The following is a 115,343-nucleotide window of genomic DNA, read 5'->3' as shown; positions in this document are numbered from 1 at the left end:
TCCGCCGAAAAGAGCCGCCGGTACGTGAGCAGCACCGCGCCCACCGTCCCCAAGGCCGACGACGCGGCGATCAGGAACATGATCACGATCTGATAGCGGACGGCCTGTAATGGTGATTGCCCGGCCAGCACCTGACCGGTCATCATGCCGGGCAGGCTCACCACACCGACCACGGCCATCTGATTGAGTGTCGGCATCATGCCCGCGCGCACGGCTTGGCGCGCCGGCGCCTGCGCTGCTTCCCAACGCGTCGCGCCGAGCGCGAGCGCCATGTCGACGCGGTCGCGCCGCGCGGTCAATTCCTCGGTCATCCGTTCGATGCCGAGCGACACGCCGGTCAGCGTATTGCCGAGGATCATGCCGAGAATCGGAATCGCATACTGTGGCTCGTACCACGGGTGAATGCGGATCACGACGAACAGCCCGACCGCCGCCACCAGCCACGAACTGACCCAGATCGACAGCACACTGTCCGCGCGTTGTCCGCGATACGTGCGGTTGGCGCGTTGCGCGCCCGCGAAGCCGGCGATCAGCGTCATCACGATCATCAGCGGCAGCACCACGTACCAGCGGTCGTAACGGAACACCCAGCCGAGCACGTAGCCGATCGCCAGCAACTGCACGATGGTGCGCACGGCGGCCCATGCGAGTTTGCGTTCGAGATCGAGTTTGAGCGCCACCGACACGACGCCGTTCACGACGATCAGCAGCGCGGCAAGCGCGACATCCCACAGACTCAGGTTTTGCAGTGTCATTGGCCGAACTCCTGATGATCCTGATGCGCGGGCGGCGTCGCGCGCCGCGCGGTTTCGTCGAGCACGCCGGCGCGCATGGTCAGATGCCGCGCGCTCATGCGCGTGGCTTGCGCCGGATCGTGGGACACCCAGATCGATGCATGACGTCCGGGATCGGCGTCGAACCATGCGTGCACCAGACCTTCGATCGCATGCGACGACTCCGGGTCGAGCGAGGCAGTGGGTTCGTCGAGCAACAGAACCTCGGGCGCGAGTTGCAGCACGCGAATCAGCGCGGCGATCTGCGCCTCGCCGCCGGACAGTTCGCTCGCGCGCTTGTCGAGAAAGTCGTCGCCACGGCCGGCCTGAGCGGCGAGGCTCGCCGCGCGCGCACGATCGAAACGCCAGTCGCGGTACGTCCGCAACTCGAACGGGTAGCGCAGATTATCTTCGACGCTGCCGTCGAGCAGCGCGGGCCGCTGCCGGATATACGCGACGTTGCGCCGGTAGCGCGGAATAGCGGCGCGTTCTACCGGCGCGCCATGCCACATGATGCGTCCCGCATCGAGCGGATCGAGCAGCGCAAGGGCGCGCAGGAACACGCTCTTGCCCGAGCCGGACGGCCCGGTGATCGCGACGCGGTCGCCCGCGTGCAAGGTGAAGGTGGTCGGCTGCAGCAGCGTCTGGCCGCGCACGGCATCGCGCCGGGCGATGCCTTCGGCGAGGACGAAGGGAACATCGGTCATGAGTGATTTTGTAATGGGGGATGCGTAAGGTCGAAGCTCGCTGCAACGTGCGTGCGCAAATGCGTGCGACATGATAAACCGGCAACGGCACGGCGCTTGCCTGCCAGAGATCGGGCACGCAACGTGCTGAACGGTGCTCAACGTAGAAAAATAGCGGAGCGTCTCAATGGCAGTGTCGCGCACGATCGGAAGGCGGATCGGAAAAATCATCGCATGGCTGCTGGCGATCATCGTCATTCTGATTGTCGCGCTGGCCATTTTCATCATGACCTTTGACTGGAACCGGGCAAGACCCTATATCAACGACAAGGTCACGCAAGCCATCGGCAGGCCGTTCGCCATCAACGGCGATCTGAAGGTCGGCTGGCGGCATCCGGTCGGCGAGACTGGCTGGCGAGGCTGGGTGCCCTGGCCACGTTTCTCGGCGGCCAATATCACGGTGGGCAATCCGGACTGGACCAGGCAGCCGCAGTTCGCCACGCTCGACGAGATCGACTTCCAGGTCAAGGTGCTGCCGCTGCTCGCGCACGATATCGTGATTCCCACGATCAACCTCGTCAATCCTTCGGTCGACCTCGAGCGCGTGCTCGACGGGCGCAACAACTGGACCTTCAAACTGGCAGCGTCGAGTGGGCCTTCCGAATGGAAGCTCGATCTGCACGATATCGCCTTTGCCAAGGGCAACATTGCGCTGTCCGATCAACAGAAGAAGGTCGATCTGCAGATGGCGATCGACACGCTCGGCCAGCCGATTCCGATCGGCGAAGCGATGAAGCAGCAGGAAGCGGCGTCGCGCAGCTCGTCGGCGCAGACAATCGGCAAGTCGGGTGCGAACAAGCTGGCGCAGCAGGCGAATGCGCAGGCGGCGTCGGAGGCAGCGGCGGCGTCCGCGGCGGCTGCGTCGGGCGCGTCGTCGACGGATATCACCGCGTCGGGGACGACGGCGGCCACGGGCGCTTCGGGCGGGCTGGTCGCGGGCGGCTCGAAGGGCGCCAGCGAGGCCGTCGCCGCGGGCGCGAGCGGTGCGGTCGTGGCATCGGCGCCGGCTTCGGGCGCGAGCGGGGCGGAAGCGCAGGCCGGCGCGCAGCAGGACATTCCGCCGTACGCGATCGGCTGGACCGTCAAAGGGACTTACAACAAGACGCCGGTGTCGGGCAGCGGCAAGGTCGGCGGCGTGCTCGCGTTGCAGGACGCGAACCGGCCGTTCCCGGTGCAAGCCGATGTGAAAGCCGGCGATCTGCATGTCGGCGTCGTCGGCACGATCACCGATCCGGCGCATCTCGCGGCGGTCGATCTGCGCCTCTGGCTGCAAGGCAACAGCATGGCGCGTCTCTATTCGCTGACGGGCGTGACCTTGCCCGATACGCCACCGTACGCGACCGAAGGGCGGCTCGTCGGCCAGTTCAAGTCCACCGGCAACGTCTTCAAGTATGAAAATTTTACAGGCCGGGTCGGCGGCAGCGATATCAATGGCTCGCTGACGTACACGGCGCGTGAACGGCGTCCGCTGTTGCAGGGCGAACTGGTTTCGCATCTGCTGCAGTTCTCCGATCTTGCGCCCGTGATCGGCGCGGATTCGAACGCGAGCAAGGCCAAGCGCGGCGACGCGACGGCGCAGCCGTCCAGCAAGGCGCTGCCGGTCGAGGAATTCCGCACCGACCGGTGGAAGGCCATCGACGCCGACGTGAAGTTCACCGGCCGGCGCATCGTCAAGGACGTGAATCTGCCGATCACGGATCTGTACACGCACGTCGTGATGACCGACGGCGTGCTTTCTCTTGAGCCGTTGAAGTTCGGCGTGGCCGGCGGCACGCTCGCTTCGGACATTCATCTGGACGGCAGCGCGACGCCGCTCAAGGGCCGCTTCGCGACGTCGGCGCGGCATCTGAAGCTCAAGCAGTTGTTCCCGAACTTCAAGACGATGCAGAACGCGCTCGGTGAAATCAACGGCGACGCCGCGCTGACCGCGACCGGCAATTCGCCGGCGGCGCTTGCGGCCACATCGAACGGCGAGGTGAAGGCGCTGGTGACGGACGGCACGGTGAGCCGCCTGCTGATGGAAGCGGCCGGGCTGAACGTGGCGAATGTCGTGTATGAAAAGCTGTTTGGCAATCGTGACGTGAAGATCAACTGCGCAGCTGCCGATTTTGTCGCGACCAACGGCGTGCTCGATTCGCGCGTCTTCGCGCTCGATACAGACGACGCCGTCATCAATATCGATGGCAACGTGAATCTGCGCGACGAGTCGATGGACCTCGGCGTGCATCCGCATACCAAGGGTTTCCGGGTGTTCTCGCTGCGCTCGCCGCTCTATGTGAAAGGCACCTTCAAGGATCCGCACGTGGGCGTGAACGCGGCCGCGCTGGCGTTGCGCGGCGGCGCGGCGGTCGGCCTCGGTTTGATCAATCCGTTCGCGGCGCTGATTCCGTTACTGGCGCCGAGCAACAACAAGCCGTTGCCGTGCACGCAGATGCTGGAGCAGATTCGCCAGGCGCCGACAGCGCCGCCGCCGGGCGTGAAGCAGCAGCCCAAGTCGGCGATTTCGCTGGACGGCGCGCCGGTCAACAAGTCTTCCGACGGCGCGTCGTCGCCGGCGACGACGGATAAGAAGAAGCCGGCGGTGATGTCGCCCGCCAGCGCGGCAACATACAAGGGGAGCTGATGCCTTTCATCCTGCCTGCGGACTGGCTGAGCTGGAGCTTCGGCGGCGGCCTTTCCCTGATTCTGTTGTGGCTGATCAGCGTGCCGCCTGGGCGCGGCCACATCGATGAAATCGCGACGAAATGAGACAAGCAATCTGTTCGCGCACGCACACGCGGGCAGATCACCTGAGGTGACAAGTCGAATCAAGGAAAGTTAATGGCGCAACGCCGCCTGACGAACTTTGCGAACAGACGGTGTTGCGAGTGTGAAGGTCTACCGTAAAGCCAAGGGTCTACCTGAGCGAACGCGGCGCGGCGTCTCCGGCAGCATCCTGCCGACGCACCCCGCGACGGGCACCGCCGACGCGAGTCGCGCCGAATTCCGTCAGGATCTTGCCGCGAGCGCGGCTGGCAAACACCAGGAAGCCGAAACCGTCCGCCTCATACCAGTAGCCGCCATTCTCGAGACCGTCGAGCGGTTGCTCCAGCGCATTGGTAATCGATTCGATGCAACGGCGCCGTAACTCCGCGGGAGCCGGATAGGGCGGTTGTGCTCCACGCACACTGCAGAGGAGCACATCGAGCCCCGGCAGCACATGGGCATAAAGGACCGGCTCGTCTTGCGCGCGAGCGCGCGCAATCTTGGTGTCGAGCTGACCGAACGGCTTGAAATGCCGTAGTACCGCGAGGAACGACTCATCGCCGTCCACCTTCGCGCGTCTACGCTTTTTCGGGAAGGACATAAAAATTCGCCTGAAAAAGAATTGCAAGAAACGCAGCGTCCTCATGCGACCACTCCCGGCTTCGCGCGCCGCACGTCGATCTTTTATAGCATACGACAAGGCCGGATTCACGGTGATTCGACGACTACGCCGCCCCACCGCCTCCCGCACGAATCATGCCGAACCGCCTCGCCGCGCGCTTTCGCTTCCCAGCACATCTGTCTCCATCATAGACGCACGAGGCGCTGAAAAATCATCTCATACCAATAAAAAAGTCATTTTTGTGTGGACGGGCGCATCGTGCCGCTACGTTGAAATATCTCGAATTCACGTCGATAATGGCCCGTCCGGCTGCACTGCGCCGAGCTCGCCGATCCGGCACCGCAAAGTCCCGCCAGCGCGGCGCGGCGTGGCCGGTCGTGCGAACCGCCGCGGCTTGAGTGACCCTTTGCGACCCTTCGGGCGAACATGAAACTTTTCACCAAGGGTCTGCTGCTGATTGCAGTGCCGAGCGTGGTCGAGCTGGCGCTTCTCGGCGTCGTCTTCGATACCCAGGAGCAGACAGCGCAGGCCGCGCAGTGGGTCACCAACAGCAAGCAGATCCTCTATCAGTCGTCGGCCATCGTCGATCCGTTGCTGCGCCAGGCGGCGCGGGTTCGCACGGCCATGGTCATCGGCGATGCGTCGCTGATCGACCGCCATACGGTGTGGGTCGATCTGGGCGACCGACTCTCGAATCTCGAGGTGCTGGTCGCCGGCACGCCGCAACAGGTCGAGCGTGTGCACAAGATGCAGCGGGCGATCGACGCGTATCGCGCGCAGACTGTCGTGATCTCACAGGCGCTGCATGCGGGGCACCGCCCGAATTCGTTTGCTGCGCTGGAGACCGGCGCGTTGCCGCAGCAGATCGCAGTGTTTCGCGACGAGCTCGCTGCGTTCGGCGACGAGGCGTCGCGGCTCGACGCCGAACGCTCGGCCGCGCTAGCGCGGCGGCGTGACCGTCAACAGTACGCGTTGATCGGCGCCGTGCTGGGCTCGATGCTGATCTGGGCGGCCACCGCGATGGTCTTTGCGCGCAGCATCGGCCGAAGGCTGGAGGTGCTGACCGACAACGCCGAGCGTTTGGGCAGCGGCCGCACGCTCGCGCCGCCGCTGTCGGGTAAGGACGAAATTGCGGCGCTCGACATCGTGCTGCACCAGACGGGCGCGCGCCTGCGTGAGGCGGAAGCCGAGCAGGCCATGCTGAAAACGCGGCTCGAAGCGCGTGCGCAGGAATTGGCGGGCGTCAACGAGGAACTGCGTCAGGAGACGCAAGATAATGAAATGTTCATCTACAGCGTGTCGCACGATCTGCGCTCGCCGCTGGTGAATCTGCAAGGTTTCTCGAAGGAATTGCAGGTCTCGTGCGACGAGCTGGACAGCGTCGTCGAGGCAGCGAAATTGCCGGAGGCCGAGCGTCGGCGCATGGCGCATATTCTCGACGGCGAGGTGCGCGAGTCCTTGCAATACTTGCGCACCGCGGTGACGCGGGCCGCCGCGATCATCGACGCGCTGCTGCGCATCTCGCGCGCCGGCCGGCTCGAGTACCAGTGGCAGCGCGTGAGCGTCGGGCGCGTGGTGGGACGGGTGGTCGATGCGCTGCAGGGCGCGATCGGGCAGCATGCGGCCGTGGTGACCGTGCGCGACTTGCCGCCGGCATGGGGCGACCCGGGCGCGATCGAGCAGATTTTCAGCAATCTGATCGGCAATGCATTGAATTATCTCGACCCGGCGCGCGACGGGCGTATCGAAGTCGGCGCGCTGGAACCCGAAGTAGTCGAGCCGGGCGAGGCGGGCGAGCCGCGCGCGGTGCGCATGCGCACGTATTATGTGCGCGACAATGGCCTCGGCATTCCGGCCGCGTATATGTCGAAAGTGTTCCGGGCGTTTCAGCGCCTGCACGGCGACGTCGCGAACGGCGACGGCATCGGCCTCGCGGTAGTGCGTCGCACGGTGGAGCGGCATGGGGGCCGCGTGTGGGTGGAGTCGGCAGAAGGCGCGGGGTCGACGTTTTTCGTGGTGTTGCCGGAACAGCCGGCGCGGCTTTGAATAAGAGCGGGCAGACGCGGCAGCGGCGCGGATCGTCACAAGCGGCAGGCATCAACCAATCGTTCAGCACGGAGAGCATATGAGTCACGGGGAAACGGTCAGCATCGTACTGATCGAAGATGACGACGGCCACGCCACGCTCGTCGAGCGCAATCTGCGCCGTGCCGGCATTTCGAACGGTTTCGTGCGCTTTCGCGACGGCCAGCAGGCACTCGATTATTTCTTCGGCCCAACGCCGTCACCGGCGGACGCCGCCGCGAGTTCCGCGGCCGATCCCGCTGACAGCGCTGTACCCGCGCGCGAAGACCTGATGAATTTCGTCGTGCTGCTGGATCTGAAAATGCCGCGGGTGGACGGCTTCGAAGTCTTGCGGCGTCTGAAAGAGTCGCCGCAGACGGCCGCCGTGCCGGTGATCGTCCTGACCACGACCGACGACCCGCGCGAAATCGCGCGCTGCTACGAACTCGGCTGCAACGTCTACATCACCAAGCCGGTCGAGTACGATGCGTTCATCGAAGCCGTGCGCCGCCTCGGGTTTTTTCTGCAGGTGGTCAAGCTGCCCTCGGGGCATCGTCTCGCGGCGCCGTGATGGAAGGTCCCATGAGCCGGCCGAAAGCCGCTCGTGACAAGATAGACCACTTGAAGACCCTAGCCAGAGAAGACTCCGCATGACCGAAGAAGTGTCCACGCAGCCTGCCGCATACGTGCTGGTCGTCGATGACGACGAAGGCATCCTGCGGCTCGCGCGCAAGTCGCTCGAGCGCGCCGGCTGCCGGGTCGCGATCTGCGCCGGCGTCGAAGCGGCCCGTGAGCGGCTCGCGGGCGGCGGTCCCGACTTGCTGGTGCTCGACTATCAACTGAGCGGGCCCGAGACCGGTCTGGACTTCTTTCGCCGTTTGCGCACGGAAGGCGTGCGGATTCCCGCCATCCTCGTGACCGGCTTTACCGACGAATCGCGTGTCATTGAAGCGCTGCGCGCGGGCGTGTCCGACGTGGTGCCGAAGTCCGGTGATTACCTCGATTACCTTCCCGAAGCCGTCGAGCGGGTGCTCTCGCAAGTGCGCCTGCAGCGCGCGTCGGACGAAGCCTTGCTGCTGCGCGATCGCGAGCAGCATTACCGCACCTTGTCGGAGGCGTTGCCGCACCTCGTCATGACCTGCAACGCCGCGGGTGACTGCGATTTTCTGTCGAAGCAGTGGTACGACTACACGGGCCTCGCTGAAAGCTGTTCGTACGGTCTCGCCTGGCTCGACGCCGTGCATCCGGACGATCGCGAAGAGGTTCGCCGTAGCTGGCTGAAGGCGGTGTCGGGCAATGCCGGCGACTACCGGCACGATCTGCGGATTCGCCGTCACGACGGCGAATACCGCTGGTTCGACGTCCGCGTGGTAGCGATGCGCGACGCCGAAGGCAACGTCAGCAAGTGGTTCGGCAGTTGCACGGACATTCATTCGCAGCGCGAGGCGATCGAGGAGCGCGAACGGCTGTTGGCGTCGGAGCAGGCCGCCCGCCAGACCGCCGAAGAAGCCAATCGCGCCAAGGACCGCTTTCTGGCCATGCTGTCTCACGAATTGCGCACACCGCTCACGCCGGTGCTGGCCGGCGCCAGCGTGCTGGAAATGATTCCGGATCTGCCCGATCAGGCGCGCGCGAGCGTGCGCATGATCCGCCGTAACGTCGAACTCGAAGCACGGTTGATCGACGACCTGCTCGATCTCACGCGCGTGGCGAATGGCAAGCTGCGGCTGTCGCTGGAAACCGTCGACGTGCACGACGTGATAGACAGCGTGCTCGAACTGTTTCGCAGTGAGATTCAGGTCAAGCAGCAGGACGTGCATGTCCATAAGGACGCTCGGCACCATTACGTGCTGGCCGATCGCGCGCGGCTGCAGCAGATGCTGTGGAACCTGATCCGCAATGCCGCCAAGTTCACGCCGGACGGCGGCCATATCTATGTGCGCACTCGCGACGAACGCATGCACGTGCAGATATCCGTCGAAGATACGGGGATCGGTATCGAGCCGGACCAGATCGGCAAACTCTTCAACGCGTTCGAGCAGGGCAATCAGAACATGACGCGGCAGTTCGGCGGCCTGGGTCTTGGACTCGCGATCACGAAGGCGTTGACCGACGTGCACGGCGGCACGGTGACCGCGCAGAGCCCCGGCGCGCACTGCGGCGCGACCTTCACGATCACGTTGCCGACGGCCGCGGCGCCGGAGGTGACTTCACCGGTCGTGGTGCCGGACGAAGTGCATTCGGCCGGCCTGCTGAACATTCTGCTGATCGAAGATCATGTGGACACCGCGGAAGTCATGGAGCAACTGATTCGCAGCCTCGGCCATGAGGTCACGACCGTGGGCCGGGTCGATGATGCGTTGGCCGCGACTCAAGTGCAGACCTTCGATCTGATCGTCAGCGATGTCGGTTTGCCCGACGGCACCGGCCTCGACTTCATCAAGGCTTTTCGCGAGCACTCGGACGCGCCCGCGGTCGCGTTGACCGGCTTCGGCACCGACGAAGACGTGCGTCGCTGCCTGAGCGCCGGCTTCACCTCGCACCTGACCAAGCCTGTCAACTTCGGCCAGCTCGAAACGATGATCGAAGGCGCGGTCAGTCAGAAGGAACAGAAGGACGCTTGAGCGCGTATGCCGCCGGCATCAATGCACCGTAAGGAAAAAGGCCTGTTGCGAGTGAATCGCAACAGGCCTTTTGCTTGTGACTACTCCGGCTGATATGCCGGCATGCTCAACGCGGTGAGTTCTTCAACGAATCGCGGATTTCACGCAGCAGCAGTACGTCTTCCGGTGTCGGCGGCGGTTCTGCCGGCGCGGCTTCAGACGGCTTGCGCAGATTGTTGATGAACTTGACCATCAGGAAAATGATGAACGCGAGAATCAGAAAGTTGATCAACACGGTGATGAACGAGCCATAACCGAATACGGCAACACCCGCCGTTTGCAAGTCTTTATACGACTCGGGGCTGCCCTTGAAGCTAGGCGGAATTGCACCGAGGCGAACGAATTTATTGGAGAAATCGAGGCCGCCGGTGGCAATCCCGACGACCGGCATGATCAGGTCTTTAACAATTGAATTGACGATGGTGGAGAACGCGCCGCCGATAATCACACCGACTGCAAGATCCATCACGTTGCCCTTGAGGGCAAATTCCTTGAATTCCTTGACCATGCTCATAGAGGTTCCTCCCAGAAGTCGATATTCGAATGATACCAACCTGAGAAGGATAGGCTAGTCTTTTGCCGGGGAACGCGAGGATTGTTTAGTAACGAGCACCCCCAACCTGGCACTTGGCGCCAGGCCCCCGAGGGCCCAAGAAAACTTGGGGCGGCCCGGCGTTTTCTTGAGAGGAAACTATGACTCGCTATGCCGCGCACGTTCAATATGCGCGGCAAATGTGACCGGGTCGGTGTTGGTGCCGCATAGCAGAACGCCCACGCGTTTGCCTTGCAACTGTTCGCGCAGCGGGCCCAGCAAGCCGGCGGTAGCCGCGGCGCAGGCCGGTTCGACCGCAAGCTTCAGTTGTCCGAACAAGGTCAGCATGGCCGCACGCAACTGGTCGTCGGATACCGTGACGAGCTGATCGATATGACGGCGGCACAATTCGTAGCTGTATTCCTCGGTATGCGGCGACATGAGCGAGTCGGCAATGCCATGCATCTGGCGCATCTTGACCGTGTGATTGGCGGCGAAACTCTTGCCCATGACGTCCGCGCCTTCGGGTTCCACGCCATACACATGCACGTTCGGATTCGCGAGCCGCATGGCGGTCGCCACCCCCGCCGCGAGGCCGCCGCCGCCGATCGGCACGATCACCGCTTCGAGATCCGGCGTTTGCGTGGCCCACTCGTAGCCGAGCGTGGCTGAACCCAGCACCGTGCGATAGCCGTTGAACGGATGCACGAAATAGCGGCCTTCTTCGGCCTCGATACGGCGCACCAGTTCGAATGCCTCGGCAATGTCTTGCGCGAACACGATCTCGGCGCGGTATTGCCGGCACAGCGCCACGCGCGCCGGATTGGCCGCATGGAACAGCACGACCTTGGCGCTGATGCCCAGGCGCATGGCCGCATACGCGACCGCCACCGCATGATTGCCGCCCGACACGCAAGTGACGCCGGCGCTGCGTTGCGCTTCGTCGAGTGCGAGCAGATTGGTGAACGCGCCGCGCGCCTTGAAGCTGCCACCCGCCTGCAACAGCTCGAACTTGAAATTCACCACCGTGCCTTCCAGCGACGGAAAGTCCGCCCTGTCGAACACCGGCGTTCGCGTCACCCACGGCGTCAACGCAAAGTGCTGTGCGGCGATGTCGTCGAGCGTGGGGATCGGCTCGCCGTCGATCGTATGGTCGGTGTGTTGCGGCGTGGCAGTGGACATGGCGTGGGCGTGCTTGGGTCGGTATGCGTAAGACTCTTTCTACGTGCGTCAGTTTCAGTGCGCGTGCGCATCCACCGACATGCTGTGAATGAATTTATGCAGGAAGCGCTCGCATGCCACCAGTTGATCCAGCGCGACGAACTCGTTGGGCTTGTGCGCCTGCTCGATGTTGCCAGGGCCGCATACGATGCTCGGAATGCCCGCCAGCGAGAAGAGGCCGGCTTCCGTGCCGTAGGCGACTTTGCGCTTGTCCTGATCGGCGGTCAACGCGCGCACCAGTTGCGTGATGGCGGCTTGTTCAGACGAATCGAGTCCGGGCGCCGCGGCGATCTTCGTAATCTCGATGGCGGCCGATGGATGCTCGCGCAACATTTTCGGCAGCAGCGTTTCGCGTGCGTATTGATCGACGCGCGCGAAGATCGGTTCGGGATCGAGCGTGGGCAGGTTGCGGAATTCGAACTGGAACTTGCATTCGGCCGGCACGGTATTGATCGCATTGCCGCCGACGATCGTGCTGGTTTGCGCGGTGGTGAAGGGCACGTCGTACAGTTCGTCGAACGGGCCCTGCTCGCGGAACTGGTCGGCCATATCGCGGATGTAGCAGATCAGACGCGCGGCGTATTCGATCGCGTTCAAACCCTTCGGCGTGAGCGACGAGTGCGCCGCCTGGCCACGCACGCAGCACTGGTAGGCATTGATGCCTTTGTGCGCCACGATCGGCCGCATGCTGGTCGGCTCGCCGACGATGCAACCGTCCGGCTTCACGCCGCGCTTCATCAGGTCGGCAATCAGGAGCGGCGCGCCCGCGCAGCCCACTTCCTCGTCGAACGACAGCGCAAAGTGAATCGGCCTGGCGAGTTTGGTGCGCTGCATTTCCGGCACGAGTGTCAGCGCCGCGCCGATGAAGCCTTTCATGTCGCAGGTGCCGCGGCCGTACAGCTTGTCGCCGCGAATTTCCGGCTTGAACGGATCGCTGTCCCATTGCTGGCCGTCCACGGGCACGACGTCGGTATGGCCGGACAGCACCACGCCGCCGTTCGTTTCGCCGTCGTGTGCGGGAATCGTCGCGAACAGGTTGGCCCATTTGCCGCTTTTGTCGTGCGTGAGCGTGGCGTCGATGCCGACAGCGCGCAATTCGTCACGCACGGTTTCGATCAGGCCGAGATTCGGATTGCGGCTGACCGTGTCCATCGACACGAGACGGTTGATCCACGGGAGCGAGACAGGCGACGAGGAATTCGAAGCCGAGGCGGGCGATTGCGAAGACTGCGCTGATTCAGCGACATGAGACATGACAAGACTCCGGCATTTAAGTCTTTCGATCATACCCAAAAAAAAGCCGCCCGTATGCTGCGGCGCGCGTTTGCGCACCGCAGCATGAACGAAAAAACGCTAGACGTCCCCCGTTTTTTTGACGCCGCATTGGCGTGGCGCGATCCACGAACTCATCGCGCAGCAGCGCTGGCCGCGGTGCCGCGGCTTGGCGTACCGAGCGCGCGCAAAGTTTCCTTGACCGTCGCGACACGCACCGCGAGATCGGGGCTGCGCGTTTCGATACGCAGCTTGTCCTGGCCCGCGAGCTTGATGTGCTTGTGCTTCTGCACCATCTCGATGATCCGCATCGCGTCGATCGGCGGGTTGGGGATGAACTGCAGGCCGATCACCGCTTCGCCGGCATCGATCTTCGAAATGCCCAGCGGCTTCGCCGCCAGCCTCAGACGATGCGTCTCCACCAGCGCATGCGCTTGCGGCGGCAACTTGCCGAAGCGGTCGATCAATTCTTCCTGAATGCCGTCGATCGAATCGTTGTGTTCGCAATTAGCCAGCCGCTTGTAGAGCGACAGACGCTCCTGCACATCGCCGCAATAGTCCGCCGGGAGAATCGCCGGCGCGTGCAGGTTGATCTCGGTGGTCGCGGCGAGCGGCGCGGTGAGGTCCGGCTCCTTGCCTTCCTTGAGCGCCTTCACGGCGTCGTTCAGCATGTCGGTGTAGAGCTGGAAGCCGATCTCGTGAATCTCACCGGACTGCTTGTCGCCGAGCACTTCGCCCGTGCCGCGAATCTCGAGGTCGTGCATGGCCAGATAGAAGCCCGAACCGAGTTCCTCCATCTGCTGGATCGCTTCGAGGCGGCGTTGCGCCTGTTTGGTCAGCCCTTGCGGATCATGGACCAGCAGATACGAATACGCCTGGTGATGCGAACGGCCCACACGGCCACGCAACTGATGCAATTGCGCGAGACCGAACTTGTCGGAGCGATGAATCAGGATCGTATTGGCGCTCGGCACGTCGATACCGGTTTCGATAATCGTCGTGCACAGTAATACGTTGGCGCGCTGTGCAACGAAGTCGCGCATCACGCGTTCGAGTTCGCGTTCATGCATCTGGCCGTGCGCGACCGCGATGCGCGCTTCGGGCACCAACGCTTCGAGCATCTGCCGGCGATTCTCGATCGTCTCGACTTCGTTGTGCAGGAAGTAGACCTGGCCGCCGCGCTTCAACTCGCGCAGCATGGCTTCGCGAATCACGCTGTCTTCCTCGCGGCGCACGAAGGTCTTGATCGCGAGGCGCTTTTGCGGCGCGGTGGCGATCACGGAGAAATCGCGCAGGCCTTCGAGCGCCATGCCGAGCGTACGCGGGATCGGCGTGGCGGTCAGCGTGAGCACATCCACTTCGGCGCGCAAGGCCTTCAACGCTTCTTTCTGACGCACGCCGAAACGGTGTTCCTCGTCGATGATCACGAGGCCCAGCCGCTTGAACTGCACGTCGGACGAGAGCAGCTTGTGCGTGCCGATCACGATATCGACCGTGCCTTCGTTGATCTGCTGGATCGCCGCGTTGACTTCCTTGGTCGACTTGAAGCGCGACAGTTCGGCGATCCGCACCGGCCAGTCTGAGAAGCGGTCGCTGAAGGTTTGCGTGTGCTGTTCGGCGAGCAGCGTGGTGGGCGAAAGCAGGGCGACCTGTTTGCCGCCCATCACCGCGATGAACGCCGCACGCAAGGCCACCTCGGTCTTGCCGAAGCCGACGTCGCCGCACACGAGGCGATCCATCGGTTTGCCGCTCGTCATGTCGCCGATCACGGCCGCGATCGCGGCGGCCTGGTCCGGCGTTTCCTCGAAGCCGAAGCTCTCCGCGAACTTCACATAGTCTTTCGGTTCGAGCGCGAACGCATGGCCTGAACGCGCGGCGCGGCGAGCGTAGAGATTCAGCAATTCGGCCGCGGTGTCGCGAATCTGCTGCGCGGCCTTGCGCTTGGCTTTTTCCCACTGGCCGGAGCCGAGCGAGTGCAGCGGCGCGCTTTCCGGATCGGCGCCGCTATAGCGCGAGATCACATGCAACTGCGCGACCGGCACGTAGAGCTTGCTGTCGCCCGCGTATTCGAGGTGCAGGAACTCGGTCTCGCCTTCGCCGAGATCCATGGTGACGAGTCCCATATAGCGGCCGATGCCGTGCTGCGAATGCACGACCGGATCGCCCACTTTGAGCTCGGACAGATCGCGCACCATCGAATCGACGTTGCTCGCCTGTTCCTGACGGCGGCGCCCCGTGCGACGGGCGAGCGGACCATACAACTCGGTCTCGGTGATGATCGCGATGCCGTCGACCGGCACGGCAAAACCGTTGGCAAGCGGTGCGACGCCGAGCGAAAACCGCGCGTCGCCGACGAGCCAGTCCTGGAAGCTGTCGCTCGATGCGGGTCGCAGATGATTGTCGGCGAGCAGCTGCAACAGCGTTTCGCGCCGGCCCGCCGATTCGGTGGCGAACAGCACGCGGTTCGGCGTGGTGTCGAGATACGCGCGCAACGCCGCGACCGGATCTTCCGCGTGGCGGTCGATCGCGAGATTCGGCAACGGTGTCGACCAGCCGCCGCCGGCGTTCGCAGGCAGCGAGAGCCGCGCGAACGGCTTGGCGAGCGTGAAGAAGTCTTCGTCCGACAGGAACAGACGCTGCGGCTCCAGAATCGGCCGGTCGCGGTCGTGCGAGAGGAAGTTGTAGCGCTGCTTCGTGTCGTTGGTGAAGCGCCGGATCGCCGCCTCGAGATCGCCGACGAACGCCAGTTGCGCGCCTGCGGGCAGGTAATGGAACAGCGTGGCCGTGTCGTCGAAGAAGAGCGGCAGATAATATTCGATGCCCGCGGACGGCACACCGTTGCCGATGTCCTTGTAAATCGACGCGCGGCTCGGGTCGCCCTCGAAGGTCTCGCGCCAGCGGCTGCGGAAAGCGGTGCGGGCGGCTTCGTCGAACGGAAATTCGCGGCCCGGCAGCAGGCGCACGTCTTTCACCGGGTACAGGCTGCGCTGGGTGTCCGGGTCGAACGCCCGGATCGAATCGACCTGGTCGTCGAACAAATCGATCCGGTAGGGCAAGGGCGAGCCCATCGGATAGAGATCGAGCAGTGAGCCGCGCACGCAATATTCGCCCGGACGCACCACCTGGCTCACGTGTTCGTAGCCGGCCAGCGTCAACTGCGCCTTGAGCTTGGCTTCGTCGAGGCGCTCGCCTTGCGAGAAGGAGAACGTGTAAGCCGCCAGGAACGAGGCGGGCGGCATGCGGTACAGCGCTGTGGTGGCGGGCACCAGCAGGATGTCGCAACGGCCTTCACCGAGATCGTGCAGCGTGGCGAGACGCTCCGAGACCAGATCCTGATGCGGTGAAAAGGTATCGTAAGGGAGCGTTTCCCAGTCCGGCAGCAGGCGCACGCGCGCCTCGGGCGCGAAAAAGCCGATTTCCTGCGACAGGCGCTGCGCATCGACGGCGCTTTCGCACACGACCGCCAGCAGCGGCACCTTCTCGCGGTAGGCGAGATGGTAGCGGGCGATCAGCAGCGCGTCGGACGAGCCGTGCGTGCCGTCGAAGGCGAAACGCTGGCCGGCCTTGACGAGCGCGACGGGCGGGGAGTACTGCGATGTTGCGGCGATGTCTGGCATAGAAGAGAAAAAGCGGCCTCAGGCTCACACGTGACCGGCAAGTTTACGCGTGTCGGGGCGTGGATGCGAAGGACCTATTATAAAATCCGTCCTTTACTTTGACTTCGCGGCATCCGCACTCGTGACTTCCCGTCTATTTGCCCTGATTCCGTGCGCTGGCACCGGCAGCCGTTCCGGCGCCGCGATGCCCAAACAATATCGCACTGTCGCCGGACGCGACATGTTGCATTACTCGCTGGCGGCGTTCGACGCCTGCAGCGAGTTTGCGCAAACCCTTGTCGTGATCGCTCCGGACGACGCTCACTTCGACGGCCGCCGCTTCGGCGGCTTGCGTTTTGCCGTGCGCCGCAGCGGCGGGGCCTCGCGCCAGGCCTCGGTGCTCAACGGGCTGCACGCGCTCGCCGAGTTCGGCGCGCGTGACGACGACTGGGTGCTGGTGCACGACGCGGCGCGGCCCGGCATCACGCCCGCGCTGATCCGCACGCTGATCGGCGTGCTGAAGGACGACCCGGTGGGCGGCATCATGGCCTTGCCCGTCGCGGACACGCTGAAACGGATCGACGCGGCATCGTCCGATGGCCGCATCGCCCGCACCGAGGCACGCGACGGCCTGTGGCAGGCACAGACGCCGCAGATGTTCCGCATCGGCATGCTGCGCGAGGCGATCCTGCGCGCGCAGGCCGACGGTCACGACCTGACGGACGAAGCGAGCGCGATCGAGTGGCTGGGCCATGCGCCAAAGCTGGTGCAGGGCAGCTTGCGCAACTTCAAGGTGACGTATCCGGAAGACTTTGATCTGGCCGAGGCGATTCTGAGCCGGCCTTCTGCTTCGTGACTGGACGATTTCAATTTTAATTAGCGGACTTGACGCATATGGATTTCAGAATTGGGCAAGGGTATGACGTGCACGCGCTGGTGCCGGGACGTCCGTTGATTATCGGCGGCGTGACGATTCCCTATGAGCGCGGCCTGCTCGGCCATTCGGACGCGGACGTGCTGCTGCACGCCATTACCGACGCCATTTTCGGCGCCGCCGCGATGGGCGATATCGGCCGGCACTTCTCCGATACCGACGCGAAATTCGCCGGCGCCGATAGCCGCGTGTTGCTGCGTGAATGTTTCGCGCGCGTGAAGGCGGCGGGTTTTTCCATCGCCAATGTGGACAGCAGCGTGGTGGCGCAGGCGCCGAAGCTGGCGCCGCATATCGAGGGCATGCGCGCCAATATCGCCGCGGATCTTGATCTGCCGATCGAGCGGGTCAACGTCAAAGCCAAGACCAATGAGAAGCTCGGCTATCTTGGCCGAGGCGAGGGCATTGAAGCTCAGGCCGCGGTGCTGCTGATCAGGAACTGAGATTGGTTTTACGACGCGCGCAGCGGCGAGGGCGCCATCGCGCTGCGCATTTTAAGGCAACTACTTGCCTTCGGCGGCAATACGCTGCGGGCTGCGTTGACCACTGCCGCGATGAGGCCTGCGTCGCGCAATTGCATGGAGTTCATGCCCTCGGCGACCAGCGTGTCGAAGTGCGATTTCACGGCCTAGAGCGTGGCGCCGCCGACTGCGCGGTTGCAAGCACACAGCTCGTCCGTTTGCAGGCCGTCCAGAATACGCAGCACTTCTTCCGGGTTGCGGCCGACGTTCAGATTGTTCACCGACACGTGCTGGATCGTGTTGTCCGGATCGACAATGAAGGTGGCGCGCAACGCGACGCCCGCTTCCTTGTCACGCACGCCGAGCTGGTCGATCAGCTCGCCCTTCACGTCGCCGAAGGCGTAGTGGTTCAGCCTGTTCAGGTCCTTGTTCTCGCGGCGCCATGCCAGTTTCACGAATTCGTTGTCGACGCTGCCGCCCATCAACACCGCGTCGCGTTCTTCGAAATCTTTGGCCAACTTGCCGAATTCGACGATCTCCGTCGGACACACGAACGAGAAATCTTTCGGGTAGAAATAGATGATCTTCCACTTGCCCGGGAACGACTGCTCCGTAATCTCTTCGAACGCCGACGTGCCGTTTTCTTCATGATGGTTGAAGCCCGGTTTCGCGGCAGTGACGGTGAACGCTTCGAGTTTATCGCCGACGGTTCTCATGCAAGTGCTCCTTCGTGTGTCGGAAAAACAGCATGCTCAGGTTAGGCTACCGGCTCGTCGCAACGAACGCGCTACACGTGATCCACTGAATCCCTATTGAATAATTCACTCAATAGTTTTCGACTAAACACCCGGCTAGTTATCAGTCGACGCGGCAAATCCTCACGAAGGGCGGATGATGCCCGTTCCGCTCAGGCGCCCTTGGCCAGCGGAAACTCGATGGTGACCTCGAGACCCGGTCCAGGCGTGCGATTGCGCAAGCGCAGCGCGCCGCGGTAACGGCCCACGAGGCGCTGGACGATGGCCATGCCAAGGCCCGTGCCGTTCGCTTGAGTGCGCGCCGAATTCACACGATAGAACGGCCGTGTGACGAGCGCCAACTGGTCTTCCGGAATGCCGGGGCCTTCGTCGACCACGGACAGCTCGACCCGCGAGTGCGACACCCGCGTTTCCAGGATCACGTGCGGAATGCCGTCGCCGTCGCTCAGACCGTATTTGCGCGCGTTTTCCAGCAGGTTGCCGACCACCCGCCGCATGTCGGTTTCGTCGGCCTCGATCACCGCCGACGGCGCGAGTCGGGTGATCAGGCGCATGCTGTCTTCGCTCTGCATGCGCGCGGCCAGTTCTCCCGCGATCACGGACAGGTCCACGGGTTCCGGCACGCGCTGTACCGGGCGCGCGTAATCGAGGAACCGGCCGATGATCATGTCCATCTGCTCGATGTCGTCGACCATCGCGTCTTTTGTGGCTTGATCCGACGGGCTCATTTCGGTTTCGAGCCGCAGCCGCGCGAGCGGGGTGCGCAGATCGTGCGAGATGCCCGCGAGCATCAGCGCGCGGTCGGCCTCGAGTTGTTCGAGGTCCTGCACCATCTGGTTGAAACTGCGATTGGTTTCCGCGGCCACGCCCATGCCACGCTCGGGCAGCGGCTCCGGCGACTGCCCGGAGCCGACCTTGCGCGCCGCCATCGCGAGGCGCGCGAACGGCCGGTTCACGAGACTCGTGATGAAAGCCGCGCCGAACAGCGACAGCGCCAGCGCGAACACGCCCCAGCCGGCCCATTGCAAACCGGTGGCGTTGTCGAGCTGATCGCGGTCGAGCGCGACCCAGTAGTCGTCGTCGTCGATCTTGAAGCTGATCCACACGCCGGGGATGTCGTTCACGCTCTGGGCAATCACGGTGTCGTCGCCGAGGCGGCCGCGAATGTCGTGTTCGATCAGCCGGTTCAGCGACTCATCGGGCTGCAGCTTGTACTTGTCGGTGGTTTCGCGCGGGTACACGCGCACCCCTTCATTGCTTTCCAGATCCTGTAGCAGAGCGCGCCGCAGGTCGGGATCGGAATAGAGGAGTGCGGTGCGCGTGAGCTTGACGATGGCGACGAGCTGCAACGCCACGCGCTGCGCGCGCGGCTCGCGTTCGATCACCCGGAAGCTCTGGAACCACGCAGCGAGACTGACTGCGATCAATAGCGCGATCAGCAGAAAGGTCCGCCAGAAAAGGCCGCCGAACGCGAGCGTCAGGAGGCGCCGGTCGATCCGCATGGGCCCTTCTTATCTGAAATCAAAAACAGGAGGCGAGAACAAACTCAGGCTGCACCGTCGGGGATAAACACGTAACCCAGACCCCAGACGGTCTGAATGAAACGCGGGCTGCCCGGATCGGGTTCGATCAGCTTGCGCAGACGCGAAATCTGCACGTCGAGACTGCGGTCGAACACTTCGTACTCACGGCCGCGTGCGAGCTCCATGAGCTTTTCACGCGACAGCGGCTGGCGCGGGTGACGCGCGAACACCTTGAGCACCGAGAACTCGCCCGTGGTCAGCGGAATTTCCTGGCCGGCTTTGGTGAGCGTTCGGGTGGCAAGATTCAAGGCGAACTCGCCGAACTCGAACACCTCGGTGGTTTCGGACGGCGCGCCCGGCAACTCCGAAGGTGACTGGCGGCGCAGCACCGCATGGATTCGCGCAACCAGCTCGCGCGGGTTGAACGGCTTGGGCAGATAGTCGTCGGCGCCCATCTCGAGGCCGACGATCCGATCGACGTCTTCGCCCTTGGCCGTCAGCATGATGATCGGCGTACGGTCGTTGCTGCCGCGCAGGCGTCGGCAGATCGACAGACCGTCTTCGCCTGGCAGCATCAGATCGAGCACCAGCAGGTCGAAGCGCTCACGCACCCAGAGCTTGTTCATGGACGGCGCGTTCTCGGCGACATAGACATTGAAGCCCTGTTCACCGAGGTAGCGGCGCAGCAGATCGCGCAGGCGCGGATCGTCATCAACGACGAGGATTTTCGAAGGGTTTTTGGTTTCCATGGTCGGCATCTTAGCGCGATTAGAAAGTGGTGCGCGTTTGCATCATTTAACGGGTTACAGTCAGTTACAAAATTTACCCGCACTGTGGCACGACGTAAAGCGGGGGCAGGTAGACTCCTTTACTGAATGCGGCTGTTCGGTGGATACTTCACACGACTAAAACTATCGCACCCGGCTCGTTACCGGGGTTCGTATACGCATTTGAGGTAGCCGGTTGCCGCGCCACGAAGGGAACAACATGAAGGGAGGGGTTTGGCCGAATGTGCGCCTAAGCGTGATTGCACTGGCGGTAGCCGGTACGCTTGCAGGCTCACTAGGACCAACGCTCGCCCATGCCCAGCCTTCCGCCGACAGAGCTGCGAGCGCGCACGCGCCCAAGCAGGGTAAGCCCAACCGGCACGACCCGAACACCGACCACCCCGCATCAGACGTCATGTTGCGCACCGCAGTTCCCCCCGATCTTGATCAACGTCGTCGTGACGGTCATATGACGCCCGACGAACGGCGTCTGTTACGGCAGCATATCGAAGACGCTGTCCGTGAGCTTTATAAACGGTAGCTATTATCGTGCCAGCCCCCGGCACGCGTTTCACGCTTCTTCCCCGCGTGAAAGAATTCGTTGCACTTCCCGTCGACTTCCCCGTTCAGTCTGCCGTTGAATCGTCAGAGCGAAGCGCGCCATGCATTGCACGCCCCAACACCTTTTCCATGACGTCGCGCCAACCTTGATGACCGATGATGAAATTGTTCACGCGTGGTAGTCATGGCCGCCGGTTCGCGGCATCGGCGATTGCGCTGGCGGTGGTGACATGTGGTGGGCCGACCGCCGCTGCGCAACCGGGCGCGACCCATGCTGAACATTTCAAGCACCGTGTAGCGATCGCCGACGAACATGCAGCTTCAGAGCGTGAACAGAGCATGCTCGATGCCGACGATGCGCGCTTCTTCCTGACGCGCGTCGGCTTCGCGCCGGATAGCGCCGAGCTCGCGCAATACGTCGGACTCACGCGAGCGCAGGCCGTCGACAAAGTACTCGCGAGCGCGCGAACCGAGGCGGTCACGTCGCTGCCCGACTGGGTCCTCGAATCGATTCCGACACGCGAGACGCGCAAGGCGTGGAGCGATGATCAACGTCGCGAAGCGCAGCGCTTGCGCGGCCAGCGTTACGAATTATTACGCGCGTGGTGGGTGCGTGAGATGTTGACCACGCCGTCGCCGCTCACCGAGCGCATGACGCTGTTCTGGCATAACCACTTCACGTCGGGTCAGGACAAGGTGCCGTATCCGCAGCAGATGGCGCTGCAGAACATGCTGTTGCGGCGAGACGCGCTCGGCAACTTCGGCGAGCTATTGCACGACGTCGCCAAAGATCCGGCGATGCTGCAATATCTCGACGGCGCGAGCAATCGGAAGGGCAAGCCCAACGAAAATTTCGCCCGTGAAGTGATGGAACTGTTCACGCTCGGCGAAGGGCATTACACGCAGCGTGACGTGTCGGAGGCCGCGCGCGCGTACACCGGCTGGAGCCTCGATCCGGACACGCAGGCCTACGAATGGCGCGCCAACCAGCACGACGACGGCGAGAAGACTGTGCTCGGCGAGACAGGGCCGTTCGATGGCGATCAGGTGCTCGATATCCTGCTCGCGCGGCCGGAAACGGCTACCTTCGTGACCACCAAACTGTGGCGCGAGTTCGTCTCGGACACGCTGGACCCTGCGCGCATCGAACCGATCGCGCAGCGGTTCCGCGCGAGCCACTACGATATCAAGATCGCGTTACGCGGTGTCTTCCTGAGCGACGCGTTCTGGGACGACGGCAATCGCGGCGTCCTCGTGAAGTCGCCGGCGGAGTTCGTGGTCGGCACGCTGCGCGCGTTCGACATCGGCTACGACAACACGGCGCCGTTCGCCTCGCAAATCCGCACGCTCGGCGAGAACCTGTTCTATCCGCCGAACGTCAAAGGATGGCCGGGCGGCACGACATGGATCAACAGTTCCACGCTGCTCGCCCGCAAGCAGTTCGTCGAGCAACTGTTTCGCGCGACCGAGGCGGCCGGGCCGCGGCGTATGACCAATCCGATGAACGCAAAGATCGCGGCAAGCGGCACGATGCCCGGCATGCAGACGGCTCCAACGCTGCAACGCGCGATGGCGCGAGCCGCTCAAGGTGGCAAAGGTGGCGTACGCTTCGACATCGAGACATGGCTCGCGCACTACAACACCGCGCCGACGGCCAGGCCGGGGTTGTCGGCCGAGTTGCAGTTGCAGCATGCGGTCCTGCCGCTCGCGCCGGTCGATGCGATCGAAACCGGTTCGACCGCGAGTGCGTATTTAGAGGCGTTGCTGATGGACCCGGCGTATCAATTGAAGTGAGCAACTGAAATAAGCACGCGCCAAAGCAGCTAAAAAGAATGTGTCTGTCGACGGCGACACGGCTCGCGCCGCGACAATCGAACGAGGTGCAGGATGAAACGACGCAGCTTTCTCTCGATGAGCGCGGCCGCGAGCGCAACACTCTGGCTGCCGCGCGCGTTCGGCGCGCAGATGGCGGCGCCGGGCGCGTCTTCGGCACGCGGCTACGACAACCTGTTGATTCTCGTCGAACTGAAGGGTGGCAACGACGGTTTGAATACCGTGATTCCCTTTGCCGATCCCACGTACTACCAGTTGCGCAAGAACATCGGGATCAAACGCGAACAGGCGATTCAACTCGACGAGCGCACGGCGCTGCATCCGTCCTTGCAGCCGCTGATGCCGCTGTGGCGCGGCCAGCAACTGGCGATCGTGCAGGGCGTGAGCTATGCGCAACCAAACCTGTCACATTTCCGCTCGATCGAGATCTGGGACACCGCGTCACGTTCCGACCAGTATCTGCGCGAGGGATGGCTGACGCGAGCATTTGCGCAGACGCCGGTGCCCGCCGGTTTTGCCGCCGACGGCGTGGTGATCGGCAGCGCCGAGATGGGGCCGCTTGCGAACGGCGCGCGTGCGATCGCGCTGGTCAATCCGGCGCAGTTCGTCAAGGCTTCGCGGCTTGCCACGCCGGTGTCGCTGCACGAGCGCAATCCCGAGCTGGCGCATATTCTCGACGTCGAAAACGACATTGTGAAAGCCGCCGACCGGCTGCGTCCCACGCAAGGGCAGGCTCAGTTGAAAACCGTGTTTCCAGGCGGCGCGTTCGGCAGCTCGATCAAAACAGCGATGCAGGTGCTGGCGGCGGGTGAAGCGCCGAAGGAAGTTTCTTCTGGGAGTGCGCCACAAGAACAGCCGAAGCGTGGCCAGGGCGTCGCGGTGATCCGCCTCACGCTGAACGGTTTCGACACTCACCAGAACCAGCCGGGTCAGCAGGCGGCGCTGCTCAAGCAGCTCGCGGAAGGATTGATGTCGATGAAGTCGGCGCTCGTCGAACTCGGACGCTGGGACGAAACGCTGGTGATGACCTATGCCGAGTTCGGCCGACGTCCGCGTGAGAATCAGAGCAACGGCACCGATCATGGCACCGTGGCGCCGCATTTCGTCATGGGTGGACGCGTGCGCGGCGGCTTATATGGCGTGCCGCCGGTGCTGGCGCGGCTCGACGGCAATGGCAACTTGCCGGTCGGCGTCGATTTCCGGCAGCTTTACGCCACCGTGCTCGGGCCGTGGTGGGGACTCGACGCGTCGACGATCCTGCAGCAGCGGTTCGAACCGCTGCCGTTGCTACGCGTCTGACAACGTGCTGAACGCGACTGGCGTGAAGCAGTCACGCCGGTGGCTTACTTCGCGCGCCACGCGATCCAAAGCTTGCGAATCGGCGTCAGCGCGATGCGCTGATGCAGAACGTGATAGCCGTCGCGTTCGATTTCATCCAGCAAGGCCAGCGCCAATGCCGCCTGCGCGACGAGCGTGCGCTGCGAGCGGCGCTCGCTGGCGGGCACGGCACTGAGCGCGGCCTGCAACGCATCGCGGGCGCGCTTGGTCTCGAAGCGCATCAACTCGGTGAACGCGTCGCTATATTTTCGATTGATCAGATCCGCGGCGGTCACATGGAACCGCTGCATTTCGTCGATGGGAATATAGATGCGGCCGTGGCGCGCGTCATTGCCCGTTTCGACCACGAACTGCGCGAGCAGCAGCGCCTCGCCGAGCGGTGCGGACCAGTTCGACGCCTGCGCGGCATCTTTCGCCGTGGCGCGCGCGATCAGCGACGCGAAGATGCCACCCACGCCTTGCACATAGCGCCGCAGATTCGGGTAGTCGAGGTAACGTGCCTGGTCGAGGTCCATTTCGAAGCCGGCAAGCAACGCCTGCAGCACCGGGTATTCGGCTTTCACATCGGGCAGATAGGCGGCCAGCGCCTTGGACACCGGATGCGACGGCGAGCCCGAAGCCAGCGCGGCGAGCTCGTTTTGCCACCACGCGAGTTTCGTGCGGCCGATGGCCGGATCGCTGGTCTCCTTGACCGTTTCCTCGAACTCACGGCGCAGCGCGAACAGCGCGGTCAACAGCGGCTGGCGGGCTGCGGGCGCCTGCCGAAGCGCATAGTAAGTACTCGATCCGGGCGGCGCCGCTTTCTGCTGGCAATATTCGTCGAAATTCACTGGATTGGGAATGTGGGGAAGGGCAGGCGAAGAGGGGGCACGCCGTGCGTGCATCAAGCCAAAAATTGTAGCATCGGCGCCGCCCGGATAGATGCGGGGCAAATGCAGACAAGCACGAATCAATCGGTTAGAATCTCGCGCTTACGCTTTCGGGCGCGTGTTTTTGACGCGGCTGACAGTAGGCAGGACAACGGGCAGGCGCATCGTGCCATGCCCGCCTGCGCGGGTGGCGAAATGGGTCGACGCAGCGGGTTTGGATCCTGATGCTCCACCAGGCGGCAGCGGGGCTGAAGTCGCGGCAACCCGCGTAGAATAAGGGCTGTTGCTGGTATCGCAGACGTTCGATGTCTCGCGAGGTCTGTATCGCTCGCGATGTCGCAACGGTCCTGCCTGCCAGGTATAAAAATTCGCGTGAGTGGCGAAATTGGTAGACGCACCAGGTTTAGGTCCTGACGGGAGCAATCTCGTGCCGGTTCGAGTCCGGCCTCACGCACCAAAGAAATAAGGCCACGTTCCCAAAAGGAACGTGGCCTTTTCTACATCTGCAGCGTGTACTTCCACAGAGTGGTTTCTAAAGCGCATCCCGTTGCGCGCTCGGACGCTGCCCGCGCAACGCGCGACTGGAGCGTCCGCCATCGCATGCAAGTCGTTCGTGTAGAGGTCGCATTTGAGGACGCGCGCAGCCTTGCCCTTCGTCGAAGATACTGATTGGCGACTCGGATGACTGCGAGGTGCGGGCAACCGGCGACGTCGCGCCGGCCATCCCGAACGCAGAGGTTTACCCGACCTTGACTCTGGATTTTGGATACAGGATATTGTCATCGCACTTCGGTCCGGGGCTCCGGACTGGTCGATCCCTCATTGCGGGAGCAACTACATGTCACCGATTGCAGCCCGGCTCGAACGCCTTCCGTTCAGCCGTTTCCACTTCAAGCTGCTCATCATGGGCGGTTTGGGCTTCATGTTCGAAGCGGTTGACGCAGCCATCATCGCGTTTATCCTGCCCGTTGTTCGTACCAAGTGGCATCTGACCAGTTTCGAAACCGGGCTCCTCGGCAGCAGCACCTATGTTGGCTTTCTCGTCGGCGCGCTATTCGCCGGCCTGCTGGGCGACCGTTTTGGCCGCCGTGTCGTCATGATGTGGGCGCTGACCTTCTTCTGCGTGCTGACGTTTGCCAATGCGTTCGTGAACGACTGGCACACGTTCGCCCTGCTGCGAGCGATAGCCGGCATTGGGATGGGTGCCGAGGGCGCGATCATTGCGCCGTTCCTGGTGGAGTTCGTCAGTAACCGCTATCGGGGGGGCCTTCACCGGCGCACTGGCCGGCTTCTTCTCGTTCGGTTTCGTGGCTGCGGCGCTGATCGGCTACTTCGTGATCCCGTTGAACCCGGAAGGCTGGCGTATCGCGCTGGTGATCGTTTCCGTACCGGTCGTCGTGCTGCTCTGGTGGCGGCGTTCGCTGCACGAGTCGCCGCGGTGGCTGGAGATTCGCGGCCGTCATGCTGAGGCCGAAGCCGTGGTGTCCGATATCGAGCGGCAGATCGAACGCACCGGTGTGACGCTGCCTCCCGTCGTGCCTGTGACAGGCGCAGCCGCCAGCTATGAACACTCGGGTTCCTTCTTCGGAAACCTGAAGCTGCTGTGGAAGCCGCCTCTCGCCAAAACGACGTTGATGAGCTGGTGCCTATGGCTGTCGGTGACGTTCTGCTCCTACGCCTTCTTCGTCTGGATCCCCGGCCTGCTCGTCCAGCATGGCATGACCATTACGAAGAGTTTCTCCGTCTCGATCCTGATCTACCTCGCGCAGATTCCGGGTTACTACTCGTCGGCATATTTTTGCGAAAAGCTGGGACGCAAAGCAACGATCGTCACGTACATGGGACTGGCTTGCGTCGCAGGTATCTGGTTGGCCAATGCGGGCAGCGACACATCGATCGTGCTTGCGTCGATCTTCATGTCCTTCGCGATGAACGGCGTCAACGCGGGCGAATATGCCTATACCCCTGAAGTGTTCCCGACGCACTTGCGTGCGACGGGGATGGGCACGGCTTCGGCGTTCGGCCGTATCGGCGCGATCTGTTCACCCATGCTGGTGGGCTACATCTACCCGTTGTGGGGTTTTGCCGGCGTGTTCGGCATGACCACGGTCATTCTGCTGATCGGCGCGCTCGCCGTGATTTTCCTGGGCGTCTCGACGACCGGGAAGACGCTCGAACAAATTTCCGAGGAGGAGTACGGCTCGATGCGTCCCGACGCGCAAAGCGCCGCACTTCGAACCGCGAAATAAGGAGTTTTCATGACGAACACAAACCGTGCGAACAATTTTCAGGCGATCGAGCGTCTAGCCGCGATTCAACAGAAAGGCGGCAACGCCGACATCGTGTGGTCCGAGTTCGAGCGCTCCCTCACGGAGGTATTCGGACAGCGACTCTTCACGGTGCTGGCGTATGACGAGGCATCGAGCCGTCTCGGGCGGCTGCATAGCAATCGCCTGGATATCAATCCGGTAGGTGGGCTCAAGCGGGTGACGCAAAGCCGCTGGTCGGACCAGGTTCTTCGCCGTGGCGAGATCTTTGTCGGTTCGACGCGCGAGGATATCAAGGCGGTGTTTTCGGAATATGAGGTGTTGTGGTCGATCGGGTGTGAAAGCGTGCTGAACATCCCCGTGCGCAAGAACGGCGTCACGCTGGGCACCATGAATCTGCTTGGCGAAGCTGGGCTGTATGACCATGCTGATATTGGACTGGCGCTGGTGTTCGCACAACTGGCGGTTTCGCCGCTCGAAGATCAGGTCCAAAGGCTGCGTGGGCTCGAGGATCCTGACTTCATGGAACAGGTGTAGGACTTGGGGCGGGGCGGCCGTCACCGCGCTCCGCCGAATTTTCGGACGTATTTGACAGACCCGCCGAAGGGGCGCATCATACGCAAAATACTTGTATATTGGATCCAATATAATGTTTTGCGGTGCGCCTAACGCGGCTTTTACGGGTAGTAAGGAGACTGGTATGAAAGTTCGCACGACCGCTTTTGCAGCCGCTGCTTCGGGATTGCTCGCCCTGTCCCTCGGAGCCGCCCAGGCCGCCGAAACACAAACGGTCAAGCTGGGTCTGGCCGCTCCGATGACAGGCGCGCAGGCGCAGTACGGCAAGGATTTTGAATCGGGCGTGCAACTCGCCATTGACGACTTCAATGCCACGAAGCCCAAGGTCGACGGCAAGGAAACGAAGTTCGTGCTGGAGGCGCTCGACGACCAGGCGGACCCGAAGACGGGCACGGTCGTCGCCCAGAAGCTGGTCGATGACGGCATCAAGGGCATGCTCGGTCACTTCAACTCCGGCGTGACGATTCCCGCTTCGGCGATCTATTCACGCGCAGGCATTCCGCAGATTTCGACGGCAACCGCGCCCGCCTATACGCGCCAGGGTTTCAAGACTACGTTCCGGATGATGACCTCGGATACGCAGCAGGGCAGTGTGATGGGCAAGTACGTCGTCGAGACGCTCCATGCGAAGCGCATTGCAATCATCGATGATCGCACAGCATACGGTCAGGGTCTTGCGGAGCAGTTCGAGACGGCAGTGAAGGCGGCTGGCGGCAACATCATCGATCATCAGTTCACGTCCGACAAGGCGGTCGACTTCAAGGCGATTCTGACCGGCATCAAGTCGAAGAATCCTGATTTCATCTACTACGCAGGCGCCGATGCGCAGTCCGCACCGCTGGTGAAGCAGGCGCGCTCGCTGGCAATGAAGGCAACGTTTGCCTCGGGTGAAATGTCGAAGACGGAGGACTTCATCAAGATCGCCGGACCGGCTGCGGACGGCGCGATTGTCTCGCTCGCGGGGCTGCCGCTGGACAAGATGCCGGGTGGCGCGGGCTTCACGCAACGCTACAAGAGCAAGTTCGGCACCGAACCGACAACCTATGCGCCGTACACGTACGACGGCGCGATGGCCATGATGCAGGCGATGCAGAAGGCCAATTCGTCAGACCCGGCCGTCTACCTGCCAGTGCTCGCGAAGACTGACATGAAGGGTGTCACGAGTGAGCACTTCGCCTACGACAAGTTCGGTGATCTGCGCGACGCAATCATCACCGTCTACAAGTGTGAAAACGGACAGTGGAAGCCGATAACGGTACTCGGATCCAAGTAACTGAAGCAACGGCGGACGGCGAGTCTGCCGTCGACCCATGCAATACCTCGACTCACGGAAATGACTCAGCAAGCTCAACACTCCCGGACGACCCCCGACGTCGTGGTGATCGGTAGCGGAATCGTCGGTCTTGCCTGCGCGTGGTCTGCGCTGCGCGATGGCGCGACCGTTACCATCATCGACCGCGACTTCGAAGGCGACCGTACGTCGCACGGAAACGCGGGCGGTATCGCCGTGACGGAGTGCACGCCCATTTCAGTGAACGGGTTGTACATGAAGGCGCTGAAGTGGCTGTTCGATCCGCTGGGGCCGCTGGCGCTCGACTGGAAACATGTGCCGACCGCGTTGCCCTGGTTCATGGAATTTCAGCGCTCGGGCAACAAGGACCGTTTCCGCGAGATTTCCCTGGCTTTGGCGCTGCTGAACAACCGTGTCTACGACGACATCGTCCCGATGTTCGAGGACATCGGCGCGATGGACAGTTTCTATCGCCGCGGCGCATTGACGGTCTACGAGACCGACGAAGCCTTCGCCGCGGATCAGCATGAATGGGAATTCAAGCGTGATCTGGGCGTGCGCTGGCATGCCATGTCGGCCGACGAGGTTCGCGCTTGCGAGCCGTCGCTCGCGCCGGTTTTCCGTCACGGTGTGTTTCTCGACGACTGGTCGCACATCGGTGACCCGAAGCGTCTCGTGACCCAACTGCGTGAGCGCGTGAAGCAACTCGGCGCGACGTTTGTCGTCAGCACCGTGAAGGCGCTTGATCTCGCTGATGCGCTTGCGCCGGCAGCGGTCACCGAGACCGGTGAACGGGTGAAGGGGCGCCGCCTCGTCGTGGCGACGGGTGCGTGGTCCGCCGCGCTGGCCGGATCGATCGGCGACCGCGTCCTGCTGGACAGCGAGCGCGGTTACAACACGACGCTTCCCGCGCATGGCATCAGCCTGTCGCGCGAAGTGATTTTTGCCGAACGCAAGTTTGTCGCCACCCCACTGGATATCGGCGTGCGCATTGGCGGTGCGGCGGAGTTCGCCGGCCTCAAGGCGCCACCCAACTACCAACGCAGTGACGCGTTGCTCGCGCTCGGCAAGCGCTTCCTGCCCGGCATCAACGACCAGGGTGCCGTGAAATGGATGGGGCACCGTCCAGCCACGCCGGACTCGTTACCCGTCATTGGCCGGTCGCCACGCACGCCGTCCGTCATTTATGCGTTCGGCCACGGTCATCTTGGGCTGACGCAATCGGCAACGACAGGTGCGCTGGTTGCGGACCTGCTTGCCAATCGAACACCCGGAATCGGCCTCGAGCCATACTCGATCAGCCGCTTCCGGAATTAACGGGGCCCCCGCGACCTCGATCGACCCGCGGGACATCCCGCCTCTGATTATTATTTTTTGGAAAGGTGTAGCCATGCAAGTCAACTGGAAAGGTGTGTTCCCCGCTGTCACCACGAAGCTGAAGGACGACGGTTCCCTTGATCACGACGCGATCAAGGCAGGTCTGAATCGTCTCATCGAGAACGGCGTCGGTGGCGTCGTCATGATGGGGATGGTCGGTGAGAACGCCCAACTCACGCCGGAAGAGAAGCGCACAGTGATCAAGCTTGCGGTTGAGACCGTGAACGGCCGCGTGCCGGTGATCGCCGGTCTCGCCGAAACCAATACGGCAAACGCGGTCCAGTACGCGAAAGAAGCACAAGCGCTCGGCGTTCAGGGCCTGATGGTGTTCCCGGGACTGACGTACAAGTCCGACGCGCGCGAAACCGTCGCCTTCTATAAGACGGTCGCGCAAGCGTCGACGCTGTCGATCCTGCTCTATAACAACCCGCGCGGCTACGGCGTGGACCTCACGCCGGACCTGGTGGCACAGTTGCTGGAAGAGCCGACGATCGAAGCCATCAAGGAAGAATCGTATGACACGACGCGCGTCACCGATCTGATCAGCCGGTTCGGCGATCGGCTTGCAGTCGTGTGCGGTGTCGACGATCTGGTGCTCGAGTCGGCCGCATTGGGTGTGAAGTGCTGGGTGTCGGGCATGGCTAACGCCGTTCCGAAGGAATCGGTTGAACTGCTGAATCTGGCGGTAGCAGGAGACTATGACTCGGCCCGCAAGCTGTACCGTGTACTGATCGACCTGTTTCACCTGGATACGCATGTGAAACTCGTTCAGTACATCAAGCTGGCGGAAAACATCACGGCGGGTTACTCGGAAGCCGTCAAGGCTCCGCGACTGAAGCTCGAAGGCGAAGAGCGCCAGAGGGTCGTGGCAATCGTGGAGAAGACGCTCGCCGATGTGCGCGCCCTGTCGAAGTAATGCGGATGGGCCTGGGCCGGGCTACTTTTTGCAGGTCATTCTGGATGGAGCAGGGCTATGAAATCGACATTCTTTTGCATCGACGGACATACGTGCGGCAATCCGGTCCGCGTCGTCGCAGGAGGTGCGCCGCGGCTGGAAGGCGCGAACATGATCGAGCGACGCGCGCATTTTGAGCGCGAGTTCGACTGGATCCGGACATCGCTCATGTTCGAACCTCGGGGCCATGAAGTGATGTCGGGCAGTATCCTCTATCCGCCGACCCGTTCCGATTGTGACGTCGCCATCCTGTTCATCGAGGTCAGCGGCTGTTTGCCCATGTGTGGCCACGGCACCATCGGGACGGTGACAACGGCTATCGAGCATGGTCTGGTGCGTCCGCGTGAACCGGGTGTGCTGCGTCTGGATACGCCGGCCGGTCTCGTGGTTGCGCGCTACAAGATGGATGGCGACAACGTCGACTCCGTGCAGCTCATCAATGTTCCGTCATTCCTTCACTCGACGGACCTGACGGTTGACGTCGAGGGGCTCGGCGAAATCCGCTTCGATGTCGCCTACGGCGGAAACTTCTACGCGATCGTCGAACCGCAGAAAAACTTCGGTGGCCTTCACACACTCAAGCCTTCGGATATCCAGCGTCTGAGTCCGACCCTACGCCAGAAAGCGAACGAGAAGTATCAGTTCGTTCACCCCGAAAAGGCGGAAATCCGCGGTCTGAGCCACGTGATGTGGACAGGCGAACCGACGGTCGAAGGTGCAAGCGCACGCAATGCGGTGTTCTACGGTGACAAGGCCATCGACCGGTCACCTTGCGGCACGGGAACGTCCGCCCGCATGGCACAGCTGGTCGGCAAGGGCAAACTCAAGATCGGTGAGCGCTTTGTGCACGAGAGCATTATCGGCACGCTCTTCAATGGTGTTCCGGAAGAAGCGACCAGGGTCGGTGAACTCGACGCGATTATTCCGAGCATCGAAGGGTGGGCGCGGGTGACGGGACACAACACGATCTTTGTCGATGACCGTGATCCGCTCGCCAAAGGCTTCTTGCTGAAGTGATCTACCGCGGCCCGTGGGCCGTTCAACAATCTGTTGAGGAATCGAAATGTTGATCCTGAAAAACGCACGTGTCCTGGACGTGAATCACGAAAACGACACGGCCCGCTATTCGATTGTCGTGGACGGGGAGCTCATCAAGGAAGTAACCCGCGAGCCGGTGTCGATAAATGGCGCGCAGGTGATTGACGTTGGGGGCAAGACAGTCATGCCCGGCATGATCGACTGCCATGCGCACGTCATTGCCTCGGTGGCGCACCTGGGTAACAACGGGCGTTTGCCGAATACCTTTGCCGTCTTGCGGGCGGTCCCTATCCTGAGCGGTATGCTCAACCGGGGCTTCACCACGGTGCGGGATGCCGGCGGCGCCGACTACGCGCTCTCGCGTGCTATCGAGGAAGGCGTGATCGCCGGGCCGCGGTTATTCGTGGCCGGCAAGGCGCTCTCGCAGACGGGAGGTCACGGCGACTTTCGCGAGCGCTTCGACAACTCCGATCCTGACCCTTGCGGCTGCCATCGCAATCTCGGGGCAATCGGACGCATTGTCGACGGCGTGGACGACGTTCGCAAGGCCGTGCGGGAAGAGATGCGCGCTGGCGCGCACCACATCAAGATCATGGCGTCGGGTGGCGTTGCGTCGCCGACGGATCCGATTGGCAACCTGCAGTTTTCCGTCGACGAGGTCAAGGCCATCGTCGAGGAAGCGGCGTCGCACCAGACCTATGTCATGGCGCATGCCTACACCGGCAAGGCGATCTCTCGCGTCGTGAAGCTCGGTGTGCGCACGATTGAGCACGGCAACCTGATCGACGACGAGGCGGCTGCCGTCATGGCGGAGTTTGGCGCGTTTGCGGTGCCCACGCTCGTGACCTATGACGCGATGAACAAGGTCGGTGCAAAAGCCGGTGTCGCGGAAAGCGCTCTCGCGAAAAACGAGAACGTTCGTATCCAGGGTCTAAAAGCGCTCGAACTGCTCAAACGCAACGGGGTGAAAATGGGTCTCGGCACCGACCTGTTGGGCGACATGCACGAGTATCAAAGCGACGAGCTGACGATCCGTTCAGCCATTCTCGGTGCTTTCGAGACGATCTGTCAGGCCACCGCAGTGGGTGCCGAGATCGTCGGACAGCAAGGCCGTCTGGGCGTCGTGTCCGCGGGAGCCTTCGCTGATCTCCTGGTAGTCGATGGTGATCCGCTAGCGGACATCAGTGTCCTTGCCGGGCAAGGCGAGCGCATCGCCGGCGTGATGAAGAACGGCGCGTGGGTCCGGCAAACGTTGCAGTAACGCAGCGTCGGTCATTGGATTTTGTATCCGAAAGCCGGGAGCGTGGTAGCATGCCCACTGTATCCTGAATCCTCAATTGAACCTGACCATGCCCCCGGTAGCCGCCAAACGTCGTACCAAAGAGGCGTCCACGATGAGCGAAGTTATCGCGGACGAAAGCACGCGAAAAATCGTCCGGCCAACCACGGTCGAACTGGTCACCACGGCGGTTCGACAGCGAATCCTGAGCGGCGACCTGGCGCCGGGTGAGGTATTGCGGCAGGAGGCGCTCGCCGAAGAGCTCGGCGTCAGCCGTGTTCCGATCCGCGAAGCGATCACCCGTCTGACGGCAGAAGGGCTGCTGATCAATGTGCCGCATAAGGGCGCCTATGTCGCTGAGCTGTCGATAGGCGAGGTGAAGGAGACGTTCGACATCCGTCTACGTCTTGAGCCGTGGATATTTTCGGAAGCTATCCCGCGCATCACCGAGGCCGAGATGGGCAAGGCGGAGCGGCTTGTCAAGGAAATGGACAAGGCGGACTCGGGCGTGTGGGGGCAACTGAACTGGCGTTTGCACGAAACGCTCTATCTGCCTGCGCAGCGGGATATCACGCTTCAGTTGTTGCGGGTACTGCATGACCGTTGCGATCGGTATTTCCGTTTTCAGGCCGTGCAGGTGCCGATCCGCGAACAGTCGCATGATGAGCACATGGCGCTGGTCGAGGCGTGCAGGAAGCGCGACGCGAAACTTGGCGCCAAACTGCTGGAGCAGCACGTCAAGACGGCCGCACAGCAGATCATGTCGGTTGTTGAGGCGGTGGTGACGCGCTGATTCGGCAAGTAGGCTCGCTGCGCATCCCGCATACATGTGAGGCGTAAATGACGGATGACGCATCCGATAGCCCGGCCTCGGGCGCCAATCTTCAAGACCGCGACGGCAAATCTCGGTTCCTGATCGTTTATCCGGGCGCGGAAGAGAGCTACTGGCAACCCGTGCCCGCCAATGGCTATGCCGCAGTCCACGTCGCGCCCCACCTCGTGTCAATGCAGCGGCCCTTTTCGGCAGGTACGCAGACAGTTCCACCCGGAGGCTTCGTTCGCCTGCACGCGCACGCAGAGTCTGAAGAGGTGCTTCACTTCATTCGGGGAACGGGAACGGCGATGGTGGAGGGGCGGGAGTATCGGCTCGAACCCGGCGTGACCGTTTTTCTCGGACCCCGACAGTCGCATACATTGATAAACGACGGGACTGAAGACCTGCACTGGGTGTGGTTCTTTCTACCGTCAGGCCTCGAGACATTTTTCAAGGCTATTGGACGTCGGCGCAATCCTGACGAAGAGGCGCCAGGCCCGTTTGAGAGACCCAAGAATGTCAGCGAGATCGAAGCGAGCACGGGGTTTGCGCCGTTGGAAGCGAAGCGCGCAGAGTAGGGCGCTTGCGTCGACCGTTTCTTTTACTGTTTTAGGACAGAGCTTGTCATGGTACACACCGCATCACCGCGCTCATCCCATCACCAGATCAGGAACGTTAGCCCTCGCAACGGCCAACGCTCGCGCGCTGCCGGGCTGGTTTCTTCCTATGCGGCGCTTTTGACGCCGCCGCTTTCGGGGCTTGCGGGCAATACGCTCGAGCGGGCTGATGTCGCTTCGGTCGCTATCCTGGGCTACAACCAGGTTTCGTATGACCGGGACGCAGGGGAGAATCGCTACGCGTCGCGGCTTCCTTCGCGTTGGCTGTCTGTGGCATAGATGCTCGCGGGCCGCGCAGCATCGCACGCGTCAATCTCCAGTGTTGTGGTGAAAGATGTAATCTGCGCGAACACGTTCTCGCCGACGCTCACCACTGGCACGTTGAGGGCGTAGAGCTCATTGGCAGCAATCACACCGATGGCGAGGATCAGGTCGCGTTCCGCCAGTATGATGCCGCTCGGGCCAGTCCCGTTGCGCAACGCTTCAGCCAGTACGCTGCTGCTGGAACTCGACCCGCGCGCTCGCGCCATCACGAGCATCCGGCCTTTCAGGCTTTGTCCGAAACCGGAATGTGTCTTGTCGATGATCATCCCGCTTTCGGCGTCGTAGCCGCCCCAGAAGCTCAGGGGAGGTAGCGCGATCGCAAGGCCGCTTGCCCGGCCCGGAACGAGTACCTGCCCGGCAAGCACGGTAGTGGGCGAAATCATGGTCGTAGCTTTAGCCGGCCAGTTCATCGATGCAAACTCTCCCTTCGAAGGCTGATCGAACACACTCGGCCATGCTTCCAAATGCAACGGTGACACCGATGTTCGCAGGTGCGTAGTGGGCCCACTTCCCTGAGTTAGTCATTACCAGTCCACTGATCTGTTTCATCACGGGAGTGATGTAGGTGCAGGTGTCCACCACAATCTGGACGCCCCGCGAGGCGAGGTGCTGGGCGAGCCCTTCCGCTTCGATCTGCCACAGCACGAAACGGCTCGTATTGACATAGACGTCGCACCGTGGCGAGCCATCGTGTCCTTCGAACAGCTTGCCAAGCTTGTGGAACTCATCGACCGAAAAATGCGGGGTGCCCAGACTGATCGCGGCGAGTGGCTCGCAAGCACGAGCATCGTTCCACTTTCGATGGATGCCGACGAGATCCGCCTCGGTGATAACAATCGTCCGTTCCGGTTCGCCGCCCTGCAGCGCGGCGTCAAGTGTCGGAGCTTCCGGCGTGATGCCTACCGCGTGAAAGAGCGCCACAGAGCCACTGGAAGCGGCTGCCGCGCCCAGAGCCTTGAGCTCGTCCTCGGTTGTGTCGACTGGCAGTCCCGTGATTGCCGCGACCGTTGCGCCAGCATTGAGGCCAAGCAGAAAACCGAGGGCAGCGAAGCAGGCGTCGCGCCGCGCGGAATCACCGAAGCTGGGCGCTTCGAGCACAATGCGGGCGGCCCTGTTTTCGGTGACATGCAGTCCGGCGTTTGGCACGCGGCCGGTAATCGCCGCCGCAAGATCAAGAAAATCGCCGTAGCGACTTGTACGGGCGCCCAACACGGAGTTGGCAAAAACGATCGCGTTCGATTCAGCCCATGCGATCTGATCGCCCAAACGTGGGCGGTGCTTTAGCTGGTACGGCGCGCATGTGAAGGTCGCTTCGCAGCCGAGTTCCAGATGCGCTTCCATCAGGCGTTTGGCAGCATTCGCAATTTCCGCTTTGCCGCGATACAGCTCCGGATGAATGAGATCGAGCGATCCGACATTGAGTGTCGTCGGCACAGCGACCCGCGTTCCGGACGCGACAAACCGTTCGACGAAATCGAGACTGACGGATCCGTGATACAGACACCCGTCAATGTGGGCGGAGGAAATGTTGACAAGCTCCTGGGCGTTCATCACATGCGCCGTGGCGGCAACTATCCGCATCGCGAGCGCTGCACCATCACCCAATTCACCACTCAGCATTGCTTTGTCACGAACCGATAGTTCAAGCACTGTCGCCTCTTCGTTGTGGTCACTCCCGTATCAGCATTAGAACATCAGCCCGCACCCATACGGGTTTCATCGACGAAGTTTTCCGTTGCATCGTCGAGCTTGCGGCCCTTGCGTCCCGCCGGACCGTGCACATACATCACTTTGACATTGGCGTGTTCGGTCGATGCGGCAGGCGGCGTCATCGAATACCGGACTTCGCGCGCGTGGTCGTTCAATTGCAGGTTCGGATTGAACACGGAGTTGAAGCGCCACAGCATCCGCACAAAGTTCGTTTGCCCGCGTAGCAGCAGATGCGCCGCTTCGCTCGCTGCGCCGCGCAGTGCGCTCCAGCCGAGGTGCTTGCGGTTGAGCACCTGCTGCGTGCGCACCAGTTCGCGGTAGAACTCGGGCAAGGGCAGCTTTGTCGGCAGGACGGCGTGCTGGATGTCATAGAGCCGGTAGTCGAGGCTGGTCAACTTGCGATGCTCGCGCAGCCAGATTTCCGTGCCCGGATAAGGCGTGTTCACGCTGATGTTGACGATCTCTGGAATCTCCAGACACCATTGCCTGATCGCTTCGAAGCGCTCACGGTCCCAGTCGGGATCGGCGATCAGATTGATCGCGACGGTGATGCCGAGCGAGCGCGCGAATTCGAGCGCCTCGAAGTTCTTGTCGAGATCGATGCGTTTGCGAAACGCCTTGAGCCCTTCGGCGTCGATCGCCTCCATGCCGATAAACATGTATTGCAGGCCCAGCGTGCGCCAGTACTCAAAGACCTCCTTGTTGCGCAACAGCACATCGCCGCGTGTCTCGAGGTAGTACTTTTTACGTATGCGGCGGCGCTCGATTTCGCGGCCGATCGCCATGCCGTGATCCGCATGCACGAAGGCGACATCGTCGACAATAAAAATGCCTGGCTCGCGAATCGACGCCAGTTCGTCGGCGATCACTTCGGGGCTGCGTGAACGGTAGCTGCGTCCATAGAATGTCCACGCGCTGCAGAACGTGCAATCCCACGGGCAGCCGCGCGCGAATTCGATCGACGCACACGGATCCAGCACGCCGATGAAGTATTTGCGCCGATGTCGCAACAGATCGCGCGCGGGGCGAACCTGATCGAGGGTTTCGGCGAAGCCTGGCAGCGGTCCTTCGCCGCTGCAGGTCACGACGCCCGGTATCGACAGTAGATCGGCGTGGCGTGCAACGGCGTCGAGGAGCTCGGCCACTTTCGCCTCGCCTTCGCCTCTCAGCACGCAGTCGATTGCGCCGTCGGCGTGCTTGAGCATATCGGCTGCGGTGAACGACGCGCTGTGTCCGCCCACGAACACGAAGCAGTCGGGCCATTGCGCCTTGATCGCTTTCGACAGGTCAATGATTTCGGGAATATTGGCGAGGTAGTTGCCGGAGAAACAGACGACATCAGGACGCCATGTGCGGATCAGCCGCTCCAGATCGCGATGCGATTCGACTTGCAGATCGAGCAACCGGACCTCGTGCGCAGCCGAGCGGAGTACGGCCGCGACCGTCTCCAGGCCGAGCGGTTCGAGCCGCAGGAACACGCGGGTGTACATCAGGCCGCTGGGATGTACGGCGAGCACCTTCATGAGATCTCCTTGGCAGAAAGGGTGCGTCCGAAACCTGTCGGTGCGCGCCGGGTTTTCCTGCAGAAATCCTTGATACGGTTGACTGCCGCGCCTTGCGTCCAGCCGATGTCAACGCGCGCGGCTTCTTGCGATTCTACTGCCCGTCGTCGCGGCGTGCTTCCTACAACTGCAGGTCGCCGCCTCGACCGGACGGTTGCGCGTCGTGGATGATCGGCGCCTCGAGAAGACAACCAAACTCGCGGGCAAAGTCGACAGAGACCCGTGCGTGGACGGCGCCCTGCTTATCAAAGAACCGCTGCGTCCCGCCAAGCCCGAACACGCCTTCATGCCAGATGTTCGGATGAATGTAGAGGCCCTGCTGTCCATCGAAGCGAAAGCACACGAACTTCTCTGGCGCAATGTCGTCCCCGGGCAATGCCAATGGAACGTAGAACGGGCGATGGTCGAGAGGAAAGAACAGTTGTCCACCATCCGGGTGGTAGTTCGCGTGCCAGAGCAACATCCGTTCCGGTGCATGGGCGTTGTCGTCGCGGGCGGCTTCAGGCTCCGTTGCGTACGCAAGAATGTAGTCGCCGCCCACGGCCTCGTTTCGACCGTAGAGAATGTCTCCGCGCCATTCGCTTACAAACGTGCCTTCGGTGGTGCCAGCCTCATCGCCGGTTCCAGGGTCAATGGGCCGTGCGCCCGCTGCCGGCCACTGCACTATCTCGATCGGGCACTCACTCGGGTCCGCCACAAGCCTGCCAAATCCGTCCAGCGTCGTTGGGGTCGCGTCGACCACGGGCATCGATACGCGCCGCAGGCCAGGAGGAAGGTCAGGGTTGAGGTAGTCGATCTTCTGGGACATGGGCACAGTTCAAACGAGTCGAAAACATCGATTGTAGACGCTCGCACAAGGCGTTTGGCCGACCCCTCATACCCATGAAAACGGCGCGGCGCTCCGCTCATGCATAGCGTGCGAGGAACATGTCAGCGGCCGATTCCGCGACCTGCTTCTGCTCCTGTTCGCCGAGCGGCGCCTGGCCCATCGTCACCTGCGGCCAGAAGGCGAAGGCTTTCACCAGCGCCTGCAACTGCAGCGCCGCGAAGAGCGGATCGTCGGTCTTGAGACGGCCGTCGGCGACGGCCGCCCGGATCCACACGGTCAGGTCTTCCTCGCGTTCGCCCAGCCGAGCGATCATGTCCCGCGCCCGCTCCGGCGAATGGATGCCGGCCGCGATCGCCACACGTGCAAGCGACAGGAAGGACTCGTCGTTCAGCAGCCGCAGCTTGCGGCCCAAAAGGTCGAGCAACTGCGCGCGCAACGGTTCGTCGGCGCGGTAGGCGGGCGCATCGCCGCTCTGGCTCGCGTCCCACAGCTGATGGAGAATCGCCGCGAAAAGGACTTCCTTGCTCGGAAAATGGTTATAGACCGTACGTTTCGAGACGTTCGCGCGGGCGGCGATACGGTCCATGCTGGTCGCGTCGTAGCCGGCCGCGAGGAATTCCTCGATCGCGGCGCCGACGATGGCGACCCGCTTGCGGTCAGTCAGGCGTTGATGGGTGGCACTGGGATCCATGAAAGGATTTTACACCGGGCAGTTTACTTTTCTCGAAAATAAACTACACTGGCTAGTGTACATTTATCTACGGATGGCCTGACTCATGACGTCGCTTCCCGCTCTTGTCAGCCGCGTGCTCGGCTTTACTGCCGCGCGACGCGGTCGCGCGTTGTCCAGCACCTCGCCGCAGCATGACGGTGAACGCTTTCGCAACGTCAAGCCGCGTCAAGTCGAGGGCCTGCGCAAGACGCTCGGCATTGCGTGGAACGTGTTGCTCAACAAGCCGGGCGGCACCGTGCCGACAGACGCGTTGCCCGTCGATGCGCTGACGCGTGCGCAGCTCGATGCGGCGCCCGACCGCAGCCTCTACCGCCTCGGCCATTCGACCATGCTGCTGAAGCTGCGCGGCCAGTTCTGGCTGACCGATCCTGTGTTCGCCGAACGTGCCTCTCCGTTCCGGAATCTCGGCCCGAAGCGCTTCCATGCGCCGCCGATCGCGCTCGCCGATTTACCGCCGCTGCGCGGTGTGATCCTGTCGCACGACCACTACGATCATCTGGACCGCGAAACCGTGCTCGCGCTCGCGCAGACCACCGGCGTGTTCCTGACGCCGCTCGGCGTCGGCGACCGGCTGATCGAATGGGGCATCGACGCGTCGAAGGTGCGCCAGTTCGACTGGTGGCAGGGCACCGAAGTCGACGGTGTGCAATTCACCGCTGCGCCCGCGCAGCATTTTTCCGGCCGCAGCCTGTTCGACGGCAACAGTACGCTATGGGCGTCGTGGGTGATCGTCGACGATGATCTGCGCGTGTTCTTCAGCGGCGACACCGGCTACTTCGAGGGCTTCAGGACGATCGGCGAGCGCCTTGGGCCATTCGACGTCACCCTGGTCGAGACGGGCGCCTACGACGCGCAGTGGCCGTACGTTCACATGCAGCCCGAAGAAACCGTGCAGGCGCACATCGATCTGCGCGGGCGTTGGCTCGTGCCGATTCACAACGGCACCTTCGACCTCGCGATGCACCGCTGGCAGGAGCCGTTCGAAAGGGTGACGGGACTGGCCCTCGCGCGCGGTGTCGTGCTGTCGACGCCGCGCATGGGCGAGCGGCTGGATCTGAGCGCGCCGCATCGCGGCGAACGATGGTGGCGCCACGCCGCCGGGAGCGTCGCTGCGCCAAAGTCTGCATGGCGCTTGTGCGCCACGCGCAATGCCGGAGACGCAGAGTCGTCGTGATCTCTTTTGAGCCTCCGGCTCGCGTTCAGAATGGCACCTGCTGACGACACACGCTGAGAACCAGCTGTCGAAACCAACGATGAACAGGGTCATTCTCTAAACGAGGATGCCGCTGGTTTGCGTGATTGACCCAGAAGGATCGCTCTCGTCACGTTCAGGTTCGAGAGCGGCTTCGTTTATCGAGGATGCCAATGCAAACCACACCTTCGCAGAAAACCGTTCTCCTTATTGGCGCGTCGCGCGGCCTTCGCTTCGCGATGGTTGAGGAGTATTTGAAGCGCGGCTACCGAGTCATCGCCACCGGGCGAGCTGCTTCTACAGAAAAGCTGCCACGACCGCGATCTCGACGAGCAACTCGGGCGCGGCAAGCTTCGCTTGCACCGTCGCGCGCGCCGGTGCGTGTCCTTGCGGAACCCACTCGTCCCACACCTCGTTCATGCCTGCGAAATCACGGGCAATGTCCGCGAGCCAGACTTGTGCGGACACGAGACGCGTCTTGTCGATGCCGGCCTTCTCCAGATAGCCGTCGATCTTTTCCAGCACCTTTGCGGTCTGGAGTTTGACGTCAGGGGTGTGATCGGCGGAAGTCTGGCCGCCGACGAACACGAGGCCACCAGCTTTGACGACGCGGCTCATACGTTGATTGGTTTCGATACGAACGATATCGGTCATGACACTCTCTCCACTTGAAGGCGAATGAAACCGCCGCGCGCATCGACCGAAGCCGCGACGGAGAAAAAAAATAAAACCGGTTAGTGCGTCACGAGATGCGAAGCGTCCATGCGGGAAGCCGCTGCGTTGCGGCTAAAGCGATCGATGGCAAACGCATCGAGCGAAACGGACGGCGTGCCGTCCAGCATCAGTTCGGACACGAGCTTGCCGCAACCCGGCCCGAGCTGGAAGCCGCTGCCGCAATAGCCGAACGAGTAATACAGATTCGACGCCTGGCGGCTCGCGGAAATCACCGGCAGTTCATCTTCCGTAAAAGCTTCGACACCGGCCCACGCGCGATTCACGCCGAGTTTGCGCAGATGGGGAAACAGATCGGTCACGGTCCGCGCGCTGCGCACGAGGCGGGCGAAATCGACTTCGCCGTGACGATTCGCCAGGTCCGCGATGCCGATCAGTTTGCCGCCGATCACCACCGTGCCGTTGTCGAACTGCTTGAAGGACAGCGGCCGGCCCGTTGCGCCGAGCGTCGCGCGGCAGAAAGGCGCGACGCGATGCGTGACCATCAGCATCAGACCTTCGGGATGCACCGGCACGGGTTCGCCGACCTGTTTCGCCAATTCGCCGGACCATGCGCCCGCGGTGACGAGCAACTGGTTCGCGCTGAACGTGCCATGCGGCGTGACGGCGAACCATCTCGTGCCGCGCTGCTCGATGCGGCGCACGGGAGTGCCTTCCAGAAAACGTGCGCCGAGCCGCTGTGCGGCGATCCGAAAGGCCGTCGTGGTTCGATAAGGCAGCGCGTAGCCGTCGCGCTCGACCCAGATGCCGCCCGTGACATGCCGCGCCAGCGCCGGCTCGAGTTCGAGCACGGTGTCGCGGTCGATCACCTTCTCGTGCGTGAATCCATGCGATTCGAGCAGCGCGACGCGCTGGCGACACGCTTCGAGTTCATCGTCCGTTTCAGCGATCTTCAACTGACTGGAAGCCACGAAGCCGCCGTTCTCACCGAGCAGTTCGGTCATGCCGTGCCAGATTTCCCGCGACATCAGCGCGAGCGGAATTTCGGGCAACGGACGGCCCAGCGTGCGCACGCCGCCCGCGTTCACGCCCGACGAATGACGCGCGACATAGTCGGCTTCGAGCACGATCACCTTCACGCCGCGCCGCGCCAGGTGGAACGCGCTGCTCGTGCCGTGCAGCCCGCCGCCGACCACAAGGACATCGGCTTCCTGGATAGCGGTCTTGTCACTCACCGGCGAGTTCTCCGAGCGTGAGCGGCTTGATCGGCGGACGGATGCGGTAGTAGCCGACTTCGGCGGGCGAGACGCGGCGCGCATCGGCGATCACTTCCGTCACCGTGAGCCCGCACATGCGTCCCTGACACGGACCCATGCCGCAGCGTCCGAACGACTTCGCCTGATTCGGTCCGACACAGCCGAGCTCGACGAACTTGCGCAACTCGCCCGCGGTGACTTCCTCGCAACGGCATACGATGGTCTCGTCGCGCGGAATGCGGTTGATGTCGCGCGGACGATACAGGCTGTCGAGAAAAGGCCGGATGCGCATGACGCCCGCGAGCGCGCGGCGCTGCGTGAGAGCTTCGGCATCGCGCGACTCGGACGTGATCGCGCCGAGCTGCGCGGCCGCCGCGAGACCCGCGAGCGTGCCCTGCAGGGCCGCCGCCTGCGCGCCGCCGATGCCCGCGCCATCGCCCGCGACGAAGATGCCGGGCACGTCCAGTTCGCCCCACGCATCGACTTTCGGAGTGAAGCAGAGTTGCGCGTCGTCCCAGCGGTGCGCGGCGCGCAGCGCTTGCGTGAATTGCGTGTTCGGCACGACGCCCTGATGCAGCAGGATCACATCGGCTTCGATACGATGCGCCGTGCCTTGCGTCGTGAAGTGGAGCGCGGCGGCGCGCTCGCTGTGATCCGTGCCGATGCGTGCTTCCACGCGCAGATCGTCCGCCGCGTCGAAGATCGGCACGTTCGCTTCGCGCAGCGTGCGGATCAGTTGCAAGCCTTTGCTCAGGAACGGCCACGCGCGCAGCGCCGCCAACATGTGACGCTTCGCGCGCCAGCGGTCTTCGTGACGCGTGGTATCGACGAGCGCGCGGATTGGCACGCCGCCGCGCACGTATTGCCAGCCGAGCAGATACAGCAGCGGTCCGCAGCCCGCGAGCACCGGCGGCGCTGCGGGCACTTCGCCCGCGCTCTTCAACAGGATCTGCGCCGCGCCCGCCGTCAGCACGCCAGGCAGCGTCCAGCCGGGAATCGGAAAGGGCCGCTCCAGTGCGCCGCTGGCGAGAATCACGCGTTGCGCGTCGAAGCTGCCGATTTTGCCGTCCTGCAGATAATTGACGCCGCGCTCGCGCGTGACCTGCCACACGGTCGCATGGGTCAGATGCCGCGCGCCCGAGGCCGCGAACGCTTCGGCGATGGCAGCGCCCGCCGCGTAGTCCGGCCCGAGAATCTCCTTGCGGCGCGCATCGGCGCGGCCGATGGCGCGATAGATCTGGCCGCCCACGGCGTCCTGTTCGTCGATCAGCACGGTCGAGAGGCCGGCACGCGCCGCGCGCGTCGCCGCGCTCATGCCGGCGGGACCGGCGCCGACCACGACGACGTCGACGGCTTCGGAAGCGAAATCAGCGGTCATGGGCGTTCTCCAGCGGTGCGTCGGTCATGCCAGTCGTGCCGAAGGGCGGCAGATCGCGCGCGCCTTCCTGCGAGCGGATGCGCATGCCGGCTTTGACTTCGACCATGCAGGCCTGGCGGCTCGGCATGCCGTCGATCTCGACGAGGCATTCGAAGCACGCGCCCATCATGCAGAAGGGCGCGCGCGCTGCGCCGGACACGGGCGTCGCGCGAAAGCGCGATATCCCCGCACCGAGCAGGGCCGCCGCGACGGAGCAGCCGCCCGGCACGAACAGCGGCTGGTCGTTGAACCAGATGGCGACGGTCGTGGCGGCCGCACCTTGCGCGCCCGGCAGTGGCTTGAAAAGCGAATGAGTCGATTGGGTAGTCATGTCGAATTCAATGAGCGGGAGTCAGTTCGCCGGCGTGCTCGAAGCGTCGCGCGGAGAAATGGGGCAGTTCCTCGGGCATCGGCGCGCCCATGATCCACGGCGCGACGCGCAGCGCATGCGCGGCCGCCAGCGTCACGCCGCTATGGCAGGTGACGACGAACGCGCCGGGGTGCGCGTCGGAGTGGTCGTAGATCGGAAAACCGTCGGGGCTATAGACACGCAACGCAGCCCACATGCGCACGAGCCGCACGTGCTGCAACATCGGGAACGCACGCACGCCGCGCCGTGCGATGTCGGCCAGCACGTGCGTGGTGGTGAAATCGTTGAAGCCGACTTCTTCCATCGAATCGCCGAACTGCACGCTGCCCTCGTCGGTCTGGCGCACGTTGAGCGTCGGATAGTCGAGAAAGCGAGCGACACGTTCGCTCACCAGCACCTGCCCGCGATTGGGCGCGACCGGCGCGTCGAGCCCGACGAACGGCGCAAGCGCGCGATTGCCGAGTCCCGCGGCGAGTACGACCCGCGCCGCGCGATACGTCCCGCGCTTTCCGTGCACGACGAAGCCCTGCGTTTGCGGTTCGATGCGCTCCGCGCGTTCGCCCGACACGAGCCGCACGCCCCGCGCCTGCATGGCGGTATGCAGGCCGCGCAGGAGCTTGAGCGGATTCACGTGACCGTCCATCGGCGAATAGCTCGCGCCGATCACCGCAGGGCCGATGTGCGGTATGCGCGCGCGGACTTCGGCGGCGTCGAGCATCTGGTAGGGGTAATCGCCGAGCTCGATCTGCAGCGTCGAGAGGCGTTTCTCGCGTTCAGCGAGTTCGTTGTCGTTGAAGCAGAAGTGAAAGCCGCCTGGTTGACGCAACGCGACGTCCACGCCCGTTTCCTTCAGCAGCGCTTGCGCGAGTCCGGGCCAGCGTGTGGCCGAGCTGCGCGACCAGCGTGCATAAGGCGACAGGCCATAGCCCTTGCCCTGAATCCAGACGAGGCCGAAATTGCCGCGCGACGCGCGAAAGCCGCCGTCGTCTTCGTCGAGCACGGTCACGCGCGCGCCTTCGCGAGCGAGCCCGTAGGCCACGGCCGAGCCGACGAGGCCGCCGCCCACAACCACCACATCCGCAAGGACGTCGGGGCTGGCGCTACTAGTCAATGTCATCGGGTTTCTCCGATCAGAATACGATCCAGTCCGACCATGCGGTCGAGCAGAACCATCAGAAGGACCGTGCCGACGATCAGCACCGCCGACACCGAAGCGACCAGCGGATCGATCGTCTGCGCGATCTGGTTGTACATGGCGACGGGCAGCGTGGTCGTGCCCGGTGTCGCGACGAAGATGGTCATGGTCAGTTCGTCGAAACTCTGAATGAACGACAGCACCCAGCCGCCCGCCACGCCGGTGCGGATCATTGGCAGGACCACGCGGCGAAACGCGGTGAAGCGGTTCGCGCCACAGGAGAGCGCGGCGCGTTCGGCATCGCGATCGAGCCCGACGGCCGACGACAGCGCGAGCCGCAATGCATACGGCAGCACGATAATGACGTGCGCGCAGACCAGCGACCAGAACGATCCCGACAGATGCAGCAGCGACAGAAAGCGCAGGAACGCGATGCCGAGCACGACCGCGGGAATCATCATCGGCGAGAGGAAGAAGCTGGTGAGCGCGGCGCGACCCGGAAAGCGATAGCGTGCGATCGCCAGCGCGGCGGGCACCGCGAGCAGCACGCCGATGCTCGCCGCCGCGAACGCGAGCCGCACCGACAACCAGAACGCCGCCACGATGTCGCCGTTCTCGATAATCGCGCGGAACCAGCGCAGCGACGCGCCATCGAAAGGCATCGAGATGAAGCCCTTGTCGGTGAAGGCCACCAGCATCACCACCGCGAGCGGCGCGAGGATGAAGGTCAGAAAGAACGCGTTGTAGACGAGCCCGAGAATGCCGTTCTGTTTCATGATCGCTGTCTCCCGCTCAATCGAAGATGTGCTGAAAGCGGCGCTCGGCGAGGCGGCTGCAACCCATTACGATCGCCACGTTGGCGATCAGCAGCAGCACGGCGATGCTCGCGCCGAGCGGCCAGTTCAACGTACCGAGGAACTCGTCGTAGGCGGCGGTGGCGACCACCTTGAGGCGCCGGCCGCCGATCAATGCCGGCGTGGCGAACGCCGATGCCGACAAGGCGAACACGATGATCGAGCCCGACAGCACGCCCGGCATGATCTGCGGCAGCACCACGCGGCGGAACACCGCGAACGGCGAGCCGCCGAGCGAGCGGCCGGCCCATTCCACTTGCGGGTCGAGCTTCTGCATGGTCGCCCACACCGACATCACCATGAAGGGCACCAGCACGTGCGTGAGCGCGATGATCATGCCGGTCATCGTGAAGACGAGGCGGATGGGTTCGTCGGTCACATGCAGTGCCTGGAGCACGTTGTTCAGCACGCCGTTGTTGCCCAGCAGAATCTGCCAGCCGAGTGTGCGCACCACTACAGAGATGAGCAGCGGCCCGAGCACGATCAGGAGACACAGCGACTGCCACGGACGCTTCATGCGCGCGAGCACGATGGTCTCCGGCACGCCGAGCACGATGGACAGCAGCGTGACGGCGAAGGCGAGGCCGGCGGTGCGCAGGAAGATCGTGCCGTAGTACGGGTCGCTGACAACTTCCCAGTAGTTCGCGAGCGTATAGGCGGCAGTGACGCCGGCCGTATCGCTGAACACGCGGAACGACAGCATTAGCGTGAGCAGCAGCGGCACCAGCAACAAGCCGACGAACAGCAGCAGCGCGGGCCCCGACAGCAGCCACGGCGCGGCGCCGGGACGGGCGTCGTCAAGCGTGGCCATGAGCGCTCTCCTGATTGTCTTGCGTGAGCACGCGCAGGTCGTCGTCGGTCCATGCGAGGCCGACTTCGTGGCCTTCCTCGGGCGGCGGCGCGCCGTGGTTCGGTTGCGCGACGCGCAGCTTGCCGAGTTCGGTGTCCACTTCGAGCAGCCATTGATTGCCAACGAAGACACGCGTCGCGATGCGGCCGCGCACGCGGGCATCGCCATTGGCCAGATGAACCTTTTCCGGACGGATATAGACGTTCACCGTGCCGTCGACATGACGGCCTTCATGCGGCACATGCAGCGTCGTGCCGGCGACGGCGACTTCCGCGCAGCGCGGATTGCGGCGCAGCACCTCGCCGGAAAACGCGTTGGTGCGCCCGAGAAACGTCGAGGCGAACGGCGTGGCGGGACGCTCGTACGCGTCGTACGGCGTGCTGAGCTGGGCAATGGCGCCGCGATGCATCACCGCGATGCGGTCGCTCATGGTCATCGCTTCGACCTGATCGTGCGTGACGAGAATCGTCGTGATGCCGAGGCGCTTCTGGATCGCGCGCAATTCGATGTGCATCTCTTCGCGCAGCTTGGCGTCGAGGTTGGACATCGGCTCGTCGAGCAGCAGCAGTTCCGGCTGCATGGCGATGGCGCGCGCAATCGCCACGCGCTGGCGCTGGCCGCCCGACAGTTCCTTCGGATAGCGGTGCCCGAGGCCTTTCAGGCGCACGAGGGAAAGCGCTTCGGCGACGCGCTCATCGCGCTCCTTGCGCCTGACCTTGCGCATCTCCAGCCCGAAGCCGACGTTGCCCGCCACCGTCATGTGCGGAAACAGCGCATAGCTCTGGAACACCACGCCGATGCCGCGCTTCTCGGGACGTTCGTGGGTGATGTCGCGGCCATCGAGCAGAATGCGGCCCGTCGTCGGTGTGACGAAGCCCGCGACCATTTGCAGCGTGGTGGTCTTGCCGCAGCCGGAGGGTCCGAGCAGCGAGAGCAGTTCGCCGCGTTCGACGGCAAGATCGAGTTGATCGACCGCCGTGAAATCGCCGTAGCGTTTCGAGATGCCTTGCAGAGTCAGGAAGGCCATGCGCCTCGCTCCTTCATCAGATCGCGCGCCGCGCGAGGAACCTGCTGGTGCCGCACTTCAGCGTTCGACCGAACGGTTCCAGCGCTCGGTCCATTCGGTCCGATGCTGGTTGATCGTGGCCCAGTCCATCGCGGTCAGCTTCGAGATCTGCTCGGGACCGTAGGGCACGCGGGCGGCGATCTCAGGCGTGAGCTTGACGGTCTTGTTGACCGGACCCAGACCGATGCCTTGCGCCTGCAATGCCTGCACTTCCGGACTCAACAGGTACTGCACGAACTGCTGCGACAACTGCGGCTGCGCGTTCTCCGCGATCGCGCAGGCCGCCACCTGCAACGCGACCGCGCCTTCCTTCGGGTAAATGAACTTGAGCGGGAAGCCGGTGTTCTGCAAGGCGACGGCGCGGCCGCTGCCGTACGGCGCGAGAATCACGTCGCCGGACTGCATCTGGCCGTCCATCTCGCCGGGCGTCGGCGCCCAGGACAGCACGTTCGGCGCGACTTCCTTGGTCATCGCGGTGAAGCCGGGATCGATGTTCTTCTCGCCGCCGCCGGAAAGGCGCGCAAGCATCACGAGCGTATGAAGACCATAGGTATTGGTGATCGGCGGCACGCCGAGTTTGCCCTTGATGCCGCTGTCGGTGAGCGCCTTCCACGAGTCGGGTGGCGGCAGGCCGGCCTTTTTGAAGGCCTCCTCGTTGTAGCCGATGCCGGTCGCCACCATGCCGACGCCGATCGCGCTCGGGCCGAGCTTCGCGAGCGGGTAGACGTCTTTCATCACGGGCGCGTCGTCGAGCTTCGCGCACAGGTTCAGCTGCATCGCCTGGTACATGGGACCATCGTCCATGACCGCGACGTTGATCTGCTGATGGCCTTTCTGCGCCTGCAGCTTGGCGAGCGTATCACTCGAATTGCCGGCGACGTAGACGATCTTGACGTTATGCGCCTTCTCGAACGGCGGGATGATTTTCTGCCGGTAGAGCTGCTCGTTCGAGCAGCCGACGTTGGCGACATAGAGCGTCGTGTCGGCCTGCGCGAATAGCGGAGCAGCGAGGGCGGAGGCGCATAAAAGCGCCGCGACGGCAGGGTGGGACGGGGCGGACAGGCGGCGATGCAACGCTCTTCTCATGACGACGATCTCCAGTTCCGGTGTGGGGAGGCGGGCTTCGCTGCCCGTCGTTAGAATGCAGTGTCGCGCCGGTTAGTCATGTCGTCCAATACGAATAAAATACCTATCTATGCATGGATGATATGGATTGAAGGGCGTCGTCTAAGGGAGAATACGGATGAATCTCAAGCACATCGAGGCGTTCCGCGCGGTGATGGTGTCGGGGTCGATGACCGCCGCGGCCAAGGCGCTCTTCACGTCGCAGCCGAACGTGAGCCGTCTGATCGCGCAACTCGAGCGCGACACGGGGTTGCAACTTTTTCAGCGCAGCGGCGTGCGGCTGATTCCGACCAGCGAGGGCGAAGCGTTCTTTCGCGAAGTCGAACGCGCATTTGTCGGCTTGCAGGGGTTGGCGAATGCCGCGGCGCAGATTCGCAATCTTGGCAGCGGGCGTCTGCGCATCGCGGCGATGCCTTCGGCGGGCATGACGCTGGTGCCGCATGCCATCAAGCGTTTTGTCGAGCTATTTCCAGATGTCACCGTGTCGCTGCACGTGAATACGTCGGGCACGGTCAATCATTGGACGGCGTCGCAATTTTGCGATCTCGGCGTGGCGGTGTATGTCAGCGAGGCATCCGATTGCGAGGTCGAACAGCTATCTGACGTGGCTGCCGTTTGCGTGATGCCGGCGGCGCATCGGCTGGCGGCGAAGCGCAGCATCAAGCCGGAGGATCTGGAAGGCGAGCCGTTTATTTCGCTGTGTCACGGCGACGGCACGCGCACCTTGATGGACGAAGTGTTCCAGCGCGCGGGCGTGCAGCGCGTCATGTCGATCGAGGCGCAATACGCCGCGATGTGCTGCGAGATGGTTCGCCACGGCATGGGCGTGACGCTCGCGCATCCGATCGTCGCGCGCGACTTCGCCGGGCCGGCAATCGCGATTCGCCCATTCCTCCCGGCCACGCGCTTTCAGACCTATCTGCTGTTTCCTCCGCACAGGCCGCGAGAGCGACTGGCGTCGGCGTTCGTCGAGGTCTTGCGAACGCTGCACGAGGAACTGCTCGCTGAGGTCGTCGCGCCGGCGCGGAGCGCGCCAGGACGCGGGCGGGCGCGGTCGCGGGCCGAGGCGAGAGGAGCCAGGCTTTGAATCGAGCGTCCTGCAATCGACAATCGGAGTAGCAGGGGGCTTTGGAGGAAGAGGGGAAGGAGGCGAGCCGTGATCGCGTCCGACTTTGACGACTGGACGCGATGACAATCGAGATGACTGGTGTGCCTTGTCTCGCTTGGCGGTATCCTGCCTGTACTCATCCCGATCCTCTGAACATTTTCTGAAACCGAGTAGTCGCGATACATGACCGAGCAACCGCCCACCATTGAAATTGAAAGTGCGCCGAATCCCACGTTCGCCGTGATCCTGATGCACGGTCTCGGCGCCGACGCCAACGACTTCGTGTCGCTCGTGCCCGAACTGCGTCTCAACGATGCGCCTGCCGTGCGCTTCGTGTTTCCCAATGCGCCGGAGATTGCCGTTACCGCGAACAACGGCTACGTGATGCGCGCGTGGTATGACATCCGCTCGTTTCAGGGCATTAATGAGCGAGTTGACGAAGCGGGTATCGAATCGTCTTGCGCAACCGTGCGGCAATTGATCGAAGCGCAGAACCGGCGTGGCATTCCGACTTCGAACATCTTTCTTGCGGGTTTTTCGCAAGGCGCGGCGATGACCTATTCAGCAGGGCTGACGCACCCCGAGACACTCGCCGGCTTGATCGTGTTGTCGGGCTATGTACCGTCGCCGGGCTTGATTGACAGCCGCTTGAGCGCCGCGAACCGTAGCACGCCGATCTTTGCCGCGCATGGCCTATACGACGACGTGTTACCGATCCAGCTAGGGGAGGCCGCGCGCGACTTTGCGATCACGCGAGGTTGCAAGGTGGACTGGAGCGCGTATCCGATGTCGCATTCAGTGTGCGAGGAGGAGATATCGGCGCTGCGCGCCTGGCTCGGCGCGCTGCTCGCGGCGTCTTCCTGAAGCGGCCCCGGCCGCGCTCAGGCGTCCGGCGTTTGCGCAGGCGCTTGTGTGCCCGGCAGGTCCGCTTGCGCGGCGCCTTCGAGAAAACGGCGGGTCGATTCGAACGCCTGCAACATCGGCTCGGGCCAGGGCGTTTGCAGCATGACCGCCTGATGGTTTTCGAACGCCGACGACAACAGCTTCGCCAGCTCAGGCGAGCGCAGATGACGCAGCAGCACGCTGACCGCAATCGCCGTGGCCTGGCTCGCGCCGGCCGTCTGGAGTTCCGAAGCGGTGAGGGCCGCGACCTGTTTGTTGATGTCCACTGCAACTTCCTTGGATGAAATGTGGGAGAGGGATGGCCCGATGGCCGGTGGCGAATTTTGACATGGTTGGCAGCCTGTCGTGAGCGCCCGCCGTGACGGGGCTGTATTGACGACCCCGCGTGATCCGACCGATGCCCTTGTAAGATGCGCTCCGGTAGTGGCCATTGCCACAGTTGGCTAATTCACCGGCTGATCTGATCGAGGTATTCGCCAGTGCGGATTGCGCGTCTGCGGGAATCGATCTGGTGGGGATGAATGGCGGAATGTCGTCGGAAAAATCATTAAGCATCTTTGCATATGCGCCATTCACTTTATTGTTGGCTCGAAGGCGCAATTTACATGGTATTCTGCGCGCCGATTTTCGCCGTATCGTTGACGTAATACTCGCGGATTAATCCGTGCGTGACCAAACAAATCTCGCTACAGAACGCAATAAAAAGAGGGATGCGATGAGCGTGATATTGACCGTGCTCGGCGCGGTGGTCGGCATGCTGGCCGCCTTGTCGAACGATTTCTCGATCCGCCTCGGCGCACTGCTGGGCGCCGCGGCCGGTTTTGCGTTTTCGCGTCTGCTGCAAAAGAAGTCTTCGAATGCCGCGACGCAGCCTGCTGCCAAAGCGGTCGCAACTGATAGCTGGAATCCTCCGGGTGAACTGGCGGCGCGCGTCGAGCGGCTCGAACGGGAGATCGTCGCGTTGCGCGGCGAGATTCGTCAGTTGCGTGCGGGAGACGGCGAGGGTGCTACGGATACTCACGCGCAGGCCGCCGACACCGCGGCGTTCAAGCCGCGGCCATCGGAGGCCGCGTCGAGTCCTTACGCGATCACGCCTGCAAATGAGCAGACGGCACGTCCGCAGCCTGAGGTGCCGGCGACGCAACTCGCCGCCGCGCGCTCATCGACAAGCGCCGAAGCGATGGTACCGGCCGCTCCGAGTGCGGCGAGCGCAGCCGGCGCAACGGGCGCTCGTGGTGCACCAGGCGTACCAAGCGTAGCCGGTGTACCTGGCATACCCGGCGCACAAGGCGCCTCTCCAGTCGCCCTGACCGCACAACCCGTTTCCGCGACAGCGTCAACGCCGCTGCCTCCCGTACCACCTTCACCACCCGCGCCTCCGCGTGTCCCCGGTCTCGCCGAACGTCTCTTCAAAGCGGGCCGCGACTGGCTTTTAGGTGGCAACACGGTCGTGCGGGTCGGCATCATCGTGCTGTTTTTCGGCATTGCCTTCCTGCTCAAGTACGCCGCTGACAACAGCCTGCTGCCGATCGAATTCCGCCTCGCCGGTGTAGCGTTGGCGGCGACGGCTTTGCTCGTGCTCGGCTGGCGCATCGGCGAGCGACGCGGCGCGTATGGGCTGATCCTGCAGGGCGGCGGCGTCGGCGCGCTGTATCTGACCGTGTTCGCGGCCACGAGGCTTTACCACTTATTACCGGCGTGCGCGGCCTTGCCGCTGATGGTCGCGATCTGCGCGCTCAGCGCGTTTCTGGCGGTGCGGCAGAACGCTGCGTCGCTAGCCTTCATGGGCAGCGCGGGGGGGTTTCTCGCGCCGGTATTGCTGTCGACCGGCGTCGGCAGTCATGTGATGCTGTTCGGCTACTACGCGCTGCTCAACGCGGGCATCTTCGCGATCGCCTGGTTCAAGGCGTGGCGCCCGTTGAATCTGCTCGGCTTCGTGTTCACGTTTTCGATCGGCGCCGCGTGGGGCGTGATGGCCTACCGCCCCGAGTTGCTCGCCAGCACCGAGCCGTTCCTGATTCTGTTCTTCCTGATGTACGTCGGCATCGCGCTGCTCTACGCGGTGCGGCGCGAAATCGCGCTCAAGCATTACGTCGACGGTACGCTGGTGTTCGGCATGCCGCTGGTGGCGATCGGCCTGCAAGCCGCGTTGATGAAGAACACCGAGTTCGGCCTGGCGTGGAGCGCGGTGGCGCTGGCCGCGTTCTACCTTGCAATCGCGGGCTGGCTCTCGCGGCGCCGCGAACGCCTCGGCATGATGTTCGAGGCCATGCTCGCGCTGGCGGTGATCTTCGCCACGCTCGCTGTGCCGCTCGCGTTCACGGGACCGACGACGAGCGCGACCTGGGCCATCGAAGGCGCTGCGCTCACGTGGCTCGCCGTGCGCCAGCGACGCCTGACCGCGTTCGGTTTCGGCCTGCTGCTGCAACTGGCGGCGGCGGGCGCCTACGCGGTCGGCACGATTACGCAGAGCCACGACGCGAGCATCTGGCCGGTCCTGAACGGCGCCTACATCGCGTCCGTGCTGATCGCGTTCGCGGGCATCTTCACGGGATGGCGTTTGCATGGCCGCAGCGAAGCAGGCGAGTGGCACCTGTGGATGCCGCAGATCGGCCTCGTCGCGAGCGTGTGGGGTTTGTTGTGGTGGACCTTCGGCGGCCTGTACGAAATCCATGCGTACACGAGCGCCCATCTTGGCTACGACCGCGCCCGCTTCGACACCGCCGCCGTCGCGCTCTTTGCCGTGCTGACGGCGTGGCTCGCTCACGGCGCGCGCCGCACGCTGCGCTGGCCGCTTGCCGAATTGCCGGCGCTGGCGCTCGTGCCGGTCCTCGCGCTGCTGACTGCGGGCCTCTTCACGCTAGGCATGGCGCCCGTGAGCGGCTACGGCTGGCTGGTCTGCGCGCTCGCCGTGCTCTCGGCGTACGGGCTGTTGTGGCGCCAGCAACGTGACGTCAGCGACATCCTGCTCGCGCCGCTGCATACGCTGATGTTCTGGACGGCCGGCGCGCTCGCCGCGCTCGAAGGCTACTGGGGTTTGCGGGCCTACGTGCCCGAAGGTGCATGGAGCTGGAGCGCGTGGGCGTACGGCTTCGGCGTGCTGCTGCTGTTGGTGGCGGGCGCCGGCCACCGTGTGCGCTGGCCGGTCGCGCGCTTCATGCAGGCGTATCAGGTGTGGGCCGCGGCGCCGCTCGCCGTTCTGCTGTGGGCGTGGAGTATCGCGAGCGTGATGAGCGACGGCAGCGCCGCGCCGCTCATGTGGCTGCCGATCCTCAATCCGCTCGACGTCGCGCAGATCCTCGCGTTCGTCGCCTGCGCGGTATGGCTGCGCAGACTGCGCGCATTGGGTGTGCAATGGCATCCGCGCGCCTTCGACTACCTGGTGCTCGCCACATTGTTCCTATGGTTCAACGCGCTGCTTTTGCGCACGCTGCATCATCACTTTCACGCGGCGTACGATGTCGATGCGGTGCTCGCGTCGTTCAGTCTGCAGCAGGTGTTTCTGCTCGGCTGGAGCGCGTTTGCTTTTGCCGGGTTGTGGCTCGCGCGCCGCGACAGTATCGTGCGGCTGTGCGCGATTGCGTCGACCCCGCTCGTGCTGGTGATGTGGATATGGACGTTCTTCGCGAACCTGACGCAGGACGGCGGCACATGGGCGCGTCTTCCGTTGCTCAATCCGCTCGACCTGGTGCAGGCGGTGATATTCGCGCTGGCGGCGTTCTGGCTCGTGCGGATTCACCGGCTCGGCGTGCCGATCGGCGAATATCGCGTGCCTTTGCAGGTGGCGGCCGGCGCGACCGGATTCTTCTGGCTGAACGCCATGCTGCTGCGCACGCTGCATCATTGGACCGGCGTGCCGTACGAGTTCGAGACCATGTCACACTCGATGCTCGTGCAGGCGTCAATATCGGTATTCTGGACCGTGTGCGCGCTTGCCATGATGATCTGGGCGACGCGCCGGGCGAGCCGGATGTTCTGGTTCATCGGCGGCGCGCTGCTGGCGGCGACCGTGGTCAAGCTGTTCCTGTTCGACCTGTCTCACGTGACCGGGATCGAGCGGATCGTTTCGTTTATCGGCATCGGTTTGATGTTGTTGCTGATCGGCTACTTCTCGCCGTTACCGCCTAAGGCTCTGGTCGTGGAAACTAAGCAATGAAGCGTGTCTTTACATTGACCGGCTGGTGTTTTGCAATCGTGGCGACGTGGGCGTCCGCGCCCGCGGTCGCTCTTGCAGCCGATGATTTCGCGCAGCATTTCGCGCTTCAAATCGACGACGGCGCCGCGTACTACAGCGTGACACTGCCGGCGGCCGTCTACGCGGCAAGCCAGCGTCACGATCTCGGCGATTTGCGCGTCTTCAACGGTACGGGCGAGCCCGTGCCGTACTCGCTCGATGCGCCACGCGAGTCCGCGCGCACACCGTCCACGCTGCGTCAGGCGCGCTGGTTTCCGTTGCCGCCCACCGCCGCCGGCAGTTCCGGCGCGCCGCTCGGCGTGACGATCGGCGCCGACGGTTCGCTGCGCGCGCCCTCGGCGCCGCCGGCCCGCGCGCAACACGACACCGACCTGATCGACCTCGGACGCGTGTCTCAAACGAGCCGCGTGACTGCGCTAGTCGTGCACCTGCGCGACGACAATTACCAGGGGCGCGTTACAGTCGAATCGAGCGACGATTTGCGTCACTGGCAACCCGCCGGCGATGCGCAACTCCTCAAGGTCAGTTACAACGGCAGCACGCTGAGTCAGGACCGGATCGAGCTGGACGGCACGCGCGTGCGCTACCTGCGGTTGCGCTGGCTCGACGGCACGCCGTATGTCGATTCGATGGACATGGAGATACAGGCGCTTGCCGCCGACCCCGCACAGCGCGCGGACCGGGCGTGGCGTGACGGCATCGTCGCGCACGCGGGGCCGAAACCCGGCGAGTATTTCTTCAGCACTGGCGGCCCGTATCCCGTGGACCGGTTGCGCCTGAACCTGCCGCAGCCGAATACCGTCGCGCCAGCGGTCGTCTATTCGCGAACGGGGCTGGATACGCCGTGGCGCGAAGTCGCGGGCGCGACGTTGTTCCGCCTGCACAACGGCGAGGTGGAGCAAAGTAATCCTTCGCTCGAATTGACGCCGGACACGGATCGTCAATGGCGTGTGGTGGTCGACCCGCGCAACGGCGGACTCGGCAGCGGGACACTGACCGTTGCCGCGGGCTGGCGTCCGGCGACGCTGACGTTCGTCGCGCGTGGGAGTGCCCCGTTCACGTTGGCGGTGGGCAGTGCGACGACGGTGTCCTCGGCGGTGAGCCGCGACGATCTGTTGATGGGGGCCTCAGCGGTGCCCGCGACGGCGCGTGTGGGTGACGCGCTGTCACCCGAGCAGGCCGCGAGGGCACAGTCCGCGAAGGATCCGGATGCGATGCGCCGCTATTTGCTATGGGCGGCGCTGCTACTGGCCGTCGCTTCGCTCGGGGCGATCGCGTGGCGGCTCGCGCGTGGCGCTCATGCGCAGGCGGGTGTTACGCCCGGTGGCGCACCTGACGCAGCTGGCGCGTCTGAAGGGTCTGGGGTAGCGGGCGCTGCGGCTAACGATCCCGGCGCGAGCGACGCGAACGGGCAGGGCGACCGCAAAGGCTGAATTCAGCGCCCGCGTGCGGCGCCGCAGATCACTCCTCGCGCGCTGTCATCGTGCCGATGATCTTGTCGAGCGCGTGGCCGAAGGCGAGCCTCTCCTGCTCGTCGAGACAGTCGAACATATCGCCGTTCCATTTGCGCGCGATCGGCATCACCTTGCGATATAGCGCACGGCCCTCCGGCGTCAGCGACACCAGCACGACGCGGCCGTCTTCGGCGCTCGCCTCGCGTTTCACGAGTCCCTGCTTGATCAACGCTTCGGCGGCACGGCTTGCCTGGCTTTTGTCGAGATTGGCATGCCTTGCCAGTTCCATGATCGAGAACGGCCCGAATGATCCCACCGACGCAATCACGCGCGCTTCAGGCAAGGTCACGCCGAGCTTGTTCTGATAGCGTTCGCTGATGCCGCGTTCGGCGAGTTTGTTGAGGACATGCAGACGGTACGTCAGGAACTGTTCGAGCCCGGCTTTGGCGTCCTTCATGGTCTTCCCGTAGTGTGTGAGCGGTCGCGGCGCTGTGATTGTTGCCGCAACCGTCTTGCCGGTCAACGCGTGCCGTATTTCAGGCGCGTCAACTGTTCGGCTTCGTCCGCCAACAGGCGCGCCGCGTCGCGAATCGCGACTTCGAGCGTGATCGGCCCGGGTGCCGGCGAGAAGCATCCGCTGAAGTATTCAGCAAGGCGCGGCAAGGCGGCGGAGTCGACGCCGCCAGAAAGGAGCGTGGCCGGTACGCCCGCCGCCTGCGCGTGACGGCAGGCGATAAAGGGCGCCTTGCCGTGCAGCGTCTGCACGTCCGAACGGCCTTCGCCGGTGATCAGCCAGTCGGCGCCCTCGAGCGCGGCGTCCAGTCCGATTTGCCGCGCGACGGTTTCCGCGCCCGGTTCGAACTGCGCGCCGAGCATATGCAGCGCGAAGCCGAGGCCGCCGGCCGCGCCTGCGCCGGGCAGTTCGCGCGCCGTACGGCCGAGCGCCGGCTCGAGCAGATCGGCGAAGCGGGCAAGCGCTGCGTCGATCGCGGCAACCTGCTCCGCTTTCACGCCCTTTTGCGGACCGAACACCGCGGTTGCGCCGTGATCGCCGGTGAGCGGATTGTCCACGTCCGACATGCCGACGAACTGCGTGTCGGCGAGACGCGCGTCGAGTTGCGACACGTCCACTCGCGCGAGACGGGCGAGTTGTTCCGGCGTGGCGTCGAGTTCATTGTCCTGGGCGTCGAACAGCTTGAGGCCGAGGCCGGCCAGCAAGCCCGCGCCGCCGTCGTTCGTGCTGCTTCCGCCTAGCGCGACGAAGAAGCGCCGCACGCCGGCGTCCATCAGCGCGCGAATCGCCTCGCCCATGCCGCGTGTGCTGCGCGCCTCGACGGGCACGCCCATTCCCACCGGGTCCGTAATGCCGACGACCTCGGCCGTTTCGATGATCGCGCTGCCGTCGGCGAGCAGCCCCGTGAGCGCGTCGCGCACCGGACCGGCCGCGCCACGCACGCTCAGCGTGCGGCGTTCGCCGCCGCTCGTGAGCATGGCGTCGAGCGTGCCTTCGCCGCCGTCGGCCATCGGGCAGATGCGCACCTCCGCGGCGGGACGGGCGCGCTTGATGCCCGCCGCGATCGCTTGCGCGACCTGTTCCGCGCTGAGCGAGCCTTTGAAGGAATCGGGAGCAATGACGACGACGGGCGAGGACGGCGAATTCGGCATGGTGTCTCTGAATGGTTGGAAGCGTTGCGAGGGCGGGTGAAATGTCGAGATGCGGGCACAGCCCCGAGTGCGTCCATTAGCTTATCAGCATGGGCGCGCCGACTGAATATGTCGAATGGCATAGCCGGCATTGACAGCGGCAGCGCGCGCCGACGCGGCGCGTGCTTCTGCTTTTGTCTGCGCCGGGTGATCGAGGCGAAGTCGTCGGGAAAAATTCGTGCAGACAGGCGCGGCGTAATAGCGACGTGGCACCCGGGCCGCACTGGAACAGTGCGCAAACGGGCCTGAAACAGCATGGAAAGCGGCCGGAATCCGAGCAAAATCGCGATAAAAACGCGGCCATTCATCGAATCCCGGCTAGGCGCGCAAATAGTTTGCTAAAATATTCGGCTCTTTGGACCCAACCGTGCTGCCAGCCGCCTGCAAGCCCGCGGCGCAGGCGCGCAATCGATGCGAAGCGATCAAAACGCGACCAAAAACGCGAGATCACGCGACATCGGCAAGCGGCACGGAGAAGATAACTGATTCGCTCGAATAATTTTAGGACGATTGAAGCCATGGCTAACGTTGTTGAGAACCTCGGCAAGCTCGAACGCCGCGTAACGATTTCCCTGCCGAAGGACGCCGTGCAGAAGGAAGTGGACTCGCGTATCCGCCAACTCGCGAAGAACGTGCGCATGCCGGGTTTCCGCCCGGGCAAGGTGCCGCTCAAGATGGTGACGCAACAGTATTCGGGCCAGGTGGAAGCCGAAGTGCTGAGCGACAAGGTCGGCAAGGAATTCTTCGACATCAGCCGCACTGAAAACCTGCGCGTCGCCGGTCAGCCGAGCTTCGCGCCGAAGACCGACGCGACTGAAGGCGACTACGCGTTCGACGCGACGTTCGAGGTGTATCCGGAAGTGAAGCTGGGCGACGTCGCCACGGCTGAAATCGAGCGCACCACGACCACCATCAGCGAAGCGGAAATCGACCGCACGCTGGACATCCTGCGCAAGCAGCGCGTGCACTTCCACGCTCGCGGCGAAGCCGGCGAGCACGGTGACGGCGGCGGCGACACGGCAGCGAAAGAAGGCGATCGCGTGACGGTCGACTTCGTCGGCAAGATCGAAGGTGAAGTGTTCCAGGGCGGCAGCGCTGACGACTTCGCGTTCGTGCTGGGCGAAGGCCGCATGCTGCCGGAATTCGAAAAGGCAGCCACGGGCCTGAAGGTCGGCGAATCGAAGGAATTCGATCTGGCGTTCCCTGAGGACTATCACGGCAAGGATGTCGCCGGCAAGACCGCGCAATTCACGATCACGATGAAGAAGATCGAGTGGCCGCACCTGCCGGAAATCGACGCTGAATTCGCGAAGTCGCTCGGCATCGAAGACGGCGATCTGACCAAGATGCGCGCTGAGATCAAAGACAACCTCGAACGCGAAGCAAAGCGCCGCACGCAAGCCATCGTCAAGAACCAGGTGATGGACGCGCTGCTGAAGATTTCCGAGCTGGACGTGCCGAACGCGCTGATCGAACAGGATCAGGAACGCCTCGTCGCGATGGCGCGTCAGGATCTGGAGCAACGCGGCGTGCCGAACGCCAAAGATGCACCGATTCCGGCTGCCATGTTCAAGGAACAGGCTGAGCGCCGCGTCAAGCTGGGCCTGGTGCTGGCCGAGCTGGTCAAGGCCAACGAACTGCAAGCCAAGCCGGAGCAGATTCGTGCCGAAGTGGACGAATTCGCGAAAAGCTATGAAGACCCGAAGGAAGTCGTCCGCTGGTATTATTCCAACCAGCAACGTCTTGCTGAAATGGAAGCGTACGTCGTTGAAGCGAACGTCGTCGATTTCGTCCTCAGCAAGGCCAAGGTGACGGACAAGGAAGTGAGCTTCGAAGAACTGGCAAGCGCAACGGCGCAAGCGTAAGCGTCGCTGCAACGGCGTGCCGGCTGTCGGAGCGACGGCTCGCACGCCGTTTTTTTGTGCTGTGAATGTGTATTGCGTTTTGCATCGTGTTGCACGGCGCGCATGCACTGATCGCGCACTTGAATACGGGGTTGTCGACCACACCTGTCTAGCATCTAATATTTAGAATATTTCAGACAAGGATCCACTGCATGACCTTTCGCGCTCAAATGCTGGACACGTTGACCTCCCAGTCGTCGCGGGATCTCGAAGCGCAGGCGCTCGGACTGGTGCCGATCGTCGTGGAAACGAGCGGCCGGGGCGAGCGCTCGTATGACATCTATTCCCGTCTGCTGAAGGAACGCATCGTGTTCCTGGTCGGTGAAGTGAACGACCAGACGGCCAATCTCGTCGTCGCGCAGATGCTGTTCCTCGAAAGCGAGAATCCGGACAAGGACATCAGTTTCTACATCAACAGCCCTGGCGGCTCGGTTTCCGCGGGTATGGCGATTTATGACACGATGCAGTTCATCAAGCCGGACGTCTCCACGCTGTGCATGGGTCTTGCAGCCAGCATGGGCGCATTCCTGCTGGCGGCCGGCGCGAAAGGCAAGCGTTTTGCTCTGCCGAATTCGCGCGTGATGATTCACCAGCCGCTCGGCGGCGCGCGCGGTCAGGCGTCGGACATCGAAATTCAGGCGCGCGAAATCCTGTATTTGAAGGAACGGCTGAATCATCTGCTCGCGCATCACACCGGCCAGCCGGTCGAACGTATCGCACGCGACACCGACCGCGACAACTTCATGTCCGGCGACGACGCGCAAGCTTACGGCCTCGTCGATCAGGTGGCGCACAAGCGTCCTTGAAATGGTGCGTTTTTGCCCCGATATGGGGCAAAAACGTCGCCGGATCGGTTGTGAAATAATCAAACTTCGTCCGAGTGCCTGCGGCAAACGCCGTCATCTTGGCTCAAGCCCGGCCCCGCCCGAACTGCGAGGCCAGGGCAAACGGCGTATTATGTAATCGAGTGTCCGGAGGCTCACACATCTATGGCGGACAAGAAAGGTTCTAACAGCGAAAAGCTGTTGTATTGCTCGTTTTGCGGCAAGAGCCAGCATGAGGTCAAAAAACTGATTGCGGGCCCGTCGGTGTTCATCTGCGATGAATGTATCGACCTGTGCAACGAAATCATCCGTGATGAGGCTGCAGGTGCGGGTATCGAGGCGGGCTTGTCGAAGTCCGATCTGCCGAGTCCGCAAGAAATCCGTGAAATCCTAGACCAGTATGTGATCGGTCAGGAACGCGCGAAGAAAATTCTCGCGGTCGCGGTGTACAACCACTACAAGCGCCTCAAACATCTCGACAAGAAGGATGAGATCGAGCTGTCCAAGAGCAACATCCTGCTGATCGGCCCCACCGGTTCCGGCAAGACGCTGCTCGCGCAGACGCTCGCGCGCCTTCTGAACGTCCCGTTCGTGATTGCCGATGCAACCACGCTGACGGAAGCCGGCTATGTCGGTGAAGACGTCGAGAACATCATCCAGAAGCTGCTGCAGAACTGCAATTACGAAGTCGACAAGGCCCAGCGCGGCATTGTCTACATCGACGAAATCGATAAGATCAGCCGCAAGTCCGACAACCCGTCGATCACCCGCGATGTATCGGGCGAAGGCGTGCAACAGGCTTTGCTGAAGCTGGTCGAGGGTACGATGGCGTCGGTACCGCCGCAGGGCGGTCGTAAGCACCCGAATCAGGACTTCATCCAGGTCGACACCACCAACATTCTGTTCATTTGCGGTGGCGCGTTCGACGGCCTCGAAAAGGTCATCGTCGATCGTACCGAGAAGACCGGCATTGGCTTCGGCGCGAGCGTGAAGAGCAAGCAGGACCGCGACGCCGGCGAAGTGCTGCGCGAAGTGGAACCGGAAGATCTGATCAAATTCGGTCTCATTCCCGAACTGATCGGCCGTCTGCCGGTGGTGGCCACGCTCGGCAAGCTCGACGAAGTCGCGTTGATGAAAATTCTCGTCGAACCGAAGAATGCGCTGGTGAAGCAGTACCACAAGCTGTTCAATATGGAACGCGTCGAGCTCGAAATTCGCCCGGCCGCGTTGCAAGCTGTCGCGCGTAAGGCAATTCGTCGCAAGACGGGCGCGCGTGGTCTGCGCTCCATCCTGGAACAGGCGTTGCTTGATGTGATGTACGACCTGCCGCAAATGAAAGGCGTTAGCAAGGTCATCATCGACGACAACGTAATTGACGGCGACGGCAAACCGCTACTGATCTACGAAGACGCGCCCAAAGTGGCGGGTTCGAACTGATCGGCTTTCGGGTTCTGCAAAAAAAGCCGTTCATGGCAACGTGAACGGCTTTTTTCGTTTATCGTGTGGTCAGGCTGGTTGTTTTCACTATGGAGTCACTGAACCTTCGGAGTCACTGAACTTTTCCCACACGCGGAGGCTTGCAATCTTTTCTGCTGGCCTCACCTATCGAACGAACTGATTCCACTCATGGGGAAATGAAATGTCAGGAACCCAACTCCTTCCGCCGGAACGCATTACGCTCCCGCTGCTCCCGCTGCGTGACGTAGTCGTCTTCCCGCACATGGTGATTCCGCTCTTCGTAGGCCGCCCGAAGTCGATCAAGGCTCTCGAAGCAGCGATGGAAGGCGGCAAGCACATCATGCTCGTCGCCCAGAAAACGGCTGCGAAAGATGAGCCGACCGAAAAGGACATGTACGAAGTAGGGTGTGTTGCCAACATCCTGCAAATGCTGAAGCTGCCCGATGGCACCGTCAAGGTGCTTGTCGAAGGTTTGCAGCGCGCGAAAACGCTTTCCATCGAAGAACAGGAAACGCAGTTCTCGTGCGAAGTCATGCCGCTCGAACCCGACCACGCCGACAGCGCTGAAACTGAAGCGCTGCGCCGCGCGATCGTGTCGCAGTTCGACCAGTATGTGAAGCTGAACAAGAAGATTCCGCCGGAGATCCTGACGTCGCTGTCGGGTATCGACGAAGCGGGTCGTCTGGCCGACACGATCGCGGCGCATCTGCCGCTCAAGCTCGACCAGAAGCAGCACATCCTCGAAATGTTCCCGGTCATCGAACGGCTCGAGCATCTGCTCGCGCAACTCGAAGCCGAGATCGACATCCTGCAGGTCGAAAAGCGCATCCGTGGGCGTGTGAAACGCCAGATGGAAAAGAGCCAGCGCGAGTACTACCTGAACGAACAGGTCAAGGCAATCCAGAAGGAACTCGGCGAAGGCGAAGAAGGTGCGGACCTCGAAGAACTCGAGAAGCGCATCACGGCTGCCCGCATGCCGAAGGAAGCCAAGAAGAAGGCCGACGCCGAGCTGAAAAAGCTCAAGCTGATGTCGCCGATGTCGGCTGAAGCGACGGTCGTGCGCAACTACATCGACACGCTGATCGGCTTGCCGTGGCGCAAGAAGAGCAAGGTCAACAACGACCTCTCGAATGCGGAACGCGTGCTCGACGAAGACCACTTCGGTCTCGAGAAAGTGAAGGAACGCATTCTCGAGTATCTCGCGGTCCAGCAACGTGTCGACAAGGTCAAAGCGCCGATCCTGTGCCTCGTTGGGCCTCCGGGCGTCGGTAAGACGTCGCTGGGTCAGTCGATCGCTCGCGCCACGAACCGCAAGTTCGTGCGTATGGCGCTCGGCGGCGTGCGCGACGAAGCCGAGATCCGCGGTCACCGTCGTACGTATATCGGTTCGATGCCCGGCAAGATTCTGCAAAGCCTGACCAAGGTCGGCGTGCGCAATCCGCTCTTCCTGCTCGACGAAGTCGACAAGATGGGTCAGGATTTCCGCGGCGATCCGTCGTCGGCTCTGCTCGAAGTGCTCGATCCGGAACAGAACCATACGTTCGCCGATCACTACGTCGAAGTCGACTTCGATCTCTCGGACGTGATGTTCGTGGCGACGTCGAACTCGCTGAACATTCCGCCGCCGTTGCTCGACCGGATGGAAGTGATCCGTCTGTCGGGTTACACGGAAGACGAGAAGGTCAGCATTGCGCAACGTTATCTTTTGCCCAAGCAGAAGAAGAACAACGGCCTCAAGGATGGCGAGGTCGATGTGACGGAAACCGCGATCCGCGACATCATTCGTTACTACACGCGTGAAGCGGGCGTGCGTTCGCTCGAGCGTGAAATTTCGAAGATCTGCCGCAAGGTCGTGAAGATGCTTCTGCTGAAGAAGGCGGAAGGCGCGGTGAAGGTCGACGGCAGCAATCTCGATACGTTCCTCGGCGTGCGCAAGTACGACTTCGGTCTGGCCGCAAAGGAAAATCAGGTTGGCCAGGTCACGGGTCTCGCGTGGACGGAAGTGGGCGGCGATCTGCTGACCATTGAAGCCGCGGTGATGCCGGGCAAGGGCAATGTGATCCGCACGGGTTCGCTCGGCGACGTGATGAAGGAATCGGTCGAGGCAGCACGCTCGGTGGTTCGTTCGCGTTCGCGCCGTCTCGGTGTCAAGGACGAAGCGTTCGAGAAGCAGGATATTCACATTCACGTGCCGGAAGGCGCGACGCCGAAAGACGGTCCGTCCGCCGGTATCGCGATGACGACCGCGCTGGTGTCGGTGTTGACCGGAATTCCGGTGCGCGCCGATGTCGCGATGACGGGCGAAATCACGTTGCGTGGCGAAGTTCTGCCGATCGGCGGCCTGAAGGAAAAACTGCTGGCGGCGCATCGCGGCGGTATCAAGCTGGTGCTGATTCCGGAAGAAAACGTCAAGGACTTGACGGAGATTCCGGACAACGTGAAGAACGCAATCGAAATCGTGCCGGTCCGCTGGATCGACAAGGTGCTCGAACTGGCGCTCGAACGTGTGCCGGCGGCGTTGCCGGAAGAAGAGCCGAAGCCTGCTGCGCCGGTCGCAGCGGAGCCGGGCAAGGACGCCGCAGCAACGGAAGTCGTGAAGCACTAAGACAGTCAGCAACGAAGCTGTTTGCTTGAAGAAAACCCGCGGTCACGGCCGCGGGTTTTTTATTGGCCGCGCGACTTCCATCAAGCGTCTCGCGAGGCGCGTTTTCCCACCTATTGAGCAAAGCCGCAGTGCGCTTGCCGACTGGTTGTATGTGCATCGATTCGCGGCAACATTTTGTTATAGGAGGCCCCCTCGAAAACCACCCAAATCAGGCTCAACCCCGCTTGACACAAGGGTTTCGGCCAATTCTAATGATTGCGCCCGGCGTTGCCCGCCGGCCGCGTGATGCCAGGCGCTAAGAGAGCGCCGTCACGATTGCCATAAACATTCTCGGGGGTTGGGATGAACAAGACGGAATTGATCGATCACGTTGCGCAGCAAGCCGACATTTCGAAGGCAGCGGCAGGCCGTGCACTCGACGCTGTGATCGATGGTGTCAAAGGTACGTTGAAGAAGGGCGGTTCGGTGACGTTGGTCGGTTTCGGCACCTTCGCGGTCGGCAAGCGCACCGCGCGCACCGGGCGCAATCCGCGCACCGGCGCTGCCATCAAAATCAAGGCGGCCAAGGTCCCCAAATTTAGGCCTGGCAAAGCTCTGAAGGATGCGCTAAACTAACGGGCTCGCTGCTTGAGGGACGTCAATTGACGGAAATCAGGCGGCGGATAGAAGGAAGCAAGAAGGAAGCACTGAATCGCGAAACGGGTGCTTAGCTCAGTTGGTAGAGCGGCGCCCTTACAAGGCGTAGGTCGGGAGTTCGAGCCTCTCAGCACCCACCAGTTTCAGATTCGTTTAAGTGTTTCAGCGCAGTTGCTGCATAAGGAGTGGTAGTTCAGTCGGTTAGAATACCGGCCTGTCACGCCGGGGGTCGCGGGTTCGAGTCCCGTCCACTCCGCCAGTATCCTCGAAAGGCGAACTCCGGTTCGCCTTTTTTATTGCCCGCTGTTGTAAGATCGGGCGTTCTGTTTTTGGCACTCCTCACGCATGCTCGATTTTTTCCGTAATCACAAACGCCTGATGATGTTCATGCTCATCCTCGTCATTGTGCCGGGGTTGGGTTTTGTGGGTATTCAGGGCTTTCGCGGCTTCTTTGACGAAAGTGCAAACGTCGCGAGCGTCAACGGTCACAAGATCACGCGCGCCGAGTACGACAACGCGATGCGTCAGCAACTCGACCGCGCCCGTCAGATGCTCGGCGCGCAGTTCGATATGAAGTCGTTCGACACGCCGGAACGCCGCGCTCAGATGCTCGACGGTCTGATCGAGCAACGCGTGCTGGCCGATGAAACACAGCGCCTGCATCTGACCGCATCCGACGACGCCGTGCGCCGTGTTCTGATGAGCGATCCGGTGATCTCGTCGCTGAAGAATCCTGACGGCACGATCGACGTCGACCGCTACAAGCAGTTGCTCGCCATGCAGGGCATGACGCCCGACCAGTACGACGAACGCGTGCGCTACAGTATTGCCACGCAGCAGTTGCCGGCCAGCATTCAAGGCAGTGCGTTCACGTCGAAGACGCTTGCGCAGCATCTGACCGAACTCGCGGAGCAACAGCGCGAAGTGCAGGGCATTGCGTTCCATCCGCGCGACTACGCCGCGAAGGTGCAGCCCACCGACGCGCAACTGCAAGCGTATTACGACGCGCATCGCAACGAGTTCGCTACGCCCGCCACGGCCACGATCCAGTATCTCGTGATGTCGCCGGCAACGCTCGCCGCTGCCGTGCAGCCGAGCGATGCCGATCTGAAGAAGTACTACGACGACAACATCGCGCACTACCGCACCGACGGTCAGGTGCGTGCGAGCCACATCCTGATCGCGGCGCCGAAAGACGCGAGCGCGGCTGACAAGGCCAAGGCCAGGCAGAAGGCCGAGGAGTTGCTCGCACAGATCAAGGCGCATCCGGACCAATTCGCGCAGATCGCGCAGCAGAACTCGCAAGACCCAGGCTCGGCGACGAAGGGCGGCGATCTGGGTTACTTCGGCCGCGGCATGATCGCGGGCGGCCAGGCGTTCGACGACGCCGTGTTCGCGCTGAAGAAAGACGAAGTCAGCGGCATCGTACAAACGGACTTCGGCTATCACATCGTCAAGGTGACGGACGTGAAGCCGGCAGTCACCAAGCCGTTCGACGAAGTGAAAGATCAGATCGCGAAAGACCTGAAGACGCAGTTGGCCAGCAAGGCATTCACCGATGATTCGGAAGGATTCACGTCGATCGTCTATGAAAAAGCCAAGAGCCTGCAGCCGGCCGCCGACAAGTACAAGCTGCAATTGCAGACCGCCACGGTCACGCCGCAGCCAGATCCGAAACTCGCGCCTGACAGCCCGCTGAACAACGCGAAGTTCCTCGCCGCGGTGTTCGCTAACGACGCCACGACGGCACGCAACAACACGCAGGCCATCGACGTCGGTGGCAATACGTTGATCGCGGCGCGCGTGACCGACTACAAGGCTGCGGCGGTGCCGGCGCTCGACGCCGTCAAGGACGCCGTGCGTCAGAAGGTCATCGCGGTTCAGTCGGATGAAGCGGCTCACAAGGACGGCGTGGCCAAACTGGCCGAGTTCGAAAAGTCGAAGGCGACCACGGGCTTCTCGTCGCCGCTGAAAGTGTCGCGCAACGACGCGCAAGGCGTGCCGCCGGCCGCATTGAGTGCAATCTACAAGGCGGACGCGCAAAAATTGCCGGCTTACGTCGGCGTGGATCTCGGCGACGACGGTTATGCAATCTATCGCGTGAACGCGGTGGTGGCGGGCAACACGGTTGATCCGCAACGTCTGGCTGCAGCGCAGCAACAGATCGCGCAAGTCGATGCGCAGTCCGAAGCAGAGGCCTACGTCGAAGCGCTGCGGGCACGTTCGAAGGTGAAGTTCTACGGTTCGCTCGACAGCAGCAATGCCCAGGCGAGCGGCGAGTAACACCGCGCAGACACAAAAAAGCCCCGCAATTGCGGGGCTTTTTTTGTTTACGAGTGCAAGCTCGCCAAACGGTTTGCTGCGACGCGCTGCAGGGGTTACAGGCAGCCGCTGATTGCGCTCGTGGCGTCACTGCCCGCAGCGCCACTCGCGCGGAAGCCGACCCACGTGCCCTTGCCGGTGTACGACGGACGTACGACAGCGGCGGCGCCGTTAGGCGGCTGCTGACCCGGAACATAGACATCCATGGCTTGATCGTTAGCCAGCGTGTCTTGCGATACGACTTGTTGTTGCGAGCTGTCTGCCCATTTCTGCGCAATGCAGGTGGCGACAGCCTTCGGCGGTTGCTGGCTTTCACCGACGGACTGTACGCCAGCGGGCGGTTGAGCGGCGCAGGCAGAAATTGCCACGGTCAAAGCGATTAACGGTAAATATTTCACGTTATCTCCTCAAAGTCGCTCAAAATCGAGCCGGGTTACACGGGATTACGAAAGTGTCAGAGAGAACTTACCGATCCGCGTTCCCGAAGTTCTGGAAACAAGTTGTTAGCAGGCTTTTCAGTGCGGCGAACTTGTGCGAAGGAGTGGCTTGACTGCGGGCCACACGTTGTTGAGTAGCACTGGCTGTGCCTGCTGGGTGGGATGAATCTGATCGGCCTGGAACATATCCGGTTTGTCGGCAATGCCGGCGAGCAGGAACGGCACGAGCGGCACACGCAGTTGCTTCGATAGTTCGCCGTACAGGCCGTGGAACTTTTGCGTGTAGTCCGGGCCGTAATTAGGCGGCACATACATGCCCACCAGCACGACCTTCGCGTGACCTTGCTGAGCCTGCTCGATGATCGTACGCAGGTTGTCTTCGGTGGTGGAGAGCGGCACGCCGCGCAATGCGTCGTTGGCGCCGAGTTCGACGATCACGATGCTCGGCTTCAGGCGTTGCATGAGCGCCGGCAACCGGGCTCTTCCGCCGCTCGTGGTGTCGCCGCTGATGCTCGCATTGGCGACGCTATAATCGATTCGCTCGTCGGTGAGGCGCTGGCGCATCAAGGCAACCCAGCCCGTGTCGCGGGGCAGGCCGTATTCGGCGGAGATGCTGTCGCCGAGCACGACGATCACCGGCTTGGCTGGTTCGGGCGTATTGGCGGCCCGGGCCGCGAGGCTCATTGAAAACAGGGTGGCGGCCACGGCAAAGCCGCATGCCGTTGTCAGCGCCGTGGCGCGAGACGTCATGGCACGCACTTTCAACCTACGCTTCACCATGCTAAACAAAACTGATCCAGTCATTGAAGTGCGGGGTTTATGCAAGAAGGTTAAGGATGCAACGGGCGAACTGACGATTCTCGACGACATCGATCTTGCTATCGATGCCGGCAGCAGTGTGGCAATCGTCGGTGCATCCGGGTCGGGCAAGTCTACGCTGCTCGGCTTGCTCGCAGGATTGGACAGCGCGAGTTCGGGCTCGGTTCGGTTGCTCGGCCGCGAACTCGGTGAGCTGAACGAAGACGAGCGCGCCGCATTGCGCAGTGGCTCGGTCGGCTTCGTGTTCCAGTCGTTTCAACTGATGCCTCATTTGACGGCGCTCGAGAACGTTACGTTGCCGCTGGAACTGCAAGGCGGCATCGGCACACGCGAGGCCGCGACGCGTGCGCGTGGTTTGCTCGAGCAGGTGGGTCTGGGCAAGCGCACCGGTCATTATCCGAAGCTGCTATCGGGTGGCGAGCAGCAACGCGTAGCGCTCGCGCGCGCATTCGTCACACACCCCGCGATCCTCTTCGCCGACGAGCCGACCGGCAGTCTCGATGCCGCCACCGGTCACGCGGTGATCGATCTGATGTTCGAGATGAACCGCGCGAACGGCGCCACGTTGATTCTCGTCACGCATGACATCGAACTGGCGCGCCGCTGCGATACGACAGTGACGATCGAGGCGGGACGTCTCGCCTGAGCGAGCGTCGAACGTCGAACGTCGCGACAAAAGCAAAGCGGGCCGCCAGGGCCCGCTTTCTCATTCCGGCTCGCCTCGTCAACAGGTGAGTGCGGCACTCACGTCAGCGTAACTTCAGCGGCGCGAACCACCGCGCCGCTCACCATTACTTCTTCAACGCCGCGCGCGCCCGCGCGATCAATGCGGACGTCGACGAATCGTGCTTCTTCTCATCGACGTTCGGCGACGTCAGGTCGGCTTCGACCACCTTGCCGAGAATCTTGCCCAACTCCACGCCCCACTGATCGAATGAATTGATGTTCCACACCGTCCCCTGCACCAGCACCTTGTGCTCGTACAACGCGATCAATGCGCCGAGCGAACGTGCGGTGAGCGCGTCGACCAGCAACGTGCTGGTCGGACGGTTGCCCGGAAACACCAGGTGCGGTGCGAGGTCAGGCTTGTCGGCACCGGCCACTTTCTTCGCTTCTTCGAGCGTGCGGCCGAGCATCAGCGCTTCGCTTTGCGCAAAGCAATTGGCGAGCAGCTTCGGATGATGGCTGACGAGCGGATGCTCCGGCGTCAGCACGGCGATGAAGTCGATCGGCACGATTGTCGGACCCTGGTGCAGCATCTGGAAGAAAGCGTGCTGACCATTCGTGCCCGGTTCGCCCCACGTCACCGCGGCGGTCGGATAGTCGACCATCGCGCCGTCCAGACGCGCGGACTTGCCGTTGCTCTCCATCTCGAGTTGTTGCAGATACGAGGGCAGGAAATGCAGCGCTTCGGAATACGGCGCGACCAGGTAGCTTTGCGAGCCGAAGAAGTTGCGATACCAGATGCCGATCATGCCGAGTAGCACCGGCAGATTCTTGTCGAGCGGCGCGTCGCGGAAATGCTGGTCCATCTCGTTGGCGCCGGCGAGCAGTTCGTCGAACTGCTGCGGTCCGATCGCGATCATGATCGACAGGCCCACCGCCGACCACAGCGAATAACGTCCGCCGACCCAGTCCCACATCTCGAAGACGTTCTCTTTCGCGATGCCGAACTTGACCACTTCCGAAGGATTGGCCGACACGCCGACGAAGTGCTTCGCCAATGCACTTTCCGGGCAGCCTTTCTCGATGAACCAGTCGCGCAGCGAGCGCGCATTGGTCATGGTTTCGAGCGTGGTGAAGGTCTTGGAGACGATGATCGCGAGCGTCTCTTCGGGATCGATCTGCTGCATCACGTTGTACAGATCGGCGCCGTCGACGTTCGACACGAAGTGCGTGGTGATCTCCGGCGTGGCCAGATGATGCAGCGCATGCACGACCATTTTCGGTCCGAGGTCCGAGCCGCCGATGCCGATGTTCACGACATAGCGGATCCGTTTGCCGGTATAGCCTTTCCACTCGCCGCTGCGCACCTGGTCGGCGAACGCCGCCATCTTGGCGCGCTCGGCCTGCACCTGAGCGTAGAACGGCGCTTTCGGATCTGTAGCGCGCAGGGCGGTGTGCAGCACGGCGCGGCCTTCTGTCGGGTTGACGATCTCACCCGCGAACATGGCGTCGCGGCGTTTCTCGACACCGGCTTCGCGCGCGAGTTGCACGAGCAGTTTCAGCGTCTCGTCGGTGATGCGGTTCTTCGAGAAATCGGCCGCGAGACCGCCGCCCGCGAACGCAAAGCGCTCAGCACGGGTAGGGGCGGGATCGTTCTCGGGGGCGAACCAGTCGCGCATATGCGCATCGCGAATCTTTTCGTAATGCGTTTGCAGCGAGGACCAGGAGGGGAGCGAGTTCTGGGTCATAGCGTCCGTCTAACCAAGTGGCACGAAGAAAGGCGCGCGCGTGAAGCGCTGCCGAGGATGATGCAACGATGCTGTTAGAGCGATGTCGCGCGGCCGGGTTCGCCGAGGGCGGCGGTGAAAGTTCGCCGTAACCCGGGGTGGCTCCGACGCGCGGCGCAGTCAGTCAGTATAACGGCGTTGCGCGACGGGCGGCAGCGGTTTGGGGTGTCCATCCATAGGTTGGGACGGCCAGCTTCAGCACTCCGTCGCCGGGTAGAACAAACGGTTCAGCAAGGTTCGCACCATCGGCGCCAGTTCGCCGGCCGTCAGGCCGGCGGGACCCTGGCCTTGCGCGCTCAGCGTGTCGGCGGCGAGGCCGTGCAGATAGACGCCCGCGAGCGCCGCTTCGTAGCGCGGCAGATGCTGCGCGAGCAGGGCGCCGATGATGCCGCCGAGCACGTCGCCGGTGCCGCCTGTCGCGAGCGCGGCGTTGCCGGTCGGGTTGATCGCGAGGCGGCCGTCCGGAGCCGCGATGACGGTGCCGGTGCCTTTGAGCACCACCACGGCGGCGTAGCGCGCGGCGAGCGAGCGCGCGGCGGTGAGCCGGTCGCGCTGCACGCCCGGCGCGTCGGTGCCGAGCAGACGCGCGGCCTCGAGCGGGTGCGGCGTGAGGATGCACGGATCGCCCTGCACGCCGCGCGCGGTGACGTCGGCGGCGAGTGCGTGGTCTTTCGAAATCAGGTTCAGCGCGTCCGCGTCGAACAGCTTGGGCACGTCGAGTTGCAGCACGTCGTGCATCACGCGCGTGGCCCGTTCGCGATGACCCATGCCGCAGCCGACGGCGAGCGCGTCCATCTGGTCGAGCGGCAGATCGTCGATGGCATGCAGCATGAGTTCGGGATGCGGCGGATCGTAGGGCGGGGCGCCTTCGCCCAGCAACGCGACGTGCACCTTGCCCGCGCCGGTGTACAGCGCCGCGCGCGAGGCGAGGATCGGTGCGCCGCACATGCCGGTGTCGCCGCCGACCACGGCGAGGCTGCCGAAGCTGCCCTTGTTGGTCGCGAAATCGCGCGGCGGCAGGAAGGCGGCGAAGAGCTCGGGCGCGTTCAGTTGCACGGCCGTGCGGCCGCTGGTGTCGACGCCGATCGGCGCGACCGTGACCGCGCCGGCAAGATCACGCCCTTGCGCCGTGAAGAGCCCAGGTTTGGCGCCGATGAAGGTGACCGTATGGGTGGCATGGACAGCGGCGCCGTCACCGTTGCCCACGACCGTGCCGGTGTCGCTGTCGAGGCCGCTCGGCACGTCGAGCGCCAGCACGCCGCCTTTGCGCGGCCGCGCTTTCGCCCGTTGGGAAAGCTGGCGGGCGACGGCGGCGAAGACGCCTTCGAGCGGACGCGTCAGGCCGATGCCGAACATGCCGTCCACCAGCCACGTGTAGCCGTCCAGCGAGGCGGGCGGTGCGGTGGTAATCGCGACGCCGGCCGCGCGGGCCGTGTCGAGAGCCCAGCGCGCGTCTTCCGGTTTCACCTCGACCGGCATGCACAGTTCGACGGCGATGCCGGCTTCGTGCAGCTCCGTCGCGAGAACCAGCGCATCGCCGCCGTTGTTGCCCGGCCCGGCGATGAGCCATACCTTCTGCCTGGACTTCTCGATCGAGGTATCGCGGGTGATCTGCTCCAGCAGGAAGCTCGCGGCGGATTTGCCGGCGCGCGACATGAGCGTGTGTTTCGGCAAGGCCGCCGCCGCCTGGGATTCAGCGATCCGCAGGTCGGTGAGCGTGAGCAAAGGGAGCGCCCGGTTATGCGGGCTGATGAGCGTGGGCGGCGTGTTGTCGGCTTCTGTCATGGCGAGGCTTGGCGGTTCGCCCGGTGGCGGGCGAAAAAGCTTGGGGAATCGCTATGGTAGTGCCGATGGACGCCCGGCGGGCGCCTCTTGCGGCCCGCTCGTGGGCGGGCCGGCGATTTACCTGAACCGATCCGGGCGTAGGGCGGCCAGCGTGTCCGCGGGGACGTCCGGCGTGCCGCCCGAAATCAGGTCGGCAACCAGTTTGCCCGACCCGCAGGCGAGTCCCCAGCCGGCGGGGCCGTGGCCCACATTGACGAAAAGACGCGGATGCAGTGCGTTGCCGATCACCGGCAGGCCGTCTGGCGACAGCAGTTTGACGCCTTCCCACGGCAAGGCCACCGAGATTCGCGCGGCGCCCGGAATCCAGTCGTGCGTGGCCTGGCCGAGCAGGGCGAGGGCTTCTTTCGTCACCGCGTCGCCCAACGGCTTGTCGATCTGGCCGGCGCTTTGCAAGACCGCGCCGCCCGCGATCCGCAGCCGATGGTTCATCCGGCTGATCGCGATCCGCTTCACCGCGTCCACGATCGCGACGTGCGGTGCGCATTCCTCATGCGCGATCGGTGCGACCAGCGTGTGCAGGCGCAGCGGATGCAGCGGCAGCCGCAGGCCGAGTCGCTCGAGCAGCGGCAGGCTGCCGTGGCCGGCCGCCACGACCACCGCGTCGGCGTGGATCACATCCACTTCGCGCGAACGGGACGTCGCGCCCGGCTGCGGCGCCAGTTCCACCGAGGCGCGCTGGCCTTCCAGGCGGATCGACGAGACTTCGCAGCCCAGCATGAATTGCACGCCGCCCTGCGTATCCAGCGTCTGCTTGATCAGCTTGGTAAACAGTGGGGCATTGGCCGTGCGCTCATGGTCGAACAGCACGCCGCCCGCGAATTGCGGCTCGGTGCGCACGGAGTGCTCGAACGCGGCGCATTGTTCGGGTGTCAGCTCGTGGTGCGGCACTTCGAAAAGCTGGAGCAGGCCACGCGCGGGCCGCATCTGCTCCCATTCCTGTTCGGAGCGCACCAGATAGAGCACGCCGCTGGTCTGTTCGAACTCGAGGCCGAAGCGCGCTTCCATGTCCGCCATGGTGTCGCGCGACAGCTCGATCAGCGGTCGCAGCTGCCCGTATTGATGGCCGAACGCGTTGGGTTCCTGCAGCTCGGCGAGCTGCTTGACGAACTGGCGCGCCGATCCGTTGAAACCGGCCTTGTTGACGACGCCGTTTTTGGCGTTTTGACGGCTGGCCATGAAAGTCGGGCCGAACCAGACGTCGAGCGGGGTCGGCAGCACGGTGCCGCCGTGTCCATAGGTTGCGCCTTGCGCGACCGTGGCGTGGCGCTCGACGACGCATACCCGATGGCCGGCCGCGCGCAGTTGATAAGCGGTGGCGACGCCCGCAATCCCGCCGCCGATGACGATGACATCCATGTTCTGATTCGAGTTGCCGACAGGACGCCGAAGCGGCGCATTCCCGTTGAGCGTGACATGCGGCGCGCTGCCCGGCCTGCTCAGGCCGCTCGCGCCGATCTGGTGAAAGGGCGAATGATAGCAGTCAAACCGGCCCGCCTGCCACGCGCGCGGCGTGAGGCCCGGCCGCGGCGGGCGGATCTCGAGGGGACGGGGGCGCACGGATTGCGGCGTCGTCCTTCGTGGTCCGTCGTGGCCGCGGCGAATGCCGGTGCCGCTCACGAGGCTCATGCCGTCGTCTGCGCGCGAATGAACATGCCGTAGTTTTCGGCGTTGTCGGTGGCCATGTCGCTGTTGCGTGCCGCGAGCCTGGCGACGGCGTCGGGACCATACAGATGATCCTTTGTGTTGCCGATGTACGGGAAATGGCTCAACTCATGCGCGATCGTCGCTTCCGGGGTGTTGTTGCCGAACGCGTGATCGAAGAAGTGTGGCTTCAGGTCGATCTGATGAGGCGAATTGGACTGCACGTGCGCCAGTTCCCAGTTGTCGTGCGGCGCACCGAGAACGAACGTGAACTGGTCGTGCGACATGGCGTGCTGCATGTGGGTGAGAACCTGTTCGACTTTCCGCACATTCCGCTGAGTCGGGCTGCCGAACCAGCGCGAAAAGTTTTCGTCCGGATGACCGGATTTGAGCTTGTCGAGCGCGCTGTCGATCATGCGCTTCACGTGTTGATAGGCGCGGGTCACTATCCCGCGTTGCTCCGACGTGAGTCCGATCAGCGCCGGGGTACGCGCGGAGCCGGGGGAGGGTTGATCGTAGTCGGTATGGCCGGTGTTGTTGTCGGGCGCCTGGATGTCGCCGCCACCGCCGATGGGCGCGGAGGGTTGACCGCCACCGCCGCCGATGGGCGCGGAGGGTTGACCGCCGCCGCCGATGGGCGCGGAGGGTTGGCCGCCACCGTCGCCTGTGGGCTCAGCAGGCTGCCCACCCTCTCCGCCGCCGACAGGTTCCGACGGCTCGCCGCTGCCGACGCCATTGCCCGGGAGCGGCGATGACGCCGGAGCGTCGCCGACCACGGGTCGAGGCATCGGGCGTCCGTTGTGGCCTGCGGAGCCGGGCGTGAGACCGTCGGCGTCCATCGAAGGAGGTATGTTGTTGGCCTTTTCGTGCCAGACGATGCGTTTGTGCTTGCCGTTCGCGTCCCAGACGTCACGGATGTGGTTGCCGTTCGCGTCCCACGTGTCGCGTATGTGGTTGCCGCTCAAATCCCATCTGTCGCGAACGTGTTTTCCGCTTTCGTTTGAACTCTCGTGGATGTATTCGCCGTCTGCGTCCCAACTGTCGCGGATACGGTCGCCGTTGGCGTCCACGCTGTCGCGAGTGTGCTTGCCGTCCGCGTCCCACGTGTCGTGAATACGCGTACCGTTGGCGTCCAAGCTGTCGCGAGTGTGCTTGCCGTCCGCGTCCCACGTGTCGTGAATACGCGTACCGTTGGCGTCCACGCTGTCGCGAGTGTGCCGCCCATCCGGGTCCCACGTGTCGCGAACCGGATTGCCTTTGCCGTCCTTGCTGTCCTGGACCCGCTTACCCGAATCGTCCAGCCTGTCCGGCACCGCTTTGCCGCCGATGCGCTCAAGCGGCTGAACCCCGCCTCCAACCCTCGGCGCCCGACCGTCCGGCTCGCCGTGTGGGAGCCAGGCCGCCGCATTGCCAATCGGCGCGAGCGGCGTCTCGTCCGGCGAATGGATGCGAGGTGTCGTCCGCGTGAGTGCGGCGGCCATGCCCGGTGGCGGCTGCATCAAAGCCAGCGGATGCGACGTCTGATCGGTACTGCCATAGCGGTTGACGTTCATGACATGCCTGTTCGAATGAGTTTGCGGTTCACGTTGCGGGCGTGTTCGCACATCGCGGGGTGCCACCGCGTTGCGCAGCGCCGCCGACGCGTCCGGGCGAATGAATTGCCCCACTTGCGCGTCGATTAAAGCATCGGCATGTCGACAAGATGTCGTATCGGAAGAACACATTCGCGAGCACGCGGCCGCCGGCCGCCCGGACACGTCCCATGGCCGCCGGATGCGCGTTCCCGGGGTATAATCCCGGACTTCCTTTCCGCCTCACGTCGCCTTCACGCGCGGCTCATCGGCATCACTCATCGGCATCATTAGCGACGCAACGTCAAGTCCATGGCCCACTTCTCGTGTTTCCCCGGCGCTTCGGCCCTTTCCGATTTCCGTCAAACTCGCCTGCTCGACACGCTTACGCGCATCGATCCGAACATCACCGGCGTGCGCGGGCAATATCTGCACTTCGTCAATGCCCAGACGCCGCTCTCCGCCGAAGACAACGCGAAGATCGAAGCGCTGATGCACTACGGCGATCCGCTCGAAGAAACCAAAGAGCGCGGCACGGCCGAGACTTTCCTCGTGGTGCCACGTTTTGGCACGGTGTCGCCGTGGGCCAGCAAGGCAACGGATATCGCGCACCTGTGCGGCCTCACGCAGGTGCGCCGCATCGAGCGCGGCGTCGAGTACACGGTCACGCTGAAAAGCGGCCTGCTGGGCGGCAAGAAGGCGCTCACCGACGAAGCCCGCGCGGCCGTCGTCGCGGCCCTGCACGACCGCATGACGGAAAGCGTGTCGCCGTCGCGCGACCACGCACTGCATCTGTTCGACGAACTGCCGGCCAAGCCGCTGCAAACCGTCGACGTATTGAGCAATGGCCGCGGCGCGCTGGAAACGGCAAACACGGAACTGGGCCTCGCGCTCGCCGACGACGAAATCGACTACCTGGTCGACGCCTTCACGAAGCTCGGCCGCAACCCGACCGACGTCGAACTGATGATGTTCGCGCAGGCTAACAGCGAACATTGCCGCCACAAGATTTTCAACGCGGACTGGACCATCGACGGTGAGAAGCAGGACATCTCGCTCTTCAACATGATCCGCAACACCGAGAAGCTGAATCCGCAAGGCACGATCGTCGCGTATTCGGACAACTCGGCGATCATGGCGGGCGGCATGGCCGAGCGCTGGTTCCCGCGCACGCCGGCCGATCTGGGCGCAAGTGAGCTGCCGGAGCACTACCGCCGCAGCAACGAACTCACGCACACCTTGATGAAGGTGGAAACGCACAACCACCCGACCGCAATCTCGCCGTTCCCGGGCGCCGCGACCGGCGCGGGTGGTGAAATCCGCGACGAAGGCGCGACGGGCCGCGGCGCGCGTCCCAAGGCGGGTCTGGCGGGCTTCACGGTGTCGAATCTGGAATTGCCGGACGGTGTCGAGACGTGGGAAAACGCGCGCGACGCCGCGCAGCCGCTCGCGCACCGCAATCCGGACGACAAGCACGAAGCGTACGGCCGGCCCGATCGCATCGCCTCGCCGCTGCAGATCATGATCGACGGCCCGCTCGGCGGCGCCGCGTTCAACAACGAATTCGGCCGTCCCAATCTGGGCGGCTATTTCCGCGCTTACGAGCAGAACGTCGCAGGTCTGGTGCGCGGCTATCACAAGCCGATCATGATCGCCGGCGGCATCGGCAATATCTCGGACCAGCACACGCATAAGCACGATTTGCCGGAAGGGTCGCTGCTGATCCAGATCGGCGGTCCGGGCATGCGCATCGGCATGGGCGGCGGCGCCGCGAGCTCGATGGCGACCGGCACCAACACCGCTGAGCTCGACTTCGATTCGGTTCAGCGCGGCAACCCGGAAATCGAACGCCGTGCGCAGGAAGTCATCAACGCGTGCTGGCAACTCGGCGAGAAGAACCCGATTCTGAGCATTCACGACGTCGGCGCGGGCGGTTTGTCGAACGCCTTCCCGGAAGTGGTCGACGGCGCCGGCAAGGGCGCGCGTTTCGATCTGCGCAAGATCCAGCTGGAAGAGAGCGGTTTGTCGCCGCGCGAAATCTGGTCGAACGAAGCGCAAGAACGCTACGTGCTGGCCATCGCGCCGGCCGATCTGCCGGCTTTCGCCGCCATGTGCGAGCGCGAGCGCTGCCCGTTCGCGGTGATCGGCACGGCTACCGCCGAGCGTCAGCTCAAGCTGATCGACTCCGAACTGAGCGACGACACCACGCATGAGCCGGTCGACATGCCGATGGAAGTGCTGCTCGGCAAGGCGCCGCGCATGCATCGCGACGTCAAACGCGTCGAGCAGAAGCTCGAGCCGGTGGATGTCACCGGCCTCGCGCTGCCGGATGTGGCAGTCAGCGTGCTGCGTCATCCCACGGTGGCGAGCAAGTCGTTCCTGATCACGATTGGCGACCGCTCGGTGGGCGGCACGACCGCACGCGACCAGATGGTCGGTCCGTGGCAAGTGCCGGTGGCCGACGTCGCGATCACCACCATGGACTACGCGGGCTTTACCGGCGAAGCCATGACGATGGCCGAGCGCACCCCGCTCGCCGTGATCGACGCGCCGGCTTCGGGTCGCATGGCGGTCGGCGAGGCGGTCACCAACATCGCGGCGGCGCCGATCGCGTCGCTCGGCAAGCTCAAGCTGTCGGCAAACTGGATGGCCGCGTGCGGCGCAGCGGGCGAAGACGCCGCGCTCTACGACACGGTCAAGGCGATCGGCATGGAGCTGTGCCCGGCGCTCGGCATCAGCATTCCGGTCGGCAAGGATTCGCTGTCCATGCGCACCAAGTGGGAAGACCGCGGCGTTGCGAAGGAAGTGGTCGCGCCGGTCTCGCTGATCATCTCGGCGTTCGCGCCGGTCGAAGACGTGCGTCGCCATCTCACGCCGCAACTGCGCCGTGCAAGCGAAGTCGGCGAGTCCGTGCTGATCGCGATCGACCTCGGCCGCGGTAAGCATCGGCTGGGTGGCAGTATTCTCGCGCAGGTTACGCAGCAGGTCGGCGACACGGTGCCGGACGTGGACGATCCGGAAGACCTCAAGCGTTTCTTCGCCGCGATCCAGGCGCTGAATCAGGACGGCAAGCTGCTCGCGTATCACGACCGCTCGGACGGCGGCCTGTGGGCGACGGTGTGTGAAATGGCGTTCGCGGGCCACGTGGGCGTGTCGCTGAACGTCGACATGCTGGTGCTCGATCCCAACCATGAATCCGATTACGGCGACGCCAAAGACTGGGCGAAGCAGACCAGCGGCCGCCGCGAAGACCGCACGATCCGCGCGCTTTTCACCGAAGAGCTCGGCGCCGTCGTTCAGGTGCGCGCGTCTGAGCGCGACGCGGTGCTCGGAGCGTTGCGCGAACATGGGCTGTCGGCGTGCTCGCATGTGATCGGCAAGCTCAACGAGCGCGACACGATCGAAATCTATCGCGACGCCAAGAAGATTTATGAAGCGCCGCGGACCGAATTGCACCGCACGTGGAGCGAAGTGAGCTGGCGTATTGCGCGTCTGCGCGACAACCCCGCTTGCGCTGACGCCGAATACGACGCGCTCTCCGACGCTGCCGATCCGGGTATTTCGCCGGTGCTGACGTTCGATCCGACGGAAGATGTCGCCGCGCCATACATCGGCAAGAGCGCGCGTCCGCGCGTCGCGATCCTGCGCGAGCAGGGCGTCAACTCGCACCTCGAAACGGCCTATGCATTCGACCGCGCCGGCTTCGACGCGCACGACGTGCACATGAGCGACCTGCTGGCCGGTCGCGCGAACCTCGCGGACTTCGCCGGCGCGGTGGCGTGCGGCGGCTTCTCGTACGGCGACACGTTGGGCGCCGGTGAAGGCTGGGCGAAGGCGATCCGCTTCAACGCGCAACTGGCCGACATGTTCGCCGCGTTCTTCGGCCGCGAAGATACGTTCGCGCTCGGCATCTGCAACGGCTGCCAGATGATGAGCAGCCTCGCCTCGATGATTCCGGGCGCCGAAGCGTGGCCGAAGTTCACGCGCAACAAATCGGAGAAATTCGAAGCGCGCTTTTCGCTGGTCGAAGTGCAGGCTTCGCCGTCGATCTTCTTCAACGGCATGGAAGGCTCGCGCATTCCGGTGGCGATCGCGCACGGCGAAGGCTACGCGGACTTCTCGCAGCAAGGCGATGCGTCGAAGGTCGCGGTGGCGATGCGTTATGTCGATCACCGTGGTCAGGCGACCGAGCAGTATCCGTTCAACCCGAACGGTTCGCCGAGCGGCATCACGTCGGTGACGACGCCGGACGGTCGCTTCACGGTGCTGATGCCGCATACGGAACGCGTGCATCGCGCGGTGCAGATGAGCTGGCATCCGGAAGGCTGGGGCGAGGGCGCCACGGACGCAAGCCCGTGGATGCGCGTGTTCCAGAACGCGCGCCGCTGGTTGGGCTGATGATGTAAGGCAGGCTGCCGTGTAGTTCGTACGGCAGCCTGGCCGGCGCGACGGCTACGCGGTCCGTCTGACGCCGGCAACGCGCGGGCGGCAAATACGCTGGCCCGTGCAGCAGTGAGCAGGTTGTCGACACCTTGGTCCGTATCCGATCTGGTACGAGAAAGGCGATACGCTCCAAATTGGTATGCTTCGTATCCGATCGGGTACGAAACAGCCGTGCAAAACTCCAATACATCACTTGGTACCCGATCGGGTACGAATCAAGCCTGCTCCTTCGTCCCGTGGCATAATGTTCCCGAGCGGGTACGAACGTACAAGGGGCGGAAAGTGGTGCAATCCGAGACTTTCATTGGCGATATGACGGTGTTGGGCGATCTTGTGCGGGCGTCGCGGCTCGCACAAGGGCTGACGCGCGACGACGTCGCCACCGCGACCGGCCTGTCCCCCAAGTTCATCACGCATATCGAGGCAGGTAAGCCGACAGCGCAGATCGGCAAGGTGCTGCACCTCCTCGGCGAACTGGGCATCACGCTGCGCGCGCAAGTTTCCGTGGACATCCCCCCGGCCTTGGCCACCAAGGCGCTCCATCGCCGGCGGAATCCTCATGGCCGCTAGAACGCTCGTCGCCTATGCGAATGGCCGGCGCGTGGGCATCGTGAGCGATGACAGCGGTGTCTGGTCATTGACCTACGACCAGGACTGGCTAGGTCGTGAGGACGCGTTTGCGCTTTCACCCGCTTTCCCACTGGAAGCCCAGCCTTTCGTCGACGGCTCGAGCCAGCGGCCGGTGCAATGGTTCTTTGACAACCTTTTGCCTGAAGAGGAAATGCGCAGTGCGCTCGCGCGCGAGGCCAAGGTCGATGCGAGCGATGCGTGGGGTCTGCTTGCCTATTACGGCCGGGAGTCGGCTGGCGCCTTGACGCTGCTCGCCGAGGGTGAACAGGAGGCATCGAGCGGTCTGCAACCGTTGTCGTACGCAAATCTGGAGGCACGCATTCAGGCGATGCCGCAGCATGCGCTCACCGCCACGGCACCTAAACGCATGTCCGCGGCGGGTGCCCAACAGAAGCTGCTTCTGACTTTGCGCGGCGCCGCGCCGGATTACGCGCTTTTTGAGCCTGTGGGCAGTGAACCGTCCATGCATCTGCTCAAGCCCGACATGCGAAGCACGGGCTATCCGCATTCGGCGATAAACGAATTTTTCTGCATGCAACTCGCTCGTGCGATGGGCGTGCCCGTACCGCCTACGCATTTCATGCGCGTGCCTTCGGCCTGCTACGTGATCGATCGCTTCGACCGTGACACGAGCAGCGAGCCGGCTCGGCGGCTGCATACAGTCGACGCCATGCAACTGCTGAACTACGACCGTAGCTTCAAATATCAGAATGCCACGGCGCAGGTGCTCAGGGATGCTATCGAGAAAACGAGCACGCGGGCGGTGGCGCGTCTCGATGTATTCCGATGGGCGATCTTCAATGTGCTCATCGGCAATGCAGACTCACATCTGAAAAACCTCTCGTTCTTCGTCAGCCCTCGTGGCTACATGCTGGCTCCGTTTTACGACCTGGTCAGTACGGTCGTCTACCATACGCCGACCTACCAGCCGCAGCAGCGAGACCGTTGGCCGCACTGCGACCTGACCATGCCTGTAGGAGACGCTACGCGGTTCGCGCAGATCTCCAGAAAGAACATGCTCGCATTCGGCGAAGCACTTCGTCTCTCGCCGAAAGGCTCGGAGAAGCTGCTGGATGACATGCTGGCCACGCTCGACGCCCGCGTGGCGGAAACCCGGCGCAGCGTCGACGAGATCGCGCAGCCGAATGCGGGCGAAGTCCGGTTGCTCGACTCGATCGTCGCGATGCCGCTTGCGGAGATGAGCCGGGCCCTGCGCAAGTGATCGCCGCCAGCCTGACCGCACATGAAAAAGCCCCGTTCAATCTTCGATTGAACGGGGCCGTGAACAGAAGCCAGGACCGCTGACAAATAAGAACCGACGTGCTCGCTCGAAGCGAGCCGCTCGATCTTCAGCGGCAAACCCGCTTACTGAATCTTCGCGTTCTTACGCAAACCTTCCTCGAACGCCTGCAGCTTTTCCTGCTGGATCTGCTGCACGATCTGCGGGCGCACTTGCTCCAGCGGCGGCGGCGTGACGTCGCGCACGTCGTCGACACGGATGATGTGCCAGCCGAATTGCGTATGTACCGGTGTGTCGGTCATCTGGCCTTTTTGCAGATGCGTGGCCGCGTCTGCGAATTCAGGTACGTAGGCCTTCGGGTCCGACCAGTCCAGATCGCCGCCGTTCTTGCCCGATCCCGGGTCCTTCGAGTATTGCTTGGCCAGATCCTCGAAGCTTGCGCCGGCCTTGATCTTCGCGATCAGGTCCTTCGCCTGCTGTTCGTTATCCACGAGGATGTGGTGCAGGTGATATTCCTTGCCGCCCGCGTCCTTGATCAGCGCGTTGTAACGCGCGGTGACTTCGGCGTCGGTCGGCGTGTTGTTCTTCACGAAGTCTTCGATCAGCGCGCGCAGCACGACGGTTTGCTGTGCCACGGCGATTTGCGCCTTGATGTCCGGACGATTCGGCAGGCCGCGACGCAGCGCTTCCTGCATCAGGATCTCGCGGTTCACCAGCTCTTCGCGCACGGCCGTTTGCAGTTGCGGCGTATTTTGCTGGCCTTGATGGACCAGTTGGTCGATCAGCGCGTCGGCGCGTGCTTTGGGAATCGGCGTGCCGTTCACGACGGCGATGTTCTGTGCGAATGCAGGTGCGGCTGCAAATGCAGCCAGCAATACCCAAAGGCGGGTTTTCTTCAAGGTCATCGAAAATTTTCCTAGCGGGGCAACAAAGCGAATTCTTCGGGCGTATACGCCGTGATGGCAAGGGCGTGAATGCCGCGCTGCATGGCATCGGCCAGCGCATCATACACCATGCGATGCCGCGCCACGCGGGCCTTGCCGGCGAATGCGACGGCCACGATCGTGACACTGAAATGACCGCCGGCGGAGGCGCCGGCGTGACCCGCGTGCTGCGCGCTGTCGTCGCTGATCTGGATCGAAGTGACCGGCGCCAGCGCGGCGGCGAGGCGCGCTTCGATCAGCGCGGCGCGCTCCGCCGTGGTGGCGTGCATGAATACATCGGCATCGCTCGTCATGTCATTCTTCCTTCATATACTTCGACAACCACAAACTCTGTCCGACGATGAACACCACCAGGCAGCCGGTGGCGCCGAACAGCTTGAAATTGACCCACTGGTCGGTCGTGTAGTTGTACGCGACGAACAGGTTGACCAGCCCGAGCAGCACGAAAAACACCGCCCACACGACATTCAGCTTGCCCCAGATCGCGTGCGGCAGCGTGATCTGCTTGCCCATCATCGCTTCGATCAGGTTCTTGTTGAAGGCCAGTTGCGAGATGATCAGCGCGACGGAGAACGCCCAGTACAGCACGGTCGGCTTCCACTTGATGAACGTGTCGTTGTGCAGCACGAGCGTGGCGCCGCCGAACACGGTGACGACGCCGAGGCTCACCCACAGCATCGGATCGACCTTGCGGTGGCGGAAGGCCACCCACGCGATCTGCACCAGCGTGGCGACGATCGCCACTGCCGTCGCCGTGAAAATGCCCCAAATCTTGAAGGCGACGAAGAACAGGATGATCGGAAACAGATCGAACAGGAATTTCATTATCTGGTCGGGGAATCAGAAAGTGAGCGGAGAATAAGGGCGCGGTGCGAAGCGTCGGGGCAACCGGTTCGCAAGCTGGGTGAAGGGTGTCGCCGCCGGCGCGCGCCTGAATGGTCGCGGACGCCGGCCGGCAACGCGCCGGACTCCGCGCTGCGTTACTTGGGCTCGAATTGTAACGCAGCTGAATTGATGCAGTACCGCAGGCCGGTCGGCGCGGGTCCGTCTTCGAATACGTGGCCCAGGTGCGCGCCGCAGTTCTTGCATTCCACCTCGATGCGCAGCATGCCGTGCGAGCGGTCGGTCTTCTCGGTGATCACTTCACCGTCGATCGGCTTGAAGTAGCTCGGCCAGCCGCAACCGGCGTCGAACTTGGTGTCCGATTCGAACAGCGGCGTGCCGCAACAGACGCAGTCATAGATGCCGCGGTCCCAGTGATCGTGGTAGCGGCCCGTGAACGGGCGCTCGGTGGCGGCGTGGCGCGTCACCTGATATTCGATGTCGGAGAGCTGCTTGCGCCACTCGGCGTCGTCTTTCTGCACGGCGGGGACGTCGGTCTTGAGTTCGTCGGGCTTGTTCATGGTCGGGTTCCTGTCTCGGGCTTGTTTTGGGGAGGCTGGATGGTCAGGCGGATTCTCATTACACGCGATTGGGAGGCTTTCAGCACATCACGACGAGCAACTCACTTCCAGCGAACTCGCCCAGTCCGGCGGCAGCCCCGCATACGCTTCGTGCTCGGGCTGTTCGTCGAACGGACGGCGCAGCACGGCGGCCAGTCGTTCCACTTCGGAAAAATCCTTCTCTTTCGCGTGGCGGATCGCCGTTTCCGCCAGATGATTGCGAAGTATGAATTTGGGGTTCACACGGTTCATTGCAATGGCGCGCGCGGCGTCGTCGCGTGTTTCTTCGGACAGCCGCGCGCGGTAGTCGTTCGCCCAGGCGTCGAACGCGGCGCGGTCGAGAAACAGGTCCCGCACCGGAGCGTCGCCGCTCGCGTCGTGCTTCGACACGCGCGCCAGGTTGCGGAAGGTCAGCGTGAAATCCGCACGATTGCCGTGCATCACCTCGAACAGGCGATTCACTAACGCCTCGTCGCCGGGGCGTTCGGTTTCGAGGCCGAGCTTGGCGCGCATGCGCCGCTCCAGTGCCGGGGCGAAACGGTCCTTGAAGCCGCCGAGCACGCGCTGCGCGTCTTCGATCGCCTTGTCGCCGCGCACGCTTTCCTCGTGCTTTTCGCCCAGCAACGGCAGCAGCCCTTGCGCGAGGCAGAAGAGATTCCAGTAGGCGATCTGCGGCTGCATCTTGTACGCGTAACGGCCTTGCGAATCGGAGTGATTGCAGATGTAGCCGGCGTCGAAGCCGTCCATGAAACCGAATGGACCGTAGTCGATGGTGAGACCGAGGATCGACATGTTGTCGGTGTTCATCACGCCGTGGCAAAAGCCGACCGCCTGCCAATCGACCATCAGGTCGGCGGTCGATATCACCGCTTCGTTGAGCAGCGCGAGATACGGATCGTCGGCTTCGCGGCAATGCGGATAGAAACGCTCGATCACATGATCGGCGAGCGCGCGCAGCGCGTCGGTGCGATCGTTCGAATAGAAGTGCTCGAAGTGGCCGAAGCGCACGAAGCTCGGCGCCACGCGCGTGACCACGGCGGCCGTTTCGACGGTCTCGCGCCGTACCGGCTGATCGGAGCCGATCACGCACAGCGCACGTGTGGTCGGAATGCCCAGGTGATGCATCGCTTCCGAACACAGAAATTCGCGGATCGATGAACGCAGCACCGCGCGGCCGTCGCCCATGCGCGAGTAGGGCGTGCGCCCCGCGCCTTTGAGCTGCAACTCGAAGCGCTGGCCGTCGTGTTCGACTTCGCCCAGGCCAAGCGCGCGGCCGTCGCCGAGCTGGCCGGCCCACACGCCGAACTGATGCCCCGAATACACCGACGCATAAGGCAGCGCCTCCGCCGGCCACTCGCGCGTGGCGTTGCCGGAGAACAGTTCAGCGAAGCCCGGATCGTTCTCGAGGCCCGGTTCTAACCCGAGCAGCGCGGCGGTTTCGGCGGAGAACCCGACCATGTAAGGCGCGCTGAGCGGCGCCGCGGGCAAACGCGTCAGAAACACGCTGCCGAGCCGTGCGAACGCGCTCTCGTGCAACGTGGTGAGCGCATCGGAAAGAGCCGTCAAAGGCCCGGATAACCCTGCAATGCTTGGGGAAAACGACATATTGAGCGCCTCTGGATTAACCGATATTGTAAGTCCGCGCCCGCGGAGCTGCTGGCCGGCCGTACGTCTGTCCCGTACCGATCCTGTCCAGGTGGTTTGCCGGCTTTGCGCTTTTCGCCGATGGCGCGTCGAGGCGCGCCCCCCGAGCTGCAAAACCAATTGAAACGATCAAGCCGAGGAGACCACTCTTTATGACGACGCCGCTGCTTGGCCAGATGATGGACGTGCCGCTCACTGTGCCGTCTTTGCTCGCACACGCCGCGCGGCATTTCGGCAGCACCGAAATCGTGTCGCGGCGTATCGAAGGCGACCTGCATCGCTATACCTATCGTGATTGCGAAAAGCGCGCGAAGCAGCTCGCGCAGGCTTTGATCGCTCTCGGCGTCGAGCCCGGCGAACGGGTCGCGACGCTTGCGTGGAACGGCTACCGCCATCTGGAAGCGTATTACGGCACGACCGGTTTCGGCGCCGTATGCCACACGATCAATCCGCGCCTCTTTCCTGACCAGATCGCTTACATCATCAATCACGCGGACGACGCCTACGTGCTGTTCGACACCACGTTCGCGCCGCTCGTCGATGTGCTCGCGCCGCAATGCCCGAAAGTGCGCGGCTGGATCGCGCTTGCCGACGAAGCGCATCGGCCCGCCATGCAGACGCCCGCGCTCAGCTACGAAACGCTCGTCACCGCGCAGGATGGCAATTTCGAGTGGCCGCCGCTCGACGAGCGGCAAGCCTCGTACCTGTGCTACACGTCGGGCACCACCGGCAATCAGAAGGGCGCGCTGTATTCGCATCGCTCGACGGTGCTGCATGCGTTCGGCGCGTCGCTGCCCGACGCGATGAGCCTTTCCGCGCGCGACTCCGTGCTGCCCGTCGTGCCGATGTTTCATGTGAACGCGTGGGGCATTCCGCATGCCGCGCCGCTGACGGGCGCGAAGCTCGTGTTCCCCGGCAAGGACCTCGACGGCAAGTCGCTGTACGAATTGATGGAAAGCGAACGCGTCACGTATTCGGCCGGCGTGCCGACCGTGTGGCTCGGCCTGCTCAACTATCTGCGCGAAGCGAAGGTGCGGTTTTCGTCGCTCAATCGCACGGTGATCGGCGGCTCGGCCTGTCCGCCGGCCATGCTGCGCACGTTCGAAGACGACTACGGCGTGCAGGTGATCCATGCGTGGGGCATGACCGAAATGTCGCCGCTCGGCACGCTGTCGAAACTGACTTGGGAGCAAAGCCAGCGTCCGCTCGAAGAACAGCGCAAATTGCTCGAGAAGCAGGGGCACGTGCTCTATGGCGTCGACATGAAAATCGTCGGCGAGGATGGGCGCGATCTGCCGTGGGACGGCGTGGCATTCGGCGATCTGCACGTGCGCGGACCGTGGGTGATCGACCGGTATTTTCGCAAGGATGACTCGCCGCTCGTGGACGGCTGGTTTCCCACCGGCGATGTCGCCACCATCGACCGCGACAGCTTTCTGCACATCACGGACCGCTCGAAAGACGTGATCAAGTCCGGCGGCGAATGGATCAGTTCGATCGATGTCGAGAACGTGGCGATCGCGCATCCGGCCGTGGCCGAAGCGGCGTGTATTGCCTGCGCGCATCCGAAATGGACGGAGCGTCCGCTGCTGGTGGTCGTCAAGCGTCCGGGCTTCGAGGTCACGCGTGAAGAACTGATCGCTTTCTACGACGGCAAGGTCGCCAAATGGTGGATTCCCGACGACATCGCCTTCGTCGACGAACTGCCGCACACGGCGACCGGCAAGCTGCAGAAACTCAAGTTGCGCGACATTTTCCGCGACCATGTCCTGCCTTCGGCGCTCGAAGACGAAAAGGATTGTCCGCTGACGCCGCTTGCCAGGGGAAACCCCGCGTAGAAATAAAATAAACGATAATTGAACGAGCGTGCTTTTTTGTGTATTCTGCCTGCTGACCCCGGAAAGTCAGACAATGGGTCGGACAATGATCCGGCTCGATGGACCGGAAGGGCGGCGCGCCTAGGCGTCGCCTTATTGCATGGATCGCATGGAGGCAGGCAGATGGCAGTGGACTACACAACTCATGACGGCGTGGCCGTCATCACGCTGAACAATCCTCCGGTGAACGGCCTCGGCCTGTCGACGCGAGCGGGTATTGTCGATGGGGTCGAGCGCGCGCAGAACGATCCGGCCATCAAGGCCATCGTGCTGACGGGCGCGGGCAAGGCCTTCTCGGGCGGCGCCGACATCACCGAATTCAATACACCGAAAGCGACCCAGGAGCCGACGCTCGCCACGGTCATCAAGACCGTGGAAGGCAGCGCGAAGCCGGTGGTCGCGGCGATTCACAGCGTCGCGATGGGCGGCGGCCTAGAGTTGGCGCTCGGCGCGCATTACCGCATCGCCGCGCCGGGCGCGCAGATCGCGCTGCCGGAAGTGAAGCTCGGCATTCTGCCGGGCGCGGGCGGCACGCAGCGTTTGCCGCGCGCCATCGGTCTCGAAGCCGCACTCAATATGATTGTCTCCGGCGCGCCTGTCATGTCGGAGAAGCTCGCTGACTCCGGTCTGTTCGATGAACTCGCGCAAGGCGATCTGGCCGAAGCAGCGCTCGCGTTCGCCCGCAAGGTCGGCGCGAAAGAAGGCCCGCATCCGAAGGTGCGCGACCGCAAGATCGAGCATCCGAACGCCGCCGGTTTCATCCAGTTCGCCCGCAATACCGTCGCGGCCGTCGCGAAGAATTTCCCCGCGCCGCAGAAATGTATCGACGCGGTGGAAGCGGGCGTGCAGAACGGCTTCGACAAGGGCCTTGCGTTCGAACGCGACTGCTTCATGGCGCTCGTGCAGACACCGGAAAGCCACGCGCTGCGTCACGCGTTCTTCGGCGAACGCGCGGCGAGCAAGATTCCCGACGTGCCGTCGGACACGCCGGTGCGCGACATCAGCCAGGTGGCCGTGATCGGCGCGGGCACGATGGGCGGCGGCATCGCAATGAACTTCATCAATGCGGGCATTCCGGTCACGCTGCTGGAAACGAAACAGGACGCGCTCGACCGCGGCGTCGCCACGATCCGCAAGAACTACGAAGCGACCGTCAAGAAGGGCAAGCTCAAGCCCGAAGCACTCGAGCAGCGCATGGCACTGATCACGCCGACACTTTCGTACGATGACCTCAAAAACGCCGACCTGATCGTCGAAGCGGTGTTCGAAGAACTCGGCGTGAAAGAGCAGGTGTTCAAGCGTCTCGACGAAGTGGCAAAGAACGGCGCGATCCTCGCCTCGAATACGTCGACACTCGACGTCGACAAGATCGCCGCTTTCACGAAGCGTCCACAGGACGTGGTCGGCATGCACTTCTTCAGCCCGGCCAATGTGATGAAGCTTCTTGAGGTAGTGCGTGGCAGGGAGACGGCGAAAGACGTCCTCGCCACCGTCATGAAACTCGCCAGGAAGATCAGGAAGACCGCCGTGGTCTCGGGCGTGTGCGACGGCTTCATCGGCAACCGCATGATCGAGCAGTACATCCGCCAGGCGCTTTTCATGCTCGAAGAAGGCGCGCTGCCCGCGCAGGTGGATCGCGCGATCGAGAAGTTCGGCTTCGCGATGGGTCCGTTCCGTATGAGCGACCTGGCCGGCAACGACATCGGCTGGGCGATCCGCAAGCGCCGCTATCAGGAACATCCCGACATGCATTACTCGAAGATCGCCGACCGTCTCTGCGAGACGGGGCGCTTCGGCCAGAAGACCGGCGGCGGCTGGTACGACTACAAGGCGGGCGACCGCACCGCGTATCCGTCGAAAGTGGTCGACGACATGATTGTCGCGTTCTCGAAGGAAACCAACGCCGAGCGTCGCAAGATCAGCGATGAGGAAATCGTCGAGCGGCTTGTGTTCGCGCTCGTGAACGAAGGCGCGAAGATTCTCGAAGAAGGCATTGCGTCGAAGGCATCGGACATCGACATGGTCTATCTGACCGGATACGGTTTTCCGCTCTATCGCGGCGGCCCGATGCTGTACGCGGACACGGTCGGCCTCTACAACGTCGAGCGGGCGATTCGCCGCTACGCGGCACGGCCGAACGGCGACGCCTGGGAACTGGCGCCGAGCATCGCGGAGCTGGCGGCGAAGGGCCGCGGGTTCAACGGCTGAGTCACAGCGCGAGTGAATTGACTGAGGTGGCGCTGCGCGGCGATTCGCTAGCGCGCCACCATCGACATCTGGAAGCAGCGACCAATTTGTATGGGACCGGAGTAAGTGCCCTCATGGGACTGGAGTAGCGCGTTAAAGTGCGAACTCTGGTCGACAACTGAAGCGCCAACTCTGGTCGACACAGGAGAACATGCATGACTGACGCCGTAATCGTATCAACCGCCCGTACGGGTCTCGCCAAATCATGGCGCGGCGGTTTCAACATGACGCACGGCGCGACGCTCGGCGGCCACGTGACGCAGGCCGCCGTCGAGCGCGCGAAGCTCGACCCGGCGCGCATCGAAGACGTGATCATGGGCTGCGCCAATCCGGAAGGTGCGACGGGCATGAACATCGCTCGGCAGATCGCGCTGCGTGCTGGTTTGCCGGTGAGCGTGCCGGGCATGACGGTGAACCGTTTCTGTTCATCGGGATTGCAAACTATTGCGCTGGCCGCGCAACGCGTGATCGCCGGTGAAGGCGACGTGTATGTGGCCGGCGGCGTGGAATCGATCTCGTGCGTGCAGAACGAGATGAACCACCACATGCTGACCGAAGGCTGGCTCAGCCAGAACAAGCCGGAAATCTACTGGTCGATGTTGCAGACCGCGGAGAACGTTGCGAAACGTTATTCGATCTCGAAGGAACGCCAGGACGAATACGGCGTGCGTTCGCAGCAACGCGCCGCGGCCGCGCTCGAAGCCGGCAAGTTCAAGGACGAGATCGTGCCGTTGACGGTGCTCGCGGGCGTCGCCGACAAAGCCACCGGGCGTCTTTACACGAAGGAAGTGACCGTCAGCAGCGACGAAGGCATTCGCGCCGACACGACGCTCGAAGGCGTATCGAAGATTCGCACCGCGATGCCGGGCGGGGTCATCACCGCGGGCAATGCGAGCCAGTTCTCGGATGGCGCGTCGGCGTGCGTGGTGATGAACGCGAAGGTCGCGGAGCGCGAAGGCCTGCAGCCGCTCGGCATTTTCCGCGGCTTCGCGGTGGCGGGTTGCGAGCCGGACGAAATGGGCATCGGCCCCGTGTTCGCGGTGCCGAAGCTGCTCAAACAGGCGGGTCTGAAGGTCGAGGACATCGACCTGTGGGAACTGAACGAAGCGTTCGCGGTGCAGGTACTGTATTGCGCCGACAAGCTCGGCATTCCGCAAGACCGTCTGAACGTGAACGGCGGCGCGATCGCGGTCGGCCATCCGTACGGCGTGTCGGGCGCGCGGCTGACCGGCCATGCGCTGATCGAAGGCAAGCGGCGCGGCGCGAAGCTGGTCGTCGTGACCATGTGTATTGGCGGCGGGCAGGGGGCGGCGGGTTTGTTCGAAGTGGTGTGATTCGATTCGAGCGGTTGTGAACGGCGGGTGCCGTGTGGTTCGGCGCGACAGCGCGTGAACCATACGGCACCCGTTTTCCATTCGCGCGTGGTGACGGCTAGCCCGATGACCCGCTTCAAGGCAAAGCCATGCCAGATGACGGCAGGCTCAAGCTGCCCTGATCGACGAATCGTGTCGTGCCCGTCAGTCCACCCGCCAGCTTGCCGCGCAGAATGTACGGAATCTGGCCCGACTGTGTCGCGCCCGCAAAGGCGAAGGCCTGGCGAACCGCGGCGAAAGCGGGCACCGTCAGCGGCACATTGACGACCGTTTCGCCGTAGCGCGGCACGGTGCCGGCCTGGTCGCTCACACCGCTCGCGAACGGTTTGCCGTTCAGTTCGAGATCGAGCGACACGCCGTTGAAGCTGACCGCCGAATCGTTGGGATTCTGCACGCGCAGTTTCACGTTGAAGCGCATCTCGAGGCCCTGGCCGTCGATCGGTTCGATGCCCGCCACGTTCACGCGCACCGGGTCGCCGCCGAACAGGCCGGCGCAACCGTTGAGCGTCAGCGTGACGAGGGCGAGGATCGTGGCCAGACGAACGGAACGGCCGGACAGCAGCGCGCGAAAGAAGGACATGACCTGCACCTCGCAAGAAGCGGCTTGGGTCATGCATTGTACCGGGCCGTGCCGTGCGCCGAGCGGCGTTTCAGGACGCCCGCCGCAGCCGCGTTTTGACGAGGCTGGCCAGCGCACGTACCGTTTGACGGAACAGACCGTGACCGTTCTTTGGCGGCCGCCACGGCTGCACGACAAACGCAGCAGCGTTCGCATGCGCGGCGCTGATCGACACGACGCCGCGTTGCGGCGCCACGAAGCACTCGCCTTCGTGCAAGGTAATCGACGTGAGCGGTACGGCGTCGCCCAGCCATGCTAGCGAGTGGTCGCGAAACTCGAGTTGCAAGTCGCCTTCCGCAGCGACGATCGAGGTCCGGGCGCGCAAGTCATGCACGGCCAACTGGCTGGCCGTGAGGCGAAAAGCAGCGCTGCATGCGGGACCAAAGCGGGATTGACAGACTGACATGGCCGATTCCTTTAAAGCGTTTCCATGCCACACAGCTTATTGAGTCCGCTCGCATGAAAACAGCCGCAGCCATCGACAATGTGAACCGGTACAGCAACGCGTTTCAATGCGCTGTATCGGTCGGAATCGAGCGGATGTGTATCTGTTGTGACGGGCGAACTGTGCGCACTATCGGCTCATGACCCAATCGATCCTGACCCGGCAGGCAGCGCCTGCGGACCGGCTGCCGGATAGCCAGCCTCTCTACCGGCAATTGGCTGATCAATACCGCCGGGCGATCGGCAGCGGCGTGCTGCGTCCTGGCGAGCGCATGCCGTCGGTGCGCGCGTTCATGCAGCGGCATGGCGTGAGTCTCGCGACGGCGACCGAGAGCTACCGCGTGCTGGAACGCGACGCGCTGATCGATGCCCGGCCGCGCGCCGGTTACTTCGTGCGCGTGCCGCCCACGGCTGCGCTGCCGGCCGCGTCGGAGCCCGACCTGGCGGTGCAGCCGGGCGCCGCGCAGTTCGTCGGCATTCACTCGGTGATTTCCGCGATCGTGTCGAAGTTCCAGCGCTATCCGGACGCGCTGAATCTCGGCGGCGCGACCGCGTCGCCCGATCTGTATCCGACGGACGCATTGCAGAAAGCCGCGCTGCGCGCGTTGCGCAAGCGGCCCACCTTGTTGACCGCCGCCGGGCACGACCAGGGCGATCCAGCCTTGCGCGCGATCATTGCGCGCCGCGCGCTCGATGCCGGCATCCAGATCGGCGCCGACGACATCATCATGACCCACGGCGGCATCGAGGCCGTGAACCTCGCGTTGCGGGCGGTGACCCAGCCGGGCGACACCGTCGCGGTCGAGTCACCGTGCTTTTTCGGACTGCTGCAAGCGCTCGAAAGCCTCGGCTTGCGCGCGCTCGAAATTCCGGCCAGTCCGACCACCGGCCTCGCGATCGAAGCGCTGGCATTCGCGCTGCAAACGCATCCCGACATCAAGGCCGTGGTCGTGGTGCCGAACTTGCAGAACCCGCTTGGCAGCGTGATGCCCGATGCGCACAAGGCGCGGCTCGTCGAACTGTGCGCGCGAGCCGGCATTCCGCTGATCGAAGACGATCCGTACCGCGAACTGGCCGACACCGCTCAACCGCCCAAATCGCTAAAGGCGTGGGACACCGACGGCACCGTGATTCACTGCACGTCGTTCAACAAGGTGCTGGCGCCCGGCATGCGGGTCGGCTGGATCAACGGCGGCCGCTGGCATCCGCGCATCGGCATGCTGAAGTTCGCGCAGTCGCGGCACAACGAACAGCTGTCGCAAGTCGTGCTCGCCGAGTTTCTGGAAACGAACGCGTATGAGCGGCATCTGCGGCGTCTGCGCGACCGGTTGCGGCTGCAGCGCGACCGGATGGCGGCGGCGATCGCTACCTCGTTTCCCGATGGCACGCGCTTCACGCCGCCGGGCGGCGGGATGTTTTTCTGGATCGAATTGCCGCGGGAAGTGTCGTCGACGGCGTTCTTCGAGTCCGCGCTGGACGACGGCATTCGCGTGATGCCGGGGACGGTGTTTTCGAATGCCGGGCGCTTCGATCATTTCATCCGGCTCAGTTCGCCGAGCACGGACCTCGATCTGGCCGACGAAGCCGTGCGCAGGTTAGGGCGGCTGGCCGCGCGGATGGCGGCGCATTCAGGTTGATGCGGGTGCGGCGCCGATGTATAAGTGCTTGAAGAAACACATTACTTTGATCATCGGCGGATCGTCTGCCAGCGCAGCGGTTCGTTGCAAGGAGTCACCAAAGACCTGGAAAGCACTCCGAATGGCATCTTCCTATCATTAGCAATCCGGTCATGTGCTGATTGCTCCCTGACTGCTTCTGGCAGATCGTTTCCCGACGGGCAATTCCGATCTGCGCCGCGCCACGATTCGACAATCATCACGGAGACGATATGCCATTCATTTGCGAAAATGTCGAGTGCCGAGCTGTGCTTGCTCGCAAACAGGTCAAACCGAATCGGGACAACAATTCGTTTTACTTCTATTGCCCCGACTGCAATACGCGGAACGAACTGATCGATGTCGGCGCCGCCGGCGGTCCCCTGGAATTGATTCAACCCGTGCGGCAAGGACTCCCGCACAAGGTGGTCGCAACGGCGCGGCCCCTGGAGGACGGAAGGTACGCGGCGCAGTTGAGCATCCAGAAAGCGCTTGGAATCAAAGGGCCTTTTGCTGCGGAGGAACGTTGGGAGCAGCTTGGCATATTCCCCGACCCACAAGACGCCGTCAGCTACGCGAAGACCACCGCAGCGGATTGGCTGGGCGCTGACTTCAGGCATTAAAAACGCCGAACGGTTCGGTGTCGCGCTCGCGCGCCGATCTTGACGGTTTGTCTGCGAACGTCTCGTAGGCTTCTTCTAATTTGCCGGCGACGTAGCCTGTACCCGATTGGAGTCACTCGCCGGCCCCAATCGGGCAACAGCCCTGCCAGTCGTCGCAAAGCCTTTCCTTTCGACCCCACGGGCGTGATTTCGCCGCAGAGCGCAACGCTCGCGAGCGAGCCTTCAGTCGCATCGGCAGGGCCTGTTTCTGCCGGCCCGAACCGCCCGATAAAACTCCACCGAACGCGTAAGTTTGATAGGCTTGCTCTTTGCCTTGGCCCATGAGGAAGCTCGAACAAAATGCCGAAGGCTCCTCACGCGCCCCGCATCAACCTCATGAACGTAGCGACTCCACAATCTGCACACAGCCATGACCGATTCGCCTTCATCTAACGCGAGCACTGCGTCCATGCCCGAGAGCCCGTTCGTCGACCGGCTCGGCGCGCAACTCCTCTCGGCCGCGGACGGCGCCAGCGAAGTCGTGCTGCCGCTGCGGCAAGATCATATGAACACGTGGGACGTCGCGCACGGCGGCGTCACGATGACGCTCGCCGACATCGCGCTTGCGATGGCCGCGCGCAGTCTCGCCGGCGACGGCGTCGGCGTCGTCACGGTCGAGATGAAGGTCAACTTCATGCAGCCGGGCCGCGGCGAATTGCGCGCGAGTGGCCGCGTGCTGCACCGCTCGACCACCATGGCCTACTGCGAAGGCGAGATTCGCGACAGCGAAGGCCACTTCGTCGCCAAGGCGCTCGGCACCTTCAAGTACATGCGGCGCCTCGCCGTGGGTCGCGACATCACGCAACAGCGTCTGCGCAGCGACCCGTCGGCGAAACCCGGTCCTAGCGACGGCTGAACGCAGCCGTGTGAACCGCGCGCGTGTCCGGGAGCCGCGCTGGTTCCCGCCTTCACAAAACGCCGTTCGAATCATTCGCCGAATTCATCGGCAACTCATGGAGACGATCGTCATGCCCCAGATCAACCGTCAACTCGTGCTGGCGTCGCGCCCGCAAGGCGCCGTGACGCCCGACAATTTCCGCCTCGTCGAAACGCCGCTCGCCCCGCTGGCCGATGGCGAAATTCGCGTGCGCAATCACTACCTGTCACTCGACCCATACATGCGCGGCCGCATGAACGACAGCAAATCGTACGCGGCGCCGCAGCCGTTGAACGAAGTGATGATCGGCGGCACGGTGGGTGAGGTGGTGGAGTCGAAGAATCCGAAATTCGCGGTCGGCGACAAGGTCGTCGCGATGTTCGGCTGGCAGGAATACGGCACCTCGAACGGAACCGGCGTGCAGAAAGTCGACGATACGCATGTGCCGTTGTCGGCCTATCTCGGCCCGGTCGGCATGCCGGGTGTCACCGCGTGGTACGGCCTGAACCGCATCATCGCGCCGAAAGCGGGCGAGACGGTGGTGGTCAGCGCGGCGAGCGGCGCGGTGGGCAGCGTGGTCGGCCAACTGGCGAAGCTGGCCGGCGCGCGGGCGGTCGGCATCGCCGGCGGCGCGGACAAGTGCCGCTACGTGACCGAGACGCTCGGCTTCGATGCCTGCGTCGACTACAAGGGCGGCAATCTCTATCAGGACCTCAAGGCCGCGACCCCGAACGGCGTGGATGGCTACTTCGAGAACGTCGGCGGCGAAGTGCTCGACGCGACGCTCGCGCGCATGAATGCGTTCGGCCGGATCGCGCTATGTGGATTTATCGCGGGCTACGACGGCCAGCCGTTGCCGCTCAAGCATCCGTCGCTAATGCTCACGCAGCGACTGCTCGTGCAAGGCTTCATCGTCAGCGAGCACATGGACGTGTGGCCGGAAGCGCTCAAACAACTCGGCACGCTGGTCGCGCAAAAGAAGCTGGAATATCGCGAAACCATCGCGCAAGGACTCGATGCGGCACCCGAGGCATTCATGGGTCTGCTCAAAGGCAAGAACTTCGGCAAGCAGCTCGTCAAGCTGATCTGATGGCAGCGGCGGTCAAGCGAATCACACAACACGCCGATCAACTCCACGGGAGTCACATGATGTTCGAATTCGCAGGCAAGGTGGCCGTGATCACCGGTGCGGCGAGCGGTTTTGGCCGCGCGTTCGCGCGCAAGGGCGCGTCGCTCGGCATGAAGCTCGTACTGGCCGACGTGAATCCCGACGCGCTCGCACACACCGTCGATGCATTGCGCGCCGACGGCGCCGAGGCGATCGGCGTGCCGACGGATGTCGCCAACGCAGCGCAGGTCGAAGCGCTCGCGCAAGCGGCACTCGACACCTATGGCCGCGTGCATCTGCTATTCAATAACGCGGGCGTGGGCTCGGGCGGCTTCCTGTGGGAAAGCTCGGCGAACGACTGGTCGTGGGTGTTCGGCGTGAACGTGATGGGCGTTGCGCACGCTGTGCGGGTCTTCACGCCGATCATGCTGGCGCAGAACGAGCCGGCACATATCGTCAACACGGCGTCGGTGGCGGGGCTGCTGTCGCCGCCCGCGATGGGCATCTACAACGCGTCGAAGCATGCCGTGGTGTCGCTCACTGAAACGCTGTATCACGACCTGCAGTTGGCGCAAGGCGGAGAGGCGGCGGCGGGCGGACTGGTCGGCTGTTCGCTGCTGTGCCCGGCCTTCGTGCCGACCGGCATCGCCGACGCGGAACGCGCGCGCCCCGCTGACCTGCGCAACGACAGCGGACCGACGCGCTCGCAGATCGCCGCGGGCAAGCAACTGCAGCGTGCGGTGCAATCGGGCAAGCTGAGTGCCGACGATGTCGCCGACCTCACCTTCGAAGCGATCGCCGCGCGGCGTTTCTATATCGTCACGCATCCGGGCATCATGGCGACGGTGAAGCTGCGTCACGAGGACATCGAGCAGTTGCGCAATCCCACCGATCCAATGTCGCTCAAGCCGGAAGTGAAGAACGCCGGTTAGGCGCGACTTTCATCGCATCGCCGGCGCACTATCGCGCCGGTTTTTTTAAACCTTCGGCGCTTATGCGCCATCAGACGCACCATGCCGCTGAATCCGAAGATCGAGCAGGTGCTCGACATGATCGCGCGGGCCAGGCGCCCGAAGCTTCATGAAATGACCGCGCAAGACGCGCGGGCCTCATACGAAAAAAGCGCGCCGATTCTGGAGATCGCCAGCGCGCCGATGTTCGCGCTGGAAGATCTGCGCATCCCGACACGCGACGGCGCGACGATTCGCGCGCGCCTTTACCAGCCTGTCGAGCCGAGCTGGGCCGAGCCCGCGCCGGCGCTGGTCTACTACCACGGCGGCGGCTTCACGGTGGGCAGCGTCGATACGCACGATGCGCTGTGCCGGATGTTCGCGCGCGACGGCCGGTGCGCGGTGTTATCGGTGGATTACCGGCTCGCGCCCGAATACAGATTTCCCACGGCCGTCGAGGATGCGTTCGACGCCTTGAGCTGGCTGCATACGCATGCCGCGGAATACGGAGTGGATACCAGCCGGCTCGCGGTAGGCGGCGATAGCGCGGGCGGCACATTGGCGACGGTCTGCGCAGTGCTCGCACGCGACGTCGGGATGAAGCTCGCGTTGCAAATGCTGATCTATCCTGGCACGACCGGCTATCAGCAAACCGATTCGCACTCGCGCCTCGCCGACGGCTTTCTGCTGTCGGGCGACACGATTCAATGGTTCTTCGAGCATTACGTGCGCGACACGGGCGACCGCGACGACTGGCGTTTCGCGCCGCTCGACGGCCAGCGCGGCGCGCCGGATTTCAGCGGTGTTGCGCCGGCATGGATCGCCACCGCCGAATACGATCCCTTGAGCGATGAAGGCGATGCCTACGCGGAGAAATTGCGCGCCGCGGGCAATGCGGTCACGCTCAAGCGCTATCCGGGCATGATCCACGAATTCTTTAAAATGGGCGGCTTCGTACCCGAGGTCGCGCAGGCGCACGCGGATGCCGCCGCGGCATTGCGCGCGGCGTTCGGCATCGAGTGAACGCGGTTCTGCGGCTAGTCAAATAGCGGTCGGCGCAACGACCTTCAGACGACCTCGCGTTCGATATTGAAAGCGAAGCTGCGCTCGAAGTCGCCGGGCCGTGCGATCCGGTGCGAGCCGTTGTCGTCGCTACGCTCGGCGACGGCCACGCTGATCACTTCGCCATGCGCGGCCACGCGCAACGCGGTCGTGCCGCGCGTGCCGTACTCCGGCGTTTCGATGAATGCCGCCGATAGCGCCCGCTCGCGTTCGAGCGGAATGCCGGTGGAAGGCAATTCGTCGTCGCGCGCGAGGCGCGGATCGCGCATCAGATCGATCAGGCGTTCGAGCGGTGGCATGGCGTCGCGCGCGAGCAGCGTCCCCAGTTCCGCGCGCTTGTTCACCAGCTTCGGCCACGCGGTATCGAGCACCGCGTTCGAGATGCCGTGCGTGCCCGGTGCGAGCAACGCGGGTGCGAGATCCGCCCGGTTGCAGTACCAGGCGAGTTCGCGGCGCGCCCAGTCGCCCACCAGCAGATTGAAACCGTTGTAGATGTCGCCGGTTTGCGCGACGTGCTGCAGGTACGCGAGCGGGGTGTCGTGCGGGCTGCCACTCACGTCGCTTGTGCCGCCGCTCAGCCAGTCGCTGACGAGCGTGCCGCGGGTCGGCGCGTCGGCGCGCATTTCGTGCGGCGCGCGGTAATTGGTCAGCGCGGCGAAGCGGCCGTCGCGCGACATGCCGAGCCACGTGCCGCCGCCCACCAGATCGCGGCCGGCCAGCACGCCCGGCGCGTCATGCCACCAACTGATCGGTTCGGCCGTGCGGCGAAAGAATTCGTCGCGATTCGCGGCGAGCGTGAAGAGCGGGCCGTCGACCGCGTCGGGTCGCCAGTCGAAGACGATCAGGCACATCGGGGAGCGTCTCCCGGTTGGGGCGGGCGTTACAGTTGAAGAGGCCAGTAAAAAGCGGCGCCTGATTGCGCCGCTTCGTACCGTGCGAGAAGTTCAAATTTCCGTCGGCAACCCGTAGGGCAGCGCGAGAAACCGAAGCGCCGGGCCGTCCGCCGCGCCCAGATGCACCGAGCCGTTTTCCAGCGCCGCGAGCTTGATTTCGACGAGCACATCGACGCCGCCGTCCGGCGCCGACGCCGCATTCACGACCATGCCGCACGGCTGACCCGGATCGTCCGAATGGAACAGTTCCGCGCCGGCGTGCACCGTGTCGAGTTCGCCGGTCACGTTGGCCAGCGACGTGCGCCGCTTGATCGTGCCGCGATACTGGCTGCGCGCCACGACTTCCTGACCGGGGTAGCAGCCTTTGCGGAAATTCACCGCGCCGAGCACGTCGAAATTGACCATTTGCGGCACGAACTGCTCGACCACCGGCTGGGTGATGCGCGGCTCGCCCGCGCGAATGTCGAGCCAGTCCCACACGGCCGGCGAGACGCGCTTGAGCTTTTCGTCGAGCACGGGCAGGAGCGACTCGACCTGCGCTTTCGGGCCGATCCACAGAAAACGCAGGTGTTCGAGCGCATCCGGCACGCGAATCAGCGAGCCCGCCGCGCCGTCCACCTTCACGTGCACGCCGTCCGGCAGCGCATCGAACACGCCGGAGAGCGCCTTGCGCACGTCGCCGGCGAGACCGACCACGGCCAGTTCGCCGCTCGCGTCGACGAGCTTCGCTTTGGCGCGCAGCACGAACATCGAAAGCCGCTTCTGCACGGCGGCCTGCACGTCTTTCGACGCCAGCAGGCGGATCGTATCGCCGCTGCGCCAGGTCAGGAACGATGCCAGCAGACGTCCCTTGGCCGAACAGTAGCCGGCCAGGCGCGCATTGGCGGCGTCGAGGTGCTGGGTGTCGTTGGTCAACTGGCCGTGCAGGAAGCTCGCTGCGTCGTCGCCGGTGGCGTCGATCACGCCGAACTGCGTGAGCGGCATGTATGCGCCGTGGTGAATTGCGGCGTTGAATTCATCGGCGGAAGGGCGCGGCAGCGTGGGCAGGCCGGTGGGTGCCGTGGAAGTTGCCGGGACGGCGGTGCCTGAGAGAGTGCCTGAATCGGTAGCGAGCGGTGTGTTCATGGATTCCGGGAACAGTCAATTCTGACTTTAGCTAAGGCAAACAAGTATTATATGCAGTCCAACCCTGCCACGTTTCGCATGACCCTGTTCAAGAAATGTTTCATTGCCGGCTCACTTGTCGTTGTGCTGGCCGCAGCCGCAATTGCCGGCGGGTACCACTGGGCCAACAGCCCGCTCGAGCTGACCCCCGCGCAACTCGATGTCACCGTCAAGCCGCACAGCAGCTTGCGCAGCGTCACGCTGCAGCTCAATCGTGGCGGCGTTCCGGTCGAACCCGAACTGTTCGTCATCATGACGCGGCTGCTGGGGCTGCAAAGCGAGCTGAAATCGGGCAACTACGAATTCAAGACGGGCGTGACGCCGTACGAGGTGCTGCAGAAAATCGCCCGCGGCGACGTCAATGAATACGTGGCGACCATTATCGAAGGCTGGACCTTCAAGCGCATGCGCGCCGAGCTGGACGCCAATCCGGCGCTCAAGCACGACACGATCGGCATGAGCGACACCGATCTGATGAACGCGATCAATGCGCCGGAAGCGTCGATCGGCAATGGCGAAGGGCTGTTTTTCCCGGACACGTATCTGTTCGACAAGAACACTAGCGATCTCGACGTGTACCGCCGCGCCTACCGCCTGATGCGTCTGCGTCTTGATGAAGCGTGGACCGCGCGCGCGCCGAACCTGCCGTACAAGACGCCGTACGACGCGCTGACCATGGCGTCGATCATTGAAAAGGAAACCGGCAAGAAGTCCGACCGGCCGATGGTGGCGGCGGTGTTCGCCAACCGTCTTCGCGTGGGCATGCCGCTGCAAACCGACCCGACCGTGATCTACGGCATGGGCGACGGCTACACCGGCCATATCAGGAAAAAAGACCTGCAGACCGACACTCCCTACAATACCTACACCCGGATGGGTCTGCCGCCGACGCCCATCTCGCTGCCCGGTGTGGCGTCGCTGCAGGCTGCGCTCAACCCGGCGCAAACCACCGCGCTCTACTTCGTGTCGCGCGGCGACGGCAGCAGCATCTTTTCTGACACCCTCGGCGATCACAACAAGGCCGTGGACAAATACATTCGAGGGCAATGATGGCGCGGGGCAAATTCATTACGTTTGAGGGCATCGACGGGGCGGGCAAGACCACCCATCTCAGCTGGTTTCGGGAGCGCCTCGAACAGAAAGTCGCAAGCACCGGCCGCTCGGTCGTCATGACGCGCGAACCGGGCGGCACGCCGCTCGGCGAGCAGATCCGCGAGATCGTGCTGCATCAGAAAATGGACCTCGAAACCGAGGCGCTGCTGATGTTCGCGCTACGCCGCCAGCATCTGGCCGAAGTGATCGAGCCGGCGCTCGCGCGCGGCGACTGGGTGCTGTCGGACCGTTTCACCGACGCGACCTTCGCCTATCAGGGCGGCGGCCGCGGCCTGCCGCGCGACAAGCTCGAAACGCTGGAGCGCTGGGTGCAGGGCGGTTTTCAACCGGACCTGACGGTGCTGTTCGACCTCGCGCCCGCGATCGCCAACGAACGGCGCAGTGCGGCGCGCGATCCGGATCGCTTCGAGAGCGAGTCGGTGGCGTTTTTCAACCGGACTCGCGCCGAATATCTGCGCCGCGCCGAAGAAGCGCCATACCGGTTCGCTATCATTGACTCCGCGCAGAGCATTGTGCAAATTCAGAGGAAGCTTGAAGAGTTGATTGCAATTCTTTGATTTTAAAAGAATATAACCTTGTTTTATAACGGTATGCAGAGTTCGTGTTATGTCTCATAAAACTCCTGCAACAGATTGATTTTAAAGAGAAGCGATGATTTATCCGTGGCAAGCCGATGACTGGAACCGCCTGCAGCAGCTGCGCGGCCACTGGCCGCACGCCCTGTTGCTGCATGGACAGGCCGGCATCGGCAAGCTGCGCTTCGCGCAGCATCTCGCGCAGGGCCTGCTGTGCGAGGCGCAACAGCCCAACGGCGAGCCGTGCGGCGCGTGCGTGGCCTGCAACTGGTTCGCGCAGGGCAATCATCCGGACTACCGGATCGTCGTCCCCGAGGCGCTGGCCGCCGAAGCCGGCCTGAACAACGCCGCGGACGAGAAAGCCGACAAGGCCGACGCCGACGAAGGCAAGAAGACCCGCACGCCCAGCAAGGAAATCAAGATCGAGCAGATTCGCGGCTTGGTCGACTTCGTCGGCGTGGGTTCGCACCGCGGCGGCGCGCGCGTGGTCGTGCTGTATCCGGCGGAAGGGTTGAATATCGCCGCGGCCAACGCGCTGCTGAAGACGTTGGAAGAACCGCCGGCGGGCGTCGTGTTCCTGATGGTGTCGGCGCGGATCGACCGCCTGCTGCCCACTATCATCAGCCGCTGCCGCCAATGGCCGATGACCATGCCCGCGCCCGACGTGGCGACGAAGTGGCTCGCCGCGCAAGGCGTGGCCGAAGCGCCCGCGCTGCTCGCCGAATCCGGCGGCGCGCCGCTCACGGCGCTCGCGCTTGCCAGCGACGAGAACCGCGCGCTGCGCGACTGGACACTCAAGCAACTCGCCGCCGGCCCCGATTGCGATGCCTTCGCCTGCGGCGAGGCGCTGCAGAAGCTGCCTGTGCCGCTGGTGCTAGGCTGGCTGCAACGCTGGATGTACGATCTGCTGGCGCAGCGCACGGCGGGCGCGCCACGTTACTTTCCACAAGCGTCGGCGGCGTTGACGCGGTGCGCGTCGCAGGCCGACGCCAGCGCGTTCGCGCGCTTCATGCGCACCGTGACGCGCCAGCGCGCCGTCGAGAACCATCCGTTGAATGCGCGGCTGGTGTTCGAGGAACTGTTTATCGGCTACCGCGACTTGTTCGCGTAAGTTTGTCCGTGGACACGCCGGCAGCGGCAGGCGCGCTTCACAGCGTCACGCGGCTGGCGCCGGTCCCGCCTTTCGTTATGCTCTTGTCGTCCCGCGCCTTTCTTCCCGTTTTGGCCTTCCATCTTACGTTCAACGCACCATGAGCCTTTCCTACCGCGATGCCACGCTCGACGATCTGCCCGCTATCGTCGCCATCTACAACTCAACTGTGCCGTCGCGGCAAGTTACGGCCGATCTCGAGCCGGTCAGCATCGAAAGCCGGCTGGGCTGGTTTCACGCGCACGGCCCGCAAAAGCGGCCGTTGTGGGTGGTGGAAGACGCTCAAAAGCCCGGCCGCGTGATCGCGTGGTTGAGCTTCTCGGATTTCTACGGACGCCCGGCTTATCAACGCACCGCTGAAGTCAGCATCTATCTCGACGAAAGCGCGCGTGGCCGGGGCCTCGGCAAGCAATTGCTGGCGGCGTCGCTCACGGCGGCGCCGGCGCTCGGCATCGACTCCGTGCTCGGCTTTATCTTCGGCCACAATGAGGCTAGCCTGCGCCTGTTCCGCGCGTTCGGTTTCGACACGTGGGGCTCGTTGCCGCGTGTGGCCGTGCTGGACGGCGTGGAGCGCGATCTGGTGATTCTCGGCAAACGCCTCGACGCTGTCGCGGCCGCCGCGAACGCCGCCTGATTCACCTCGCACTTCCTACGCAGGACATCACCATGTTTGTCGACTCGCACTGCCATATCAACTTCGAAGGACTCGCCGACCGCCTGCCGCAGGTGCTCGAGAATATGCGCAGCCACTCGGTCACGCATGCACTGTGCGTGTCCGTCGATCTGGAAACGCTGCCGTCGGTGCTGGATATCGCCAGCCGGTATGAGAACGTGTACGCGTCGGTCGGCGTGCATCCGGATCACGAGGACATGCGCGAGCCGAGCGTCGCCGAACTGGTCGAGCTGGCCGGGCATCCGAAGGTGGTCGCGATCGGCGAGACCGGTCTCGACTATTACCGTCTGGAAGGCCGCACGATCGCCGACATGGAATGGCAGCGCGAGCGCTTTCGCACGCATATCCGCGCGGCGCATGCCACCGGGAAGCCGCTGATCATCCATACGCGCTCGTCGTCGGAAGATACGCTGCGCATCATGGCTGAGGAACGCGCGGGCGAGCCGGGCGGCGTGATGCACTGCTTCACGGAGCCGTGGGCCGTCGCCGAGCAAGCGCTGGCGCAGAATTTTTACATCTCGCTGTCGGGCATCGTCACGTTCAAGAGCGCGACCGACGTGCAGGACGTCGCGCGCCGCGTTCCGCTCGATCGTTTGCTGATCGAAACCGACTCGCCGTACCTCGCGCCCGTGCCGTATCGCGGCAAGCCTAATGAACCTGCGTACGTCAGTTATGTCGGACGGTTCATCGCGCAGCAACGCGAGATGCCGGAAACGGCGCTGGCCGGCGCGACCACGCAGAACTTCTTCCGCCTTTTCAAGATCCCCGCGCCCGCTGGCGCGTGAGACATAAAGTCGATCAATATCAAAAGGATAGGGACGTTTCCTAAAGTTAAATATGAGAGAAATTTCGATGTCGATTGCAGCTTTCCAAGACTTTTCGGCAGCGCGTGGCGCGCTGGCGTCGGCACGGCGCGTCGCATTCGCGGCAACGCTTGCCTGTGTCGCGCTGAGTTCGCTGGTGGTGTCGCCGGCTCAGGCTGCGCCGATCGATTCGCTGATCAAATCGGTCAAGTTCGACGACGTCGACGGCGTCAACAAGCTGCTCGCCAAGGGCATGGACCCGAACAGTGTGGATAACCAGGGCATTCCGCTGCTGGTGCTGGCCGCACGCGAGAAGTCGGACAAGGTCGGCGCCGCCCTGGTCGCCAATCCGAAGACCAACATCGAGATCCAGGACAAGGCCGGCGAGAACGCGATGATGATGGCCGCGCTGAACGGCGACCTCGACTTCGTCAATCTGCTGATCGCGAAAGACGCCGAGGTCAACAAGAAGGGCTGGGCGCCGCTGCACTACGCGGCGGCGAACGGACATGACGACATCGTCAAGGTGCTGCTCGACCATTCGGCCTACGTCGACGCCGGCTCGCCGAACGGCACCACGCCGCTGATGATGGCCGCGCGCGGCGGTCACGTCTCGACGGTGAAGCTGCTGCTCGACAACGGCGCGGACCTGACGGTGAAGAACCAGATCGGCATGACGGCGCTCGATTTCGCGAAGACCTACAAGGAGCCGGACGTGGTCGAAGGACTGACCGCGCGCCTGCAGCAGATGCAGCAGAAGTGATGTGGGCGGTGGCGCGGACGGGCGGTTCCGGGCAACCTGGTCGCCGGCCGCCTTCGCGCCGGCCAGAGGCCAGCCGGTTTGCCAGCCGGGCGCCTGAGCGCCGGTCGGAGGCGGGTTGATCCGCTGGCCGTCTGAGCGCCACTCGGGAGGCGGCCGATTTTGCCGGGCGGCCACCTGCGCGAAACTACCGGCGCAGCCGTCACTGTCCGGCAAGCCAGTAAAAAGTGCCTGAAGATAGCGGCGCCGCGCACGCTTGCGCTTCGCAAAACAGTGCAGAATGACGACTTTGGCGCGCCACATGGGCGCGCCCTTTGGATGCGGCGAAAGACCGCCTGATAAACGACCCTGGAAAGGAACACCATGCTGCGGGCTTTGATTTTCGCCAGCGCGCTTGCCGTACCGCTATCGGCAGCCGCGTTCACGGGAGGCGACCTCAACAAGCTGTGCACCAAGACGGACGTGGCATCGCGTAGCGCGTGTGCCGCTTATATCGAAGGCGCCGCCGACGGCATCTTCAACACCATCGACGCGATCGGCGGCACGACCGGTCCGCGCGTCGGCCAGTACTTCTGCTTGCCGCAGGACGCGCGTTCGGCGCAGCTGACCGACGCCGTGCGCAAGTACATTGCGGAGAATCCGAACGTCGCGGGCTATAACGCCAGCACGGCAATCTCGCTGGGGCTCGGCAAGGCGTTTCCCTGCAAGAGCGGTAGTTGAATTGAATCAGGGCTGATGCCTCGCGCACCCGCATCGGGCGCGGTGAGCGTTTTAGCTTGCGGGTGTGTTTCGGGTTTTCAGCAGCCGGAATCCCGCCGGGGGCTTTTTCGAAGCCCCGCCTGAAACCGGTTTAAACCCCGGCTGTCCTTTTGCAGAAGCGGCTGGCCTCGGCACCTTTCCAGGATCGCGCTGACGAACGACCTAAGATGTCTGTAGGGTAGTCCGCGACGGCGCGCAGTCGTGCGGCTCGCCCTCGCTTCTTTTTGCGTCTTTGGCGAACGCTTCGTCACCGGCGCCCCGGGCGCCCCGGCGCGTCACGCAACACCACAGCCACGTTCGAGGCCCGCCGGTTCCGCGCTCGTTCTGCGCTGGTTCTGTCCACACTCAAGCCAAGGAGGAAAAGCCCCTTCATGCCAACTCTCGACGAACTCAGCCGCATGGCCGAAGCGCCGCTGCATACGTGGCTCGGCGCGTTGATCGTCTCGGTCATCGCGATGGTGCTGGCCGTGGGCATTCATCGGATCGGCGCGCGCATCGTGACGCGGCTCGCGCGGCCTTATCCACTCACCAGCGTGGTGCTGCGCTATATCGACAAGCCGTCTTTGTTCGTGCTCGTGATCCTCGCGCTGGAGGCGGTGTGGTGGGAAGCACCCGACACGCTGACCTTCATCACGCCGCTGCGCGACGCTGTCGCGATCACATTCATCGGCGGGATTACGTGGCTGTCGGTGCGCTCGGCGGCGGCGATCGGCGAGGCGATCATTCAGGCCCATCCGCTCGATACCGCCGACAACCTGCAGGCGCGCCGCATCCATACGCAGGCGCGCGTGCTCGCGCGCTCGGTGATGTTCGTGATCGTGATCGTCGGCGTGGGCGGCGCGTTGATGACGTTTCCCAGTGTCCGACAGATCGGCGCGAGCCTGCTGGCGTCGGCGGGCGTGGCGGGCCTGGTCGCCGGTATCGCGGCACGGCCGGTGCTCGGCAATCTGATCGCGGGCTTGCAGATCGCGCTGTCGCAGCCGATCCGTCTCGACGACGTCGTCGTGATTCAGGGCGAGTGGGGGCGTATCGAGGAAATCACGGGCACGTATGTGTCAGTGCGTCTGTGGGATCAGCGCCGGCTGATCGTGCCGCTGCAATGGTTCATCGAAAACCCGTTTTCCAACTGGACGCGCAGCAGTTCGCAGATCATCGGCACGGTGTTTCTGTACGTCGATTACCGCATGCCGCTCGCGCCGTTGCGCGAGGAGCTCGCGCGCATCGTCGAGGACGCGCCCGAGTGGGATCGCCGCGTGCAGGTGCTGCAGGTCACGGACGGCACCGAGCGCTCCATGCAATTGCGCGCGCTCGTCAGTTCACTCGATTCCGGCCTGAACTGGGATTTGCGCTGCCGGGTGCGCGAGGGGCTGCTCGATTTCATCCAGCAGCATTACCCGCAGTACTTGCCGCGGGCGCGCGCGGAAGTCTCGGCCGAACTCGAAACCGGCAAGGGCGAACCGCTCGACTGGGTGCCGCGCAGCACGCAGACGCCGGCCGGCAGCACGGCCGCGCATACCGAGGCCGACCCGGTGGCAAGCCGCGCCGGACGGCCGTCGGCAGCCGATGTGCCGCGGCCGGTGAAGGAAAAGGTTTGATGCCGGAAAGCGGCGTACTCTGGCATGGAGGTGCCGATGAATGCAACTGATCGGGCACCAAAGCGGTCGAACCGTCCACGCACTCACCAACCTGGCGCGGCATCGCGTGCCTCATCGTGTTTCCGGTTCTCGCTGCGCCATTGCACGCAAGACACCGCGAACACCTGACAACACACCCGAGCGCGCCGCGCGAAAACCAAGGAGGACATGCAACATGGGCCGACTGATCGTCGTGTCGAATCGCGTCGCAACGCCGACGGAAACCAAGGGCTCGGCCGGCGGCCTCGCGGTCGGCGTATTCGGCGCGCTGAAGGATGCCGGAGGCGTGTGGTTCGGCTGGAGCGGCGACGTGGTCAGCGAAACCGTCGCCAACGCGGGTCCGACGCTGGAGCAGGACGGCGCGGTGACCTTCGCGACCGTCGGTCTCACGCGCAAGGATTACGACCAGTACTATCGCGGCTTTTCGAACGCGACGCTGTGGCCGGTGTTCCACTACCGCAACGACCTCGCACGCTACGAGCGCGAGGAGTACGCGGGCTACCGGCGCGTCAACGCGTGGCTCGCGCACAAGCTGATCAAGCTGCTCGAGCCGGACGACGTGATCTGGATTCACGACTACCATCTGATCCCGTTCGCCGAGGCGCTGCGCAACGAGGGCATCACGAATCGCATCGGCTTCTTCCTGCACATTCCGTTTCCCGCGCCGCAGATCCTGCTCAACATTCCGCCGCATGAAGAACTGGTGAAGTCGCTGTCGTGCTACGACTTGCTGGGCTTCCAGACCGCCACCGACGAACTCGCCTTCAAGGACTACGTCACGCGTCACGCGCGCGGCACGGTAGGCGCGGACGGCGTCGTCGAAGCGTTCGGCCGCAAGCTGCGCACGGGCGTCTACCGGATCGGCGTGTTCCCCGACGAAATCGCCGAGCAGGCGAAGCGCTACGAAAGCCGTCAGCACGTGCTCGACCTGAAGCAGAGCCTGGAAGGGCGCAAGCTGATCATGAGCGTCGACCGGCTCGATTACTCGAAGGGTCTCGTCGAGCGCTTCCGCGCGTTCGAGCACCTGCTGGAGCGCTCGCCGGAATGGCGCGGCAACGTCACGCTGGTGCAGATCGCGCCGCCGACCCGCTCGGACGTCGCCACCTATCAGAAGATTCGCCAGGATCTGGAGTACGAAGCAGGGCGCATCAACGGCCGTTACTCGGGGCTCGACTACACGCCGATCCGCTATCTGAACCAGCAGTACGACCGCTGGAAGCTGATGTCGCTGTTTCGCGAATCGCAGATCGGTTTCGTCACGCCGCTGCACGACGGCATGAATCTGGTCGCGAAGGAATACGTCGCCGCGCAGAATCCCGACGACCCCGGCGTGCTGGTGCTGTCGATTTTCGCGGGCGCGGCCGCGGAGCTGACCGGCGCGCTGCTGGTCAATCCGCATGATGCGATCGGCATGTGCGAAGCCTTGCAACGCGCGTTGCAGATGCCGCTCGACGCGCGTCAGCGGCGTCACGAGATCAACATGGCGGCGCTGCGCAAGAACGATCTCGGCGTGTGGCGCGACACCTTCCTGCGCGATCTGCGCAGCGTGCCGGCACAGAAGCCGGGCAAGGGCGGCGGGCACAAGTGATGGGGTGTTTCCACGGGGTAGTTTTGCGAGGCGCGTCGCGCCTCGCTGCTGAAGGCGGGGCGGCCGCATGCTGACCACGTTGGCTGTCGCGGGTTACCGCTCGCTGCGCGAGTTGATCGTGCCGCTCGGCCGCCTGAATGTGATCACCGGCGCGAACGGCAGCGGCAAGTCGAGCGTGTACCGTTCGCTGCGCCTCTTGGCCGAAACGGCGCGCGGCGGCGTGATTACTTCGCTGGCGCGCGAGGGCGGCTTGCCGTCCACGTTATGGGCCGGTCCTGAACGCTTTTCGCGGGCCGTGCTGGCGGGTGAGTTGCCGGTCGAAGGCACGCGCCGCAAAGAGCCGGTGAGTCTGCGGCTCGGTTTTTCCGGCGAGCATTTCAGTTATGCGATTGATTTGGGCCTGCCGCCGCCCGAAGACCGGCCGCCTGATGAAGCAAGCAAATTCCTGCTTGATCCAATCATCAAGCGCGAATGCATCTGGAGCGGCCCCGTGCTGCGGCCGTCAGCCTTGCTGGTGGACCGCCACGGTCCGGCGCTGCGCACGCGCGATGAGCAGGGCGACTGGCAAACCATTCCACAGCCCGTCGCCAGCTTCGACAGCATGATGACGGAGTTCTCCGACCCGCGGACCGCGCCCGAGATGGTCACGGTGCGCGAGCAGATCCGCTCGTGGCGTTTCTACGATCATTTCCGCACCGACGCCGACGCGCCCGCGCGTCGGCCGCAGATCGGCACGCACACACCCGTGCTCGCGAACGACGGCGCGGACCTCGCCGCCGCATTGCAAACCATCCGCGAAATCGGCGACCCGGCCGCGCTCGACGCCGCCATCGACGACGCGTTTCCCGGCTCGCGCCTCGACGTCACGACACTGGACGGCCGCTTCGAAGTGGTGATGCAGCAGCACGGCCTGCTGCGGCCGCTGAAGGGCGCGGAGCTGTCGGACGGCACCTTGCGCTATCTGCTGCTGGTCGCGGCCTTGCTGACGCCGCGACCGCCCGAGTTGCTCGTGTTGAACGAACCCGAGACGAGCCTGCATCCCGACCTGCTGCCGGCGCTCGCCCGCCTGATCGCGCGGGCGGCCGCGCATTCGCAGGTGCTGGTGGTGTCGCATGCGGCGCGTTTGATCGCGGCGCTCGAGCGCGAGGAGGCGAGCCAGTCGATCGTGCTGGAAAAGCAGTTCGGCGCAACCCGGATCACCGACGCGGACGACCGCGATTTACCGGCCTGGAAATGGCCCGCACGCTGACACGTGATGCCGTTCAAGCGTCGAGCCGTATGTAAGCTGAATGTAACAGCACCGAGGAAATGCAAGACCAGAGGCTTTTTGTTGTCCTGTAGTGAATAATGCTTCGATGCCGGTGGTGCACGCGGGTGGATTCGGCCGTTGCATTGATCGGAGGTATCGGCGCTGTCATACTCAGCGCCGCTGACGCGCACCGCCTCGCGGCGCAAGCCGTCAGCTTACGGAGACACAATATGAAGATTGCGCAGATCGCCCCTTTGACCGAATCGGTGCCGCCGAAGCTATATGGCGGCACGGAGCGCGTCGTGTCGTACATCACCGAGGCGCTGGTCGATCTCGGCCATGACGTGACGCTGTTCGCGAGCGGCGACTCCGTCACCAGCGCGAAGCTCGAAGCCGTCTGGCCACGCGCGCTGCGTCTCGATCCGGGGATTCGCGACCGCGTGGCGCCCCATATGCTGCTGATGGAACTGGTACGCCGCCAGGCCGAAAATTTCGACGTCCTGCATTTTCACCTCGACTATTACTCGTTCTCGGTTTTCAAGCGCCAGGACACGCCGTTCGTCACGACGATGCACGGCCGCCTCGACTTGCCCGAGCAACAGCCGGTGTTCGACACCTTCAACACCGCGCCGGTGATCTCGATTTCGAATTCGCAGCGGCATCCGCTGCCGCAGGCCAAGTGGCTGACCACCGTCTATCACGGCTTGCCGGAGCAGCTCTACACGCCGCAGCCGGTCGAGCAGAAGTACCTCGCGTTTCTCGGCCGGATCTCGCCGGAAAAACGGGTCGACACCGCGATCCGGATTGCGGGCCGCTGCGGCATGCCGATTCGCATCGCCGCGAAAGTGGATGCCGCCGATCGCGAGTATTTCGAGCGCGACATCCGGCCGTTACTGGATTTGCCTTATGTCGAGTTCATCGGCGAGATCGCGGATAACCAGAAGGCCGAATTCCTGTCCGGCGCGCACGCGCTGCTGTTTCCGATCGACTGGCCGGAGCCGTTCGGCCTCGTGATGATCGAAGCGATGGCATGTGGCACGCCGGTGATCGCGTTCAACCGCGGCTCGGTGCCGGAAGTGCTGGAAGACGGCGTGACGGGTTTTATCGTCGAAGACGAAATCGGCGCGGTGGCGGCGGTCAATCGCCTGCACAAGATGCCGCGCGCGGGCGTGCGGCAGCGCTTCGAGGAGCGCTTCACCTCGCACCGCATGGCGCAACAGTATGTGGATGCGTATCAGCTGGTAATTCGCGCGCAGAAGCGGTCGCGCTTCAAGGTGATCGATACGTCGGGAAGCTGAGCTGAAG

The 115,343-nt window shown here is 63.6% G+C and carries 96 protein-coding genes, 3 tRNA genes and 3 pseudogenes (1 of these 102 running past the window's edge); 58 read left to right on the top strand and 44 right to left on the bottom strand.

Going from position 1 to position 115,343, the window contains the following annotated elements:
• Positions 1 to 755, bottom strand: partial view of an ABC transporter permease gene (locus PQR32_RS10435; protein WP_408225416.1) — the 5' portion only. It extends 52 nt beyond the left edge of the window; the window shows 755 of its 807 coding nt (coding positions 1-755); it begins with the start codon at positions 753 to 755; its stop codon lies beyond the left edge, outside the window.
• Entirely contained in the window at positions 752 to 1,480 is a 729-nt protein-coding gene (locus PQR32_RS10430) for an ABC transporter ATP-binding protein (RefSeq protein ID WP_408225413.1), read from the bottom strand. The genes PQR32_RS10435 and PQR32_RS10430 overlap by 4 nt, the downstream gene beginning before the upstream one ends.
• 166 nt (positions 1,481 to 1,646) lie before the next feature.
• Here PQR32_RS10430 and PQR32_RS10425 point away from each other — a divergent pair, with 166 nt between their 5' ends.
• Entirely contained in the window at positions 1,647 to 4,142 is a 2,496-nt protein-coding gene (locus PQR32_RS10425; RefSeq protein WP_408225410.1) for an AsmA family protein, read from the top strand.
• Positions 4,142 to 4,267, top strand: coding sequence for a hypothetical protein (locus PQR32_RS10420; RefSeq protein ID WP_408225407.1), 126 nt, complete (start codon positions 4,142 to 4,144; stop codon positions 4,265 to 4,267). The genes PQR32_RS10425 and PQR32_RS10420 overlap by 1 nt, the downstream gene beginning before the upstream one ends.
• Before the next feature lie 148 nt (positions 4,268 to 4,415).
• Here PQR32_RS10420 and PQR32_RS10415 read toward each other — a convergent pair whose 3' ends face one another.
• Entirely contained in the window at positions 4,416 to 4,910 is a 495-nt protein-coding gene (locus tag PQR32_RS10415; RefSeq protein WP_028196609.1) for a hypothetical protein, read from the bottom strand.
• 402 nt (positions 4,911 to 5,312) lie between these two features.
• Between PQR32_RS10415 and PQR32_RS10410 the strand changes: the two genes are divergently transcribed.
• From PQR32_RS10410 to PQR32_RS10400, 3 genes are all read left to right on the top strand, one after another.
• Positions 5,313 to 6,932 (top strand): sensor histidine kinase, encoded by a 1,620-nt coding sequence (locus PQR32_RS10410; RefSeq protein WP_408225404.1) that lies wholly within the window; start codon positions 5,313 to 5,315, stop codon positions 6,930 to 6,932.
• 79 nt (positions 6,933 to 7,011) lie between these two features.
• Positions 7,012 to 7,521: a response regulator gene (locus PQR32_RS10405; RefSeq protein WP_408175526.1), complete on the top strand. Its 510-nt coding sequence runs from the start codon at positions 7,012 to 7,014 to the stop codon at positions 7,519 to 7,521.
• Positions 7,522 to 7,600: 79 nt separating this feature from the next.
• Positions 7,601 to 9,574 carry a hybrid sensor histidine kinase/response regulator gene (locus PQR32_RS10400; protein WP_408225401.1) on the top strand — a complete coding sequence of 658 codons (1,974 nt, stop codon included), beginning with the start codon at positions 7,601 to 7,603 and terminating at the stop codon, positions 9,572 to 9,574.
• 106 nt (positions 9,575 to 9,680) lie between these two features.
• Here PQR32_RS10400 and mscL read toward each other — a convergent pair whose 3' ends face one another.
• The 4 genes from mscL to mfd all read right to left on the bottom strand — a co-directional run bounded on the left by mscL (position 9,681) and on the right by mfd (position 16,255).
• Positions 9,681 to 10,127, bottom strand: a complete 447-nt coding sequence (gene mscL / locus PQR32_RS10395) for a large conductance mechanosensitive channel protein MscL (protein WP_408225398.1) — start codon at positions 10,125 to 10,127, stop codon at positions 9,681 to 9,683.
• A 177-nt stretch (positions 10,128 to 10,304) separates the two neighbouring features.
• Positions 10,305 to 11,327 carry a threonine/serine dehydratase family protein gene (locus PQR32_RS10390; RefSeq protein WP_408225395.1) on the bottom strand — a complete coding sequence of 341 codons (1,023 nt, stop codon included), beginning with the start codon at positions 11,325 to 11,327 and terminating at the stop codon, positions 10,305 to 10,307.
• Between the two features lie 54 nt (positions 11,328 to 11,381).
• Positions 11,382 to 12,620: an acetylornithine deacetylase gene (argE, locus tag PQR32_RS10385; RefSeq protein ID WP_408225392.1), complete on the bottom strand. Its 1,239-nt coding sequence runs from the start codon at positions 12,618 to 12,620 to the stop codon at positions 11,382 to 11,384.
• Between the two features lie 152 nt (positions 12,621 to 12,772).
• On the bottom strand, positions 12,773 to 16,255 hold the full coding sequence (mfd, locus tag PQR32_RS10380; protein WP_408225389.1) for a transcription-repair coupling factor: 3,483 nt from the start codon (positions 16,253 to 16,255) through the stop codon (positions 12,773 to 12,775).
• 121 nt (positions 16,256 to 16,376) lie between these two features.
• On the opposite strand from mfd, the gene ispD reads away from it, so the two are divergent.
• Entirely contained in the window at positions 16,377 to 17,090 is a 714-nt protein-coding gene (gene ispD, locus PQR32_RS10375; RefSeq protein ID WP_408225386.1) for a 2-C-methyl-D-erythritol 4-phosphate cytidylyltransferase, read from the top strand.
• Positions 17,091 to 17,128: 38 nt separating this feature from the next.
• Complete coding sequence (ispF, locus tag PQR32_RS10370) at positions 17,129 to 17,608, top strand: 2-C-methyl-D-erythritol 2,4-cyclodiphosphate synthase (protein ID WP_408225383.1); 480 nt, start codon at positions 17,129 to 17,131, stop codon at positions 17,606 to 17,608.
• Between the two features lie 8 nt (positions 17,609 to 17,616).
• Here ispF and PQR32_RS10365 read toward each other — a convergent pair.
• The 4 genes and pseudogenes from PQR32_RS10365 to ompR all read right to left on the bottom strand — a co-directional run.
• A pseudogene (locus PQR32_RS10365) lies at positions 17,617 to 17,790 on the bottom strand (hypothetical protein); the annotation flags it as partial.
• A 3-nt stretch (positions 17,791 to 17,793) separates the two neighbouring features.
• Positions 17,794 to 18,342: a peroxiredoxin gene (locus PQR32_RS10360; RefSeq protein WP_408225380.1), complete on the bottom strand. Its 549-nt coding sequence runs from the start codon at positions 18,340 to 18,342 to the stop codon at positions 17,794 to 17,796.
• Positions 18,343 to 18,533: 191 nt separating this feature from the next.
• Entirely contained in the window at positions 18,534 to 19,883 is a 1,350-nt protein-coding gene (locus PQR32_RS10355; RefSeq protein ID WP_054039512.1) for an ATP-binding protein, read from the bottom strand.
• A 44-nt stretch (positions 19,884 to 19,927) separates the two neighbouring features.
• A complete protein-coding gene (gene ompR / locus PQR32_RS10350; RefSeq protein ID WP_006048917.1) occupies positions 19,928 to 20,662 on the bottom strand; it encodes an osmolarity response regulator transcription factor OmpR in 735 nt (244 codons plus the stop codon).
• 229 nt (positions 20,663 to 20,891) lie between these two features.
• Here ompR and PQR32_RS10345 point away from each other — a divergent pair, with 229 nt between their 5' ends.
• The 3 genes from PQR32_RS10345 (at position 20,892) to PQR32_RS10335 (ending at position 24,364) form a co-directional block, all read left to right on the top strand.
• Positions 20,892 to 21,212 carry a hypothetical protein gene (locus tag PQR32_RS10345; RefSeq protein WP_408206357.1) on the top strand — a complete coding sequence of 107 codons (321 nt, stop codon included), beginning with the start codon at positions 20,892 to 20,894 and terminating at the stop codon, positions 21,210 to 21,212.
• A 359-nt stretch (positions 21,213 to 21,571) separates the two neighbouring features.
• Positions 21,572 to 23,026, top strand: coding sequence for a DUF1800 domain-containing protein (locus PQR32_RS10340; RefSeq protein ID WP_408225684.1), 1,455 nt, complete (start codon positions 21,572 to 21,574; stop codon positions 23,024 to 23,026).
• Positions 23,027 to 23,119: 93 nt separating this feature from the next.
• Positions 23,120 to 24,364 (top strand): DUF1501 domain-containing protein, encoded by a 1,245-nt coding sequence (locus PQR32_RS10335; RefSeq protein WP_408225376.1) that lies wholly within the window; start codon positions 23,120 to 23,122, stop codon positions 24,362 to 24,364.
• Positions 24,365 to 24,408: 44 nt separating this feature from the next.
• On the opposite strand, the gene PQR32_RS10330 is transcribed toward PQR32_RS10335, so the two are convergent.
• Positions 24,409 to 25,233, bottom strand: a complete 825-nt coding sequence (locus PQR32_RS10330; protein ID WP_408225373.1) for a squalene/phytoene synthase family protein — start codon at positions 25,231 to 25,233, stop codon at positions 24,409 to 24,411.
• Between the two features lie 409 nt (positions 25,234 to 25,642).
• Here PQR32_RS10330 and PQR32_RS10325 point away from each other — a divergent pair.
• The 10 genes and pseudogenes from PQR32_RS10325 (at position 25,643) to PQR32_RS10280 (ending at position 35,447) form a co-directional block, all read left to right on the top strand.
• Positions 25,643 to 25,729 (top strand) — tRNA-Leu (locus tag PQR32_RS10325).
• A gap of 381 nt (positions 25,730 to 26,110) precedes the next feature.
• A pseudogene (locus tag PQR32_RS10320) lies at positions 26,111 to 27,521 on the top strand (MFS transporter).
• 9 nt (positions 27,522 to 27,530) lie between these two features.
• Positions 27,531 to 28,076: a GAF domain-containing protein gene (locus PQR32_RS10315; RefSeq protein ID WP_408225370.1), complete on the top strand. Its 546-nt coding sequence runs from the start codon at positions 27,531 to 27,533 to the stop codon at positions 28,074 to 28,076.
• A 163-nt stretch (positions 28,077 to 28,239) separates the two neighbouring features.
• Entirely contained in the window at positions 28,240 to 29,388 is a 1,149-nt protein-coding gene (locus tag PQR32_RS10310) for a branched-chain amino acid ABC transporter substrate-binding protein (RefSeq protein WP_408225367.1), read from the top strand.
• Between the two features lie 60 nt (positions 29,389 to 29,448).
• A complete protein-coding gene (locus PQR32_RS10305; protein ID WP_408225364.1) occupies positions 29,449 to 30,723 on the top strand; it encodes an NAD(P)/FAD-dependent oxidoreductase in 1,275 nt (424 codons plus the stop codon).
• Positions 30,724 to 30,796: 73 nt separating this feature from the next.
• Entirely contained in the window at positions 30,797 to 31,699 is a 903-nt protein-coding gene (locus tag PQR32_RS10300) for a dihydrodipicolinate synthase family protein (protein WP_408225361.1), read from the top strand.
• A gap of 57 nt (positions 31,700 to 31,756) precedes the next feature.
• On the top strand, positions 31,757 to 32,755 hold the full coding sequence (locus PQR32_RS10295; RefSeq protein WP_408225358.1) for a 4-hydroxyproline epimerase: 999 nt from the start codon (positions 31,757 to 31,759) through the stop codon (positions 32,753 to 32,755).
• 46 nt (positions 32,756 to 32,801) lie between these two features.
• Positions 32,802 to 34,037, top strand: a complete 1,236-nt coding sequence (locus PQR32_RS10290) for a metal-dependent hydrolase family protein (RefSeq protein WP_408225355.1) — start codon at positions 32,802 to 32,804, stop codon at positions 34,035 to 34,037.
• Between the two features lie 133 nt (positions 34,038 to 34,170).
• A complete protein-coding gene (locus tag PQR32_RS10285; RefSeq protein ID WP_408206381.1) occupies positions 34,171 to 34,848 on the top strand; it encodes a GntR family transcriptional regulator in 678 nt (225 codons plus the stop codon).
• Positions 34,849 to 34,895: 47 nt separating this feature from the next.
• Positions 34,896 to 35,447, top strand: coding sequence for a cupin domain-containing protein (locus PQR32_RS10280; RefSeq protein WP_408225352.1), 552 nt, complete (start codon positions 34,896 to 34,898; stop codon positions 35,445 to 35,447).
• A gap of 275 nt (positions 35,448 to 35,722) precedes the next feature.
• Here the strand turns inward: PQR32_RS10280 and PQR32_RS10275 are convergent, their stop codons facing one another.
• The 5 genes from PQR32_RS10275 to PQR32_RS10255 all read right to left on the bottom strand — a co-directional run bounded on the left by PQR32_RS10275 (position 35,723) and on the right by PQR32_RS10255 (position 40,602).
• Positions 35,723 to 36,193: an aconitase X swivel domain-containing protein gene (locus PQR32_RS10275; protein WP_408225349.1), complete on the bottom strand. Its 471-nt coding sequence runs from the start codon at positions 36,191 to 36,193 to the stop codon at positions 35,723 to 35,725.
• A 10-nt stretch (positions 36,194 to 36,203) separates the two neighbouring features.
• A complete protein-coding gene (locus PQR32_RS10270) occupies positions 36,204 to 37,460 on the bottom strand; it encodes an aconitase X (protein WP_408225346.1) in 1,257 nt (418 codons plus the stop codon).
• A gap of 44 nt (positions 37,461 to 37,504) precedes the next feature.
• On the bottom strand, positions 37,505 to 39,043 hold the full coding sequence (hpnR, locus tag PQR32_RS10265) for a hopanoid C-3 methylase HpnR (protein ID WP_408225343.1): 1,539 nt from the start codon (positions 39,041 to 39,043) through the stop codon (positions 37,505 to 37,507).
• Between the two features lie 160 nt (positions 39,044 to 39,203).
• Entirely contained in the window at positions 39,204 to 39,890 is a 687-nt protein-coding gene (locus tag PQR32_RS10260) for an ureidoglycolate lyase (RefSeq protein WP_408225340.1), read from the bottom strand.
• A gap of 97 nt (positions 39,891 to 39,987) precedes the next feature.
• Entirely contained in the window at positions 39,988 to 40,602 is a 615-nt protein-coding gene (locus PQR32_RS10255; protein ID WP_408225337.1) for a TetR/AcrR family transcriptional regulator, read from the bottom strand.
• An 85-nt stretch (positions 40,603 to 40,687) separates the two neighbouring features.
• Here PQR32_RS10255 and PQR32_RS10250 point away from each other — a divergent pair, with 85 nt between their 5' ends.
• Together PQR32_RS10250 and PQR32_RS10245 are read left to right on the top strand one after the other, a co-directional pair.
• Positions 40,688 to 41,818, top strand: coding sequence for an MBL fold metallo-hydrolase (locus tag PQR32_RS10250; RefSeq protein ID WP_408225334.1), 1,131 nt, complete (start codon positions 40,688 to 40,690; stop codon positions 41,816 to 41,818).
• A gap of 191 nt (positions 41,819 to 42,009) precedes the next feature.
• A pseudogene (locus PQR32_RS10245) lies at positions 42,010 to 42,147 on the top strand (3-oxoacyl-ACP reductase); the annotation flags it as partial.
• Here the strand turns inward: PQR32_RS10245 and PQR32_RS10240 are convergent.
• From PQR32_RS10240 to PQR32_RS10200, 9 genes are all read right to left on the bottom strand, one after another.
• A complete protein-coding gene (locus PQR32_RS10240; protein ID WP_408225331.1) occupies positions 42,134 to 42,490 on the bottom strand; it encodes a RidA family protein in 357 nt (118 codons plus the stop codon). The pseudogene PQR32_RS10245 and the gene PQR32_RS10240 overlap by 14 nt on opposite strands.
• An 80-nt stretch (positions 42,491 to 42,570) precedes the next feature.
• Positions 42,571 to 43,743: an NAD(P)/FAD-dependent oxidoreductase gene (locus PQR32_RS10235; protein WP_408225328.1), complete on the bottom strand. Its 1,173-nt coding sequence runs from the start codon at positions 43,741 to 43,743 to the stop codon at positions 42,571 to 42,573.
• Positions 43,736 to 45,142: an FAD-dependent oxidoreductase gene (locus tag PQR32_RS10230; RefSeq protein WP_408225325.1), complete on the bottom strand. Its 1,407-nt coding sequence runs from the start codon at positions 45,140 to 45,142 to the stop codon at positions 43,736 to 43,738. Before PQR32_RS10230 ends, PQR32_RS10235 begins: the two co-directional genes overlap by 8 nt.
• The gene (locus PQR32_RS10225; RefSeq protein WP_408225322.1) at positions 45,132 to 45,512 is read right to left on the bottom strand and encodes a (2Fe-2S)-binding protein; all 381 of its coding nucleotides are present in this window, start codon (positions 45,510 to 45,512) and stop codon (positions 45,132 to 45,134) included. The genes PQR32_RS10230 and PQR32_RS10225 overlap by 11 nt, the downstream gene beginning before the upstream one ends.
• Positions 45,513 to 45,519: 7 nt before the next feature.
• Positions 45,520 to 46,668, bottom strand: a complete 1,149-nt coding sequence (locus PQR32_RS10220; RefSeq protein ID WP_408225319.1) for an NAD(P)/FAD-dependent oxidoreductase — start codon at positions 46,666 to 46,668, stop codon at positions 45,520 to 45,522.
• Positions 46,665 to 47,462 carry an ABC transporter permease gene (locus tag PQR32_RS10215; RefSeq protein ID WP_408225317.1) on the bottom strand — a complete coding sequence of 266 codons (798 nt, stop codon included), beginning with the start codon at positions 47,460 to 47,462 and terminating at the stop codon, positions 46,665 to 46,667. The genes PQR32_RS10220 and PQR32_RS10215 overlap by 4 nt, the downstream gene beginning before the upstream one ends.
• 16 nt (positions 47,463 to 47,478) lie before the next feature.
• A complete protein-coding gene (locus PQR32_RS10210; RefSeq protein ID WP_408225314.1) occupies positions 47,479 to 48,351 on the bottom strand; it encodes an ABC transporter permease in 873 nt (290 codons plus the stop codon).
• Positions 48,338 to 49,417: an ABC transporter ATP-binding protein gene (locus PQR32_RS10205; RefSeq protein ID WP_408225311.1), complete on the bottom strand. Its 1,080-nt coding sequence runs from the start codon at positions 49,415 to 49,417 to the stop codon at positions 48,338 to 48,340. Before PQR32_RS10205 ends, PQR32_RS10210 begins: the two co-directional genes overlap by 14 nt.
• Before the next feature lie 57 nt (positions 49,418 to 49,474).
• Positions 49,475 to 50,542, bottom strand: a complete 1,068-nt coding sequence (locus PQR32_RS10200; RefSeq protein ID WP_408225308.1) for an ABC transporter substrate-binding protein — start codon at positions 50,540 to 50,542, stop codon at positions 49,475 to 49,477.
• 157 nt (positions 50,543 to 50,699) lie between these two features.
• Here PQR32_RS10200 and PQR32_RS10195 point away from each other — a divergent pair, with 157 nt between their 5' ends.
• On the top strand, positions 50,700 to 51,668 hold the full coding sequence (locus PQR32_RS10195) for a LysR substrate-binding domain-containing protein (RefSeq protein WP_408225305.1): 969 nt from the start codon (positions 50,700 to 50,702) through the stop codon (positions 51,666 to 51,668).
• 204 nt (positions 51,669 to 51,872) lie between these two features.
• On the top strand, positions 51,873 to 52,553 hold the full coding sequence (locus tag PQR32_RS10190; protein ID WP_408225302.1) for an alpha/beta hydrolase: 681 nt from the start codon (positions 51,873 to 51,875) through the stop codon (positions 52,551 to 52,553).
• 17 nt (positions 52,554 to 52,570) lie between these two features.
• Here PQR32_RS10190 and PQR32_RS10185 read toward each other — a convergent pair whose 3' ends face one another.
• Positions 52,571 to 52,858 carry a hypothetical protein gene (locus tag PQR32_RS10185; protein ID WP_106283485.1) on the bottom strand — a complete coding sequence of 96 codons (288 nt, stop codon included), beginning with the start codon at positions 52,856 to 52,858 and terminating at the stop codon, positions 52,571 to 52,573.
• Positions 52,859 to 53,307: 449 nt separating this feature from the next.
• Here PQR32_RS10185 and PQR32_RS10180 point away from each other — a divergent pair, with 449 nt between their 5' ends.
• A complete protein-coding gene (locus tag PQR32_RS10180) occupies positions 53,308 to 56,748 on the top strand; it encodes a DUF2339 domain-containing protein (protein WP_408225300.1) in 3,441 nt (1,146 codons plus the stop codon).
• Positions 56,745 to 58,220 (top strand): DUF3999 domain-containing protein, encoded by a 1,476-nt coding sequence (locus tag PQR32_RS10175; protein ID WP_408225297.1) that lies wholly within the window; start codon positions 56,745 to 56,747, stop codon positions 58,218 to 58,220. Before PQR32_RS10180 ends, PQR32_RS10175 begins: the two co-directional genes overlap by 4 nt.
• Before the next feature lie 28 nt (positions 58,221 to 58,248).
• Here PQR32_RS10175 and PQR32_RS10170 read toward each other — a convergent pair whose 3' ends face one another.
• Both PQR32_RS10170 and PQR32_RS10165 read right to left on the bottom strand, forming a co-directional pair.
• Positions 58,249 to 58,698, bottom strand: coding sequence for a MarR family winged helix-turn-helix transcriptional regulator (locus tag PQR32_RS10170; RefSeq protein WP_408225294.1), 450 nt, complete (start codon positions 58,696 to 58,698; stop codon positions 58,249 to 58,251).
• Between the two features lie 62 nt (positions 58,699 to 58,760).
• Positions 58,761 to 59,906: a glycerate kinase gene (locus PQR32_RS10165; RefSeq protein WP_408225291.1), complete on the bottom strand. Its 1,146-nt coding sequence runs from the start codon at positions 59,904 to 59,906 to the stop codon at positions 58,761 to 58,763.
• A 557-nt stretch (positions 59,907 to 60,463) separates the two neighbouring features.
• Here PQR32_RS10165 and tig point away from each other — a divergent pair.
• From tig to PQR32_RS10125, 8 genes are all read left to right on the top strand, one after another.
• Entirely contained in the window at positions 60,464 to 61,810 is a 1,347-nt protein-coding gene (gene tig, locus PQR32_RS10160) for a trigger factor (protein WP_408225288.1), read from the top strand.
• Between the two features lie 191 nt (positions 61,811 to 62,001).
• On the top strand, positions 62,002 to 62,655 hold the full coding sequence (gene clpP / locus PQR32_RS10155; protein WP_007182010.1) for an ATP-dependent Clp endopeptidase proteolytic subunit ClpP: 654 nt from the start codon (positions 62,002 to 62,004) through the stop codon (positions 62,653 to 62,655).
• Between the two features lie 183 nt (positions 62,656 to 62,838).
• Positions 62,839 to 64,110 (top strand): ATP-dependent Clp protease ATP-binding subunit ClpX, encoded by a 1,272-nt coding sequence (gene clpX, locus PQR32_RS10150; RefSeq protein WP_007182009.1) that lies wholly within the window; start codon positions 62,839 to 62,841, stop codon positions 64,108 to 64,110.
• Between the two features lie 202 nt (positions 64,111 to 64,312).
• Positions 64,313 to 66,736 carry an endopeptidase La gene (gene lon, locus PQR32_RS10145; protein WP_095419430.1) on the top strand — a complete coding sequence of 808 codons (2,424 nt, stop codon included), beginning with the start codon at positions 64,313 to 64,315 and terminating at the stop codon, positions 66,734 to 66,736.
• 342 nt (positions 66,737 to 67,078) lie between these two features.
• Positions 67,079 to 67,351, top strand: a complete 273-nt coding sequence (locus PQR32_RS10140; protein ID WP_012432917.1) for an HU family DNA-binding protein — start codon at positions 67,079 to 67,081, stop codon at positions 67,349 to 67,351.
• An 85-nt stretch (positions 67,352 to 67,436) separates the two neighbouring features.
• Positions 67,437 to 67,512: transfer RNA gene (locus PQR32_RS10135), tRNA-Val, on the top strand.
• A 42-nt stretch (positions 67,513 to 67,554) separates the two neighbouring features.
• Positions 67,555 to 67,631: transfer RNA gene (locus tag PQR32_RS10130), tRNA-Asp, on the top strand.
• A gap of 86 nt (positions 67,632 to 67,717) precedes the next feature.
• On the top strand, positions 67,718 to 69,655 hold the full coding sequence (locus PQR32_RS10125; protein ID WP_408225284.1) for a SurA N-terminal domain-containing protein: 1,938 nt from the start codon (positions 67,718 to 67,720) through the stop codon (positions 69,653 to 69,655).
• A gap of 95 nt (positions 69,656 to 69,750) precedes the next feature.
• Here the strand turns inward: PQR32_RS10125 and PQR32_RS10120 are convergent, their stop codons facing one another.
• The gene (locus tag PQR32_RS10120; RefSeq protein WP_408225281.1) at positions 69,751 to 70,092 is read right to left on the bottom strand and encodes a hypothetical protein; all 342 of its coding nucleotides are present in this window, start codon (positions 70,090 to 70,092) and stop codon (positions 69,751 to 69,753) included.
• Positions 70,093 to 70,209: 117 nt separating this feature from the next.
• Entirely contained in the window at positions 70,210 to 70,881 is a 672-nt protein-coding gene (locus PQR32_RS10115) for an arylesterase (protein ID WP_408225278.1), read from the bottom strand.
• Between the two features lie 28 nt (positions 70,882 to 70,909).
• Between PQR32_RS10115 and PQR32_RS10110 the strand changes: the two genes are divergently transcribed.
• Positions 70,910 to 71,596 (top strand): ABC transporter ATP-binding protein, encoded by a 687-nt coding sequence (locus PQR32_RS10110; protein WP_134456141.1) that lies wholly within the window; start codon positions 70,910 to 70,912, stop codon positions 71,594 to 71,596.
• Positions 71,597 to 71,741: 145 nt separating this feature from the next.
• Here the strand turns inward: PQR32_RS10110 and pgi are convergent, their stop codons facing one another.
• From pgi to PQR32_RS10090, 4 genes are all read right to left on the bottom strand, one after another.
• Positions 71,742 to 73,364 (bottom strand): glucose-6-phosphate isomerase, encoded by a 1,623-nt coding sequence (pgi, locus tag PQR32_RS10105; RefSeq protein WP_408225275.1) that lies wholly within the window; start codon positions 73,362 to 73,364, stop codon positions 71,742 to 71,744.
• 234 nt (positions 73,365 to 73,598) lie between these two features.
• On the bottom strand, positions 73,599 to 75,188 hold the full coding sequence (locus PQR32_RS10100; protein ID WP_408225272.1) for an NAD(P)H-hydrate dehydratase: 1,590 nt from the start codon (positions 75,186 to 75,188) through the stop codon (positions 73,599 to 73,601).
• A gap of 117 nt (positions 75,189 to 75,305) precedes the next feature.
• A complete protein-coding gene (locus PQR32_RS10095) occupies positions 75,306 to 76,604 on the bottom strand; it encodes an FAD-dependent oxidoreductase (RefSeq protein WP_408225680.1) in 1,299 nt (432 codons plus the stop codon).
• 266 nt (positions 76,605 to 76,870) lie between these two features.
• Positions 76,871 to 78,442, bottom strand: coding sequence for a M35 family metallo-endopeptidase (locus PQR32_RS10090; RefSeq protein ID WP_408225269.1), 1,572 nt, complete (start codon positions 78,440 to 78,442; stop codon positions 76,871 to 76,873).
• Between the two features lie 330 nt (positions 78,443 to 78,772).
• Here PQR32_RS10090 and purL point away from each other — a divergent pair, with 330 nt between their 5' ends.
• The 3 genes from purL to PQR32_RS10075 all read left to right on the top strand — a co-directional run bounded on the left by purL (position 78,773) and on the right by PQR32_RS10075 (position 84,755).
• Complete coding sequence (purL, locus tag PQR32_RS10085; protein ID WP_408225266.1) at positions 78,773 to 82,858, top strand: phosphoribosylformylglycinamidine synthase; 4,086 nt, start codon at positions 78,773 to 78,775, stop codon at positions 82,856 to 82,858.
• A gap of 357 nt (positions 82,859 to 83,215) precedes the next feature.
• Positions 83,216 to 83,473, top strand: a complete 258-nt coding sequence (locus PQR32_RS10080) for a helix-turn-helix domain-containing protein (protein ID WP_408225677.1) — start codon at positions 83,216 to 83,218, stop codon at positions 83,471 to 83,473.
• The gene (locus tag PQR32_RS10075) at positions 83,463 to 84,755 is read left to right on the top strand and encodes a HipA domain-containing protein (RefSeq protein WP_408225263.1); all 1,293 of its coding nucleotides are present in this window, start codon (positions 83,463 to 83,465) and stop codon (positions 84,753 to 84,755) included. The genes PQR32_RS10080 and PQR32_RS10075 overlap by 11 nt, the downstream gene beginning before the upstream one ends.
• 143 nt (positions 84,756 to 84,898) lie before the next feature.
• On the opposite strand, the gene PQR32_RS10070 is transcribed toward PQR32_RS10075, so the two are convergent.
• The 5 genes from PQR32_RS10070 to PQR32_RS10050 form a co-directional block, all read right to left on the bottom strand.
• Positions 84,899 to 85,678 carry a peptidylprolyl isomerase gene (locus PQR32_RS10070; protein ID WP_408225260.1) on the bottom strand — a complete coding sequence of 260 codons (780 nt, stop codon included), beginning with the start codon at positions 85,676 to 85,678 and terminating at the stop codon, positions 84,899 to 84,901.
• 11 nt (positions 85,679 to 85,689) lie between these two features.
• On the bottom strand, positions 85,690 to 86,010 hold the full coding sequence (locus PQR32_RS10065; RefSeq protein WP_408225257.1) for a BolA family protein: 321 nt from the start codon (positions 86,008 to 86,010) through the stop codon (positions 85,690 to 85,692).
• Between the two features lies 1 nt (position 86,011).
• Positions 86,012 to 86,542 (bottom strand): septation protein A, encoded by a 531-nt coding sequence (locus PQR32_RS10060; RefSeq protein ID WP_408225254.1) that lies wholly within the window; start codon positions 86,540 to 86,542, stop codon positions 86,012 to 86,014.
• Positions 86,543 to 86,697: 155 nt separating this feature from the next.
• On the bottom strand, positions 86,698 to 87,120 hold the full coding sequence (gene msrB / locus PQR32_RS10055; RefSeq protein ID WP_408225251.1) for a peptide-methionine (R)-S-oxide reductase MsrB: 423 nt from the start codon (positions 87,118 to 87,120) through the stop codon (positions 86,698 to 86,700).
• A gap of 87 nt (positions 87,121 to 87,207) precedes the next feature.
• Positions 87,208 to 88,764, bottom strand: a complete 1,557-nt coding sequence (locus PQR32_RS10050) for a protein adenylyltransferase SelO (protein ID WP_408225248.1) — start codon at positions 88,762 to 88,764, stop codon at positions 87,208 to 87,210.
• A gap of 191 nt (positions 88,765 to 88,955) precedes the next feature.
• On the opposite strand from PQR32_RS10050, the gene PQR32_RS10045 reads away from it, so the two are divergent.
• The 3 genes from PQR32_RS10045 (at position 88,956) to PQR32_RS10035 (ending at position 94,261) form a co-directional block, all read left to right on the top strand.
• Positions 88,956 to 90,641 (top strand): 3-(methylthio)propionyl-CoA ligase, encoded by a 1,686-nt coding sequence (locus PQR32_RS10045; protein WP_408225245.1) that lies wholly within the window; start codon positions 88,956 to 88,958, stop codon positions 90,639 to 90,641.
• Between the two features lie 162 nt (positions 90,642 to 90,803).
• Positions 90,804 to 92,888 (top strand): 3-hydroxyacyl-CoA dehydrogenase NAD-binding domain-containing protein, encoded by a 2,085-nt coding sequence (locus tag PQR32_RS10040; RefSeq protein WP_408225242.1) that lies wholly within the window; start codon positions 90,804 to 90,806, stop codon positions 92,886 to 92,888.
• 194 nt (positions 92,889 to 93,082) lie between these two features.
• A complete protein-coding gene (locus tag PQR32_RS10035; protein WP_408225239.1) occupies positions 93,083 to 94,261 on the top strand; it encodes an acetyl-CoA C-acyltransferase in 1,179 nt (392 codons plus the stop codon).
• A gap of 115 nt (positions 94,262 to 94,376) precedes the next feature.
• On the opposite strand, the gene PQR32_RS10030 is transcribed toward PQR32_RS10035, so the two are convergent.
• On the bottom strand, positions 94,377 to 94,880 hold the full coding sequence (locus PQR32_RS10030) for an LEA/WHy family protein (RefSeq protein ID WP_408225237.1): 504 nt from the start codon (positions 94,878 to 94,880) through the stop codon (positions 94,377 to 94,379).
• A gap of 70 nt (positions 94,881 to 94,950) precedes the next feature.
• Positions 94,951 to 95,325, bottom strand: a complete 375-nt coding sequence (locus tag PQR32_RS10025) for a hypothetical protein (protein ID WP_408225235.1) — start codon at positions 95,323 to 95,325, stop codon at positions 94,951 to 94,953.
• Between the two features lie 178 nt (positions 95,326 to 95,503).
• Between PQR32_RS10025 and PQR32_RS10020 the strand changes: the two genes are divergently transcribed.
• From PQR32_RS10020 to PQR32_RS09995, 6 genes are all read left to right on the top strand, one after another.
• A complete protein-coding gene (locus PQR32_RS10020) occupies positions 95,504 to 97,000 on the top strand; it encodes an aminotransferase-like domain-containing protein (protein ID WP_408225232.1) in 1,497 nt (498 codons plus the stop codon).
• A 251-nt stretch (positions 97,001 to 97,251) separates the two neighbouring features.
• Entirely contained in the window at positions 97,252 to 97,641 is a 390-nt protein-coding gene (locus tag PQR32_RS10015; RefSeq protein WP_408225229.1) for a hypothetical protein, read from the top strand.
• Positions 97,642 to 98,050: 409 nt separating this feature from the next.
• The gene (locus PQR32_RS10010; RefSeq protein ID WP_408225226.1) at positions 98,051 to 98,536 is read left to right on the top strand and encodes a PaaI family thioesterase; all 486 of its coding nucleotides are present in this window, start codon (positions 98,051 to 98,053) and stop codon (positions 98,534 to 98,536) included.
• A 112-nt stretch (positions 98,537 to 98,648) separates the two neighbouring features.
• Positions 98,649 to 99,647, top strand: coding sequence for an NADP-dependent oxidoreductase (locus tag PQR32_RS10005; protein WP_408206470.1), 999 nt, complete (start codon positions 98,649 to 98,651; stop codon positions 99,645 to 99,647).
• A 59-nt stretch (positions 99,648 to 99,706) separates the two neighbouring features.
• Positions 99,707 to 100,597, top strand: a complete 891-nt coding sequence (locus PQR32_RS10000; protein ID WP_408225674.1) for an SDR family oxidoreductase — start codon at positions 99,707 to 99,709, stop codon at positions 100,595 to 100,597.
• Between the two features lie 81 nt (positions 100,598 to 100,678).
• A complete protein-coding gene (locus PQR32_RS09995) occupies positions 100,679 to 101,638 on the top strand; it encodes an alpha/beta hydrolase (RefSeq protein WP_408225223.1) in 960 nt (319 codons plus the stop codon).
• A 44-nt stretch (positions 101,639 to 101,682) separates the two neighbouring features.
• Here PQR32_RS09995 and PQR32_RS09990 read toward each other — a convergent pair whose 3' ends face one another.
• Together PQR32_RS09990 and ygfZ are read right to left on the bottom strand one after the other, a co-directional pair.
• The gene (locus tag PQR32_RS09990) at positions 101,683 to 102,528 is read right to left on the bottom strand and encodes an NRDE family protein (protein WP_408225220.1); all 846 of its coding nucleotides are present in this window, start codon (positions 102,526 to 102,528) and stop codon (positions 101,683 to 101,685) included.
• A gap of 93 nt (positions 102,529 to 102,621) precedes the next feature.
• Positions 102,622 to 103,695 carry a CAF17-like 4Fe-4S cluster assembly/insertion protein YgfZ gene (gene ygfZ / locus PQR32_RS09985; RefSeq protein ID WP_408225217.1) on the bottom strand — a complete coding sequence of 358 codons (1,074 nt, stop codon included), beginning with the start codon at positions 103,693 to 103,695 and terminating at the stop codon, positions 102,622 to 102,624.
• 78 nt (positions 103,696 to 103,773) lie between these two features.
• Between ygfZ and mltG the strand changes: the two genes are divergently transcribed.
• The 11 genes from mltG to PQR32_RS09930 all read left to right on the top strand — a co-directional run bounded on the left by mltG (position 103,774) and on the right by PQR32_RS09930 (position 115,336).
• A complete protein-coding gene (mltG, locus tag PQR32_RS09980) occupies positions 103,774 to 104,784 on the top strand; it encodes an endolytic transglycosylase MltG (RefSeq protein WP_408225671.1) in 1,011 nt (336 codons plus the stop codon).
• The gene (gene tmk, locus PQR32_RS09975; RefSeq protein ID WP_408225668.1) at positions 104,784 to 105,404 is read left to right on the top strand and encodes a dTMP kinase; all 621 of its coding nucleotides are present in this window, start codon (positions 104,784 to 104,786) and stop codon (positions 105,402 to 105,404) included. Before mltG ends, tmk begins: the two co-directional genes overlap by 1 nt.
• A gap of 94 nt (positions 105,405 to 105,498) precedes the next feature.
• On the top strand, positions 105,499 to 106,533 hold the full coding sequence (locus PQR32_RS09970) for a DNA polymerase III subunit delta' (RefSeq protein ID WP_408225214.1): 1,035 nt from the start codon (positions 105,499 to 105,501) through the stop codon (positions 106,531 to 106,533).
• Positions 106,534 to 106,672: 139 nt separating this feature from the next.
• Complete coding sequence (locus PQR32_RS09965; protein ID WP_408225211.1) at positions 106,673 to 107,206, top strand: GNAT family N-acetyltransferase; 534 nt, start codon at positions 106,673 to 106,675, stop codon at positions 107,204 to 107,206.
• Between the two features lie 32 nt (positions 107,207 to 107,238).
• On the top strand, positions 107,239 to 108,030 hold the full coding sequence (locus PQR32_RS09960; protein WP_408225208.1) for a TatD family hydrolase: 792 nt from the start codon (positions 107,239 to 107,241) through the stop codon (positions 108,028 to 108,030).
• Positions 108,031 to 108,097: 67 nt separating this feature from the next.
• A complete protein-coding gene (locus PQR32_RS09955) occupies positions 108,098 to 108,811 on the top strand; it encodes an ankyrin repeat domain-containing protein (protein ID WP_408225206.1) in 714 nt (237 codons plus the stop codon).
• Positions 108,812 to 109,171: 360 nt separating this feature from the next.
• On the top strand, positions 109,172 to 109,528 hold the full coding sequence (locus tag PQR32_RS09950; protein ID WP_012432952.1) for a Rap1a/Tai family immunity protein: 357 nt from the start codon (positions 109,172 to 109,174) through the stop codon (positions 109,526 to 109,528).
• Between the two features lie 410 nt (positions 109,529 to 109,938).
• Positions 109,939 to 111,162: a mechanosensitive ion channel family protein gene (locus tag PQR32_RS09945; RefSeq protein ID WP_408225203.1), complete on the top strand. Its 1,224-nt coding sequence runs from the start codon at positions 109,939 to 109,941 to the stop codon at positions 111,160 to 111,162.
• A gap of 214 nt (positions 111,163 to 111,376) precedes the next feature.
• Entirely contained in the window at positions 111,377 to 112,789 is a 1,413-nt protein-coding gene (otsA, locus tag PQR32_RS09940; protein ID WP_408225200.1) for an alpha,alpha-trehalose-phosphate synthase (UDP-forming), read from the top strand.
• Between the two features lie 67 nt (positions 112,790 to 112,856).
• Complete coding sequence (locus tag PQR32_RS09935) at positions 112,857 to 114,038, top strand: AAA family ATPase (protein WP_408225197.1); 1,182 nt, start codon at positions 112,857 to 112,859, stop codon at positions 114,036 to 114,038.
• A gap of 230 nt (positions 114,039 to 114,268) precedes the next feature.
• Positions 114,269 to 115,336, top strand: a complete 1,068-nt coding sequence (locus PQR32_RS09930) for a glycosyltransferase family 4 protein (RefSeq protein ID WP_408175437.1) — start codon at positions 114,269 to 114,271, stop codon at positions 115,334 to 115,336.
• The last annotated feature ends 7 nt before the right edge of the window (positions 115,337 to 115,343 follow it).

This window comes from Paraburkholderia dipogonis (assembly GCF_046027395.1).
In the GTDB taxonomy this organism is placed as follows: Bacteria; Pseudomonadota; Gammaproteobacteria; order Burkholderiales; family Burkholderiaceae; genus Paraburkholderia; species Paraburkholderia dipogonis_A.
Note: the sequence above shows the minus strand (reverse complement) of the source record. Positions and strands in the feature narration are given on the sequence as shown.

Coding starts and splice junctions, on each gene's coding strand:
- PQR32_RS10430 (WP_408225413.1), bottom strand. CDS start 1,480: ATGACCGATGTTCCCTTCGTCCTCGCCGAAGGCATCGCCCGGCGCGAT.
- PQR32_RS10425 (WP_408225410.1), top strand. CDS start 1,647: ATGGCAGTGTCGCGCACGATCGGAAGGCGGATCGGAAAAATCATCGCA.
- PQR32_RS10420 (WP_408225407.1), top strand. CDS start 4,142: ATGCCTTTCATCCTGCCTGCGGACTGGCTGAGCTGGAGCTTCGGCGGC.
- PQR32_RS10415 (WP_028196609.1), bottom strand. CDS start 4,910: ATGAGGACGCTGCGTTTCTTGCAATTCTTTTTCAGGCGAATTTTTATG.
- PQR32_RS10410 (WP_408225404.1), top strand. CDS start 5,313: ATGAAACTTTTCACCAAGGGTCTGCTGCTGATTGCAGTGCCGAGCGTG.
- PQR32_RS10405 (WP_408175526.1), top strand. CDS start 7,012: ATGAGTCACGGGGAAACGGTCAGCATCGTACTGATCGAAGATGACGAC.
- PQR32_RS10400 (WP_408225401.1), top strand. CDS start 7,601: ATGACCGAAGAAGTGTCCACGCAGCCTGCCGCATACGTGCTGGTCGTC.
- mscL (WP_408225398.1), bottom strand. CDS start 10,127: ATGAGCATGGTCAAGGAATTCAAGGAATTTGCCCTCAAGGGCAACGTG.
- PQR32_RS10390 (WP_408225395.1), bottom strand. CDS start 11,327: ATGTCCACTGCCACGCCGCAACACACCGACCATACGATCGACGGCGAG.
- argE (WP_408225392.1), bottom strand. CDS start 12,620: ATGTCTCATGTCGCTGAATCAGCGCAGTCTTCGCAATCGCCCGCCTCG.
- mfd (WP_408225389.1), bottom strand. CDS start 16,255: ATGCCAGACATCGCCGCAACATCGCAGTACTCCCCGCCCGTCGCGCTC.
- ispF (WP_408225383.1), top strand. CDS start 17,129: ATGGATTTCAGAATTGGGCAAGGGTATGACGTGCACGCGCTGGTGCCG.
- PQR32_RS10360 (WP_408225380.1), bottom strand. CDS start 18,342: ATGAGAACCGTCGGCGATAAACTCGAAGCGTTCACCGTCACTGCCGCG.
- PQR32_RS10355 (WP_054039512.1), bottom strand. CDS start 19,883: ATGCGGATCGACCGGCGCCTCCTGACGCTCGCGTTCGGCGGCCTTTTC.
- ompR (WP_006048917.1), bottom strand. CDS start 20,662: ATGCCGACCATGGAAACCAAAAACCCTTCGAAAATCCTCGTCGTTGAT.
- PQR32_RS10345 (WP_408206357.1), top strand. CDS start 20,892: ATGAAGGGAGGGGTTTGGCCGAATGTGCGCCTAAGCGTGATTGCACTG.
- PQR32_RS10340 (WP_408225684.1), top strand. CDS start 21,572: ATGCTCGATGCCGACGATGCGCGCTTCTTCCTGACGCGCGTCGGCTTC.
- PQR32_RS10335 (WP_408225376.1), top strand. CDS start 23,120: ATGAAACGACGCAGCTTTCTCTCGATGAGCGCGGCCGCGAGCGCAACA.
- PQR32_RS10315 (WP_408225370.1), top strand. CDS start 27,531: ATGACGAACACAAACCGTGCGAACAATTTTCAGGCGATCGAGCGTCTA.
- PQR32_RS10310 (WP_408225367.1), top strand. CDS start 28,240: ATGAAAGTTCGCACGACCGCTTTTGCAGCCGCTGCTTCGGGATTGCTC.
- PQR32_RS10305 (WP_408225364.1), top strand. CDS start 29,449: ATGACTCAGCAAGCTCAACACTCCCGGACGACCCCCGACGTCGTGGTG.
- PQR32_RS10300 (WP_408225361.1), top strand. CDS start 30,797: ATGCAAGTCAACTGGAAAGGTGTGTTCCCCGCTGTCACCACGAAGCTG.
- PQR32_RS10295 (WP_408225358.1), top strand. CDS start 31,757: ATGAAATCGACATTCTTTTGCATCGACGGACATACGTGCGGCAATCCG.
- PQR32_RS10290 (WP_408225355.1), top strand. CDS start 32,802: ATGTTGATCCTGAAAAACGCACGTGTCCTGGACGTGAATCACGAAAAC.
- PQR32_RS10285 (WP_408206381.1), top strand. CDS start 34,171: ATGAGCGAAGTTATCGCGGACGAAAGCACGCGAAAAATCGTCCGGCCA.
- PQR32_RS10280 (WP_408225352.1), top strand. CDS start 34,896: ATGACGGATGACGCATCCGATAGCCCGGCCTCGGGCGCCAATCTTCAA.
- PQR32_RS10275 (WP_408225349.1), bottom strand. CDS start 36,193: ATGATTTCGCCCACTACCGTGCTTGCCGGGCAGGTACTCGTTCCGGGC.
- hpnR (WP_408225343.1), bottom strand. CDS start 39,043: ATGAAGGTGCTCGCCGTACATCCCAGCGGCCTGATGTACACCCGCGTG.
- PQR32_RS10260 (WP_408225340.1), bottom strand. CDS start 39,890: ATGTCCCAGAAGATCGACTACCTCAACCCTGACCTTCCTCCTGGCCTG.
- PQR32_RS10255 (WP_408225337.1), bottom strand. CDS start 40,602: ATGGATCCCAGTGCCACCCATCAACGCCTGACTGACCGCAAGCGGGTC.
- PQR32_RS10250 (WP_408225334.1), top strand. CDS start 40,688: ATGACGTCGCTTCCCGCTCTTGTCAGCCGCGTGCTCGGCTTTACTGCC.
- PQR32_RS10240 (WP_408225331.1), bottom strand. CDS start 42,490: ATGACCGATATCGTTCGTATCGAAACCAATCAACGTATGAGCCGCGTC.
- PQR32_RS10230 (WP_408225325.1), bottom strand. CDS start 45,142: ATGACCGCTGATTTCGCTTCCGAAGCCGTCGACGTCGTCGTGGTCGGC.
- PQR32_RS10225 (WP_408225322.1), bottom strand. CDS start 45,512: ATGACTACCCAATCGACTCATTCGCTTTTCAAGCCACTGCCGGGCGCG.
- PQR32_RS10220 (WP_408225319.1), bottom strand. CDS start 46,668: ATGACATTGACTAGTAGCGCCAGCCCCGACGTCCTTGCGGATGTGGTG.
- PQR32_RS10215 (WP_408225317.1), bottom strand. CDS start 47,462: ATGAAACAGAACGGCATTCTCGGGCTCGTCTACAACGCGTTCTTTCTG.
- PQR32_RS10210 (WP_408225314.1), bottom strand. CDS start 48,351: ATGGCCACGCTTGACGACGCCCGTCCCGGCGCCGCGCCGTGGCTGCTG.
- PQR32_RS10205 (WP_408225311.1), bottom strand. CDS start 49,417: ATGGCCTTCCTGACTCTGCAAGGCATCTCGAAACGCTACGGCGATTTC.
- PQR32_RS10200 (WP_408225308.1), bottom strand. CDS start 50,542: ATGAGAAGAGCGTTGCATCGCCGCCTGTCCGCCCCGTCCCACCCTGCC.
- PQR32_RS10195 (WP_408225305.1), top strand. CDS start 50,700: ATGAATCTCAAGCACATCGAGGCGTTCCGCGCGGTGATGGTGTCGGGG.
- PQR32_RS10190 (WP_408225302.1), top strand. CDS start 51,873: ATGACCGAGCAACCGCCCACCATTGAAATTGAAAGTGCGCCGAATCCC.
- PQR32_RS10180 (WP_408225300.1), top strand. CDS start 53,308: ATGAGCGTGATATTGACCGTGCTCGGCGCGGTGGTCGGCATGCTGGCC.
- PQR32_RS10175 (WP_408225297.1), top strand. CDS start 56,745: ATGAAGCGTGTCTTTACATTGACCGGCTGGTGTTTTGCAATCGTGGCG.
- PQR32_RS10170 (WP_408225294.1), bottom strand. CDS start 58,698: ATGAAGGACGCCAAAGCCGGGCTCGAACAGTTCCTGACGTACCGTCTG.
- PQR32_RS10165 (WP_408225291.1), bottom strand. CDS start 59,906: ATGCCGAATTCGCCGTCCTCGCCCGTCGTCGTCATTGCTCCCGATTCC.
- tig (WP_408225288.1), top strand. CDS start 60,464: ATGGCTAACGTTGTTGAGAACCTCGGCAAGCTCGAACGCCGCGTAACG.
- clpP (WP_007182010.1), top strand. CDS start 62,002: ATGACCTTTCGCGCTCAAATGCTGGACACGTTGACCTCCCAGTCGTCG.
- clpX (WP_007182009.1), top strand. CDS start 62,839: ATGGCGGACAAGAAAGGTTCTAACAGCGAAAAGCTGTTGTATTGCTCG.
- lon (WP_095419430.1), top strand. CDS start 64,313: ATGTCAGGAACCCAACTCCTTCCGCCGGAACGCATTACGCTCCCGCTG.
- PQR32_RS10140 (WP_012432917.1), top strand. CDS start 67,079: ATGAACAAGACGGAATTGATCGATCACGTTGCGCAGCAAGCCGACATT.
- PQR32_RS10125 (WP_408225284.1), top strand. CDS start 67,718: ATGCTCGATTTTTTCCGTAATCACAAACGCCTGATGATGTTCATGCTC.
- PQR32_RS10115 (WP_408225278.1), bottom strand. CDS start 70,881: ATGACGTCTCGCGCCACGGCGCTGACAACGGCATGCGGCTTTGCCGTG.
- PQR32_RS10110 (WP_134456141.1), top strand. CDS start 70,910: ATGCTAAACAAAACTGATCCAGTCATTGAAGTGCGGGGTTTATGCAAG.
- pgi (WP_408225275.1), bottom strand. CDS start 73,364: ATGACCCAGAACTCGCTCCCCTCCTGGTCCTCGCTGCAAACGCATTAC.
- PQR32_RS10100 (WP_408225272.1), bottom strand. CDS start 75,188: ATGACAGAAGCCGACAACACGCCGCCCACGCTCATCAGCCCGCATAAC.
- PQR32_RS10095 (WP_408225680.1), bottom strand. CDS start 76,604: ATGGATGTCATCGTCATCGGCGGCGGGATTGCGGGCGTCGCCACCGCT.
- PQR32_RS10090 (WP_408225269.1), bottom strand. CDS start 78,442: ATGAACGTCAACCGCTATGGCAGTACCGATCAGACGTCGCATCCGCTG.
- purL (WP_408225266.1), top strand. CDS start 78,773: ATGGCCCACTTCTCGTGTTTCCCCGGCGCTTCGGCCCTTTCCGATTTC.
- PQR32_RS10080 (WP_408225677.1), top strand. CDS start 83,216: ATGACGGTGTTGGGCGATCTTGTGCGGGCGTCGCGGCTCGCACAAGGG.
- PQR32_RS10075 (WP_408225263.1), top strand. CDS start 83,463: ATGGCCGCTAGAACGCTCGTCGCCTATGCGAATGGCCGGCGCGTGGGC.
- PQR32_RS10070 (WP_408225260.1), bottom strand. CDS start 85,678: ATGACCTTGAAGAAAACCCGCCTTTGGGTATTGCTGGCTGCATTTGCA.
- PQR32_RS10065 (WP_408225257.1), bottom strand. CDS start 86,010: ATGACGAGCGATGCCGATGTATTCATGCACGCCACCACGGCGGAGCGC.
- PQR32_RS10060 (WP_408225254.1), bottom strand. CDS start 86,542: ATGAAATTCCTGTTCGATCTGTTTCCGATCATCCTGTTCTTCGTCGCC.
- msrB (WP_408225251.1), bottom strand. CDS start 87,120: ATGAACAAGCCCGACGAACTCAAGACCGACGTCCCCGCCGTGCAGAAA.
- PQR32_RS10050 (WP_408225248.1), bottom strand. CDS start 88,764: ATGTCGTTTTCCCCAAGCATTGCAGGGTTATCCGGGCCTTTGACGGCT.
- PQR32_RS10045 (WP_408225245.1), top strand. CDS start 88,956: ATGACGACGCCGCTGCTTGGCCAGATGATGGACGTGCCGCTCACTGTG.
- PQR32_RS10040 (WP_408225242.1), top strand. CDS start 90,804: ATGGCAGTGGACTACACAACTCATGACGGCGTGGCCGTCATCACGCTG.
- PQR32_RS10035 (WP_408225239.1), top strand. CDS start 93,083: ATGACTGACGCCGTAATCGTATCAACCGCCCGTACGGGTCTCGCCAAA.
- PQR32_RS10030 (WP_408225237.1), bottom strand. CDS start 94,880: ATGTCCTTCTTTCGCGCGCTGCTGTCCGGCCGTTCCGTTCGTCTGGCC.
- PQR32_RS10025 (WP_408225235.1), bottom strand. CDS start 95,325: ATGTCAGTCTGTCAATCCCGCTTTGGTCCCGCATGCAGCGCTGCTTTT.
- PQR32_RS10020 (WP_408225232.1), top strand. CDS start 95,504: ATGACCCAATCGATCCTGACCCGGCAGGCAGCGCCTGCGGACCGGCTG.
- PQR32_RS10015 (WP_408225229.1), top strand. CDS start 97,252: ATGCCATTCATTTGCGAAAATGTCGAGTGCCGAGCTGTGCTTGCTCGC.
- PQR32_RS10010 (WP_408225226.1), top strand. CDS start 98,051: ATGACCGATTCGCCTTCATCTAACGCGAGCACTGCGTCCATGCCCGAG.
- PQR32_RS10005 (WP_408206470.1), top strand. CDS start 98,649: ATGCCCCAGATCAACCGTCAACTCGTGCTGGCGTCGCGCCCGCAAGGC.
- PQR32_RS10000 (WP_408225674.1), top strand. CDS start 99,707: ATGTTCGAATTCGCAGGCAAGGTGGCCGTGATCACCGGTGCGGCGAGC.
- PQR32_RS09995 (WP_408225223.1), top strand. CDS start 100,679: ATGCCGCTGAATCCGAAGATCGAGCAGGTGCTCGACATGATCGCGCGG.
- PQR32_RS09990 (WP_408225220.1), bottom strand. CDS start 102,528: ATGTGCCTGATCGTCTTCGACTGGCGACCCGACGCGGTCGACGGCCCG.
- ygfZ (WP_408225217.1), bottom strand. CDS start 103,695: ATGAACACACCGCTCGCTACCGATTCAGGCACTCTCTCAGGCACCGCC.
- mltG (WP_408225671.1), top strand. CDS start 103,774: ATGACCCTGTTCAAGAAATGTTTCATTGCCGGCTCACTTGTCGTTGTG.
- tmk (WP_408225668.1), top strand. CDS start 104,784: ATGGCGCGGGGCAAATTCATTACGTTTGAGGGCATCGACGGGGCGGGC.
- PQR32_RS09970 (WP_408225214.1), top strand. CDS start 105,499: ATGATTTATCCGTGGCAAGCCGATGACTGGAACCGCCTGCAGCAGCTG.
- PQR32_RS09965 (WP_408225211.1), top strand. CDS start 106,673: ATGAGCCTTTCCTACCGCGATGCCACGCTCGACGATCTGCCCGCTATC.
- PQR32_RS09960 (WP_408225208.1), top strand. CDS start 107,239: ATGTTTGTCGACTCGCACTGCCATATCAACTTCGAAGGACTCGCCGAC.
- PQR32_RS09955 (WP_408225206.1), top strand. CDS start 108,098: ATGTCGATTGCAGCTTTCCAAGACTTTTCGGCAGCGCGTGGCGCGCTG.
- PQR32_RS09950 (WP_012432952.1), top strand. CDS start 109,172: ATGCTGCGGGCTTTGATTTTCGCCAGCGCGCTTGCCGTACCGCTATCG.
- PQR32_RS09945 (WP_408225203.1), top strand. CDS start 109,939: ATGCCAACTCTCGACGAACTCAGCCGCATGGCCGAAGCGCCGCTGCAT.
- otsA (WP_408225200.1), top strand. CDS start 111,377: ATGGGCCGACTGATCGTCGTGTCGAATCGCGTCGCAACGCCGACGGAA.
- PQR32_RS09935 (WP_408225197.1), top strand. CDS start 112,857: ATGCTGACCACGTTGGCTGTCGCGGGTTACCGCTCGCTGCGCGAGTTG.
- PQR32_RS09930 (WP_408175437.1), top strand. CDS start 114,269: ATGAAGATTGCGCAGATCGCCCCTTTGACCGAATCGGTGCCGCCGAAG.